The organism is Salinicoccus sesuvii, from assembly GCF_042648145.1.
In the GTDB taxonomy this organism is placed as follows: Bacteria; Bacillota; Bacilli; order Staphylococcales; family Salinicoccaceae; genus Salinicoccus; species Salinicoccus sesuvii.
The window spans coordinates 113,673-229,015 of sequence record NZ_JBHRWV010000001.1 but is presented as its reverse complement, the minus strand read 5'-3'; the positions used below and the strand labels follow the sequence as shown (position 1 = coordinate 229,015).

General features: G+C 44.1%; 105 protein-coding genes, 1 tRNA gene and 2 pseudogenes (2 of these 108 cut by a window edge). 33 read left to right on the top strand and 75 right to left on the bottom strand.

Annotated elements, in window-relative coordinates; all coding sequences use genetic code 11:
* Together ACFOJ8_RS01185 and ACFOJ8_RS01180 are read right to left on the bottom strand one after the other, a co-directional pair.
* A protein-coding gene (locus ACFOJ8_RS01185; RefSeq protein WP_380651541.1) for a hydantoinase B/oxoprolinase family protein crosses the window boundary here: on the bottom strand, window positions 1-486 show its 5' end (the start). The gene continues 1,191 nt to the left of window position 1, outside the view; the window shows 486 of its 1,677 coding nt (coding positions 1-486); the start codon lies at window positions 484-486; its stop codon lies off the left edge, out of view.
* Between the two features lies 1 nt (window position 487).
* Window positions 488-2,533, bottom strand: a complete 2,046-nt coding sequence (locus ACFOJ8_RS01180; RefSeq protein ID WP_380651538.1) for a hydantoinase/oxoprolinase family protein — start codon at window positions 2,531-2,533, stop codon at window positions 488-490.
* 278 nt (window positions 2,534-2,811) lie between these two features.
* On the opposite strand from ACFOJ8_RS01180, the gene ACFOJ8_RS01175 reads away from it, so the two are divergent.
* The 3 genes from ACFOJ8_RS01175 to ACFOJ8_RS01165 all read left to right on the top strand — a co-directional run bounded on the left by ACFOJ8_RS01175 (window position 2,812) and on the right by ACFOJ8_RS01165 (window position 7,154).
* Entirely contained in the window at window positions 2,812-4,332 is a 1,521-nt protein-coding gene (locus tag ACFOJ8_RS01175; RefSeq protein ID WP_380651536.1) for a Na+/H+ antiporter NhaC family protein, read from the top strand.
* 122 nt (window positions 4,333-4,454) lie between these two features.
* Complete coding sequence (locus tag ACFOJ8_RS01170) at window positions 4,455-5,642, top strand: MalY/PatB family protein (RefSeq protein ID WP_380651533.1); 1,188 nt, start codon at window positions 4,455-4,457, stop codon at window positions 5,640-5,642.
* A gap of 132 nt (window positions 5,643-5,774) precedes the next feature.
* Window positions 5,775-7,154, top strand: a complete 1,380-nt coding sequence (locus tag ACFOJ8_RS01165; protein ID WP_380651530.1) for a DHA2 family efflux MFS transporter permease subunit — start codon at window positions 5,775-5,777, stop codon at window positions 7,152-7,154.
* 43 nt (window positions 7,155-7,197) lie between these two features.
* Here ACFOJ8_RS01165 and ACFOJ8_RS01160 read toward each other — a convergent pair whose 3' ends face one another.
* On the bottom strand, window positions 7,198-8,358 hold the full coding sequence (locus ACFOJ8_RS01160; protein ID WP_380651528.1) for an aminotransferase class I/II-fold pyridoxal phosphate-dependent enzyme: 1,161 nt from the start codon (window positions 8,356-8,358) through the stop codon (window positions 7,198-7,200).
* Between the two features lie 375 nt (window positions 8,359-8,733).
* Between ACFOJ8_RS01160 and ACFOJ8_RS01155 the strand changes: the two genes are divergently transcribed.
* Window positions 8,734-10,866: a hypothetical protein gene (locus ACFOJ8_RS01155; protein ID WP_380651525.1), complete on the top strand. Its 2,133-nt coding sequence runs from the start codon at window positions 8,734-8,736 to the stop codon at window positions 10,864-10,866.
* Window positions 10,856-11,206 (top strand): hypothetical protein, encoded by a 351-nt coding sequence (locus ACFOJ8_RS01150; protein ID WP_380651523.1) that lies wholly within the window; start codon window positions 10,856-10,858, stop codon window positions 11,204-11,206. The genes ACFOJ8_RS01155 and ACFOJ8_RS01150 overlap by 11 nt, the downstream gene beginning before the upstream one ends.
* 272 nt (window positions 11,207-11,478) lie before the next feature.
* On the opposite strand, the gene ACFOJ8_RS01145 is transcribed toward ACFOJ8_RS01150, so the two are convergent.
* The 3 genes and pseudogenes from ACFOJ8_RS01145 to ACFOJ8_RS01135 form a co-directional block, all read right to left on the bottom strand.
* Window positions 11,479-12,273: a phosphotransferase gene (locus tag ACFOJ8_RS01145; protein ID WP_380651520.1), complete on the bottom strand. Its 795-nt coding sequence runs from the start codon at window positions 12,271-12,273 to the stop codon at window positions 11,479-11,481.
* A gap of 653 nt (window positions 12,274-12,926) precedes the next feature.
* Window positions 12,927-13,180, bottom strand: a pseudogene (locus tag ACFOJ8_RS01140) (MBL fold metallo-hydrolase); the annotation flags it as partial.
* Window positions 13,181-13,587: 407 nt separating this feature from the next.
* Window positions 13,588-14,208 carry an NUDIX hydrolase gene (locus tag ACFOJ8_RS01135; protein WP_380651518.1) on the bottom strand — a complete coding sequence of 207 codons (621 nt, stop codon included), beginning with the start codon at window positions 14,206-14,208 and terminating at the stop codon, window positions 13,588-13,590.
* Window positions 14,209-15,223: 1,015 nt separating this feature from the next.
* Here ACFOJ8_RS01135 and ACFOJ8_RS01130 point away from each other — a divergent pair.
* Window positions 15,224-16,255, top strand: a complete 1,032-nt coding sequence (locus tag ACFOJ8_RS01130; RefSeq protein ID WP_380651515.1) for a VanZ family protein — start codon at window positions 15,224-15,226, stop codon at window positions 16,253-16,255.
* A 448-nt stretch (window positions 16,256-16,703) separates the two neighbouring features.
* Here the strand turns inward: ACFOJ8_RS01130 and ACFOJ8_RS01125 are convergent, their stop codons facing one another.
* The 5 genes from ACFOJ8_RS01125 to ACFOJ8_RS01105 form a co-directional block, all read right to left on the bottom strand.
* Entirely contained in the window at window positions 16,704-17,636 is a 933-nt protein-coding gene (locus ACFOJ8_RS01125; protein WP_380651512.1) for a glycine betaine ABC transporter substrate-binding protein, read from the bottom strand.
* A 67-nt stretch (window positions 17,637-17,703) separates the two neighbouring features.
* Window positions 17,704-18,555 carry an ABC transporter permease gene (locus ACFOJ8_RS01120; RefSeq protein ID WP_380651509.1) on the bottom strand — a complete coding sequence of 284 codons (852 nt, stop codon included), beginning with the start codon at window positions 18,553-18,555 and terminating at the stop codon, window positions 17,704-17,706.
* The gene (locus ACFOJ8_RS01115; RefSeq protein WP_380651506.1) at window positions 18,548-19,747 is read right to left on the bottom strand and encodes a quaternary amine ABC transporter ATP-binding protein; all 1,200 of its coding nucleotides are present in this window, start codon (window positions 19,745-19,747) and stop codon (window positions 18,548-18,550) included. The genes ACFOJ8_RS01120 and ACFOJ8_RS01115 overlap by 8 nt, the downstream gene beginning before the upstream one ends.
* 1,113 nt (window positions 19,748-20,860) lie before the next feature.
* A complete protein-coding gene (locus ACFOJ8_RS01110) occupies window positions 20,861-21,205 on the bottom strand; it encodes a DUF6176 family protein (protein ID WP_380651503.1) in 345 nt (114 codons plus the stop codon).
* 457 nt (window positions 21,206-21,662) lie between these two features.
* Window positions 21,663-22,124, bottom strand: coding sequence for a TspO/MBR family protein (locus ACFOJ8_RS01105; RefSeq protein WP_380651500.1), 462 nt, complete (start codon window positions 22,122-22,124; stop codon window positions 21,663-21,665).
* A 446-nt stretch (window positions 22,125-22,570) separates the two neighbouring features.
* Between ACFOJ8_RS01105 and ACFOJ8_RS01100 the strand changes: the two genes are divergently transcribed.
* The 3 genes from ACFOJ8_RS01100 (at window position 22,571) to ACFOJ8_RS01090 (ending at window position 26,541) form a co-directional block, all read left to right on the top strand.
* Entirely contained in the window at window positions 22,571-23,245 is a 675-nt protein-coding gene (locus ACFOJ8_RS01100) for a YoaK family protein (protein WP_380651498.1), read from the top strand.
* A gap of 329 nt (window positions 23,246-23,574) precedes the next feature.
* On the top strand, window positions 23,575-24,924 hold the full coding sequence (locus ACFOJ8_RS01095) for a PQQ-dependent sugar dehydrogenase (RefSeq protein WP_380651495.1): 1,350 nt from the start codon (window positions 23,575-23,577) through the stop codon (window positions 24,922-24,924).
* Between the two features lie 273 nt (window positions 24,925-25,197).
* Complete coding sequence (locus ACFOJ8_RS01090) at window positions 25,198-26,541, top strand: YjiH family protein (protein WP_380651492.1); 1,344 nt, start codon at window positions 25,198-25,200, stop codon at window positions 26,539-26,541.
* A 104-nt stretch (window positions 26,542-26,645) separates the two neighbouring features.
* Here ACFOJ8_RS01090 and ACFOJ8_RS01085 read toward each other — a convergent pair whose 3' ends face one another.
* The 9 genes from ACFOJ8_RS01085 to ACFOJ8_RS01045 are packed head-to-tail and all read right to left on the bottom strand — an operon-like array spanning window position 26,646 to window position 37,261.
* A complete protein-coding gene (locus ACFOJ8_RS01085; protein ID WP_380651489.1) occupies window positions 26,646-27,500 on the bottom strand; it encodes a class II fructose-bisphosphate aldolase in 855 nt (284 codons plus the stop codon).
* Entirely contained in the window at window positions 27,500-28,513 is a 1,014-nt protein-coding gene (gene iolG / locus ACFOJ8_RS01080; RefSeq protein WP_380651486.1) for an inositol 2-dehydrogenase, read from the bottom strand. The genes ACFOJ8_RS01085 and iolG overlap by 1 nt, the downstream gene beginning before the upstream one ends.
* 19 nt (window positions 28,514-28,532) lie before the next feature.
* Window positions 28,533-30,125 carry a solute:sodium symporter family transporter gene (locus ACFOJ8_RS01075; RefSeq protein ID WP_380651483.1) on the bottom strand — a complete coding sequence of 531 codons (1,593 nt, stop codon included), beginning with the start codon at window positions 30,123-30,125 and terminating at the stop codon, window positions 28,533-28,535.
* 12 nt (window positions 30,126-30,137) lie between these two features.
* Window positions 30,138-31,025: a myo-inosose-2 dehydratase gene (gene iolE / locus ACFOJ8_RS01070; RefSeq protein WP_380651480.1), complete on the bottom strand. Its 888-nt coding sequence runs from the start codon at window positions 31,023-31,025 to the stop codon at window positions 30,138-30,140.
* Window positions 31,026-31,041: 16 nt separating this feature from the next.
* Entirely contained in the window at window positions 31,042-32,064 is a 1,023-nt protein-coding gene (locus ACFOJ8_RS01065; RefSeq protein WP_380651478.1) for a Gfo/Idh/MocA family protein, read from the bottom strand.
* A 17-nt stretch (window positions 32,065-32,081) separates the two neighbouring features.
* The gene (iolD, locus tag ACFOJ8_RS01060; RefSeq protein ID WP_380651476.1) at window positions 32,082-34,001 is read right to left on the bottom strand and encodes a 3D-(3,5/4)-trihydroxycyclohexane-1,2-dione acylhydrolase (decyclizing); all 1,920 of its coding nucleotides are present in this window, start codon (window positions 33,999-34,001) and stop codon (window positions 32,082-32,084) included.
* Window positions 34,002-34,005: 4 nt separating this feature from the next.
* On the bottom strand, window positions 34,006-34,965 hold the full coding sequence (gene iolC / locus ACFOJ8_RS01055) for a 5-dehydro-2-deoxygluconokinase (RefSeq protein WP_380651474.1): 960 nt from the start codon (window positions 34,963-34,965) through the stop codon (window positions 34,006-34,008).
* 2 nt (window positions 34,966-34,967) lie between these two features.
* On the bottom strand, window positions 34,968-35,786 hold the full coding sequence (gene iolB, locus ACFOJ8_RS01050) for a 5-deoxy-glucuronate isomerase (RefSeq protein WP_380651471.1): 819 nt from the start codon (window positions 35,784-35,786) through the stop codon (window positions 34,968-34,970).
* Between the two features lie 2 nt (window positions 35,787-35,788).
* Complete coding sequence (locus ACFOJ8_RS01045) at window positions 35,789-37,261, bottom strand: CoA-acylating methylmalonate-semialdehyde dehydrogenase (RefSeq protein ID WP_380651468.1); 1,473 nt, start codon at window positions 37,259-37,261, stop codon at window positions 35,789-35,791.
* 198 nt (window positions 37,262-37,459) lie between these two features.
* Here ACFOJ8_RS01045 and ACFOJ8_RS01040 point away from each other — a divergent pair, with 198 nt between their 5' ends.
* Together ACFOJ8_RS01040 and ACFOJ8_RS01035 are read left to right on the top strand one after the other, a co-directional pair.
* The gene (locus ACFOJ8_RS01040; RefSeq protein WP_380651467.1) at window positions 37,460-38,215 is read left to right on the top strand and encodes a DeoR/GlpR family DNA-binding transcription regulator; all 756 of its coding nucleotides are present in this window, start codon (window positions 37,460-37,462) and stop codon (window positions 38,213-38,215) included.
* A 14-nt stretch (window positions 38,216-38,229) separates the two neighbouring features.
* Entirely contained in the window at window positions 38,230-38,619 is a 390-nt protein-coding gene (locus tag ACFOJ8_RS01035; RefSeq protein WP_380651464.1) for a tautomerase family protein, read from the top strand.
* A 27-nt stretch (window positions 38,620-38,646) separates the two neighbouring features.
* On the opposite strand, the gene ACFOJ8_RS01030 is transcribed toward ACFOJ8_RS01035, so the two are convergent.
* Window positions 38,647-38,928: a PTS lactose/cellobiose transporter subunit IIA gene (locus ACFOJ8_RS01030; RefSeq protein ID WP_380651461.1), complete on the bottom strand. Its 282-nt coding sequence runs from the start codon at window positions 38,926-38,928 to the stop codon at window positions 38,647-38,649.
* Between the two features lie 23 nt (window positions 38,929-38,951).
* Window positions 38,952-39,254, bottom strand: coding sequence for a PTS sugar transporter subunit IIB (locus ACFOJ8_RS01025; RefSeq protein WP_380651459.1), 303 nt, complete (start codon window positions 39,252-39,254; stop codon window positions 38,952-38,954).
* A 238-nt stretch (window positions 39,255-39,492) separates the two neighbouring features.
* Here ACFOJ8_RS01025 and ACFOJ8_RS01020 point away from each other — a divergent pair, with 238 nt between their 5' ends.
* Window positions 39,493-40,395, top strand: coding sequence for a DUF5996 family protein (locus ACFOJ8_RS01020; protein WP_380651457.1), 903 nt, complete (start codon window positions 39,493-39,495; stop codon window positions 40,393-40,395).
* Between the two features lie 93 nt (window positions 40,396-40,488).
* Here the strand turns inward: ACFOJ8_RS01020 and ACFOJ8_RS01015 are convergent, their stop codons facing one another.
* From ACFOJ8_RS01015 to ACFOJ8_RS01005, 3 genes are read right to left on the bottom strand one after another with little or no spacing between them, the layout of a single operon-like run.
* Entirely contained in the window at window positions 40,489-41,760 is a 1,272-nt protein-coding gene (locus tag ACFOJ8_RS01015) for an amidohydrolase (protein WP_380651455.1), read from the bottom strand.
* 26 nt (window positions 41,761-41,786) lie between these two features.
* Complete coding sequence (locus ACFOJ8_RS01010) at window positions 41,787-43,310, bottom strand: AbgT family transporter (RefSeq protein WP_380651453.1); 1,524 nt, start codon at window positions 43,308-43,310, stop codon at window positions 41,787-41,789.
* Between the two features lie 33 nt (window positions 43,311-43,343).
* Window positions 43,344-44,774, bottom strand: a complete 1,431-nt coding sequence (locus tag ACFOJ8_RS01005; protein WP_380651450.1) for a M20 family metallopeptidase — start codon at window positions 44,772-44,774, stop codon at window positions 43,344-43,346.
* A gap of 280 nt (window positions 44,775-45,054) precedes the next feature.
* Between ACFOJ8_RS01005 and ACFOJ8_RS01000 the strand changes: the two genes are divergently transcribed.
* A tRNA-Ala gene (locus tag ACFOJ8_RS01000) sits at window positions 45,055-45,127 on the top strand.
* Window positions 45,128-45,170: 43 nt separating this feature from the next.
* On the opposite strand, the gene ACFOJ8_RS00995 is transcribed toward ACFOJ8_RS01000, so the two are convergent.
* The 3 genes and pseudogenes from ACFOJ8_RS00995 to ACFOJ8_RS00985 form a co-directional block, all read right to left on the bottom strand.
* Window positions 45,171-45,548: a VOC family protein gene (locus ACFOJ8_RS00995; RefSeq protein WP_380651448.1), complete on the bottom strand. Its 378-nt coding sequence runs from the start codon at window positions 45,546-45,548 to the stop codon at window positions 45,171-45,173.
* A gap of 114 nt (window positions 45,549-45,662) precedes the next feature.
* Window positions 45,663-46,765 (bottom strand): annotated as a pseudogene (locus tag ACFOJ8_RS00990) (threonine synthase).
* A gap of 51 nt (window positions 46,766-46,816) precedes the next feature.
* Window positions 46,817-47,191 (bottom strand): RidA family protein, encoded by a 375-nt coding sequence (locus ACFOJ8_RS00985; protein WP_380651446.1) that lies wholly within the window; start codon window positions 47,189-47,191, stop codon window positions 46,817-46,819.
* 357 nt (window positions 47,192-47,548) lie between these two features.
* On the opposite strand from ACFOJ8_RS00985, the gene ACFOJ8_RS00980 reads away from it, so the two are divergent.
* From ACFOJ8_RS00980 to ACFOJ8_RS00970, 3 genes are read left to right on the top strand one after another with little or no spacing between them, the layout of a single operon-like run.
* A complete protein-coding gene (locus ACFOJ8_RS00980; protein ID WP_380659868.1) occupies window positions 47,549-48,982 on the top strand; it encodes a sodium:solute symporter family protein in 1,434 nt (477 codons plus the stop codon).
* Complete coding sequence (locus ACFOJ8_RS00975; RefSeq protein ID WP_380651442.1) at window positions 48,979-50,583, top strand: amidohydrolase; 1,605 nt, start codon at window positions 48,979-48,981, stop codon at window positions 50,581-50,583. Before ACFOJ8_RS00980 ends, ACFOJ8_RS00975 begins: the two co-directional genes overlap by 4 nt.
* A 32-nt stretch (window positions 50,584-50,615) precedes the next feature.
* Window positions 50,616-51,827, top strand: a complete 1,212-nt coding sequence (locus ACFOJ8_RS00970; RefSeq protein WP_380651440.1) for a DUF819 family protein — start codon at window positions 50,616-50,618, stop codon at window positions 51,825-51,827.
* Between the two features lie 152 nt (window positions 51,828-51,979).
* On the opposite strand, the gene ACFOJ8_RS00965 is transcribed toward ACFOJ8_RS00970, so the two are convergent.
* From ACFOJ8_RS00965 to ACFOJ8_RS00905, 13 genes are all read right to left on the bottom strand, one after another.
* The gene (locus ACFOJ8_RS00965; protein WP_380651437.1) at window positions 51,980-52,732 is read right to left on the bottom strand and encodes an SDR family NAD(P)-dependent oxidoreductase; all 753 of its coding nucleotides are present in this window, start codon (window positions 52,730-52,732) and stop codon (window positions 51,980-51,982) included.
* 223 nt (window positions 52,733-52,955) lie between these two features.
* Complete coding sequence (locus tag ACFOJ8_RS00960; protein ID WP_380651435.1) at window positions 52,956-53,660, bottom strand: MOSC domain-containing protein; 705 nt, start codon at window positions 53,658-53,660, stop codon at window positions 52,956-52,958.
* A 23-nt stretch (window positions 53,661-53,683) separates the two neighbouring features.
* Window positions 53,684-55,111, bottom strand: a complete 1,428-nt coding sequence (locus ACFOJ8_RS00955) for an IS1096 element passenger TnpR family protein (protein ID WP_380651432.1) — start codon at window positions 55,109-55,111, stop codon at window positions 53,684-53,686.
* 12 nt (window positions 55,112-55,123) lie between these two features.
* Window positions 55,124-56,638 carry a gluconokinase gene (gene gntK / locus ACFOJ8_RS00950; RefSeq protein ID WP_380651430.1) on the bottom strand — a complete coding sequence of 505 codons (1,515 nt, stop codon included), beginning with the start codon at window positions 56,636-56,638 and terminating at the stop codon, window positions 55,124-55,126.
* Window positions 56,639-56,728: 90 nt separating this feature from the next.
* The gene (locus ACFOJ8_RS00945; RefSeq protein ID WP_380651429.1) at window positions 56,729-58,090 is read right to left on the bottom strand and encodes a GntT/GntP/DsdX family permease; all 1,362 of its coding nucleotides are present in this window, start codon (window positions 58,088-58,090) and stop codon (window positions 56,729-56,731) included.
* 19 nt (window positions 58,091-58,109) lie between these two features.
* Complete coding sequence (gene dgoD, locus ACFOJ8_RS00940) at window positions 58,110-59,258, bottom strand: galactonate dehydratase (RefSeq protein WP_380651427.1); 1,149 nt, start codon at window positions 59,256-59,258, stop codon at window positions 58,110-58,112.
* A 1-nt stretch (window position 59,259) separates the two neighbouring features.
* Window positions 59,260-59,886, bottom strand: a complete 627-nt coding sequence (locus tag ACFOJ8_RS00935) for a bifunctional 4-hydroxy-2-oxoglutarate aldolase/2-dehydro-3-deoxy-phosphogluconate aldolase (RefSeq protein ID WP_380651424.1) — start codon at window positions 59,884-59,886, stop codon at window positions 59,260-59,262.
* Between the two features lie 42 nt (window positions 59,887-59,928).
* On the bottom strand, window positions 59,929-60,906 hold the full coding sequence (locus tag ACFOJ8_RS00930) for a 2-hydroxyacid dehydrogenase (RefSeq protein WP_380651421.1): 978 nt from the start codon (window positions 60,904-60,906) through the stop codon (window positions 59,929-59,931).
* A gap of 54 nt (window positions 60,907-60,960) precedes the next feature.
* The gene (locus ACFOJ8_RS00925) at window positions 60,961-61,941 is read right to left on the bottom strand and encodes a 2-dehydro-3-deoxygalactonokinase (protein WP_380651418.1); all 981 of its coding nucleotides are present in this window, start codon (window positions 61,939-61,941) and stop codon (window positions 60,961-60,963) included.
* Between the two features lie 46 nt (window positions 61,942-61,987).
* Window positions 61,988-62,740, bottom strand: coding sequence for an IclR family transcriptional regulator (locus ACFOJ8_RS00920; protein ID WP_380651416.1), 753 nt, complete (start codon window positions 62,738-62,740; stop codon window positions 61,988-61,990).
* Between the two features lie 196 nt (window positions 62,741-62,936).
* Window positions 62,937-64,448, bottom strand: coding sequence for a sodium:solute symporter family protein (locus tag ACFOJ8_RS00915; RefSeq protein WP_380651414.1), 1,512 nt, complete (start codon window positions 64,446-64,448; stop codon window positions 62,937-62,939).
* Window positions 64,449-64,691 (bottom strand): hypothetical protein, encoded by a 243-nt coding sequence (locus ACFOJ8_RS00910; RefSeq protein WP_380651411.1) that lies wholly within the window; start codon window positions 64,689-64,691, stop codon window positions 64,449-64,451.
* Window positions 64,692-64,860: 169 nt separating this feature from the next.
* Window positions 64,861-65,490: an SDR family oxidoreductase gene (locus ACFOJ8_RS00905; protein ID WP_380651409.1), complete on the bottom strand. Its 630-nt coding sequence runs from the start codon at window positions 65,488-65,490 to the stop codon at window positions 64,861-64,863.
* 152 nt (window positions 65,491-65,642) lie between these two features.
* Here ACFOJ8_RS00905 and ACFOJ8_RS00900 point away from each other — a divergent pair, with 152 nt between their 5' ends.
* Entirely contained in the window at window positions 65,643-66,401 is a 759-nt protein-coding gene (locus ACFOJ8_RS00900; RefSeq protein WP_380651406.1) for an SDR family NAD(P)-dependent oxidoreductase, read from the top strand.
* A 64-nt stretch (window positions 66,402-66,465) separates the two neighbouring features.
* Here ACFOJ8_RS00900 and ACFOJ8_RS00895 read toward each other — a convergent pair whose 3' ends face one another.
* Together ACFOJ8_RS00895 and ACFOJ8_RS00890 are read right to left on the bottom strand one after the other, a co-directional pair.
* Window positions 66,466-67,770 (bottom strand): amidohydrolase family protein, encoded by a 1,305-nt coding sequence (locus tag ACFOJ8_RS00895; protein WP_380651401.1) that lies wholly within the window; start codon window positions 67,768-67,770, stop codon window positions 66,466-66,468.
* A 1-nt stretch (window position 67,771) separates the two neighbouring features.
* A complete protein-coding gene (locus tag ACFOJ8_RS00890) occupies window positions 67,772-68,623 on the bottom strand; it encodes a fumarylacetoacetate hydrolase family protein (protein WP_380651399.1) in 852 nt (283 codons plus the stop codon).
* Window positions 68,624-68,774: 151 nt separating this feature from the next.
* On the opposite strand from ACFOJ8_RS00890, the gene ACFOJ8_RS00885 reads away from it, so the two are divergent.
* Together ACFOJ8_RS00885 and ACFOJ8_RS00880 are read left to right on the top strand one after the other, a co-directional pair.
* Window positions 68,775-68,978: a helix-turn-helix transcriptional regulator gene (locus ACFOJ8_RS00885; RefSeq protein WP_380656963.1), complete on the top strand. Its 204-nt coding sequence runs from the start codon at window positions 68,775-68,777 to the stop codon at window positions 68,976-68,978.
* On the top strand, window positions 68,979-69,647 hold the full coding sequence (locus tag ACFOJ8_RS00880; RefSeq protein WP_380651397.1) for a DUF3169 family protein: 669 nt from the start codon (window positions 68,979-68,981) through the stop codon (window positions 69,645-69,647).
* Window positions 69,648-69,707: 60 nt separating this feature from the next.
* Here ACFOJ8_RS00880 and ACFOJ8_RS00875 read toward each other — a convergent pair whose 3' ends face one another.
* Genes ACFOJ8_RS00875 through ACFOJ8_RS00865 form a run of 3 tightly spaced genes read right to left on the bottom strand, consistent with a single transcriptional unit; the run spans window position 69,708 to window position 73,307 of the window.
* Window positions 69,708-71,036 (bottom strand): GntP family permease, encoded by a 1,329-nt coding sequence (locus tag ACFOJ8_RS00875; protein WP_380651395.1) that lies wholly within the window; start codon window positions 71,034-71,036, stop codon window positions 69,708-69,710.
* Window position 71,037: 1 nt separating this feature from the next.
* Window positions 71,038-72,423 carry a four-carbon acid sugar kinase family protein gene (locus ACFOJ8_RS00870; protein ID WP_380651392.1) on the bottom strand — a complete coding sequence of 462 codons (1,386 nt, stop codon included), beginning with the start codon at window positions 72,421-72,423 and terminating at the stop codon, window positions 71,038-71,040.
* Between the two features lie 8 nt (window positions 72,424-72,431).
* The gene (locus ACFOJ8_RS00865) at window positions 72,432-73,307 is read right to left on the bottom strand and encodes an NAD(P)-binding domain-containing protein (protein WP_380651389.1); all 876 of its coding nucleotides are present in this window, start codon (window positions 73,305-73,307) and stop codon (window positions 72,432-72,434) included.
* A 118-nt stretch (window positions 73,308-73,425) separates the two neighbouring features.
* On the opposite strand from ACFOJ8_RS00865, the gene ACFOJ8_RS00860 reads away from it, so the two are divergent.
* A complete protein-coding gene (locus ACFOJ8_RS00860) occupies window positions 73,426-74,019 on the top strand; it encodes a GntR family transcriptional regulator (RefSeq protein ID WP_380651386.1) in 594 nt (197 codons plus the stop codon).
* Window positions 74,020-74,056: 37 nt separating this feature from the next.
* On the opposite strand, the gene ACFOJ8_RS00855 is transcribed toward ACFOJ8_RS00860, so the two are convergent.
* Window positions 74,057-75,247, bottom strand: coding sequence for an MFS transporter (locus ACFOJ8_RS00855; RefSeq protein ID WP_380651384.1), 1,191 nt, complete (start codon window positions 75,245-75,247; stop codon window positions 74,057-74,059).
* A 14-nt stretch (window positions 75,248-75,261) separates the two neighbouring features.
* The gene (locus ACFOJ8_RS00850) at window positions 75,262-75,669 is read right to left on the bottom strand and encodes a MarR family winged helix-turn-helix transcriptional regulator (RefSeq protein ID WP_380651381.1); all 408 of its coding nucleotides are present in this window, start codon (window positions 75,667-75,669) and stop codon (window positions 75,262-75,264) included.
* Between the two features lie 322 nt (window positions 75,670-75,991).
* Between ACFOJ8_RS00850 and ACFOJ8_RS00845 the strand changes: the two genes are divergently transcribed.
* Entirely contained in the window at window positions 75,992-76,732 is a 741-nt protein-coding gene (locus tag ACFOJ8_RS00845) for a phosphatase PAP2 family protein (protein ID WP_380651379.1), read from the top strand.
* 99 nt (window positions 76,733-76,831) lie between these two features.
* Window positions 76,832-77,269 carry an acyl-CoA thioesterase gene (locus tag ACFOJ8_RS00840; RefSeq protein ID WP_380651376.1) on the top strand — a complete coding sequence of 146 codons (438 nt, stop codon included), beginning with the start codon at window positions 76,832-76,834 and terminating at the stop codon, window positions 77,267-77,269.
* 43 nt (window positions 77,270-77,312) lie between these two features.
* Here the strand turns inward: ACFOJ8_RS00840 and ACFOJ8_RS00835 are convergent, their stop codons facing one another.
* The 4 genes from ACFOJ8_RS00835 to ACFOJ8_RS00820 form a co-directional block, all read right to left on the bottom strand.
* Window positions 77,313-78,164: an aldo/keto reductase gene (locus ACFOJ8_RS00835; protein ID WP_380651374.1), complete on the bottom strand. Its 852-nt coding sequence runs from the start codon at window positions 78,162-78,164 to the stop codon at window positions 77,313-77,315.
* Window positions 78,165-79,325 carry a hypothetical protein gene (locus ACFOJ8_RS00830; RefSeq protein WP_380651371.1) on the bottom strand — a complete coding sequence of 387 codons (1,161 nt, stop codon included), beginning with the start codon at window positions 79,323-79,325 and terminating at the stop codon, window positions 78,165-78,167.
* 187 nt (window positions 79,326-79,512) lie between these two features.
* Complete coding sequence (locus ACFOJ8_RS00825; protein ID WP_380651368.1) at window positions 79,513-80,136, bottom strand: SDR family oxidoreductase; 624 nt, start codon at window positions 80,134-80,136, stop codon at window positions 79,513-79,515.
* A gap of 77 nt (window positions 80,137-80,213) precedes the next feature.
* Window positions 80,214-81,032 (bottom strand): ZIP family metal transporter, encoded by an 819-nt coding sequence (locus ACFOJ8_RS00820; protein ID WP_380651365.1) that lies wholly within the window; start codon window positions 81,030-81,032, stop codon window positions 80,214-80,216.
* A gap of 127 nt (window positions 81,033-81,159) precedes the next feature.
* On the opposite strand from ACFOJ8_RS00820, the gene ACFOJ8_RS00815 reads away from it, so the two are divergent.
* Window positions 81,160-82,047, top strand: coding sequence for an EamA family transporter (locus ACFOJ8_RS00815; RefSeq protein WP_380651362.1), 888 nt, complete (start codon window positions 81,160-81,162; stop codon window positions 82,045-82,047).
* Here the strand turns inward: ACFOJ8_RS00815 and ACFOJ8_RS00810 are convergent.
* Complete coding sequence (locus ACFOJ8_RS00810; RefSeq protein WP_380656961.1) at window positions 82,044-83,591, bottom strand: M protein trans-acting positive regulator PRD domain-containing protein; 1,548 nt, start codon at window positions 83,589-83,591, stop codon at window positions 82,044-82,046. The genes ACFOJ8_RS00815 and ACFOJ8_RS00810 overlap by 4 nt on opposite strands.
* Window positions 83,592-83,920: 329 nt before the next feature.
* On the opposite strand from ACFOJ8_RS00810, the gene ACFOJ8_RS00805 reads away from it, so the two are divergent.
* The 4 genes from ACFOJ8_RS00805 (at window position 83,921) to ACFOJ8_RS00790 (ending at window position 90,474) form a co-directional block, all read left to right on the top strand.
* On the top strand, window positions 83,921-87,439 hold the full coding sequence (locus ACFOJ8_RS00805; RefSeq protein ID WP_380651359.1) for a SpaA isopeptide-forming pilin-related protein: 3,519 nt from the start codon (window positions 83,921-83,923) through the stop codon (window positions 87,437-87,439).
* Between the two features lie 37 nt (window positions 87,440-87,476).
* Window positions 87,477-88,964 carry a SpaH/EbpB family LPXTG-anchored major pilin gene (locus tag ACFOJ8_RS00800; RefSeq protein WP_380651356.1) on the top strand — a complete coding sequence of 496 codons (1,488 nt, stop codon included), beginning with the start codon at window positions 87,477-87,479 and terminating at the stop codon, window positions 88,962-88,964.
* 72 nt (window positions 88,965-89,036) lie between these two features.
* Window positions 89,037-89,915, top strand: a complete 879-nt coding sequence (locus tag ACFOJ8_RS00795; protein WP_380651353.1) for a class C sortase — start codon at window positions 89,037-89,039, stop codon at window positions 89,913-89,915.
* A gap of 61 nt (window positions 89,916-89,976) precedes the next feature.
* The gene (locus tag ACFOJ8_RS00790) at window positions 89,977-90,474 is read left to right on the top strand and encodes a sortase (protein ID WP_380659867.1); all 498 of its coding nucleotides are present in this window, start codon (window positions 89,977-89,979) and stop codon (window positions 90,472-90,474) included.
* Window positions 90,475-90,838: 364 nt separating this feature from the next.
* On the opposite strand, the gene ACFOJ8_RS00785 is transcribed toward ACFOJ8_RS00790, so the two are convergent.
* Complete coding sequence (locus ACFOJ8_RS00785) at window positions 90,839-91,939, bottom strand: M24 family metallopeptidase (protein ID WP_380651347.1); 1,101 nt, start codon at window positions 91,937-91,939, stop codon at window positions 90,839-90,841.
* A gap of 112 nt (window positions 91,940-92,051) precedes the next feature.
* On the opposite strand from ACFOJ8_RS00785, the gene ACFOJ8_RS00780 reads away from it, so the two are divergent.
* Entirely contained in the window at window positions 92,052-92,663 is a 612-nt protein-coding gene (locus ACFOJ8_RS00780; protein ID WP_380651344.1) for a hypothetical protein, read from the top strand.
* A gap of 49 nt (window positions 92,664-92,712) precedes the next feature.
* Here the strand turns inward: ACFOJ8_RS00780 and ACFOJ8_RS00775 are convergent, their stop codons facing one another.
* The 13 genes from ACFOJ8_RS00775 to pta form a co-directional block, all read right to left on the bottom strand.
* A complete protein-coding gene (locus ACFOJ8_RS00775; protein WP_380651341.1) occupies window positions 92,713-93,264 on the bottom strand; it encodes a sugar O-acetyltransferase in 552 nt (183 codons plus the stop codon).
* Window positions 93,265-93,274: 10 nt separating this feature from the next.
* Entirely contained in the window at window positions 93,275-94,426 is a 1,152-nt protein-coding gene (gene iadA / locus ACFOJ8_RS00770; RefSeq protein ID WP_380651338.1) for a beta-aspartyl-peptidase, read from the bottom strand.
* 31 nt (window positions 94,427-94,457) lie between these two features.
* Window positions 94,458-96,410, bottom strand: coding sequence for a S9 family peptidase (locus tag ACFOJ8_RS00765; RefSeq protein WP_380651335.1), 1,953 nt, complete (start codon window positions 96,408-96,410; stop codon window positions 94,458-94,460).
* Window positions 96,411-96,499: 89 nt separating this feature from the next.
* Complete coding sequence (locus ACFOJ8_RS00760) at window positions 96,500-97,453, bottom strand: FecCD family ABC transporter permease (protein WP_380651332.1); 954 nt, start codon at window positions 97,451-97,453, stop codon at window positions 96,500-96,502.
* Window positions 97,446-98,321 (bottom strand): ABC transporter substrate-binding protein, encoded by an 876-nt coding sequence (locus tag ACFOJ8_RS00755; protein ID WP_380651329.1) that lies wholly within the window; start codon window positions 98,319-98,321, stop codon window positions 97,446-97,448. The genes ACFOJ8_RS00760 and ACFOJ8_RS00755 overlap by 8 nt, the downstream gene beginning before the upstream one ends.
* Window positions 98,322-98,390: 69 nt before the next feature.
* Window positions 98,391-100,037 carry an arginine--tRNA ligase gene (gene argS, locus ACFOJ8_RS00750; protein ID WP_380651327.1) on the bottom strand — a complete coding sequence of 549 codons (1,647 nt, stop codon included), beginning with the start codon at window positions 100,035-100,037 and terminating at the stop codon, window positions 98,391-98,393.
* A 3-nt stretch (window positions 100,038-100,040) separates the two neighbouring features.
* Complete coding sequence (locus tag ACFOJ8_RS00745) at window positions 100,041-100,439, bottom strand: DUF1934 domain-containing protein (protein WP_380651324.1); 399 nt, start codon at window positions 100,437-100,439, stop codon at window positions 100,041-100,043.
* Between the two features lie 49 nt (window positions 100,440-100,488).
* Entirely contained in the window at window positions 100,489-101,844 is a 1,356-nt protein-coding gene (gene mgtE, locus ACFOJ8_RS00740) for a magnesium transporter (RefSeq protein WP_380651322.1), read from the bottom strand.
* 187 nt (window positions 101,845-102,031) lie between these two features.
* Window positions 102,032-102,556 (bottom strand): YwhD family protein, encoded by a 525-nt coding sequence (locus tag ACFOJ8_RS00735; RefSeq protein WP_380651319.1) that lies wholly within the window; start codon window positions 102,554-102,556, stop codon window positions 102,032-102,034.
* A 12-nt stretch (window positions 102,557-102,568) separates the two neighbouring features.
* Window positions 102,569-103,870, bottom strand: coding sequence for an HD domain-containing protein (locus ACFOJ8_RS00730; RefSeq protein ID WP_380651316.1), 1,302 nt, complete (start codon window positions 103,868-103,870; stop codon window positions 102,569-102,571).
* A 90-nt stretch (window positions 103,871-103,960) separates the two neighbouring features.
* On the bottom strand, window positions 103,961-104,167 hold the full coding sequence (locus tag ACFOJ8_RS00725) for a hypothetical protein (protein WP_380651313.1): 207 nt from the start codon (window positions 104,165-104,167) through the stop codon (window positions 103,961-103,963).
* 104 nt (window positions 104,168-104,271) lie between these two features.
* Window positions 104,272-105,081: a lipoate--protein ligase family protein gene (locus ACFOJ8_RS00720; RefSeq protein WP_380651310.1), complete on the bottom strand. Its 810-nt coding sequence runs from the start codon at window positions 105,079-105,081 to the stop codon at window positions 104,272-104,274.
* Window positions 105,074-106,060: a phosphate acetyltransferase gene (gene pta, locus ACFOJ8_RS00715; RefSeq protein WP_380651307.1), complete on the bottom strand. Its 987-nt coding sequence runs from the start codon at window positions 106,058-106,060 to the stop codon at window positions 105,074-105,076. The genes ACFOJ8_RS00720 and pta overlap by 8 nt, the downstream gene beginning before the upstream one ends.
* A gap of 134 nt (window positions 106,061-106,194) precedes the next feature.
* Here pta and hemQ point away from each other — a divergent pair, with 134 nt between their 5' ends.
* A complete protein-coding gene (gene hemQ / locus ACFOJ8_RS00710; protein WP_380651304.1) occupies window positions 106,195-106,941 on the top strand; it encodes a hydrogen peroxide-dependent heme synthase in 747 nt (248 codons plus the stop codon).
* 217 nt (window positions 106,942-107,158) lie between these two features.
* Here the strand turns inward: hemQ and ACFOJ8_RS00705 are convergent, their stop codons facing one another.
* The 6 genes from ACFOJ8_RS00705 to ACFOJ8_RS00680 form a co-directional block, all read right to left on the bottom strand.
* Window positions 107,159-107,854 (bottom strand): hypothetical protein, encoded by a 696-nt coding sequence (locus ACFOJ8_RS00705; protein WP_380651301.1) that lies wholly within the window; start codon window positions 107,852-107,854, stop codon window positions 107,159-107,161.
* Complete coding sequence (locus ACFOJ8_RS00700; protein WP_380651298.1) at window positions 107,851-108,735, bottom strand: ATP-binding cassette domain-containing protein; 885 nt, start codon at window positions 108,733-108,735, stop codon at window positions 107,851-107,853. The genes ACFOJ8_RS00705 and ACFOJ8_RS00700 overlap by 4 nt, the downstream gene beginning before the upstream one ends.
* Window positions 108,725-109,105 carry a GntR family transcriptional regulator gene (locus tag ACFOJ8_RS00695; protein WP_380651295.1) on the bottom strand — a complete coding sequence of 127 codons (381 nt, stop codon included), beginning with the start codon at window positions 109,103-109,105 and terminating at the stop codon, window positions 108,725-108,727. The genes ACFOJ8_RS00700 and ACFOJ8_RS00695 overlap by 11 nt, the downstream gene beginning before the upstream one ends.
* Before the next feature lie 308 nt (window positions 109,106-109,413).
* Window positions 109,414-109,779 carry a DUF423 domain-containing protein gene (locus tag ACFOJ8_RS00690; protein WP_380651293.1) on the bottom strand — a complete coding sequence of 122 codons (366 nt, stop codon included), beginning with the start codon at window positions 109,777-109,779 and terminating at the stop codon, window positions 109,414-109,416.
* Between the two features lie 22 nt (window positions 109,780-109,801).
* Window positions 109,802-110,122 (bottom strand): DUF5327 family protein, encoded by a 321-nt coding sequence (locus ACFOJ8_RS00685; RefSeq protein ID WP_380651291.1) that lies wholly within the window; start codon window positions 110,120-110,122, stop codon window positions 109,802-109,804.
* Window positions 110,119-110,772 carry a uracil-DNA glycosylase gene (locus ACFOJ8_RS00680; RefSeq protein WP_380651289.1) on the bottom strand — a complete coding sequence of 218 codons (654 nt, stop codon included), beginning with the start codon at window positions 110,770-110,772 and terminating at the stop codon, window positions 110,119-110,121. Before ACFOJ8_RS00680 ends, ACFOJ8_RS00685 begins: the two co-directional genes overlap by 4 nt.
* A 117-nt stretch (window positions 110,773-110,889) precedes the next feature.
* Here ACFOJ8_RS00680 and thiD point away from each other — a divergent pair, with 117 nt between their 5' ends.
* The 4 genes from thiD to folE2 all read left to right on the top strand — a co-directional run bounded on the left by thiD (window position 110,890) and on the right by folE2 (window position 113,718).
* The gene (gene thiD / locus ACFOJ8_RS00675) at window positions 110,890-111,720 is read left to right on the top strand and encodes a bifunctional hydroxymethylpyrimidine kinase/phosphomethylpyrimidine kinase (protein ID WP_380651288.1); all 831 of its coding nucleotides are present in this window, start codon (window positions 110,890-110,892) and stop codon (window positions 111,718-111,720) included.
* A gap of 68 nt (window positions 111,721-111,788) precedes the next feature.
* Entirely contained in the window at window positions 111,789-112,148 is a 360-nt protein-coding gene (locus ACFOJ8_RS00670; RefSeq protein ID WP_380651285.1) for a DUF1806 family protein, read from the top strand.
* An 11-nt stretch (window positions 112,149-112,159) separates the two neighbouring features.
* Window positions 112,160-112,828 carry a bacillithiol biosynthesis deacetylase BshB2 gene (bshB2, locus tag ACFOJ8_RS00665; RefSeq protein WP_380651283.1) on the top strand — a complete coding sequence of 223 codons (669 nt, stop codon included), beginning with the start codon at window positions 112,160-112,162 and terminating at the stop codon, window positions 112,826-112,828.
* A gap of 11 nt (window positions 112,829-112,839) precedes the next feature.
* On the top strand, window positions 112,840-113,718 hold the full coding sequence (gene folE2, locus ACFOJ8_RS00660; RefSeq protein ID WP_380651280.1) for a GTP cyclohydrolase FolE2: 879 nt from the start codon (window positions 112,840-112,842) through the stop codon (window positions 113,716-113,718).
* A 141-nt stretch (window positions 113,719-113,859) separates the two neighbouring features.
* Here folE2 and ACFOJ8_RS00655 read toward each other — a convergent pair whose 3' ends face one another.
* Window positions 113,860-114,816, bottom strand: coding sequence for a DMT family transporter (locus tag ACFOJ8_RS00655; RefSeq protein ID WP_380651277.1), 957 nt, complete (start codon window positions 114,814-114,816; stop codon window positions 113,860-113,862).
* A gap of 229 nt (window positions 114,817-115,045) precedes the next feature.
* On the bottom strand, window positions 115,046-115,343 hold the end of the coding sequence (locus ACFOJ8_RS00650) for a helix-turn-helix domain-containing protein (protein WP_380651274.1). It continues 956 nt past the right edge of the window; only the last 298 of its 1,254 coding nucleotides appear in the window; the start codon falls outside the window, past its right edge; the stop codon is at window positions 115,046-115,048.

The following is a 115,343-nucleotide window of genomic DNA, read 5'->3' as shown; positions in this document are numbered from 1 at the left end:
CAAAACACCTGCGTCGAACAGCTTTACACCAGATAGCTGTAATCCCTCTTGATAGATCTCATTGGAATCACTTGTCAATGAACCTGGATTCTTGCCCCCAACATCTGTCCAATGCCCTTTGTTGGCTGAGAAAGCGACCAGCTTATTTTCATGGAATATAGGCATTACGAGTCCGACATCAGAAAGATGTGACCCTCCTCCGATGTATGGATCATTGATAATAATGATATCGCCTGCTTCCAGGTCCTCACCGAACTTATCCAGGACGGATTTTACCATTGGACTCAGCATACCGATAAATGATGTCACACCGTTGCCCTGGCTTATCAGATTCCCTTTGGCGTCAGTCAGTCCACAGGCATAGTCCAAAACTTCATAAATGATGGGACTCATTGACGTACGGGCTAGGGCTACAAACATTTCTTCACCAATGGACATCAATGAATCCTTGATTATTTCCTTGACATATGGATTTGTTCCAGACATATCATCTCACCTCTACTGTTAGAATAATATTGCCATATACATCGATCTCAGCTTGCTGATTCTCAAGAACCAATGTGGACGATGTCTTCTCTTCTATGACGGCTGGTCCCTCGACCAAGTGTCCTTTGCGGAGCAGATTTCTATCATAGATTTTTGTTTCTACCCAACCATGTTCCTTATAGTAGATTTCTCTCGTTTCCTTTATGGTCTCTTCAAGTTCCAGACCATTGCCTTCCAATTCCTTGAGAACCGGCTTTTCAATTTCACCAATGGTGGTCAGATGCATATTCACGATTTCTACTTCGGTGCTCTCAAGTCTGAAAGAGTAGGTGAATTCATGCATCTCATGGAACTTGGTCTTGGCCGCTTCTATGAAATCTTGATTCCACACATCATTTCCAATAGGCATCTTCACCGTATGTTCTTGGCCTTCATACCTTAAGTCGACAGACCTTTCGAACTTGATAGGGAATCTATCCAGATTATTTTTGGAAAAGTCCTCTAAAGAAGCCTTCTCCATATCGGTCCATTGCTTATTGATATCTTCAAAGTCGAGAGCACTGAATTTTTTCAGATAGGTCTGTATGTTGTCTTTTCTTGCATCGGACATAAGCATCCCCCAGGCAGAAAAGACTGAGGCAGCATGCGGAATGACGACTTTCCTGATTTTTAAATTCCTGGCCAGCTCGGCAGCATGCATGGGGCCGCCTCCCCCAAATGCTATCATGGTAAAGTCCTGGGGATTGTAGCCTTTCCGAACTGAAATCAGTTTTAATGCATTGAGCATATTCGAATTCGCAATATCAATAATGCCCAAGGCGCCATCTTCTGCGGAAGTTCCGAAAGGTTTCGCCACCTGCTGATCTATTGCTTCTTTGACTTGTGATAAATCCACTTCACTATCAAAATTCTTGCCAGACAATCTGCCGATATATAGATTCGCGTCTGTTGTGGTAGCTTTTTCTCCCCCCAGCCCGTAAGAAACCGGTCCAGGGGTGGATCCCGCAGATTGTGGACCGACTTTCAATGAACCCAGTTCATCAATCCAGGCGATGGAGCCCCCACCATTACCGATTTCCACTATATCCACTACCGGCACCTTGATCGGGTATCCCGCATACTTATCGTTTTTCTCGATGTAGTAGTCTGTAGAGACTTTCACGTTGCCCTCACTTATCAATGAACATTTCGCAGTTGTCCCACCAATATCGAAAGATATGATGTTGGATTCTCCTATGATTTCACCAAGAATCGCAGCACCATAAACTCCTGCAACTGGACCGGATTCAACCATATTAAGTGGATACTTTTTGGAATCAGAAAAAGAAGTGATGCCACCATTCGACTGCATGATATAACGATTACTATTGGAAGTCTTTCTGTTGAGCCTGTCATCAAGGCTATCGATGTAGCTCTCCATTACCGGCTTTACATATGCGTTCAGCACGGTTGTATTGGTTCGCTCGTATTCTCTCCATTCCTTGATCATTTCATGCGAAGCAGTAACAGGCAGTTCCGGCCACATCTCTTTGATCAGTCTTGTGATTTCAACTTCGTGCTCAGGATTCTTATAGGCGTGGAGGAGGCAGATGGCGATGGCCCCTACACCCTCACCTCTGAAATATTCGATGGCATCAATGACATTCTGTTCATTGAGCGTCTGCAACACTTCTCCTTTATAGTTCATTCTTTCCTCTACTTCCAACCTCAAATACCTTTCAACAAATGGTTCCGGTTTTTTGTATTTGAAATTATATAGATCTGGTCTGTTGCCCCTTGCGATCTCAAGAACATCCCTGGTGCCCTTTGTGGTAATCAAACCTACCTTTGCTCCTTTTCTTTCTGTCAAAGTATTGATCACCACTGTGGAGCCGTGGATGAACATTTCAATCGATTCATAGTCGAGACCCGATTTCGCCATAACATTCATGACGCCTTCTTCAAAATTTGGTGGCGTGGTATGGGCCTTATCAAAAACAAAATCACCATCATCATTCAAGTAAAGTAAATCAGTGAATGTGCCACCGATATCTGTCGTCACTTTCATATTATCTCTCCTTTTGGTTCTTTAAAAGAACCATTGGTTCATATAATAATGATATTATTAATTCTGAAAATTATCAATAATTAAATATCAATCGCCATCTATTTCTTAGAGGAGCATTATAGTTTCAGCTACTTCTTTCGATATATATCAACTCGGCTCATCCTATAACGGTATTTTAAATCTATAAAATTATTGAAGGAAAAATTTATATTGCATATCTCCGTATATTTATTTAATATATATACATATTATTTAATAATTATAAATGAGGTGTTTTTTTGGAATTTGAAGCTTACGGCTTGCTGTCACTGCTGCCGGTCATCATCGCAATACTGCTTGCATTCGCCACTAAGGATGTCATTATATCTTTGTTCCTTGGCGCCCTGACAGGTGTATTCATCATCAATGGTCTGAATCCGATAGACTCGATTACGACATTCATCGGAGACTATGTATTCGTCCAGCTGACGGATAGCTATAACGCGGCTGTCATTGCACTGCTCATCTTCATCGGTGGATTTGTATCTCTGATGGAGAAATCGGGCGGTGCCGTGGCGTTTGCGAAAAGTGTATCGAAGTATATTACGACACGCACTAAGGCAACACTGGCCACTTGGTTTGGTGGCATCATCATATTCTTCTCCGATATTGGTACACCGCTCATCGTCGGCCCGATATTTGAATCTACATATGACAAATTGAAGATTTCACGAGAAAAACTGGCCTGGATTTTGGACTCTACAGCAACACCTGTAGCAGTACTGATTCCGTTCATCGGCTGGGGGATCTACATCATGGGACTGATCAATGAAGAGTTCGGAAGACTGGGACTCACTGAATCGGATTTCAGTGCCTATATGAATGCCTGGCCCTACTTCATCTACCCGATTCTTGCGGTACTGATAGTTCCCGCAGTTGGCCTACTCAAAAAGGACTTCGGACCGATGCGCACTGCTGAGAAAAGAACAACGGACGGTGAGAGGTACTGGCCGAATGCGGCACCACTGAGGCAACCTGCTGCACCAGACTTGCAGACTGAGAACAGTAGTCGTCCAATGCTGATCTGGCTACCGCTCGTTGTGCTGTTCGTTACGCTATTCGGGCTGCTGATCCCAGAAGGATTCCCGTTCGAAGCAGTTTCCGGTTCAACATTCAGGGTGGCACTGAGTACCGCCTACCTGTTCGCAAGCATCACCCTGATCATCCTCATGATCGCTTTTAAAGTACACACATTCAAGGCATCGTTTGAAATCTATACTACAGGCATGCAACGCATGATCAATGTCATCGTCATCATAGTGCTTGCATGGGCGATCGGTATGGTACTTGAAGAGATGGGCACTGCCAACTACATCGTGCAGATCATCGACGGTAACATTCCACTCGTCATCATTCCGATGCTGATTTTCATTGTCGGTTCCGTCATGGCATTTGCCAGTGGGACATCATGGGGCACGTTCGCAATCATGCTGCCGATTGCCATTCCGATTGCCGCCCAGCTCGATATCTCCATTTATATCTGTATTGGTGCGGTCATTTCAGCGGGCATATTCGGCGACCACTGCTCACCGATTTCCGATTCGACAATTCTTTCGTCCACAGGTGCAGGGAGTGACCATATCGACCATGTTAAAACCCAACTGCCGATGGCACTATTGAACGGCATAATCACAGTCATCGCACTTTTTGTCGGTACACTCACCGATAGTCCACTCATCGTAGTCGGTGCCATTGCACTGATGGTCATCAGCGTGTTCATCATGAGCAGACTGCCGAACAGGAAAACATCAGAGCAGTAATACAAAAGAATATCTCCCTGGTTGAATGACTTCTTTGCCATCATACGTTGTTTCAAGAGATGCTTTATTCTATAGTGGATGTATGATTAAAAATGAAAGATAGGATAGGAAGGGAGATACATATGGATATACAAACGTTTGTAGACCGTTATTATGTAGAACGCAAGAACACGAACTCGACGAAATGGGATCTGCTCGAGGAACGTTTCGGAGATGCGGATCTGCTGCCCATATGGGTAGCGGATATGGAATTCAAGGCACCGGACGGTGTCATAGAGGCACTGACAGAACGCGTCCAGCATGGGGCTTACGGCTATTCGTTCATTCCGGATGCCTACTATGACGCCTACTCCAACTGGATGGAATCACGCTTCGGCTACAAGGTGGAGAAGGAATGGTGCCGCCCAGCTACAGGCGTCGTATCCGCACTCTACTGGTTCATGAACTGTTATACGGAAGAAGGAGACGCGGTAATCATCACACCACCGGTCTACTACCCATTCTTCAACGTCATCAAGGATCTTGACCGCAAGCTTGTAACTGCCGATATGACGGATAATAATGGCCACTTCGAGCTCGATTTTGACCTGTTCGAGCAGCGCATCAAAGAAAATGACGTAAAGCTCTTCATTCTATGTTCACCACATAATCCAGCAGGGCGTGTATGGACAAAAACAGAGCTTGAGCGCATGCTTGCCATCTGTGAGAAGCATGACGTCCTCGTTATTGCCGACGAAATCCATCAGGACTTCACCTACGGTGACCACACGCATACGCCAGCACCTCTTGTGGCCGGTGGCAAGTACACAGACCGCATCCTGCTCGTTAATGCTGCTTCCAAATCATTCAACTTGCCGGGGCTGCTCCATGCCAACATCGTCATCCAGAACGCCAAGCTGCGGGGACAGTTCGACAACTATGCGGGGCAGCATATCAAGAGCGAGAAGAACATCCTCGGCCACATTGCAACGCAAGCTGCCTATGAGACCGGAGAAGAATGGCTTGATGCTCTGAAATCCGTTATCCTATCGAACTTCGAATACTTGAAGACGCAACTCGCGGAACATATCCCGGAAGCGAAAGTATGCACGTTCGAAGGCACCTACTTACCGATGGTCGATCTACGTGGTTTCCTCCCCCCTGAAGATGTGAAGGATTTCATTCAGGAAAAATGCAAGCTCGCTGTCGACTACGGAGACTGGTTCGGCGATGCCTATCAGGGCTATGTGCGTCTGAATCTTGCGACCCATCCGAAGTTCGTCGAAGAAGCTGTCGATCGTATCGTCACCGAATACAAAAAGCTGAATTAATATGAAGAAGCTCTGGACCAAAATCCCGGTCCAGAGCTTCTTTTTACATATTCTTCGTTTGATAGCCACTTTGACCGGTCCCCGCCTTTATGCAACAATGAATACAAATGAACCGGAGCGGAGGGGATTGGTATGGCAAAAGAAAAACTGGAGAATAAGGGTGTTGTTGTGGTGATCATCGCCGCAGCTTTTCTTTTGACCTTCAACCAATTCCTTTTGATCACAGCATTTCCAACAATCATGGCGGAATTTGATATTAATGCAACACAGGTGCAGTGGCTGACCAATGCCTTTATCCTCGTTGCGTTGATCTTCATTCCGATGTCAGGGTACCTTTCTACGACCTATTCCGCCCGGACACTCATCATCTTCTCACTCACCTGTCTATTGATCGGTACCGCAATCGGCGGCTGGTCACCGAACTTCGGGATCCTGTTGCTGTCGCGCATGATCCAGGCAGTGGGTGCAGGCATCATCTTGCCGTTGATCCAGACAATCCTACTGATTGTCTTCCCCTATCATCGCCGGGGATTTGCGATGGGACTGCTTGGTGCTGTAACGAATATTGCACCCGCTTCCGCACCATCCATTTCAGGTATCATCATCGACTATCTCGACTGGCGGGCGCTACATTGGGTGATCCTGCCATTCATCCTGATCACATTCGTACTCGCACTCTTCTTCATGAAGAATGTACTCGAGCAGAACCCATCCACTCTCGATGTCCGTTCAGTAATCCTTTCAGCCACAGGGTTCGCGCTGTTCATACTCGGCCTCAGCAATATCAGCACCTATGGGTTCCTGAATGTCTTCACTATACTTCCAATGGTTGTTGGTCTCGTCGGCATCCTGTTCTTCATCAGCCGGCAGTTCAAAATACCGGTGCCCATAATGAATCTTGATCTCTTCAGGAACAGGACATTCAGTCTGGCCATCATTTTGATATTCATCAATATGATGCTCCTGCTGTCTACCGAAACGATTCTGCCGATGTTTGCACAAAATGCGCTTGGCACCAGTGCATTTCTATCCGGATTCCTGCTCGTGCCAGGCACCATCATTCTATCCGTCATCACTTTCATTTCAGGTAACCTCTATGACAAATACGGCGGCAAACGGATCGCCACCATCGGATTCACTTGTACAACCGCTTCACTCATCCTACTCAATACGGTCGGCATCAATGATTCACCTTATTGGATCATGATTCATTTCTGTCTGTTCATGACCGGATTCGGACTGACACTCATGCCACTCGTCACCCTCAGCATGTCGGAACTCGGGAAGGACGATATCCCCCATGGTTCGGCCATTGTGAATACTGTGCGCCAGTTTGCCATGGCCTTCGGCATCATCATACTAACATCCATCATCAGCATCACCGTCGCAGTCATGGATGCGCCTTATGCAGAAAGTAATTATGCTGGTACTAGCTATGCCTTGGTGGTCATGGCGGCGCTTGGCACCATCGGACTCATTCTGACGCTGAGATTGAAGGAGAAAAGACACTGATCACATAAAGATGCCCTTCAGAATAATTCTGAAGGGCATCTTTCTATTTTTCTTCAAGCATATTGATATACTTCTCAAGCCGATCCGCCGCTTCTATCAACTCTTCCATACTGCAAGCGAATGATAGCCGGATGTGTCCTTCCCCATATTCCGAAAATGACCGTCCCGGGACGACCGCGAGCTGGACGCTCTCCAGCAGGTCGGTCGCGAACTTGAAGGAGTCTGTTTCATATTTTCTGATGGACGGAAAAATGTAGAATGCACCGGTCGGTTTAGATACTTCGAGTCCCATATCGATCAGCCGTCCGTAGATGTAGTCGCGTCGCTCGACGTAGGCTTCATTCATCTCACTTGGCACATTTCTCTGATGCTTCAGTGCCTCGATGGCGGCATACTGGCTCGGGATGGCTGCACAGATGGTGTTGTAGAGATGGACCGCAGTGATGTCTTCCATAATGGCCTTATCACCCACAACGTAGCCGATGCGCCAGCCGGTCATGGCATGCGACTTGCTGAGGCCGTTGACGACGAGCACCTTCTCTTTGATGTCAGTGTAACTCGACAGACTGATATGTTCCCCTTGCAATGTATTCTCTGCATAGATTTCATCAGTGATGATGAATATGTCATGTTGCCTGAACACTTCGACAAGTGCATCCATCTGTGCCTTCGTATACGTTACCCCTGTCGGGTTGGTCGGATAATTGAGGATGATCGCCTTTGTCCGGTTGGTAATGTTGGATTCAATCAGTTCCGGTGTGGCGATAAAGTCCGTTTCTGTCATATCTACAAACTTCGTTACACCACCCGAAAGCTCGACAATCGGTTCATACCCAAGATAGGTCGGTGCTGGCATGAGTACTTCGTCCCCCGGATCCAGGATGGCACGCAGGATGGCGTCGATGCCCTCACTGCCACCCACTGTTACCAGCACCTCTCCGTTCGGATCATACTCCGCATTATATTTCTCCCTATAGTACTGGCTGATGGTTTCCCGGAGCTCAAAGAGTCCTGTATTATGGGAGTACTTCATGGACTGCGTATTGATGGCTTCAATAGCTGCACTCTTTATCGGTTGGGGTGTTTCAAAGTCCGGCTGGCCGAGTGTCAGATCCACCGCATCCGGAAACTCATCTACCCGGTTCGCAAACTGCCGTGTGCCTGGTACTTCAATATCTTTCATGCGTCTATTCGCCTGTGGCATCGTATCCCTCTTTCACTATGATTTTCTATCGATTATAACAGATAATATATCTTTAACTTCGATATGGCCACCTCATTTCAGTACAAAAACTCAATCAGTTTTATACATTTCAGACAAGGATAACTGTACGTATTTTGGGACTCGTAAACCATAGGGATATTACTGAGAAATTGTTTGTCCAAAACAGTTCAATAAACGGTCGTTTTTTAGAAGCTTATTAATCTTTCTAAATTGGCAATTACTTTTATAAAACTTTCTATTTTCATTGAGTTAATGTAAGTATATAACTAATGAAATATGATATATTAAAATTGTATTATTCAGTATTTTCTATAATTTTTTACAATATGGATTTGTAGAGAGGCAGGGAGAGTAATGAAAATAGACTTACATTTACATACTAAAAAATGTAAACAAGGGGATAGTTCAAAAAGGATCGTCGATGCTACAAGATTTATTCGAGAAATGAAAGAGAATGACGTCGGAATTTGCGCTATAACGAATCATAATCATTTTGATATAGAACAATATGAAAATATAACTCAAGAAGCACCTGAGCTATTAATATTTCCAGGCATTGAGTTAGACATAAAGTATGAAGACGAGCATTATCACATAATTGTTATGTGTAATCCAAAGAGAAGCAGAGAATTCTATAATACTTTCGACAATGATGTGAAAAGAAATTATAATACTTTCTTTCTCGACTATAAAGATTTCATATCACTAATTAAAAACTTCGAGTCGGAAGATATCATTATTTTTCCGCACTTTTTAGATAAAGATAAAGAACGTTCATTGAATATGGATGCTAAAGAAAAGTTGCGTAAAGATCTGAAAGAATTTTTAGTGATTCTAGAGCCCGGAAAAATGCAAACCATGGGAGTTATAAATGCACACAACGAACTTTCACTGATAGGAAGTGACGTGACAGATTGGGACAGATATTCTCAATACGAACTACCGGAAATTAAATTTAGAATAAGTTCATTTGAAAAGTTTTATGAACTAGCTAGCAACCCAAGTTTATTTGTTAATCGGTATCTGAAAGAGACGAAAAAATACATGATACCTGTAAAAGTTGAAGAAGAATTACTAAGTAAATCTGTTGAAATTTATAAAGATATAAATATAATTTTTGGTGAAAAAGGTTCTGGGAAAACTATTCTTTTAAAATCCCAAATCTATAGCTACTTAAAGGAAGAAGGATTCAACGTATTTCTACATGAAGGCAAAGATTATAACCAACAGTACAACAGTCTGATAAATAATTTTGAAAAATCGGTCGTCGCCGATGAAACCATATTAAAAAGAATAGAAGGAAACTTCAAATCTATAATAGATTATCAAGAGCAAAAACCTTTTAATTTCATAGAGAAATTAAAAGCATATCACAATAATAAGAGTGCCAATAAGAATGCAAAAATTATTAAAAAAACAGATTCACAATTTAGTAATAATGAAACTAAGAATTTTAAGGATATTATTGGAGATTTAGAGACAGATCTACGTAAAGTAAAAGATGTAAAAGATATCAATACCAAAATAAGGAGTGCAGACGAAAAAGATGGTGTTAGACTTACTGATCAACTCAACTTATTAAATTCAGATCTTGTTAGTACTTCAATTAATAATTATAAGACAATTTTTAGCGCAGAAAATACTGAAATTTTTTTAACGATTCTAAAAGACTCTGTACAGAAAAAGACAGGTAAAGAATCAAAGCCAAACAATATAGGGTTCGCTAAGCTGGTTTCACAACGTTTAGCTAGATTGAATGCCAATCAAATTTTGGCCCAAGATTTAGAAGGTGTGAAGAATTCTAAAACTCACAGACTAGGATCAATACCAAATAAAGGTAAAGTCAGCATGACAACTAGTATTGAAGTATTAGGGGCAGATGAAAATTATAATAAAAAGAAAATATTTGATAGGAATAAAATTGTTAGGAATAGAAAATTAATAAAGAAAATAAAAGTGTTTAGCTTTAAAGACTTCAGGAGGATAAACGACTACTTTGAAGTGGAGGAAAAAATCAGTTCTTCAGAATTTGTGGAAGATATGATTAAGAATAAAAGTGTTATCAAAATAGATGGAAATAGTGATTACAACCCTTCTGAAGGTGAAAGGGCTATTATTACGATTAGTGGGTTATTGGAAAATGATAGCTACGATTGTTATTTATTTGATGAAATTGAGCGTGGGTTGGGCCAAAAATATATAACCGACTATATTGTACCCAAAATTAAGGAACAAAGAGATAAAGGAAAGATAGTTATAATTTCGACTCACAACTCCAATGTAGCCATAAATACTCTGCCCAGCCAGACGATATACTGTGACTACAGTGTAAATACAAAGAATATTTACTATATGGGAAATCTCTATACAAACCAATTAATTGGTATCGATGAAGGTAACGAGTTGATTTGGAAAGAGAAAGCATTAATTCATTTAGAAGGAAGCAAAGAAATGTTCGGGAAAAGGAGAAATATATATGGAGTTTAATACAGAGTTAGACAAAGTTGAAATGAAAGTTAGAATTGAAGAATTGGAAAATGAAAAGGCTGAAAAAGTGGTTAATCTTAAAGTGGAAGATTTGGATTCAGCTACAGTAGATTTAAGCAATAATAGTGTAGACGAGGTAAAGGAACTATTCGATAGTATATATGAATATATAATTTCTCATGAGAAGTTAATTGTGTTCAATTTAATAAATGCTGAAAATACTCTATTTGTTGAAGTTGCCAAAGATTTGGTAGAACACTTAAACCACGAGATAGAACAGTCCGAAGAAAACTTTTCACAATTAATACGCATACAAAAAGATACAGTAGTAGAAGCCTAAATTAAATACGTTATATTTCTATTAATAAAATAGGTTGGACAGTCGTGATAAACGACTAGATGACTACATCAATACACCATATAAAACCCCCAATCTACTGACATAGATCGGGGGTTCGGTGTTTCATGCATAGCATTCTGTTTGTTAAGAGTATTATACCATTTTTTTAAATTATCTAATTAAAACTTAAAGTCTGTATTTGTTAAGATTGAAGCTACCCTTTCGATAATCCCTTGATATGTAAAATAGTTAAAAAGCTACAGAAATTTCTTCTACAGCCATTCACGACCATGTTTACGAATGAATCTAATTTCTTTTTGATAATGTTCAACATGTCCTTCTTTTATCATTTTTTGAAAGGCAAGATCTCCCTCTCTCGCTTTTCTTACTATTGTCTTAGTTAATCCTTCTAGTCTTAGTATTACCATTTCTAAAAAATTTTCTTCTACTTTTTCTCCGTATGATTCAAAAAACAGTTTTATACGCCGCTTTGTGCGTTCAGCATCCTTCGAGTGATTATAGGAGACCGTTCTTTCACTTGATTCTAAAAGATTATATCTGGATAAGGGCACACAAGTATAAAGAGTGTAAGCGATATCCCAAAGTCTTGGCCCAGGGCTAGCATTGTCGAAGTCTATAATACCTACTGGTTGTTTTTCATTGAATATGATGTTGTAGATAGCAAAATCATTATGACATATTACTTCGTAGGGAGGAGGCGTATTATCTAAAAACTGCCAGCTCTCATCAAATGAAAAATCTGTTACCGAATCATGATAGAGACGAAGCATTTTAGCTATTTCTTTTAACACTTCATCTGACCACATATATGCTTTTAACGGGTAATTACCAGCTTCGCCTTTGAAAAATGTTAAAATTTCTTTTCCATTTTCATCGATTCCCAAAAACTTTGGCGCTTGTTGGAACCCCTTTTTATCTAAATGAATTAAAAGCTCATGAATTTTAGAACTTCCTAATTTCAATTCACGACGAACCGTATCACCCATGCGATAAACCTCAGAAACATTACCACCGTTTAATTTTTCGCCTTCATTTTGATTGACCATTCTATTGTTCCTCCTTCACCTAAGATTTATTAAAACAAAATACTTTCATTAATCTTATCATGTAGTAGTTAAAATCACGACATACATGGAGCCGTTCGTAAATATGTAATTGTTCAAATACAAACAAGAGCAGAAGCTCCGTAAGCTTCTGCTCTTCCGATAATTCATGAATATGTAAACTAAACACAGTCAAGAAAAACAGACGTACTTTAGTCAGTCCCTTATCTCAATTTTCTTTCCATAGCTTCCTGTAGTTAATTTCTTACGTAGTAATATTCCATGCAAAACAAAAGGAAAGGGACGTAGCCCCCTGTCTAATTAAATGCTATATTTCTATTCATTTTAAAGTCTTGAGTTTATATAGTACCCAAGAGCCATAAGAATAAAGAAGCTAAAAAACATTACAAAATTACCAACAACTAACCAAAAATTTTTAGCTAAAAGTGCGAAGACTATTCCAAAAGGAGCAATGACAAAAGTTAAGATCCACAATGGGTTAGGTACTTGAAAAATTACATTTGGAACCCAAAGTAAAATACATAGCATAAAGCAAAGAGGATATTGTAAACTTGTTTTTCATCGATTTCCCTCCTTCTTAGGTTAACTTAATGATAAGCGCTTTCAATAATTTCCCGAATAGCTTTGAATAACATTTCATGTACATAAAACTTTTTATGATTTCCGATATGATCAACATGTACATGGGTCGTAATTACATCAATAGGCAAGATAGTTAGTTGGTCTGTAATTCTTTTGATATTATCAATCCCAAGCCCTGTATCGATTAAAACTGCTTTTTTCTTGCCAACCAACAGGAATGAATGTACTTTTTCCCAATGTCCATACCTACTGATGCCCATGTATTATCTTCAATTGACTCTACAGTAAACCATGAATCCTTGGTTATAGAAACTACCTTAAGGTAAAATTTTCTGCGATGTGATTATACATAGATGACATTTCAATTATTTTCTAAAATTTCGATTCTATGTAATCCGCTTAAATTAAAGACATTATGATTTCATCAGAGACACTTCCACCTTAGTATAATGTTTCTCCTAAAACACCTTCTTTATTGAACCCCAAATTCTCGTAGGCTCTAATTCCTCGGTTATTGTGACTAAATACTTCCAATTTAATTCAAAAATCAATAAGGTAGTGCATTGAGTAGATGAACTAACTGTGAAGTCAATATAAGCCTTGAACACTTAGAAATGCTACAGTGGCAATTGTAGACTATCACGTTTTCTCACTTTTATTATTTTAAAATATTCCATCAACCATTTAAAACTCTTTAAATCTCAAGAATATATACTATATATTTTTAATCCTTTGCAAGACTGTGTGGATATAAGAGTCCGCATGAGGTAAGAAATCACTTTTTACTACTAAAGTATTTTTTTCTTGCATTTTATTGTCATCATCCACTGTGAGGCTATACGCTCTTACATTTTTTAAATTATTAAACCACAAACGCTCAAACAGCTCTAACTCTATTCTCACTATCCCGGAAACTTCTCCGTCCTCAAACTTGTAATCAGTCCTAGCGTTATCAGGTAGAAAATAAAGATAAACATGCCCATATTCTTTATCTATGATATTCTGTTCTATTATTTTATCAGGTATTTTACCGACGTAAATTAAGTCGTCTAACAATACGTTTACCCCTAACTCTTCATGTACTTCTCTTATCCCATCTTCAATTCGTTCATTTGAAAGTAGATGACCGGCAGAAGATATATCTAGTTTATTAGGGTAGTCCTTTTTATTTTTACTTCTAATTTGAAAGTGAATAAAGGACCTATCATTACTTTTGCTTATAAACCAACAATGAAAAGTTTCGTACCATAGTCCTTTAGAATGTACTTCTTCTCTTGGAGCAATTCCCAAAAATTGTCCTTCTTCGTCAAACGTCTTTAATAGTTCGATATTCATCCTCAACCTTCTTCAATATATTTTAAATCTCTCTTTGCACATAGTAGTCGACTACACTATATGGATTCATTCTTTCCAGTGAATCAAAATCTGTGTCATTATTTATTAATAAAAGGTGTTTTACTTCATCTTTTAATTCATTGGGAAATTTTTTATAAATTTGATAAAACCTAAATAACCCAATAAACCTAGACAAAGACCAGCAATACTAACAATTATAATATGAACGTTAGACCTATTTTTTCTATCCATCATTTCTCCCCTTAAAACGTTGTTTTACTTACTGTATTAATTATAGTAACTCTCACGATTCTTTGTGAGGGTCCAGTCTATTACTTATAAACTATTGAATACGCGAATTTATACATACGGTTATTACAAGTTCATATAGTAACAAAATACTATCTAGTACAATTATATTCTTTACGCAATTCAAAAGAACTTGATTAAAAACATAAATTAGTACCGTTCGTAAAAATTCAACTTTTATGAACGGTTAGACGTCACTTAAAATAGACCAAATTAAACCTTCGTAAATTTATTGAATTATCTTACGCACGTTTATGTATCTTTATTTACTTTTACGGATAGTTTTCATTTATAACTAGAAAAATATTATTTTGGTCAAACAATTTGTAAAAGTGTTTTTCTCTTTAATTTATGTCCGACTAGAGTAGATACCAAATAGATGTAAGTAGAATATAGATTTTACTGTTATCACTTTCTTCTTTGTATTCCATTTTTTCGCATGTAAATGTGAAACTCTAGTACCTTTGCCAAAAGTGGTATTGGCGTTGTTAATTTAATTCAAGCAGCTACCGATTAGGGACGACATGCAAACTGATTTTCTATTCCGGCTTTCTATAAAGCAGACTATTTTTCGTTAATTTTTGTGCCGCAATTATAAGTTAAACACCTTAAGAGAAATTGCCTCAAAATCATTACAGTCTTTAAATTCTTTTATGCTATAATAGCTTATCTTTTAAAATCCATCTTATTTCTAAGGAGCATGACAGTGTATCAAGGACAACTGAGAAAAGTTACGCTTTCACTATTATTGGTTTATACGCTCATCGTTTTGTATTTCTTGTATTTTGGAGTAGGCAGACTATCTAGCATCGAGCCTATGCGTATTGATATGGAATTCGATACGATTCCTTTAAATTTTCCTTCTGGCCGACCCTTCTCTGTTTGGCTTCATGATATGGGAAATTTTATCGGATTTATTCCTTTCGGCATAGTTATCCCCCTTCTATATCGCTGTAATTTCATCAAGTTCTCACTAGGCTTCCTTTTATCCATCCTGCTTATCGAAACACTGCAGATGGTAACTGGCCTAGGCACTTTTAACGTCAATGATATTACGATTAACACATTGGGTTCGATTGTGGGTTATTTATCACAAAGAGTGATTACATCAAAGCGGGATACCGTCACCGGTATGGCAAAGATCGCTATTGCTGCCATTCTGTTTGCTACCGTGACGGTGATTGCCATAGCTGGTATCAACGTTTATATTGATTCGCCTGGATCTACAGTTGCTCTGAACGATAGTACCCATGCAAATTCCAACTTATCTCCGGATGAAGAACTTGCTGCTTTTGTCGTAAACCAGGAGACCTACACCCCCCAAGTCAATAAATATACAGTACCAGATGCCGAAAGTATCAAGATCACTGGCCTGGATGGCATCTACAAAGAACTGACAGGTTATATTGCTATCACTGACAATGCCTTCTCTCTAAATTCTGATAATCATGTGACAATTACGTTTGTTTCAGAAGAGAATGTACTTTACGAAATTAATTACCTTGTACCAGAAGGCGAAGGTTTAAACTCGGATTTTCAGGTACCTTTGCAAGGTGCTGACTCGCTGGAAATATACCTTTCTTCCGAAGATGGCAGCGCGATGGATGAAACCATCTTATGGGACACTGTATTGATCGAGAATAGTTATGGACAAAGGGCACTAAATAGTTTGAATGGATTTTTGTCGAGCCTATTTAATTTGCAGGAAAGAAACCCAGTATCTTTTCGACTGAACTAAGAATGATTAGCTCATTTTGAACATAAGACTATACATATAAAGTACATTTTTGGAAGAATCCTAAAATACACCAAATAGATCAATATAATAGCGATTACTTAGTTCATTTCTGTGCTATTAGCGTAGAGGAAGGGACATCATGCTCGGCTTTTTGTGAATTGTTAATTGCACTCATTACTATTGGTTCAAACATCACACTCTTCGCTTATCGTTTGGATAGACATGATAAATAATCAGATGACTAAATCCACCCCACTTTATTGAACTTCCAACCCACTGACACAGATTGGAGGTTCGGTGTCTCATGCACAACATTCTGTTTGTTAAATATATCGTGCCCTACAATAAAGAGACAGACAAGGCAGTCTTAGACTGCCTTGTCTGTCTCTTAAAAATTTTTGATCTAATTCAGAGAAATTTTTCTTTACCCATTATTAGATATATTTTATTATTGTTTCGACGTTAAATCATCAATAGAATCGACTTCCATATAAGAAGGGACAACGAGTCCGACTTTAGCACCTTCCAAGTTTTCACCAAGGTCTACTACATCGTCACCATATGATTCAAATTGAGATGCGTGAGTGTTCGGCAACCAAGCAGCTACCATGCCATCAGCTTGACCTTCAGCCACTGCCGACCACATTACTGCATTGTCAAGCGGAGTCAATGTTACGTCATAGCCTTGGGCTTCAAGTACTTGGCCAACTACATTCGTAGATGCGATTTCTGTATCCCACTCTACGTATGCAAGTTCGATTTCAGTGTTGTCGACAGTTTCGGTACCCTCTGTCCACTCAGCCACTTTGTCGCTATTTTCGTCGATCCACGTGGCCGAAGCTTCTTCTACGTCCGTTCCGTTAGAAACTTCAAGCATGACACTTTCGATGTCTTCCGGCTCCCATTGGAATTGGTCCAGGATTGTATAAGCTTCAGGGGCCTCTTCTTCCAATCCTTGGCGTACCATTGTGTTGATTGTTTCAGCTTCACCGAAGACGCCTTCAGGATCTTCAAGATATTTAAGATCGTATTCCTGGAACTTCCAATGTGGGCTCCAGCCAGTTACAATGATTGGCTCTTCATTATCAATTGCTTGGCCTAAAGCTGTTGCCATCGCACCGCTTGAAGAAGTTACCACTTCCCATCCTTCAAGGCTGTCGTAGTCTTCAACGGCTTGTTCTGAACCTGCAACTACGCCTGCACCGGGCTCAATGCCTGTGATTTTGTAGTCCATCTCTTCACCATAATTCACTTCGCCTGAATCACCATTCGTTTCATCGTCCGTACCTTCTGCACTGTCTTCGTTACCGCAAGCTGTAAGTAATATAATTGGTGTTAAAATAGAAGCTGCACCTAATTTTTTCCATTGTACTTTTTTCATGTAAAGATCAATCTCCTTTTCTAGTATGGTACTTTCTTATTCAAAAGATTCCATTCATCTAAGTTGATTACGTTTTTTTCGTTGAGAAACTTTGAGTGAAACGATCGATAATGATTGCAAGGATGACAATACCAAGACCAGCGACAAAGCCAGTTCCAACGTCGGCACGCTGCAGAGCTGAGAGTACTTCGCGTCCAAGTCCAGGCGCACCAATCATTGATGCGATGACAACCATGGATAAGGCAAGCATGACTGTCTGATTGATGCCAGCCATAATTGTCGTTTTGGCCATCGGCAGTTCAATCTTGAACAATTTCTGTATGCCCGTGCTGCCGAATGCTTCGGCTGCCTCCACTAATTCTTCTGATACTTGACGGATACCCAAATTAGTAAAGCGGACAGTCGGCGGCGTCGCGAAAATTAAAGAAGCAAAAATTCCTGGTACCATCCCGATACTGAAAAATGCAACAGCCGGGATGAGATAAACGAATGCAGGCATCGTCTGCATGAAATCAAGAACGGGTGTGATGAGGTTCTCAGCAATTTTGCTTTTGGACATCAGGATGCCGATTGGCACACCGATGATGACTGAAAGCAAACTGGCAACAAGCACCAACGAGAACGATAACATCAGTTGTTCCCATAATCCCTGATTCCATACTAGTAACAAGCCGGCGATTGAGAAGACTGGCAGTCCGAATCGTTTTCCGCTGAGGAAAAATGCGAGCACAGCTACGATTAAAATGACAATTATCGGTGGTACTGCTGCCAGCATATCAGAGAAGGATGCCAAGCCATTCCCAAACTCATTCTTGATTGGGTCGAAGAGGAATGAAAAGCTGTTGGAAATCCAATCTGTAAAATCAGACACCCATGAGCTCAGTGGAAATTTTCCGAAATTCTCCATGAAGTTAAGCATGTGTCAAATTCACCTCACCCTGTCCTGCAAGTGCTGAAATGACCGCACCACGTACGATAATCCCAAGCAATTTATCATCTTCAACCACAGGAATCGGCACCGGTGAATCGTGGCTGATTTCAAATACCGCATTCATTAACGTATCTTTCGTCACTGTTGGTGCATCTGTTTTCATAATGGACATTAAGTCGGTTACATCCTTGCGAAGCGCAAGTGATGTATCATCTGCAGTTACGTAGCCTTTTAGAATCCGTTTGCTATCTGTAACGTAAATGCTCGAGATTCCTTCTTTTTGCATCCGTTCTAATGCCACCCGGGGGCCATGTTTTTCAATGTTGACCGTTTCTGGACGTTTCATGATGTTAAAAGCCGTCAGTACTTTTGAGCGATCAACGTCTTCAACGAATTTTTCGACGTAATCGTTTACTGGGTTCACTAAAATTTCCTCTGGTGAACCGACCTGTACGATGGAGCCGCCTTTCATAAGAGCAATCTTGTCACCGATACGTAACGCTTCATCCAGATCGTGAGTAATAAAGATGATGGTCTTTTTCATCTTTTCTTGTAAGTCCAACAGCTCATCTTGCATTTCTTTACGGATTAGCGGATCAAGCGCCGAGAACGCTTCATCCATCAGAAGCACTTCAGGATCATTGGCTAATGCTCTTGCTAAACCGACACGTTGCTGCATACCGCCGGAAAGTTGGGATGGATACTGGTCAACATAATTGCCCAGCCCGACCATTTCAAGAGAAGTTCGTGCTTTCTCCCTGCGTTCTTCTTTCGCTATCCCTTGTACCTCCAGTCCATATTCAGCATTTTCTAGGATCGAACGGAAGGGGAAAAGCCCGAACTTCTGGAATACCATACTCATCCGAGTACGACGTACATGCAGAAGATCCTTTTTATTCATTGTCGCAAGATCCTCTCCGTCTATGTACACATGGCCTTCTGTAGGATCAATTAATCGGTTCAGCAAACGAACTAATGTTGACTTACCACTCCCAGACAAACCCATAATGACAAAAATCTCTCCCGCCTCGACTTCAAAGGAGGCACGGTTTACGCCGACCGTACTGCCTGTCTGTTTTAAAACTTCATCTTTGGTTTTGCCTTCTTCAAGCAGTTTCAAAGCCTCTTTAAAGTTTTTGCCGAATACTTTCGACAAACCTTCCACCTTAATTACTGGCATTTGTTTTCACACCTCTCTTTACCATTTTTTTGCTACTCATGGCTAGAAAAGTTTCTGAAACAACTTTGCTTATATTAAATTTTTTAAAGTTGTTTTAGATATACAGATAGCCTGCCCCTCAATCAACAGGCAGCAATAAATCCATATAAGAAAAACACTTTCCGTACTAATGAGCCTAAGCGCACGTTTAAAACTATACATATTATCGCTTACATTTTCAAACCACTTTACCAAAAATCGGGCATAAAGGGGGCAGCCTCGAGGAATTTTCCAACTTGTAAAATAAGTTTTCTTTTTCCATAAAAACCCTCTCTATCCTCTTTACGATAGTACGTCTGAAAATTGATAGAAAAATCTAAATATTGATATATAGCTAATACAAAAAAAGTTTTAACTTTTTTTAAAAAAACTTGTTTTTTTAAAAAAATCGCGATATTTTTTGTCATTTAAATATTATAAAAGCGCTTACAAAAGTGATTAATAGTTCAAAAAAATTCATCATATAATTCTTTTTACAGTCTTAGTTTTTAGAACTGTTTGGTTTAAACGTGCTCCGATAATAAAGTCCTAACAAAACAGGATTTTCAATTCATATCGCAATTGCAAGATTAAACGAATGGCATAGAAGTCTTTCACAAAAGAAACGTTCTACATTATTAAGAACAAACAACTCGAGCATTCAAAGGGAATTCACTAGGCATTGCTAACAATTAAGAAGAAGGCACTATGAGGAATGTGGAGGTAATTATAATTCTGCTTGCAATTGGTCACTGATTAGAGCTACGAAGCACACAAATATTCATTGTAGAAATATGCGGAGAATTAAATCGTATCATCAAAGTCTTACTGGATCTAGCTTCAATACCAAGTATAATAAACGAAAATAATGAGTTTAAATTTTCAAGTCAATATCGGCAGACCAAAGAGGAATTGAATGCTCTGGATACAGCTATACTGGAAATTGAAGCTTATTAGAAGAATAATAAAATAATGAACATGCCTATGTAACGAGATTGTGGGAATATCATTCGATAAATTTAATCGATAGTTATGTCCATTGGCATTAAAGCTTATTTATGAATTATGTAAAAGTTTCATCCATTACTTCAATTCTTATTTCATACTCTCTCTTACGGCAGAAGGAATCATTACCACTGACGTAACCAAGTCTACAGGTTTGAACGAAGGGTCTATACATTCTTCCCAAAAAGCAAGATGTTTTTTATCAATCCAGTGTGTCGAATCATTAACGTCTATGCCACCCTCGCCTTGTACGGCATACCAATATAGATACTCATGCCCATCCAACACTTCTCTAAAAATCGTTTCTACATACATTTTTTCTCCTTCTAGAGTAACTAATACATCTTCCATGTTCTCGTTTAAGAAGGTCAACCATTCGTCAACAACAGCAGATTTCCCATCTATTACACGATATCTCGTTAACTCAACATTCATTTCAATTCTCTCCTTTATCCTTTGTCTAATACTTTTCCTTGTCTGAAATTGCAGTTTCCCACTATCCAGTTTTTACTTTTAATCTCGCCAATAATATTTTTATACGTTCTGCAAATTTAGCGATACTTCAAAAATATACCAAATATTCTTCAAATTATAAAGTGACTTTTTAGTTCTTATATTATGTGATATCACGTGAAAAAGTATAAGAACTAAAAAATAAAAAAAGGAAGAAGTCTTTACAGCTTTTTCTCTTCTGATGAAAATCCATTGATATTTATACTAGTAGTCCAAGGTAATGTACTCGAACAAACCCCTAGGCATCTAATGCTATGTGTTAATCACGGTTTTGATAATTGAACGTACATAGAAAGACCCGAACAATGGATATTTTCCTTCGTTATCCATTGTTCGGGTTATGATTATGTGACTTCTGAAATTTCAAATCAGAGTTCTGTTATTTTTTGCGGTTTAGATACCAACTTCCCAGTGTGAGATAAGCTGCGAATGTTGTCCATAATGTATATGGCAGCAGAATGATGCCGGATAGTCTGCTCACTTTGAAGAATTTTGATAATACAGCGTACATCGTAACCCAGATCATGACACTGTTTACCAATGCGAGTTGGCGTTTTCTGAGCCGGAAAAACAGAAATGACCAAGTGAAGTTGATAATCAGGTGAACCTTGAACAGTCTGCTTGCCTTACGATCGCCTTTTTTATTGACGATCGCATGAGCCAATCCCATCGTCAGATATAAAAAAGTCCACATGGGAGCAAAAATTTTACGTGGTGGCGCAAAGGGTGGCTGTTTGAGCTTCTTGTATTGTCTGGGTGCAGATTTAGTAGATAGTTTCCCGACTGTCTTACCCAATATTAGCGGAGTAACAAGATGAAATATAAATTCGAGTAGTTTCATAGAATGTCCTCATTTCAGAATTTGGTAATAAGTATATACTATATCTAGGTTAAAGACATAATGATAGCGATGTCGAAAATTTAGATAATATTAGAGAACTTCCAGGTACATGAGGTATTTTGTAAAAATCAATAAATAGAAGAAGAAAAAGTGAACGATATACCGTCGCTAGATATATACAGACCGGCAAATCCCCGGTATCTAGTCATCTATGCATACTGAACATTCCGTTGCCGGGCCTGTGATAATTGCTCTGCCTTTGATCGAAGAAAAAAATCTGCCTTTTCTTCCATCACTCCTTACTACTCTTCTGTGGTTTCCAAGGCGAAAACAATTTTCCATAGCTAAGCGAACTCTAAATAATACCCATTAATAATGTAATATATCTTTTAATGATTCATGAATATACAATAAAAAGGATTTGAAGAAAGGAGCAATACTTACATATGTCAAAAGAAAGTGAACCACTCTACATCAGCACTACCTTGACTGTAATTGCGTGTTTTTTGATGGGGTTTATCGACGCATACACATTCTTGCAGCAAGACGAAGTTTTTGTCAGCGCACAGACCGGTAATCTAATCAGTTTGAGCGCAAAACTTTTCTCCGGTGAATGGAGAGAAACGAGCAGTCACATCTGGTCTTTTGTCGGATTTGCGATTGGAGCATTTGTAGGAGAAGCCGTACTTGACCGCTATCAGAAGAAAGGAATGAAGAGGTATAGCTATTATCTTCTGATCCAAACAATACTTCTTTTAGCCCTCGCACTATTCCAGCAAAGAATTATAGGCGGCGTCATGCTGTTTTCTCTTGGCCTCCTTGCAGGATATGAATTGACAATCTTCCGTAAATTCCGTGGTACAGCAGTTAACAACGGTATCATGACCGGTAATACAAAAAACCTAATGGGTCACCTTTATCAGCTTATTCTAAAAAGAGATTCAGCCGCCAAAACACACTTAACAAATCTGAGCGCTATCATTCTGATCTTTGTATTAGGGGCTGGCGTAGGAACGCTAACGATCCAATTCTATACTGTCTATCACTTATGGGGCGCTTTCTTGATTTCCCTGATTGCCTTCACTTGGTCAGCTATCCATCCGACTCTGTCTGCTAAATGACCTTAAGGTTATTTTTACTATGAGAGGAAAGTCTTCGTTAAAGAAGACAAAAAATCCTAGACGAATAAAATCGTAATAAATAATTCACCAAGTCAGCTGATTTCTGCACTATAGTTCAAAAATCAGCGGTTTTACATAATATAATAAGTTCATTTATAGCGTAAAAGTAAAATCATTACTATATTTTCAGATAATTATGATAAAATTACTCTAAAGCTATATTTTAGTTATGGCATTAATGTCTTAACCGATAGAAGGTACCGGGATTCAGGAGAACGCGCTTTAGTATATATTCAATATGACATTTCAGGAAAGAGGAGGAAAAGACGATGACAAGAGGTTCATGGTCAAGACTGATGTTTTTGCCGATGCTGATTCTTATGTTGGCTTTGGCAGCATGTGGCAACGAGGATGCTTCAGAAGAAGAGTCCACTGAAGAGTCCGATACTGCTACAGAATCGACTGATGACTCGGACGCTGCAACTGAAGAAAGTGAAGAAAGTACGGATGAGAACGCTGATGAAAGTACGGATACCGAATCAGCAGAAACTGAACCAAAAGTCACTGAGTTTGAACCCGCATTCCCTGAACAAACAAGAGCACCTGAAGTAGAGACTGAAACGGAATATGAAGTTGAAACTGTGGTTGAAGGTCTTGGGGTGTCTTGGGGCATGGAAGAGTTTGATACAAACCGCCTACTTGTTACGCAAAGAGACTCGGCAGAACTTCTTATTGTAGATCTTGAAGACGGTTCTGTTTCAGAACCAATCGAGGGTACGCCAGAAGTGAATAACGAAGATCAAGGCGGGTTGCTTGATGTTACCATTGCACCTGATTTCGACGAATCAAGATTAGTATTTATGACGTTCGCTCAAGATATGGAAGACGGTACGGTAACCGCTGTCGGTAAAGGGGTTTTATCAGATGACGAAACTTCGCTTGAAGATTTTGAAGTCATCTTCCAAGCAACACCAGCATATGATGGCACCTTGCACTATGGTGGACGTATCATCTTCGATGATGAAGACAATCTATTCCTAACAACAGGGGAGCGTTCAGATGATCCGATTCGCGAACGTGCACAAGACTTAGATGCTTACCTAGGTAAAGTGATTCACATCACGCAAGATGGAGAGCCCGTAGATACAAATCCGTTTATCGAAGACGAAGACGCACTGGACGGTATTTACAGCTATGGTCACCGTAATATTCAAGGGGTAGATTTCCACCCTGAAACAGGAGACTTATGGATTGTCGAATTCGGTCCACAAGCGGGAGACGAACTGAATATCATTGAGCCAGGTAATAACTATGGCTGGCCAATCGTTTCCTACGGCATCGAGTATACAGGTGAGTTAATCAACGAGGGTATTTCAGAGCACGAGGCACAAGGCTTCGTTGAACCAAGATATTATTGGGACCCAACCAGTGCACCAAGTGGTATGTCGTTCTATGATAACGACGCAATTCCTGAATGGGAGAACAATTTGTTCATTGGTGGCTTAGCACCGAACTATATTGTCCGTATCGTCATTGAAGATGACCTCATTGTTGGAGAAGAGCGTCTGTTGACTGAAGAAGGCGAACGCTTCCGTGATATTCTTGTAACCGAAGATGGTGCACTCATTGCAGCCACTGATGGTGGTCTGATCTACAGAGTTACTGCAGCAAGTGAATAAACAGCAGAAAATGATGTTGATATTGATTAAATTCATTCTGAGCAATTCATTATCTTCTAAAAGTATGTAACATTGTCGATGACATTCAATTGAGGTTATCAGCGATATCAAAGGAACAGACATTCATGAAACGTGTGAATGTCTGTTCCTTTTTTTGTTGGCCATTGGGCAGCTATCAAGACGGCATGATGAAAATCACTCTAATCTATAGACACAAACTCCTTTTTCCTTTATTATTACATAATTAATAAAAATACGAATAGGAGTTTAATTATGCAATTCTCTACTCAGACTAAAATAAAGACATGGACAGTTTCAATCATTGCCCTGCTTCTTTTTATCGTGCCAGTTCACTTTAATGGGCAATGGACCATCGTCCTCGGTATATTTGCCGATTACATATTGGGCAACTACGATACTCTGATTCCAGCAATACTCGCTGTCATCATGGCAGTCTTCCTGATTGTCACCATATACGGTACACTCATCAACCGCAATGCCTTCACCAGTTCACAGAAACTGAAAGACATCTTTGTCCTCGACTGGCTCTGGTTCACACTGCGTGTTTTTGGTACAGTGTTTGCCGGCATGGTTGTGCTTGGCCTCGGACCTGAAGCAATCACGAGTGACGCGACTGGCGGCACGATGATGTATAGCCTCGTACCGATTCTTGCGACATGGCTATTACTTGCAGCTTTTCTGATGCCACTCCTTATGAACTTCGGGTTGATGGAATTTATCGGTACGTTTCTTGAGCCGGTTATCCGCCCGCTGTATAAAGTACCCGGTCGCTCCTCCATCGATGCACTGGCTTCATGGATGGGCAGTAGTCCGGTCGGTGTCATGATTACCACTCAGCAGTATGAAAAGGGATTCTACACAAAGCGTGAAGCGATGAATATCGCAACCAATTTCTCGGTACTCTCCATCCCTTTCAGTCTGGTCATCGCTTCGTTCATCGGCATCGAGGAATACTTCTTGCAGTTCTATATGACGATGGCCATCGCTTGCATACTGACGGCGCTCGTCATGGTTCGCATCCCGCCATTGTCTAAAAAGGAAGACACATACTATGAAGTGACGGGCAAGCAGATCGATGACCGAGACATTGAAGACACCATGTTCAAAACGGCAACAACACGTGCCTACAGAAGAGCTGAACAAAGCGATAGTCCGAAAGGAATCGTGAAAGATGGTACATTGAATGTCGTCGATATATATGGTGGTTTGATTCCTGTTGTTATCGCCATCGGTACACTCGCCCTGATTGTCGCTGAGTACACACCCGTATTCACCTACCTGAGCTACCCGACCCAGTTGATTCTCGAGCTCATCAATGTTCCTGAAGCATCTGCGGCAGCACCGGCCTTCATCATCGGTGTGACCGACATGTTCCTCCCGTCGGTCATTGGGTCCGGTCTCGATAGCATGTTCACAAAATTCCTGATCGCCACCATGTCGCTTGTACAGATTATCTACTTCTCTGAAGTCGGTGCTCTGCTCCTTAAATCAAAGATTCCTGTATCCGTATGGGAGTTGCTTGCGATATTCATACTGAGGACGATTATCTCGTTTCCAATCATTTATGTACTGGCACTTTTATTCGTCGGATATTGATCTATGCCCAGGCCGCCCCTAGGTATTTTTCTATTGAAGCTATACATATCATTTTTCTGAACATAAATAGACAGTTTACCATTTGACGGCAAACTGTCTATTTATCAGTTTTTTCTAGACTGTTGATATGCACCTGTGCGCTTTAGAATTTTCTCTATGGTAACACTCATTGCCTCTTTGCTCGGCTGCAGTATCTCTAAAGGTGCATAGAGTTCAGGATTGTCGTTCAAAACATTCCTCAAGGCATCTGACCATGCAATATTCAACTCGGTATTATAATTGATTTTAGCGTGACCATACGATATTGCTTGTTTGAGTTCTGCGTCCCCAATACCAGAAGCACCATGGAGAACGAATGGGACATTTGTATGGCTTCGCAGCTGCTCCATTTCCTTAAATCCGAGATTAGGTTCTCCTTGATATCTCCCATGAACAGAACCCAGAGCTGGTGCCAAGTTATCGAGTCCGGTCTCTTTCACAAGTCTCAAACAATCATTCAAATCTGCGTACATCATATCGCTGTAGACACCGTCTTCAGTACCACCGATACTGCCGACCTCTGCTTCAACCGGTACGCCGTTTTGATGTGCATATTCAACCACTTGACGTGTAGATTTGATATTTTGTTCGATATCTAATGAAGAGCCATCGAACATGACAGAATCGTAACCCGCGTCTATTGCTTGTAGACAACGCTCTACAGACTGCCCGTGGTCAAGGTGAAGAACTGCAGGAACAGTGATGTTCAATTCTTCTTTCATTACCCTGAAAGTCTGGACTAGCAATCTGAAACCTCCAAGTGTGTCGACGATGCGATCTGTCGTACCGACGATAACAGGTGCTTGGCATTCTTCTGCCGTCTTCAGGATTGTTTCCAACCAAATCATACCGTTCATGTTGAACTGGGGAACAGCATAGCTTTTATCAAAAGCGTCATCTAAAATGTTGAACATCGCCATCACCCCATTTGATTGTTTACTTTGACAGGCTGCTTTGTATCGAAAGAACGTTGGGCCGCTTCAGCAATTCTTTGTGCCATGACCCCATCCTCAAAGACGACTTTCGTTTCCTTGTCTTCTAAAATGCTTTCGACGAACTGCTCGGTTTCTGTCACGAACGATTCATTGTATCTTTCTAAGAAGAAGTGAAGTGGATTATCAGTTTCTACAGCATCCCTATGGTAAAACTTGAGATTAGTATGCGTCTCGTTATCTGCAACAAGTGCACCACCATTGCCGAATACCTCAATTCTTTGATCATAGCCATAGACAGCTTCTCGACTATTATCAATCACACCGAGTGCACCATTCTCGAACTTCAATGTGATGATGGCCGTATCCACGTCACCACGTTTGCCGATTTCAGGATCCACTAGGTTTGCTGCCTGTGCAAATACTTCTACCACTTCGGAACCAGCCAGATTGCGTGCCATATCAAAATCATGGATGGTCATGTCGAAGAACATGCCTCCGGATGACTCGACGTAGTCCAAATTAGGTGGCTTTGGATCGCGTGAAGTTATTTTTAGTATATGGAGATCACCAATCTTGCCTTCCGTCATTCGCTTTTTAATTTCAGCAAAGTTACCGTCAAAGCGTCTATTGAAACCGACTTGAAACTTTACGCCAGCTTCTTGGACTTTCTGGTATGCTTCCATTGTTTCTTTGTCGCTGAAGCTGATTGGTTTTTCACAGAAAATATGCTTCCCTTTTGCTGAGATTTCTTTGATTAGTGGAGCGTGTGTATTAGTCGGTGAGCAAATAAACACAGTGTCGATATCTGTATCATTCAAAATATCATTATAATCTTTCGTGATTTCTTCAACACCACTATCTTCAAACCATTTCTGCAGATTGTCTGCATATAAATCTGAGACCATTTTAAGTCGGACATTCTTATTCTTCTTCAGGTTATTGATGTGCAGTTTTCCAATGTTCCCTGCACCAATGACACCTACAGTAACTTTTTTCATGATGAACTTCTCCTTCTATTTATTTTGCCAGTACTAATGGTGAGAATACGATATACATTGCCGCAACGAGTATAAGGATCAATATACCGGTCACGCGTACGTGTTTCCAAGGCGTGATATCCACTTTGTTTTTATATTTTTCGAACTCGAAGTCGTCTTTTTCCGGTCGTAACTTACTAAATGCCACCAAGATGGCTAAGTCGAGTAAGAATAGAACGCTCCATACATAGAGGTAATGGATATCCGGAATCAGTAGCTTAGAACTTGCATAAGTGACAACGTGGAACGCAAATGTAACCTTGGCACCGAGTGACGATGTCTTCCTTGAGTAGAAACCTACCAAAACAATGGCGAGCAATGGCATACTATATAGTCCATTAAACTCCTGAACTACCGCGAAAAGACCTTGTGGGAAGATAGAGATGAACGGAGCGATAATAATTGTCAACAGACCAAAACCGATTGTAGCGAATCTTCCCATACGTGCGATATCTTGAGAAGATGCTTTCTTATTGATGACAGGTTTGTAGAAATCCAAGCTGAAGAGTGTGACTGTTGCATTGAGTGCACCAACAAAAGAACTCATGATCGCTCCAAACACAACTGCAGCAAATATACCTGCTGCCCATCCCGGTAGTATTTCGCTGATCAACGCAGGATATGCAGAGTCCATATGTAGATCTCCACCGAACATATTAAACGCGATGATACCTGGCAGTACGAGGAAGAATGCACCACTAATTTTAAAGAATCCGACATATATCATGCCCTTTTGTGCTTCCTTGAGATTTTTGGCTGCCAGTGACTTTTGTATAATCATTTGGTTCGTACACCAGAAATACAAGTTGTTGAAGAGCATGCCGAAGAATAGCGTTGGCCACGGTACGATGGCTGAATCAACAGCGCCCCATGCATTCAACTTCTCTGGTGTTTGCGTAATGATGGTATCAATCCCTCTTAGGAAATTGCTGTCACCAAGAACAAACAATGCAAGGGCAGCAACAACCAGACCGCCACCGATAAGACCGATACCATATATGGAATCACTGTGGGCAAGGAGTGACAGACCTCCCAATATGAGATAGGATACACCGATTGCTCCAATGATGAATGCGATAATCGCTGCTGCCGTGATACTACTTACTCCTAGAAATTCATCAATATTGAAAAGATTGTTGAAAATAAGAGCACCTGAATAGAGAACGACAGGCATAAAACTAACTACGAATGTAAACATGAATAATATTGAGACAATTCTTTTAGTCGTCGTATCGAAGCGAATTTCAATAAAATCGGATATGGTATTTACTCCGTATTTAAAATATTTGGGGATGAATACCCAAGCACCGATAACGATTGCGATGGCCGCTGTCACTTCCCATGCCATGACTTCCATACCAGCCACATAGCTTTGGCCATTTTGACCCACCAAGTGTTCTGTCGATAAGTTTGTCATGATGATCGACATTCCGACAGTGGTACCGACAAGTGATCGGCCACCTAGGAAATAACCTTCAGAATTCGATATATCCACTTTCCTACTTCTCACATATGCGTAAATATAGATTGATGTTAAAATTACAACGAAAGTTATAATTGCAAACCAGTTCATATATTCATCCCCTTAATTATGACCGAGTCCATCTATGTATTTTTTGGCCTTTGTTGCGTACTCAAAGGCATTGCAGACACTCGGATCCTGCTCTGCTTCTACAACAATCCATCCTTCGTAGCCCGCTTCAACCAAATAGTTCATAATCGGTTGAAAGTCTATCATGCCATCCCCGGGAACTGTGAATATTCCCTGTTTTACTCCGGACAGAAAACTATCCTTATTTTGCGTGACCTGTGCCTTCACATCTGATCTCACATCTTTGAAGTGTACATGCCCAATGCGATCGAAATACTTATCCAGAATATACATCGGGTCTTCTCCAGAGCACACGAGATGTCCCGTATCGAACAGTAGACTTACCTTATCAGGGTCTGTATCTGCCATAAGCTGCTCTATTTCGGTGGTCGTTTGTACTGTTGTGCCCATGTGATGATGGTAAACGATCTTCATATCCTTCTCGTTGGCTAAATCTCCCAATCGTTCCAAACCAGTTATAAAGCGCTTCCAATCAGCGCCGTTAAGTGTCGGGCTATTCTCGAAAAGCGCCGTCTCAATCTGACCTTGAATACTATATCCTTGTTCTGATACGACAATGACTTTGGCCCCCATGGCATGTAGAAAGTCCCGGTGAGCGATGAATGCCTCTTCGACCTCATTAAAATCTTCGGTTGTAATATATGCACTGAACCAAGCGCTTGCAACTTCGAGATTTCTAGCCTCAAGAAACTTTTTAAGGGTCTCTGGATCCTTCGGATACTTATTACCAATTTCCGTACCTTCGTATCCTGCTAGCGCCATTTCACTGATGCACTGTTCGAATGAATTTTCTGCGCCAAGCTCTGGCATGTCATCGTTCGTCCAGGCAATCGGCGCACATCCAAATTTTATTTTTTCCATCTTCGACTCTCCCCATCTAGTATGTGACTTCTACTACGCTGTCTTTCTCTAATGATTCTTGACAAGCTATCGCTACTTGTGTCCCGCGTAATCCGTCTAAAGCAGTGACTTCAGGTTGTATATTTTGTCTGATGCAGTCGAGAAAATCTCTCATTTCGCCTATATAGGCCTCTTTAAAACGTTCCGGAAAATTTTGTGACGTCGGTCGGACGACACCATGCTCATTGAACAAAGTCACTTTGTTTTTCTCGGGCGTTGCCGCGATTCTAAGCATACCTTTCGTACCGATAATTTCTGCTTCGACATGGTATCCATGGCTGGCTGTACGGCCGAGCACTACAAATGCCGTCACTCCATTTTCCAATTGCATGGTGGCGGTACCCAGTTCGAGTTCATTTACTTCATCGAGTTCCGGTGCAGCTTTATTGGAACCGTTCGCCCAAACTTTGGAGACCTCTGATCCAGTAATCCATCGGATAGCATCAATATCGTGAACGCCCATATCTAGGAAAATACCACCACTTGGACTTTTTTTGGCAAATTTCACAAAGCCTTCAAGTCCTGAAATTGGATCGATGCCATATGAACGGATGATTGAAATATCTCCAATCTCTCCAGCATCAACCAATTGTTTGGCATAGAGATAATCCGGATCATATCGACGCATGAACCCAAGATGAAATACCATATCTTTGTGACTGTCTATCTTCTCGATGGTTCTCTCGATATCTGCTGTATCAAGTCCGATCGGTTTCTCGCAGAATACATGAAGGCCTTTCTCGAGTGCCAATTCAATCTGTTTTGTATGCAACCCGGAAGGTGTGGCGATGCAGACAGCATCAAGTTCCGGGTTTTTAATCATTTCTTCATATTCTGTATAGTTGTAACGGACATCGAGTCGCTCTGCAATTTCACGGTTGAAATCAGCATCCAAGTTACAGATAGCGAAAAGTTCAACACCTTTCATAACACTGATGTTTTCTGCATGGATTAGGCCGAGTCGACCCAATCCTGCTACCCCAATTTTGATCGTATCCATGCTGTCACACTCTCTTTTTAGTATTGTCTTGCTTGAGACCGCTTCTTAACGACGCCTTCTGCCTGCTTTAAAACATTCTCATTGGATGAGTTTGTAGAAACGCCAACATTCCAGAAACTCTCATAACCGTCTGTCATGGTCTTCGGCAACACTTTGATGTGAATCAGTGTGGATGTTTCACTCACCTTACTCTTTCCAAGGGCTGCTTCAAGTTCTTCTGGGTTCGTCGCCGTAAAGCTTTCAAGTCCGTAACCCTCCGCAACTTTTGCGTAGTCTACCGTCAGTACATCACCATCGGGCCGCGTGAATTCTGTACAGAAACTATCGCTGCCATTCTCCATCTGTAGATTATTGATACATCCATATCCGGAATTATCGAATAACATGATATTTATCTTCTGATCGTACTGTAGGGCAGTGACCAGTTCGGTATGCAACATTAGGAAACTTCCGTCCCCCACCATGCTGTATACTTCCTTATCCGGGTGCGCGAGCTTCATCCCGAGCGCACCAGCAATCTCATAACCCATGGTTGAGTAGCCATATTCTACGTGGTACGTATTTTCTACAGAGGCATGCCATAGGCGATGCATGTCTCCAGGCAGAGATCCTGCTGAGGTGATAACGTAGCTGGATGGATCGATAAAATCATTCAACTTTATGAGTGCATTTGTCTGCGCAAAGTTCGTACCAAGTGCTTCTTTGTATTTTTCTATTTGCGCTTTACCAAATGCATCTTTAATTTCTGGTTGATACGCTGCATCGTCTAAATCGACTTCTATGTTGGACAGACGGTCCCTTTCGTCCAGCCACTCCGCTTTAAAGCCTGTCAACGCTTCTCTGAACTGACTGTCGTAGCCTTCAATTTTCTTCGTCAGCTTTTCAATGGATAATCTGGCATCACCCACAAGCTGCAAAGCATCCATTTTATAAGACTGCATCCGGCTGACATTGATGTTGATGAATTTTGCTGTGTCATAATTGAACGCTGTTTTCGAAGCTGATGTAAAATCTGTATAGCGTGTTCCGATACCAATGATCAAATCTGCCTCTTTAGCTGCTTTATTGGCTGACAATGTTCCTGTTACTCCCAGTCCGCCCATGTTGTAAGGGTGGTCAGCAGGCACTGTCGACTTCCCAGCCTGAGTTTCAGTCAATGCTACGCCATACGTTTTAGAAAAGGCAGCAATCTCCTTGCCTGCTTTCGAATATTTTGCGCCGCCGCCTACTACAATCAGTGGTTTCTGGGATGACTTGATCAATTCAGCTGCTCGCGAGAGTGCATCTTCCGTAGGTGACACTCTATCCAAATAGTGCACACGCTTCTTGAAGAATGCTGCATCGTAATCAAACGCTTCTCCTTCGACGTCTTGAGCAATAGAAATCGTGACAGGACCTGCACTGACAGGATTCGTCAGAACTTCAAATGCACGCAATAAAGCGGACATGAGCTGTTCTGGGCGCTCAATCCGATCCCAGTACCGGGAGACAGGTTTCAGCGCATCGTTTGTCGTCGTTGAAATACTATGCTCGTGCTCAATCTGCTGGAGTACAGGATCCGGCTGTCTGCTTGCAAATGTGTCACCCGGCAAGAAGAGCACAGGTAAATTATTAGCCAACGCCGTCGCACTCGCCGTCACCAGATTGGCAGAACCGGGACCGACCGAAGAAGTGACCGCATATATCTTTCTTCGAAAGTTCTCTTTTGCATACGCTACAGCGGCATGTGCCATTCCCTGCTCATTTTTCCCTTGGATGACTTTGAGGTCGCCACCTTCTTCTTGCAAAGCCTGTCCAATGCCAAGAACGTTACCATGGCCAAATATATTGAACACACCCTCAACAAACGGTGTCTCTTCTCCATCCACACTAATGTATTGGTTCTTCAGAAACCGTATCAAAGCTTGTGCTGTAGTTAATCTTACTGTGTTCGACATACTATCATCCCTCATGAGTTTTAATCAGTTCTTCAATTTCGGAAACTGTCGGCATTGCTTCTGACGAACTATGTTTAGAGACAACGATTGAAGCTGCTGCACTACCATACTTCAATGCATCTTCTATGGATTTTTCTTTCTTCATTGCATAGATGAAACCAGAAGCGAAAGAATCCCCTGCACCGAATGTTTTTAGAACTTCTGTTTTATACGCTTTACCTTCGATCATTTCCCCTTCTCTGGTGAATGCCTTGGAGCCTTTCACACCATGCTTTATTACGATTAGCTTTGGAGAATGATTGAAAAGATGCTTAACCGATTCATCATCAGATAAGCCTTTATCGCCTTCCAATACGTCAAACTCATCCCTTGTTCCAAGAACGATGTCGGCTTTTTTGGCAATTTCCATCATGTAAATGGATTTTTCCTCTTCTCGTTTCCACGTGTACGGACGGTAATCCAATTCGAAAATAACTTCTACACCATGACGCTTGGCTACATCTACAGCATGAAATACAGCTTCTCGAGATGGCGATTGGCTCAGTGCCGTTCCGGAAACCAGCAAGGAATCAGCAGTAGTGATATAGTCATCGTCAAAGTCATCAACACTTAAATACAGATCAGCTACGTTATCTCTGTACATCAGGATACTGCACTCTTCTGGACTCTTTATCTCAGTGAATGTCAGTCCAGTTTTCCTACCTTCCGTATCCCTTTTGAAATACTTTGTATCTACACCTGCTCTATCCATATAGTCCACAACGAAGTTACCGTGCTGATCGCTAGATACCCTCGATATCATACCGACGTTGAGACCAAGCTTCGCCGTGCCAATCGCCACGTTCGCAGGAGAGCCCCCCACATATTTTGTAAACGTCATCGTCTCTTCCATAGGACGATTGATTTCATTCGCATTGAAGTCTACAGCCGCTCTTCCAAGCGTAATCAAGTCTAGTTTCGTCATTGTCAATCCCTCTCCAAGATCCACTCGTGATCTTTGTCATTATGAAACACCCATTTTCGTGTCGGTCCCGCCATGACATTCAGATAATACAAATCATAGCCATCTGGTACACCTACTGGATGGTAGCCTTTTGGCACAGATACACAGTCTTGGTTCTCCACTGCCATCGTTTCATCAAGTGTTCTATCATCCGTATAAACTCTTTGGAATACAAAGCCCTGGCCCGGATCGATTTCATGATAGTACGTTTCCTCAAGTAGAGATTCATTCGGTAAATCATCTTGGTCGTGCTTATGTGGCGGGTAGCTCGAAAAATTCCCTTGATTCGTATAGACCTCTACCACTAGAAGATTTTCTGCAGTTTCGACGAAATCAGGGAGGATATTGTGTACTTGTCTCTGGTTGGAGTACTTCCCGCGATGTTCTACGCTGTTGTCATCAGCGTAAATGACTTTCGTTTCAAGCACCTTGGTCGAATTCGAGTAGCATAGAGCAATTTTTGCATCTGTATTGGCGGAAACCTGAACTGTTTTCCTAGAAGGCACATAAACGCTATCCGTTGGAATCTTCTCAAACACGGATTCTCTGGTCCCAAGTCCTTTGAAAGCCTCCTGACCCACCGTGACATCCACTTTCCCTGTAAGTACTACAGCACACAGCTCGCTATCTTCCAACGTTTCTTCATACACTGCACCAGGTGCCATTTCAATTACTTTGAATTGCACGTACTGAAGATCAGTATTCGATTTATTCAAGTCCTGAACTAAAGTCACCCCTTCGGATAACTTCAGTTCTTTCCTTTTGTATAGCAGTTGAGACATTCCTAATCCTCCTTAGAAAAATCTGGAGATACGTATCTTGCTGTTACTACTTTTCTTCTTGTATAGAAATTGATGCCATCTTTACCGTTCGCATGCAGGCTACCGAAGAAAGAGTTTTTCCAGCCGGAGAACGGGAAGATGGCCATCGGTGCAGGTACTCCAAGGTTTATTCCAAGCATTCCAGCATCGACATTCTCTCTGAAGTAGCGGATGCTTGTCGCGCTATCTGTAAACAGGCACGCGCCGTTGGCGAATTCTGATTGGTTTGCAATTGCGATACCTTCTTTGAGGTTCTTCACTTTTATAATGGAGAGTACCGGCGCGAAAATTTCATCTTTCCAGATCTTCATATCCGTTGTTACTCCTTCAAAGATGCTTGGTCCGACAAAATAGCCCTCATCGGATGCTCTTTCTCGGCCATCAAGAATCAATTCTGCACCTTCATTGACGCCTTCTTCGATATATTTGATTGTCCGTTCTTTGCTATCTTCTCGAATGACAGGGCCCAGGAATACCCCATCTTCAAGACCATTGCCCATCTTGAGATTTTCCGCTTCTTTCTTCAGCGCACTGACAAATGCATCGTATATTCCTTCCTGCACTGTGATGACAGCTGCAGCCATACAACGTTCACCAGCAGAACCGAAAGCAGCACTGATGACATCTTTTACAGCTTGATCTAAGTTGGCATCATCTAGTACGATTGTATGATTCTTCGCTCCTGTCAGTGCTTGGACACGCTTCAGATTATCTGTTCCTTTTTTATAAACGTATTCTCCGACCGGCTTTGAACCGACGAATGAAATGGCTTTGATATGTTCATTTTCTAAAATGCCGTTAACGACATCATGAGCTCCATTCACAACGTTGAAGACACCTTTAGGCAATCCTGCTTCTTCCAAGTATTCCACAAGTTTTTCAACTAGAAGTGGTGTCTTCTCAGATGGTTTCATAACAAATGTATTTCCCATCGCCAGGGCCATTGGGAACATCCAACATGGCACCATCATTGGGAAGTTAAATGGCGTGATCCCCCCGACCACACCGACCGGATATAGATAGCTGGTCCCTTCGACATCAGTCGCAATCGCAGAAAGTGAATCTCCCATCATCAAGGAAGGAGCGCCTGCTGCAAATTCAACGTTTTCTATTCCTCGCTGTACTTCGCCCAGTGCTTCACCCAGACTTTTTCCATTTTCCTTAGTGATAATTTCTGCCAATTCTTCTTTGTTCTCCATCAGGAGCTGTTGATACTTAAACAAGATACGTGCACGTTTAGGGACTGCAGTATTACTCCAGTCACCGAAAGCATCTTGAGCAACCTGAGCTGCGTGATTTAATTCATCTTTCGTTGATTGCGGTACTTTGGATAAAACTTCTTTGGTTGCTGGATTGATTACTTCCATCAGATCTTTGCTTTCGCTCTCCACCCATTCACCATTGATATAGTTCTTAAGTACTTTAACTTCTGCCATGTTTTTTCCTCCTAAGTAATCGCTTACATATTTAAGTAATTGTTTATCGCTTTATGGTTATAATCTTACAATTCAAAAAATAAATAGTCAAGTCTTTAATATATTTTGATTAACTTTTGATTATTTTATATATTTTTGAGTATGTTTAAGAGAAAATATGTTAATATATAGTCAGATAGTTGGAAAAGGTGATGTGTGATGAAAGTTAAAAGAATTAATCAGATAGAAGATTTTATTAAGGAAAAAAAAGAGGCCTCTCTAGAAGAGTTGAAAGAGCACTTCAATGTGTCTCTCAATACGATCAGAAGAGATGTCAATGAGTTGGTTAAGATGGAGACCGTGAGAAAAGTCTATGGTGGTGTTGTCTACAACAAGGATGGTGAAACTACAGCCTATGAAGATAGAAACATCAGCCACCTGGATGAAAAAAGAAGGATCGGCGTATACTGTTCACGTTATATAGAAGCAAATGATATTGTATTCATTGATTCTGGAACAACCACACACTATGTGCTGGACGACGTAGACAGGAACCTCTCTTTCACTTTGATCACAAATAGTTTAGAAGTCATCAACAAAGCAGTCGCTTTTCCAAATGTCGCACTACTGATTGTGGGAGACACATATAAACGGTCAACCAAATCCTTCACAGGCATCTCAGAAAATCACACAATCCATAAATTCAATATTAATAAGGCATTTATGTCTGCTACTGCTTTCTCCATTACAAACGGTGCATCGAATACCGACATATTGGAGAATAAAACCAAAAGTGTAGTATGCAAGCGAGCTGATGAGGTTTACTTACTCGTCGATGCTTCAAAATTCGGCAAAACTTCCCTCTACACCTACTGCAATCTAGAAAGTATAAAAACAATCGTTACGGACGACAGTATCAAACAGGATTACAGGACACAGTTGGAGAAATCCAAGACAAAAGTCATTACTCTATAGTTAGGAGATATCATATGCCGTTACTTAAATTTCATATGTATGAAGGACGTACTGAGGAAGAAATCAAACAGATATTAGACGTGACACATGAAGCAATGGTTGAGTCATTTGGAGTCCCTTATAGAGATCGCTATCAACTGGTCCACGAACATAAGAGCTATACGATGGTCATGGAGGACACTGGGCTCGGTTATGATAGGACAGAGAATTTCCTATTGATTCACGTCATTTCGAGGAAACGTACAAAAGAACAAATTGAAGCATTCTATGCTAATACCGCAGAAGTTTTAGAAACGCACTGTGGAATAAAGTCGACAGATTTAATGTTCTCCATTTCTCCAAACGACGACGAAGACTGGAGTTTCGGGGAAGGAAAAGCACAATTTTTGACTGGCGACCTATAAATAAAGCTACGCTCACTGAGCGTAGCTTTATTTATTCATATGAAGTTCAGCCAATTCCTTGACTATATCGTGTATAAGCTGTGCGTTAGTAACATGATCCATAGCATGTACCAAAAATACATCCATTTCAGTTGGAGATCCAGCTGCATCAATATTCAAAATAGAAGTCTGCTTTTTATGTGCGTCTATCAGGTATTTTCTCGACAGGCTCATTTTTTCATTGTAAGCTTCTCGGTCTCCTGATTTTGCGTTCTGTAATGCCTCATAGGCCAAAGTTCTGGATTGCGATGCATCCATAATCAAAGGCATAAAAACTTTTATATTATCATTCACTAAGAGCTGGCATCTTTCAGTTGCTCAAAGATACTGTAGGCATTCATATTATTGTAATCATTTACAGAAATCTTCAATACTTCTGCGTCAGTGGATGCTTGGTACTCTTCTGTTTTGTGATGAATTTGTGGTCCTAGAAGAACAACGTCAACGCTATTTTCCTTTACATACTCCAATCCTTCTTCTGTGCCTTTGGAGTTGATTTGCATGCTTGTCTCTTCTTTATCAGCAAGTTCTTTCAATTTGGTAACTAGAAGACTTGTTGTAATCCCTGTTTCGCATATAACCATGATATTTTTCATATTTGACCCTCCAATATTTTTACATTTTTATGAATCTCTAATTTATCATTTGATAATCCCTTATATAAAGTATGATTACACAAACGCTTTTTCTAACTTCAGTAGCATAGTTATTATATAATATATAGGATTTATTGTTAAGTAATGCCAACTATACATTCCTACAAATCCTTTAACTTTAATATATTTAATATTATAGTTTTTCACTGGAAGGTATAATAGTCTTGAGGTGATGTATATGAGTTTTTATCAGGAAAATGTAGATGAAATTACAACATTGCAGCTGGTTTCTCAGATAATCGGTAAAATCAAACTTGAGTATGCGCATCAGCAGCCTCAGTGGGCGCACGTTGTTCTGGATATTACACCGCGCGGATTTACAACTGGATTACTGAAGCAAGATGAGGAAATTTTCGATATTGAAGTGGACCTGGTCCACAACCGAATCATCGTCGAGACGGCCACGGGCGACAGAACCATCGATCTTGCCGACGGCAAAACCATACGCTCATACTATGAGGAAATCATGACAGCATGCTCCGCGCTTGGACTAGAAATCTCCATCTATACGACACCACAGGAGATGAAGACGACGACACCTTTTGAAAATGACGAAGCACACCATCACTACAATCCGAAGATTTCCCGGAAAATACTGAAGTGGTTTCAGTATGCCAGCGATGCGGAATCAATGTTCCTTGCACCACTCAGAATACGAAAAGTATTGCCGGGGCTGTTCTGGGGAACTTTCGATGTCTCCTGCATCGCAATCTATGATCAGTCCGAACCTTTCGCAGACGATTCAAAAATCATTGAACGTGCTGCGTTCGATGAACACATGATTGAGTTCGGCTTCTGGCTTGGCGATGACAAGTACAAGGATCCGACATTCTTTGTCCTGCCCTATCCTTTTGTTTCCGACACCGTACTTGAAGTTGATAACAGTTTCCCTGCGGGTAGCTACTTCGAAGCGGATATGGCAGAGTACCTGTATGAAATGAAATATGACCGCCACGAAGATGATAAGGAAAAGATTGTCCAGTTCTTCAAAGCCTCCTTCATCAAATCACAAGCGTACCTCGAGTGGGAAAACCCGGATCACTGCTTCAGCTCCTTGAGGATGAATAAGAATAAAAGATAGAAGTCACCCCTTGTGAGATTGCTTCTCTCGCTGAATACTTAATCTCCATATACGAAAAAGCAGCCGAGGATATATCCTCAGCTGCTTACTTTATTATTGGTTACTCAATTTCTTTGCAGAAGCGAACAACGTCTCCACTGCTGGCATCATGCTAGATTCATTGATGTCGAATTTCTCATTGTGGTGCCCAGCCGCGAGATCCGTACCGAATACACAGTACGTCGCTTGACCCCCTTGCTTTTGGACCGCATTGATTAGGAAGGTGGCATCTTCCGACCCTGCAGCGGCATCGCTTCTCAGCTCACTTGTCAGCCCTGTCTCTTCAGCAATGCCTTTTAAGACTTCAGCGACTTCCATGGAACAGCTGACACTTTCCGCTTCACCAACGAGTTCAATGTGGTATGTGGCACCGTACATCTTCGCTGCACCCTCGATCACTGCTTCAGCTTGCGCTCTCACGTAATCGTTGATATCAGATGTCTCACCACGAGTTTCAATCTTCATTGTGGCGTGATCCGCGATGACGTTCCTGCCGCTGCCGGCATGCAGTTCACCAACGTTGATGCGCGTCGCACCACCTGAGTGGCGTGGGATGGCATTGAGATTGATGGCAGCGTTGGCTGCTGCCAACATGGCATTCTTCCCCTCTTCTGGTCTGCCGCCTGCATGAGACGAGAGACCTTTGAAAGTGACATCCATCTTGGATGTGGCAAGGAAGCCATTATTCGCTGCAACGAAGTGATCCTGGGCAACTCCTGTACCGATATGTGAGGCGATCAGGTAGTCAATGCCTTCGACCGCACCACCTTCTACCATGGAACGTGCGCCACGTGTCCCTTCTTCAGCCGGCTGGAAGAGAATTTTGATCTTGCCCTGAAGCTGATCTTTATTCTGCATCAGTTTCGTTGCCAGACCGAGACCAATCGTCGTGTGCACGTCATGGCCACATGCATGCATGTTCTCATTCGTCGACCTGAATCCTTTTTCAACAGGTACATGATCGTCACCAGTCGCTTCAAAGATTGGCAGTGCATCCATGTCGACACGGTAGGCCACTGTCGGACCCGGTTTACCGGTATCTAGTGTGGCAACGATGCCGGTGTAGCCTCCAGAGACGAAGCCGAGATACTTTTCGATGGCACCGTTCTCCTTCGCCCACTCCAAATGCTTTTTCGTTTCTGCTTCATCTGGTTTGCCCATGCAGTAGTCGGGATTCATGACTGCTTTACCGATCTCGATGTCGAAACCGAGATTCTCAAGTATATCCGCAACAATCGTTGATGTCCGCATCTCCAGGAAACCGAGTTCCGGGTACTGGTGGAAATCCCTGCGCCATTCTATCAGTTGTTCTTCAAGCTGAGTCATTATTTTTCTCTCCTTAAAGGTGATTTTTATACTCTATCTTCTAAGAACGTGTACACACCTGGACCATATGGTAGCCCTGTATAGTAGAACACCAGGATCAACAAGATCCATGCCACTAGGAATGCGATTGAATACGGCAGCATCAGTGAAATATACGTACCGATACTTGCGTTCTTGTCATAGCGTTTCATGAATGCCAAGATGATGACCATATATGGGAACAGTGGTGTTACGATATTGAATGATGAATCTGCGACACGGTAGGCGACCTGTGTGAAGGCCGGATCATAACCGAGCTGCATGAACATCGGGACGAATATCGGTGCTTCGATCGCCCATTTGGCGGAACCTGAAGTGATCAGGAAGTTCATTGCACCGGTGAAGAGAATATAACCGATGATGAGCGGCATGCCTGTGAAGTTGACACTCTGCAGGAATTCAGCACCATTGACGGCAATCCATGTACCTAAGTTGGACCAGTTGAAATATGCGATGAACTGCGCGATGGCGAATACCAGTACAATGTAGCCGGCCATATCTTTGATTGCTTCAGTCATATGGTCTGTAACATCTTTACCGGAACGGATCTTGCCGGTAACGATACCGAACGCCAGACCGATGATGATAAAGAAGATCAGGATGATCGGTACAATGCCATCGATGAATGGAGACGGGATGATTCTTCCCTCTTCATTCCTGAGTGGACTGTTTGGCAGCATGATTACAGTAATGATGATAGCCCAGTAGAGCAGTCCTGCGATAACAGCCGTAAAGAATCCTTTTTTCGCGTTTGGCAGCTCTTCTGTTTCCTCTTCTTCGACAGCATCTCCTTTGTACTTACCAAGTCTCGGCTCGACGAATTTTGAAGTCAGAAGACCACCGACAATAGTCAAGAGGAATACAGAAATGATGTTGAAATACCAGTTATCAACGGGTGTAACGACTATGCTGTCGTTAACGACCGCAACGGCTTCTGTCGTAATACCAGAGAGCAAAGCATCCGTACCAGCGATGAACAGGTTGGCGGTAAATCCGGCACCAGCCCCTGCGAAACCAGCTGCGAGTCCGGCGAGTGGATGTCTACCGACCTTGTAGAATACAAGTGCACCGAGCGGCGGGATGATGACAGTCGCTGCATCGGACGCTAGGTTACCCATAATACCCACGAATACAACCGTGTACGTCAAAAGGAATGGCGGTGACTTAAGTATTGTCTTACGGATTGCATAATCCAGCAATCCGACCTTCTCTGCCAAACCGATACCAAGCATCATGGCCAGAACAAGCCCGAGTGGCGCAAAGCCAGTAAAGTTTTCAAGCATGGATGTCAGAATGAACTGCAGCCCTTCACCAGACATAAGGTTTCTAATACCAAGTTCTTCCCCTGTACCTGGGTGTATAACGGACGCACCGGCAACACTGAATATGAATGATAGAAGAATCATCAGGAAACATAATGCAACAAACAGTACAAATGGATCCGGTAGCTTGTTACCGAGCCGTTCAACACCATCTAGGAATTTGGCAAATATGCCTTTCTTTTTTGTCATAGGACACCTCACTATTATCGTTTTTTAATTTTATTATCTGTCGCTTAGTTTCGAAGGCGTTACATCATCCGGAATCGGATTCATGTAATCATGCTTCTCCCTGAAGCTTTCGAATTCTTCCCTGACTTCGACCAGATCTTCTTTTGATTCGAACAAACGCACACCAGCAATCGCCATACCTTCAGCTGCCCTAAGCATGCCGCGGTTCGCGAAATCACTTAACCCTTGTGATGTCATCTGCCAGGAGTGCAATATCGTGCCGAGTGCGGACGTCGCTGCCGAGAGCTGTGCCGTTGGCACAATCCAGCTGACGTCCCCGACATCTGTCGATCCAGGCAGTATGCCCTCTCTGCCTATATACGGTGAGATAGTGTCTGCCAGATATTTTCCGGCATACTCCGAGCCGTCACCGGTGTAACCGAAGCCACTGATCGGCTCAAGGTAATTCTGTTGCACAGATTCAGGCAACGTCTCCCACAGTTTTTTAGCGAATGCTTTTTCATCTTCTTTCGGCTCTCCGGCGCCTGCTGCTTCGAGTCCTTCGTAGAGGAGTTTTTCGAGATGGCGGTTCGGTATGTAGTTTGAACACCCTTTATCGAAATCAATCGTCATCTCGGTCTCGGTCATCATCGCTGCCCCTTCGGCAATCTTGACAACACGCTGATAGATCTCCTCGACCTGATCCACACGGGGTGCACGGATGAGATAGAGCACTTCAGCCTGTGCCTGGACGACATTTGGAGAGATGCCACCAGTGTTGGTCACTGCATAATGCATGCGTGCTTCCGGGATGACATGCTCACGCAAGTAGTTGACGCCGACGTTCATAAGCTCAACTGCATCGAGTGCACTTCGGCCGAGATGCGGTGTATGTGCTGCATGGGAAGAGCGTCCATGGAATTTGAAATAGACTTGGTAATTCGCCAATGTCGAGAAGTCCATAATGGCATTCGTCGACGACGGATGCCATGTGAGTGCTGCATCCACATCATCGAATACACCTTTTCGTACCATGAAGGTCTTACCGGATCCCCCCTCTTCTCCCGGACAGCCGAAGAATGTCACCTTGCCGGGCAAGTTATGGTGCTCAAGATATGCTTTTGTGGCACAAGCCGCAGCGAAAGCCCCCGTCCCAAGCAGATTATGACCGCAACCATGACCAATATCTGTCTCAAGTGGCTGATAGGTTGTCTCACCCGGTTGCTGGCTCAATCCCGATAAAGCATCAAACTCGCCAAGAAAACCAATCTCAGGTCCTTCCGATCCGTAAGTTGCTGTAAATGCCGTGTCTATATCTGCAACGTTTCGCTCGACAACAAATCCCTGTTTTTCACATTCGTCTGCAAGAAACTTTGCCGATTCATATTCTTCAAAGCGTGTTTCAGGGTGGTGGAATATGTATGCACTTACCGATTCGAAATAAGACTTATTTTCCTTCAAGTAATCATTTACAAATGTGTTCATCAATCCCTATCCCCTTTCATATGTATTAAAATAATGTCCCCAACCTCATTAGATGTCTATTAATGTTCGTGTTTTACATTCATATAAATATGAACACTTAAATATGTTACAATGATTTTTCAGATATGTCTACCTGTTTAGAATATTACCATTAATCGTTCGGATTATTCAATAAAATCAATTTTTATACAATTTTTGGATTATTTATCACCGCAATTTCAGTGTAGAATTAGACTTGTATCTCTCTGCATATTCGTATAAAATATGGGAGTATCGTCAAGGGGCCATAGCTCAGCTGGGAGAGCGTTGCACTGGCAGTGCAAAGGTCAGGGGTTCGATCCCCCTTGGTTCCATATTAAAAGCCACACCTTCATATTGGAAGGTGTGGCTTTTTTGTCATCCTGTCATAACTGCAAAGTAGTTTTCTTCTTCGTCTGCGAAATTGAAAGTGCGCATCGACGAGAACGTCTCAATTTCACCAACATTGACACCCTTCTCCCTCAACTCTTGATGAAGTGCATCCAGATCTTTTGTGAAAAACATGAGTGAAGGCGTACCGAAGTTGAGCTCTGGTGAAAACTTTTCTACCACTTTCCGATCAAAAAGGATAATGCTTGTCTCTGCACCTTCTGTCGGTCTGATTTCGATCCACCGCATCTCATCACCTTGATCCGATTCATTAATCACTTTGAAGCCAAGTTTTTCCGTCCAAAACTTCTTTGCGCCGTCCTGATCCTCTACATAAAGCATGACCTCTGCAAGCTTAGTGAACATACCTCTCTCCCCTTCAACAAGAACAAAGTTTTTAAATCACAAGCAACCAGTAATCCTTAGCATCTATACGGTTACATTTTACCATAAAAACACTTTTACTTTCTTTTTTTCTAGCTATTTCGATTTGATACCTGCACCACATAGTGGGATGGCTATACATTCGTTGGGAGCCCTATCGTATCTGAGGTACCCTGCATAATTTACAGCTGCTGTTACTTCCACATAGAATCCTTTATTACTGAGCATAGTGCGGGCACTAGCAATCTCGTCTTCTTCAATTTCAATGAATGTTCCCCCGTCTCACATACGGCCTCGAGAATTTGCTTTGAACGGGCTGGTGCGGCAATCGCTATGCCTTCAGCCAATGTATTTTTATTTATAGTAGGTTCCGCTTCTGTCTCACCTTTTTTAAATGCAGCAGATAACGGTGCGCAGTTTTTGGCCTGGATAGCAATAATTTTTGGCAGGCGATCGATGAGACCGTTACCCTTTAGCTCTTTAAATCCGTAATGGGCACCGAGGAGAAGTGTGCCATTACCGGCAGGAATGATCAGGCTATCTGGTGCACCACCGAGCTGTTCATACAGCTCATAGGCATATGTTTTCGTACCTTCATAGAAATATGGGTTGTAGACGTGACTCGCATAAAATACTTTTTCGTCCTCTACCGCTTTTTGTGCTGCCGCTGCGATATCTTCTCTTGTACCGTCAATTTTTTCAATTTTTGCACCATGCGCCTCTATCTGGGCTATTTTCTTCGGAGATGTTTCTGATCTTAAGAAGATTGTACATTCAATATTCGCCCGTGCTGCGTAGGCCGAGAACGCAGTGCCGGCGTTACCACTGCTATCTGCAATCATTCTTGTAACGCCCATTTCCTTCGCTTTCGCCACTAGAACAGCCGCACCCCGGTCTTTGAAGGATAGAGTCGGCATCATATAATCCACTTTGACGTAAACCTCAGGCGTCTCTGGGTCTAAAGCGATAAGCGGGGACTGACCTTCACCCATAGTTATATTACGCCATGCTTTGAAGTCATGGTTGAAAGGCATTGTGTTGAAGTACCGCCATAATGAATTGGGGTATTCGTCCCATATCGACGTGTCGATATCAGGTACCTCTTTATCCAAATCCAGCACGCCGCCACACTCGCATTTCCATCGGTCGGGTGTTATATCGTACTCTTCCTGGCAATCATTGCATATATACTGTTCCATCACTGATCAGCCTCCTATTAATAGTTAACTTTACGTAATAAACTAAAAAAACTATATGTACGCGATGGCATCCACTTCAACTTTAAATCCGAAATGCAGTTCGTTAGTAGGAACAACAGTACGTGCTGGCCGATGCTCACCGAAAAACGCTTTATAGACGGCATCTACCCGGTCCCACAATTGCACATCAGGAATGTAAATTGTCATACGCAATATATTTTCCTTTTTGCTTCCTGCAGATTCTACAATCCGTTCTACATTGCCTAAGGCGCGCAGTGTCTCTGCTTCAATATCATCAAACTTTTTTTCATTCGTGTCTGGATCGATAGAAAACTGTCCTGAAACATAAACTACATCTCCATGTACACTAGCCAATGCATAGTGACCATTTGATTTCAGCTGACCCACTTCAAATATCTGTTCCATATCTTTTCTCTCCACTTCATTTAATTTTAATTTCGTCCAAATAACTGTAGGCAGCCCCCTTAAGGATGCGTCGTTTGGATACAACTATTCTCAAAGCATCCCACATTAGAAAATGCCTACTTCATACATACTGATACCCGCTATTTATTATTCCATATTATTATGTAATTTTTTATTAATTAATTCAAAAAATATAATAAATTATATGAAAAAATCTTAGAGATTCGATTTCCCCCATAAAGACTGTCAGCTATGGAAGTGTCTTCTAAAAAACACTCACAGAGGTAAGCCGAATTAGAAATTCATCGTACTTTACTATATAATTTAAGGCATCCTAAAAATCGGAGTTGATTCATATTGGGTTGGTACATAACCTATTTTGTCCTGTACTTTATTTTCATGCTCGGTATCGCAGCATATTACTTTAGAAAGATTCATACTTACGAAGACTATCTGATCAGCGGTTGGAACACCGGTTTCTGGAAGATTACTGGAACGATCATCAGTACTTTCTGTGGCGCCGCAGTATTCATTGGCTGGGTCGGGCTTGGCTTTACGGTCGGATTATCGGGCTACTGGAAGTTCGCTTTTGTCGCCATCGTCTTCTCGCTTATACTGATTCTCGTTTTCGCCAAACCACTACGTCGCCAGCGGCTCATCACATTGGCTGATCTGTTTACCGTCAGATTTGGTGGCAAGGCGGGCATCGTACCTTCTATCTTGTCCGCTTTCATCTATTCTGTACCGACCACTGCCCTGCAGATGGTGGGTATGTCGACCGTATTCAACATCACGCTTGGTGTTGGTCTACCGGTAGGTATTTTCATTTCATTCGTTGTTATTTTAATCTTTACGATTATCGGTGGACTGCCGGCAACGATTCTGACAGACGCGATCCAGTCGATTATCATCATACTCGGTGTTGTAGTGCTCGCCATTGTGACCGTATCCCATGTGGGAGGCTTTAGTGGATTATTTGAAGCCAGTGCGCCGGAGTACTTGAGCATTGCTGGGCCTGACGGCTACGGTGAGATCTTGCTCTATGCCCTCTCTGTCGGTCCTTTCTATCTCGTGTGGCAGTCGACGTGGCAGCGCATATTCGCTGCGAAGGACGAAAAGACTGCCGTGGGGGCCAATGCACTCGGATTCATCATCGCAGGGCTGATTGCATTCCTTCCATTCCTGATCGGTTTGGCTGCACGACAGTTTGTACCGGCGAACCTGGCACCGGACCTCGTCTTCTCGTATGTCACCGACTTCCTGCTTGCTAGCCCACTTGGTGGCCTGGTCTTCTTGGGCCTATTGGCAGCACTGATGACAGGGGCTACATCGTTTATCCTGCAGGGATCAAGCAACCTGACCATCGATTTCTATAAGAACTTCATCAATCGTAATGCAGGCGGCAAACGTATGCTGTTCTTCTCACGTATTTCGGTTCTGATCATCACAGGCCTTGCATGTCTGTTCGCCTATACGGTTGAAGATATCGCAACGACCTACCAGTGGGCGTTGAGGCTGACGGCAACTGTCATCGTCTTTCCATTCCTTGCGGTTATGTTCTGGAAGGGGGTCACGAAGACTGGTGTGCTCGTCAGTATGATCGGGACAGCCGTCCTCGTCCTCGCCTATCCGTTCTTGCCGATCGGTATGGATCATGCCTTGTTTGGCTTCCTGATCTCGTTCATCCTGCTGGTTTCGGTCAGCCTCATGACCAAGCATTCGGCGTCTGAAACGGTACAAGCTGCTTATTTCGAAAAACTGCACAATCCGACATTGGAGGATAAACAATGACGAAGCTACTGATTAAAAACGCAAATATCATCGATATGGTCGGGACTACGCCGTACCTTGGTGACATCCTAGTTGAGAACGGTAAATTCATCCAGATTGAGGAAGAGATTACTGAAGACGAAGCAGATGTATTGGATGCCGAAGGACGCTTCCTCATTCCAGGGTTCATCGATACACACAGCCACCTGTTACTTTATGGCTTGTATAAATCCCTCGTCGAACTGACACCACAGGCAGTCGGAAACATTGGTGAAATACAAACTGCACTGAAACAGCGTGCGGATGTTACACCTGCCGGTGAATGGGTAGTCGGTCATGGCTACAGTGAAATCGAACTGGCGGAAGATCGCCACATCACCATTGATGAGTTAGACGCGATCTCGACAGAACACCCCATCTATATCCGCCATAGCTCAGCACATATGGGAGTTGCAAACTCACGCGCTCTTGAAATTGCAGGAATCAATGAAGAAACACCTGATCCTGACGGTGGCTACTTTGCACGGACAGACGACCGATTGAATGGTCTACTGTTCGAGTTGCCAGCAGTCGAGATGATGCTCCCCCACTTACCAAAGCCATCCAAAGCGGAGATGATCGAAGCACTGGCTGTAGCAGAATCAGACTATATTTCAAAAGGAATCACAACAGCAAGCGAAGCATGTGTCGGCCTGGCGCATGGCAAAGACGACTATGATGCGTTTATGGCCTATATTAAGCAGGAGAACGCTATGAAGCTCCGTCTGATGATCGACTATCAGTTGATGCTTGAATCAGAGTCGCTCAAGGAACTTTCTTTTGATGAGCTGAAGCAACAGATAGAAGATCTATCCCAAGGGCAATGTACGCTAGACAGTGCAAAGTTCTTCCAGGACGGTTCCATCCAAATCAATACAGCCGCACTCACTGAGAACTATTATAATGTCGATGATAAAAGTCACATCATCATCCCGCAGGAGAAACTCGAAGCGCTCTACATGGACTTCGCACGCCGCGGGTATCCACTTACGACACACGGCAACGGTGATGCGGCTATCAAATCCATCATCAAAGCCTATGCCAAAGTTAATGCAGATTCCGACTACGAAAAAGTGACGCGGGTTGAACACATCCAGACTGGCAAATACGAAGATATCGAAGCGATGAAGGCAAACAACATCGAAGGGTCTTTCTTCACAAATCATCTCTATTATTATGGAGATAAGCATTACGAAAAATTCCTTGGACCAGAGCGCGCCGAGAAAATGGACCCGGCACGTTGGGCGGAAGATCTCGGCGTACTCTATACACTCCATTCTGACTGTCCGGTCACCCCCATCTCGCCACTCGATACGATACGCATTGCCTGTGATCGCATGACGAAAAGCGGTCGGGTGCTCGGTGAAGATATGAAATTGACACGCTTTGAAGCATTGAAAGCAATGACGATCAGTGGCGCCAAGCTCAACTGTACAGAAAGTGAAAATGGTTCTGTTGAAATCGGTAAAGCAGCGGACTTCGTTCTGCTTGATGAAAATCCATTAGATGACGATATCGTACTTGAGGATGCGCTGATCATGTATACATTCATTGATGGAGATATGGTTTATAAAAGAGATTAAAAATTTTGAGTTCAAACAAAGGGGACTGAAATATGAATTCTTTAATATCACCAGATGAAACATGGCTTTTATGGGCCTTCCTAGTCGGTTGGGCAGCGGTATCTATATATCTCGAACAACGGTTCAAATGGGCATCCAAACTCTCGGGGGCCATCATTGCACTACTCGGCGCTATGCTACTAGCCAACTTAGGTATTCTGCCGATTGAGGCAGCAGTTTACGACGCCGTGTGGAGCTATGTCGTGCCGCTCTCTATACCGTTGTTGTTATTCCAAACGAACATCCGTCGGATCTGGCAGGAAAGCGGGCGGCTACTGCTTATCTTTCTGATCAGTACTGTCGGTACCGTGGCAGGCTCGATCACTGCATTCTTCTTGTTGAAAGATATGATCCCTGGATTGCCTCACGTTGCGGCAATGATTACAGGATCTTATACCGGGGGAGGCGTCAACTTCGCCGCGCTCGCTTCTCGATTCGAGGTTCCTGAGGTGATGGTCTCTTCTGCAGTCGTTGCAGACAACTTCTTGATGGCCGTCTATTTCTTTGTGCTGATCACAATCCCGGCCATCGGTTTTATCAAGAAGCGTTTTGCCACGCCACACCTGGATGAAGTAGAAAAAAGCTCAGATACGAGTGATACGGCGGCTGCTTCCTACTGGAAGCGCAAAGAGATTTCCTTAAGTGATATCGCAATGGCTGTCGGGACATCATTTGTCATCGTCGCTGTGTCATTCAAACTGGCAGAAGTATTTAGAAACCTGATTCCTGAAGATACAAATACATTCATGATGATTCTCCGGGCGGTGATCGGTGACAACTACTTGATGCTGACTACTTTGACTTTGTTGGTTGTGTCGCTTGTCCCTAAATATTTTGAACGGATCAACGGTGCCCAGGAGATTGGTACTTTCCTGATCTATATTTTCTTCGTCGTCATCGGTGTCCCTGCTTCGATACCGCTACTTTTACAGAATGCGCCACTCATTTTTGTATTTGCCGCAACCATTGTCGTTATCAATATGCTTGTGTCGTTCTCGATGGGTAAACTGTTCAAGTTCGATCTTGAGGAGATTATACTCGCAAGTAATGCCAATATTGGCGGACCAACCACCGCAGCTGCCATGGCCATTTCTCGGGGTTGGACCAAACTTGTCGGCCCGATACTGATTGTCGGGACACTCGGATACATCATCGGCAACTATATCGGGACTGGGCTCGGCTTATGGTTCAGCAGTGTGATGTAGGAGATTGGCTTTAACTAACATTGGCGTTTAAAGTATCAGTCAGAAGTCTAACTGATACTCCCCACACTATTCATTTCAATTAAAGCAAGAGTAACAAAAAGGCATGCCTCCCAAATAGGGAGGCATGCCTTTTACTCATACATATTTCTAATCTATGCACCCATACCGCCATCGACTCTATACTGTGCACCGGTGATGAAAGTACTCTCATCGGATGCTAGGAATAAAACGAGATTGGCGATATCGTCAGATTCTCCGTATCGACCAAGCGGAATGGTCTTTGCCAGTGCTTCCTCATTGGTTTCCATCCCTGCTTCAAGTGAACGCATCATGCGTGTATTGACGGGAGATGGGTGGACCGAATTGACTCTGATGTTGTTGCCTGCAACTTCCAATGCTGCGGTCTTGGTCAGACCGGCAACTGCATGTTTTGAAGCAATATATGGTGCAACCCCCGGACTACCTTCGAGTCCAGCGACCGATGACATATTAATAACACTGCCGCTTCCCTGATCAATCATGCTTGGCAGTACGTGTTTCATACCAAGTAAGACTCCACGTACGTTGACATTAAGCACATTATCAAGGTTTTCTACTTCCTGCTCAATGATTGGTGCCACTTTGCCTTCGATGCCTGCATTATTGAAGAAGATATCGATCTTACCAAACTGATCAAGAGTCTTCTGCACGTAGTTCTTTACGTCATCCTCTTTAGTCACATCAGCCTGCACGGTAAGCAACTCACCTTGTGAAGAGAGCGCATCTTTTGCTTCTGATAGTGCCTCTTCAGAAATATCTACCAATACGACTTTAGCACCCTCTGCCATGAACTTATCTGCGGTCACTTTACCGATACCGCCCGTTCCACCTGTAATTACAGCAACCTTACCTTCTAGTCTTTTCATTGTAGAATCCTCCAGTTGTTTTAATCCTTACATTTTAATTGTACGCCTCATAAGAGAACGCTTTCAAATGTTCTGCCTGTAAAAAACCAGCCTTAATAGGACAGGCTGGTTGTCATTTATAGATATCTTTTCGGTGGCCAGACTACAATGATTCTGAATTTATCTTGATTGAGATGTGAAAGAATCCCGAAATTTATATCAGTAAAATTTTGCCTAGGGGCTCTTACCTATTAGGACCGAAGACCCGACTTTCGCTATCCCCTTCGTCACCAGAAAGCCGTTTTCTGATGGTGGCCTTCCAGTTTTCCGCCAGAAGTTCAAGTGAGGCGAGACTCTCATTGAGTCCAATATTATCTTGCTGATTGTACATGACTTCGTTACATGCCTCAATCGACCAGTCAGGATGCGGGCGACTGATAAGTTGGAAGACATCTCCGCTCGCTACCTCCCCTTCTTCAATCACCCTGAAATACCAGCCTGTACGGCCAGTCTTCTGGATGCGCAGTGCCAGGTCGAGTACGTTATGACGGCGTGCCGGTTTCCAGCAAGGACGCCTCGGCTGGGAAACTTGAATAGTCGCGCTACCGATCTGATATGTATCCCCAATACAAACGGTAGATTCATCCATGTGCATGACAGCAAAGTTCTCCCCGTTACCGCCGATTGCGATACTTGCATCCAGCTCACGTTGCCAAGACTCATAGTGGCTGACCGGATAGGCAAACACAGCCTTCTCGGGTCCGCCATGATTCTTCTTGTCCGCCACATCATCGCCGACAAATCCAGTGCGGGTCAAGTAGACCGCTCCTGCTTCAGCGGTTTTGAAAATGGCACTCTCCCACTCCCGCTCCATCCTATCTGCCGCATCCTTCTGGCCCGCCTTTTTGACACCGCCGGTAAACAACTTGTATATTTTCTGCTGTTCCATATGAGCCTCCTTAAAATGAATGATCAGATATCCGCTTCATTGGCATTAAACTCAGTCACCGGGTGCGACTTTCTGAACAGTTTCTCGAGCTGGTTATTGATAGCTGTAATGGGATAACGTTCCCTGAAATTCGTCGCCCGAACCTTCTCATACGTGCGGGCGTAATCAGGATGTTTCGGATCATCGAGCACGCGCAGCACGCTAGACAGGTGACCGGCACCTCCGATATTTTCAATCGGTGCCGGTCCCGCATAATCACTGATGCTTGGAATCCTACGGTGTATATTCGTCGTATCTTCAATAGATACTTGCACGCGGTAGGATTCTCCGTAGCTGTATTCAATCGGATTATACTGGTCGAATACGCCATCGATTTGAGTAAAGCTCGCAACGAGACAGTGGGCTGCACCAGCGTATGCCGTGAGCTGGCTGGTACTTTCCATTATAATCATGCCACCAGCTTTAAAGACGCTATCATGCTTTCTCTGCCACCCCATCGCCTTTTGGATGATAAGGTGCAGCTCGAAAAAGTTGATGCCTGCCGGCACAAGTAGGGTTCGGACAATTTCAAAGTCGATGTCCTCCACCATCAGACGGATGACGTGCGCATTGTAGTCACCACTTCGGTCTCTATTGACGGATGCGCCTTGCTGAAGCTTTGCTTCAACAGCCTTGAAATCGACCTGTTCGAGTGCCTGTCTCACGTCCTCATGCATGACGTAGTGATCTGCATGGACCTTGACGAGCAGACCGATCTCCTTTGCCGTTTCCCATCTGGAGCTCGCTTCATATACATTGAAGCTTTTTTCAACATTTTCCCGAATGCTTGTATATTCCGCCATACCTAACTGGAGCAGGATGCTTTCAAGATATTTCGGATGCGTGATGACAGCGGTCATATGGCGCAAATAGTCCTCTTTCTGATGCCCATCTGGCTCTACATTCAGCCGCTTCAACATGGCTCGGAGCATCCGCCAAGTCAAATTGTCATAGAGCCAATAGATCGGTCCTTTGTAGATATGATGTAGCTGGCTGATTTCTTCGGGATCAAGTGGATCATCCTTATGGATGTACATCGGGTGGGCGGGAATGATTCCGCTCTCCTTAAGTACACTATGCAGTGACCGGATGATGACATGATGGATGGCACCGGTCCCCCCGCCTGCTTCAAGTACATACTGATAGTCGATGAGTACCGGATACAGTTTGACATCGTAAGCGACGTAATGCAGATTATCGTCTGGTGTCATGTCGATCAGATAACTGATCAGTTCGATTTCAGTCATCGTCAGCATGCCTGCTACTTTCGAATCTGCACCAAGAGCGTCTACTTCTGCCTCCTTGTAGCGAACGAGTGCTTCCTTTGATTCAAACTGCTGATCATTGACCAGGTTGGCTCGGATCAGTTCATTCTCTTCGAGAAAATGGGTAAAAAAATGATGTAGATTCACGAAATCACCTCCTTATCTAATGTCATCCATTCTGTCATAGAACGGCTCCAATGCGCGGCCGATTTCTATATAGACACTCATGATGTCCTGGTACTTCATATATGCTTTTTCATCCGGCGCATAAGCATCGCTTTCGCCAACGAAACCTGCCACCGCGTTCAAGTCATCCATCTTCCCAATCGCGTGCAGGCCGAGCAGACAAGCACCAAATGCACTCGATTCGTAGGACTTTGGTACTGTCAGTCGTTCACCGAACACATCCGACATAAGCTGTTTCCACATTTCACTTCTAGCAAATCCCCCACTCGCCTTTATGCTCTTAACAGTATTCATCTGCTCACGGAGTGCAAGATAGACGCTATAGAGGTTGTATACCACCCCTTCCATCGCTGCACGGATCATATGGCTCCTACTGTGGGACAACGTCATGCCGTAAAAAGAACCGACTGCCTTTGCATTCCACAGCGGCGCACGCTCACCGGCGAGGTAGGGGTGGAAGATGAGACCATTACTGCCAGGCGGAACATCTTTTGCGGCCTGGGTCATCACCTCGTATGGATCTTTACCCTTCGATTCGGCCTCGCCAACTTCTTCCTGGCATAGCTCGTCCCGAATCCACCTCAAAACAACACCACCATTGTTCACGGGCCCGCCGATGACGTAATGATCGTTCGTCAGATGATAGCAAAACGTGCGCATCTTCGGATCCGTTTTTGGTGCATCAATGACTGTGCGGATGGCGCCACTCGTACCAATTGTGATTGCGATATCGCCCTCCTCAATGGCATTGACCCCGAGGTTCGCAAGTACGCCGTCACTTGCCCCGATGATAATCTTTGTATCTCCAGTGATACCAAGGTGGCTTGTGGCCGTATTAGTCGGCGTATAGGCACGCGTCGTATCAACGATATTTGGTAGCTGCTCTGGGCTAAGTTCGAGCAGCTCAAGCAACTCTGCGTCCCATTCGGACGTTTCAAGGTTCATCATACCCATGCTGCTTGCGATAGACTTGTCGACGCCATAAAGTCCTGTTAAGTGATGCAGTACGTATTCCTTAATGCCGACTATCTTGCCAATGCGGCTATACATTTCAGGTGCTTCATCCTTGAAGTAGAGCAGCTTGATGAATGGACTCATCGGATGGATCGGTGTGCCTGTCCGTCTATATATGTCTACACCTTTTTTGGTGTTCCAAGCTTCAGCGACATCTTCGCTGCGACGATCTGCCCATGTAATGCACTCTGTCAGCCGACTGCCGGAGCGATCGAGCAGAATGAGACTATGCATGGCGGATGAACATGAGATGAATTCGATGTCGTTACTGCACTCGTTACGCGCGACGAGTACTTTGATTGCCTGGATCGCTTTCATGAGAATCTCGTCCGGATCCTGCTCAGCGGTATGCACATTCGGTGTGTGGAGTGGGTAGTGGACGGTCTCTTTATCGACGTATTGCCCCGTCGTATTGAACAGTACCGCCTTCACCGCCGTCGTCCCGATATCAAGACCCATCATATATTTCTTCATGCCTTCTCCTCCTCATTTAATCTGTTATTTCTATTATATGTTTTTTTGCTGCTGGACACAAAAACCCCATGCACCGCATGGGGTTTAGAGTTATATGAATATACTGATGATCAGTACAACGACAAAGCCTGTTAGTCCGATAATGGTCTCCATGACCGTCCACGACTTCAGCGTTTCGCCGGTAGTCATCCCGAAGAATCGGTTGACCAGCCAGAAACCGGAGTCATTGACGTGGGAGAGGACTGTTGCACCACTTGCGATCGCAATCGCAATCAGACCAAGTTCAGGTTGCGTGACGGGGCTAACAGCGATAATCGGTGACATGAGTCCAGCACCTGTAACCATCGCTACTGTTGCAGAGCCCTGAGCCACACGGACAAATGTTGTGATGAGGAATGCAGCAATGACAAGCGGCAATCCGACGCCAACAACCAGGTTACCCATAACGTCGCCGACACCACTTTGAATCAGCACTTCCTTGAATACACCACCTGCACCGGTGATCAGAATGATGATACCTGCAGGTTCAAGTGCTTTCGTCGCAATCTCCTGCACTTCCCCTCTTGTGTAGCCACGACGTGTACCGAGTAGCATGAATGTCAGTACCACCGTGATGATCAGTGCCACGAATGGGTGTCCGACAAACTGGATACTTTCAGCAAAGAGGTTTGTGGACTCATCTCCAACAATCGCACCAGTTACGGTATTGGCTAAGATTAGGACAAGCGGAATCAGGATGAGTGAGAATACTAGCTTGAAGCTTGGCATGTCGCGCTCCTTCTGCATGGCGCTGACATCTTCCTCAAGCTTTTGATAATCCGGGATTTCGAGATGAATTCTGTTACCAATGAATTTACCGAATACAGGACCCGCCAGAATCATAGCAGGAATACCTGCTGCGATACCGAAGAGGATAACCCAGCCGAGATCGACGCCAAGCATTGCAGCAACGGTCATCGGCCCAGGTGTCGGTGGGACGAAACTATGCGCAACAGCAAGACCTGCGAGTAGCGGTATACCATAGTACAACAGCGATTTCCTGGTTTTTGTAGCTAGTGAATAGACAATCGGGATCAGGATGACGAGCGCTACATCCAGGAAAACTGGAATTGAGACGAGAAAACCTGTAAAACCGAGTGCCCACTGCGAGCGTTTCTCACCGAACTTGTCGATCAGTGTGAGCGCCAATCGCTCGGCACCTCCGGAGACTTTGAGTACTTCACCGAACATGGCACCGAGACCGACGACCACTGCGATGAAGCCGAGGGTACCACCCATACCGCTTTCAATGACACCGATGATGTCCATCGGGCTCATGCCTGTCGCCAGGCCGATGAAGAGTGATGCGATCAGTAATGCTACAAAAGCGTGAAGCTGTACTTTCATGATCAGGAACAATAGTAAAGCGATTCCAATAACGGTCGCAATAATCAACCACACTTCATTAGACATTATTCATTCCCCTTTCTTATTACCACTCTGCGATACTGCCGTCTTCGTGCTTCCATACCGGGTTCTTCCAGTTGTGACCAACAAGGCTGCGCTCTCTGACATAGTCTTCGTTAATCTCAATGCCAAGACCTGGCTTATCGAGTACTTCAACATGCCCCTTTGTATACTCAAAGACTGAAGCATCGGTTACGTAGTCCAAAATATCATTGCCTTTGTTGTAGTGAATACCGAGGCTCTGCTCCTGGATGACTGCATTATGACACGTCGCATCGACTTGGATGCAGGCTGCAAGCGCAATCGGGCCGAGTGGACAGTGAGGTGCAGCCGCCACATCATAGGCCTCAGCCATCGAGATGATCTTCTTGCATTCGGTGATCCCACCAGCATGTGACAAATCCGGCTGGATGATATCCACATAACCGTCCTGAAGCAAAGTCTTGAATTGCCATTTCGAGAACATGCGTTCACCTGTCGCGATGGGAATGGATGTATGCATCGCAATATCCCGCAAGTTTTCATTATTCTCAGGCAGCGCTGGTTCTTCTAGGAACATCGGTCTGAATTGCTCCAGTTCCTTTGCGAGCACTTTCGCCATTGGTTTATGGACACGACCATGGAAGTCGATGCCGATGCCAAAGTCCTTCCCGCAAGCCTCGCGGATGGAAGCGACGCGTTCAAGTACTTCGTCGACTTTGCTGTAGGAATCGATATACTGCAGCTCTTCTGTTGCGTTCATCTTCACGGCTGTGATGCCGGTATTCTTCAGTTCCAATGCGGCTGCGCCCACATCTTGTGGACGGTCGCCCCCGACCCATGAATACACCTTGATTTTCTCCCTTGCTTTACCACCGAGTAGTTGATGGACCGGTGCATCGTAGTATTTACCTTTGATATCCCATAGCGCCTGGTCGATGCCAGCAAGCGCACTCATGAGAATCGGACCCCCGCGGTAGAATCCTGAACGGTAAAGTTCGTTCCAGATGCCTTCAATATTCATCGGATCCTTGCCGATAATCGTATCCATCAGCTCGGCGACTGCTGCCTTTACAGTCGCTGCTTTACCTTCGATGACCGGTTCACCCCAGCCGATGAGTCCGTCATCCGTCTCGACTTTTAAAAACAGCCATCTTGGTGGCACTGTGAACATCTCATAACTTTTAATCTTCATACTACTCCACCTTGCCTTTCAGTTTTTGAACACGTTCACCAATTTCCGCTACAAGCTCATCGTCTACTGTCCGGTTCGAAGGAACAAGGGCAGAATTGATACCAACTGCCGCTGCACCGACTTCAAAGAACGTGTTGATATTCTCTTCGCTCACTCCGCCCGTCGGCAGAAGAACGAGGTCATTCATTGGAGCCAGTACGTCCTTGATATAAGCTGATCCAAGCTGACCCGCTGGGAAAACTTTAATCATTTTAGCCCCTTTCATATGGGCATCGTACATTTCAGTCGGTGTGTAGCACCCAGGTATATACAGGATGTCTTGTTGATTCGCGAACTCAAGTACTGCCTCGCCGTACACTGGTGCCAACAAGAATTCAACGCCAATATCGATACACTCTTTAGCATCCTCAACAGTCAGCACAGTACCAGCGCCAAGTGTGATGTCATCGCCGAAATGCTTTTTCAGTGACTTAAGCGTCTCTTTTGCATTCGGAGAATTGAGTGCCACTTCGATGACCCGGAAGTCGTTTTGTACGAGTGCATCCACAATCTTCACCGCATCATCCGTGTCATAACCACGCAGTATGCCAATCATCTTATGGTTCTTGATTTTTTCGAGTACTGTCATAGATTTCTCCACCTATCTTCTATTTGATTCATCTGTTCTTATCTATTTGAGTGTATCGAGTTCTTTTATCAGGTCTTTCGGTTTGTCGCCCTGCAGTCCCTGAATCAGGTTCTCGGCTGCGCGCATAGCCATGTCATCGCGTGTTTGCTCGGTGGCAGAACCCACATGAGGGAGTGTAACCACATTATCCATGCCGAGTAGCGGGTTATCAGGGGATACTGGCTCTTCTTCGTAGACATCGAGGCCAGCCCCCGCAATCCGGTTCTCTTCGAGTGCTTTAATCAGAGCTGCCTCATCGACCACTTTTCCTCTGGAGAGATGAATCAGGAATGCATCTTCCTTCATCAGATCAAACGCTTCGTGTGAGATATAATTTGTCGTCTGCTCCGTTAACGGCAATAGCGTTAAAATAAAGTCTGAGCGCTTGAGCAAATCCTCTTTGCTGACATATTCGACATCATATTCTTTCTCGACCGCTTCATTCCGTGATCGATTATGGTAGATGACATTCATATCGAATCCTCTGACAGCACGACGGATGACCTTCTCACCAATTCTGCCGAGGCCGAAGATCCCAAGTGTCGCATGATGGATATCTCTCCCGAGAAATATCGGATCATCCTTCACTTTCCATTGCCCCGTCTTTACGTAGCGATCAAGCAGCGAAAATTTACGCCCCGCTAGAAGCATCAGACCGAATGCCGTATCGGCCACTGTTTCGTCCAGTACATAGGGCGTGTTCGTGCCCATGATGTTACGCTTTCTCATTTCATCCGTATCGAAGTTGGCGTAACCAACCGAAATATTAGAGATAATCTTGAGGTTCGATGCCTGATCAAGTAATGCGCTGTCTATCTTTTCTTTAGCTGGCATCAGCCCATCCACTGTAGCGAGCTTTTCCAGCAATGTGTCTTCGGGCATTGGATAGTTCTTGTCCCATATTTCATAGTCACAGTATCCAGCGATGAATGTTTCAACATCTTTAGGTATCGGCTTCATTATTAAAACTTTGGGTGCCATATCCATCCTCCAAGTTCTATATCGAGTATTTTTAATCTGATACGGTCAATTAAACTAGTGATTGTCGTGTATCATGATAGAGCCTGTGATGTAGGACTGCTCCACTACTTCTTGTGAGGCCTTGATAATCTTTTTATCAGAAAACTCAAGCGAAAGGAGATGTGACATGCTGTTCTTCAAAATTTCTGATCCCCCTACGATAAGCCAGTCGAGATCAAGACCGTCTGTATAGAATTTCAGCGCCTGGACATCTTCGTGGTAGATGGCACCGAGCAGATAGTTGGCCCGCTGATTACCAGATACAGCCGTATACATATCAAGTAGTCGGACACCAAAGAGGGACCGTGTCAGTCCTTCTGTCTTCGCCTTTAAGTATCCATTTTCCAAGTGCTCAGTCTCCAGTGTATCTATCAAACCATCCTCAAGTGAGCTCGAGAGGATGGTATTGCTTTGAACTGCTTGTACCAGTTCACCACCCAATGTCGAAAAGCAGGATATCAGTTGCTTGTCCTTACTCACTCTGACGAACTTCGTGTGGGAACCGGGTAACACGATGACACCTTCTCCGCTAATATCCATCTGTTCAAGCAAGCCAAACACTTCAACTTCCTCACCCCGCATGATATCCATCTCTCGGATTTCCTCCAAGGTACCGCTTCCATCGATCGCCTTATTTTTCATCCCCGGGATGAAGTAGCAGGAAATGCCATAGATTTCGTCTTTCTCCATGCCTTTTCTGAAATCATCGACATTAGCGGGAGCGACAATATGTGGCACCTCCCTGAGCCCAAGATTCGAAGTAATCATACCTGAAGCAATGATATGGCCGATATCTGATATTTCAAGTGCATTTTTATCGAGCACTTCCTTAATACCTTGTTCGATGGCTGTCTTGAGCCCCTTGTTGCTCTTATCCATAGCGGCGTTTTTGACGCCCACTTCTATCTTCAATGCATCAATCACTGTTTTCGATTGTTCATCCACTATTCGGATGCGCGTATTGGTTGTACCTGAATCTATTAGAATAACGTACATTCCACTGCCGCCTCTCCCATTTTGAGATAATGGATCAAGTATTCCATCATCCACTATTGTGTCCTTGCGTCTTTGAAATCTCCCTGCCTGCTTGCATAATGTAATCTGCAATAGCTGCTTCGTTCTTTAGCATCCGGTTCTTATTGCCTGCGCAACTGACGGCCGCGATGATGTGACCGGCGTCGTTGTAGACCGGCGCAGCTAAACAATAGACACCTTCTTCACCCTCTTCGTCGTCCACCACGTAACCTTGTGCTTTGTACTTTTCGAGCTCTGTCCTCAAAGTTCGGGCGTCCGTTATCGTATGACTAGTGAACCTTTCATAATCCATACGCTCGAGCAGATCGTCTCTAATATCTTCTGCTTCGAAGGTTAGGAAGGTTTTGCCGAGCCCTGTTGAATGGAGCGGTTTGCGTGTACCAGGTTGCGCTGTCGTTCTTTGGGCACGGTCACTGTCCACCTTGGCTAGGTATATGATTTCGGTCGAAGACCTTATGGCCAGAAACATCGTTTCCCCTGTTAATGCGATCTTGTCTTTGAGTATCGGTAAGCTCGCGCTGTATATATCATTGCTTGTACGGGCCTTATTTCCTGCAATAATCAGCTTATGACCCAGTTTATAGAGATTGCTTTCCGATTTTGTCAGATACCCTCTACCGACCATCGTCTGGAGAAGCTGGGACATGCTGCTCTTTGGAATTTCTAATTCTTTTGAAAGTGACATCAAAGAAACTCCGTTTTCCATACGACTTAAGTATTCGATGATATCCAATACTCTTTCTGCAGATTTTACCGACATGACTGCACCTCACTTCTTGTGTTATTTCTTTAGATGCGTTCTCATATGTGAACAGCGTTCTTATATATGAACTTGTTCCTAATATAATACGCACTCGAAGTAATGTCAACGAAAATATGAAAAGGGTTTCAATTCATTTCCGCAGCATAAAGAAGCACCCGCTCCAGATTGGAATGGGTGCTTCTACTTATGTTCTCTATCCCCTTACAGAATGGGCTGAGTTCCCGACTTTTAGTATATCGGTTTCTACAGATTCAGAAGATGCCTTACCGAACAGGAGACTGCCGCTGATATAGATGATCAAATTGATGATCAGTCCCCAAACACCACTGAAGATGCCAAGAGGTGTAAAGCTTAAGAAGGTGAAGGCGGCTGCGACTAGTGCACCGATGAGCATCCCTACAAATACTGACTTGGCATGACTCCGTTCCCAATAGAGGCCGATGATGATTGCAGGCGCAACTTGCACCAGAATTTCGAGTTTAAGTACGAATATTTGATAGAGTGTGCCAGGCGGGTTCCAGGCAACCATCAGAAGGAAACCGACTACTAGGACACCAATGACCTTACCGACGAGAATCTTTCTGTTGTCTGTGGCACTCTTATTGATATAACGCCCATAAATATCCTTTGAAATAATTGAAGAAAACGTCAACAATACAGAATCTGCAGTGGAAACGATGGCTGCTATGATACCGCCGAACAGCATGATCATGGCAATGTAGAAGATGATATTCTGATTTGCGATGGCACTCGCCATCATGCCGACAATCTGTTCCGACTCTTCCACACTTAGATCTGGGAATGCAGTATAAGCGAGAATACCTATCACAAAGACGACACCGGCTGTTAGAAACGGCATCCATGCCATCTGTGTCAGCGATCGTTTGAGCGTCCGCTCATTCTTGGCTGCAAATATTCTTTGGATGGCATTTGGATAAACGGCTGCACCGATACCGACAAGAATGAGGAAGTTGGTCCATCTGACTAGACCGCCTCCTTCCGGTACACCGAGATTTTCGGGTGAATATGTTCTGATATAGTCCCCCGCTGCTGGCAGTCCACCAAAATAAATGATTGTGCCGATCAGCAGCATAAAGACACCAACCAACAGGGCAACACCCTGCATCGTATCGGTATATGCTACAGAGCGCATGCCGCCGAGCCAACCATAGACAATCATGATGATGATGAAGAATACGACACCGGCCTGGTAGGGTACAGTGCCGCCTGTCAGACCTGCTACACCTTGGCCGATGGCGATCAGCTGTTCAAGTAAAAAGTTGCCGAGCGCATACAGCATGAGTATGGCGGCTAGGATGGAGACTGCTTTCGATTTGAACTTCATATCTAAGAAGTCGACCGGGGTGACGATTTTATGCTTTTTGCTCAGCCGATACATTCTCGGTGCGAAGACGAGATAGACCAAAATAATCATTATAAAGAATGGTACAGTGACGAGATTGGCATATCCCACGCGATACGCCTCGGCTGAATAACCGATTACTGTATTGCCGCTATACTGTGTTGCAAAGAAAGTGAAGAATAGGACCAATGTCCCAAACCCTCTACCACCGAGATAATACTCTTCGAGACTGCTATGTACTTTCTTGTTTCTTATGAAGGTAACGACACCAATCAACAACATGATGACGCCGTAGAAAAGCATGATCAGAATGCCGGAAGTTCCGGAGAATGCCAGTTCCATCTATTTCCCCTCCTGATCTGATTCTTCATCTTCGATATCCCAATGGTACCGTATGACGTATGTAATATAGAGAGAGAGTGTTATTGTGGCACCAACAATAATTAGTGCCCAGATTGGTACCCCATAAATCAACATTGGCGCTCCTCCGGAAGGGAAATACCAAGGGGTAAGCAAGATAAAGATAATGAGAAAGCCAAGCCAGATCTTGTAGTTTCTAATCGGTTCACGTGTTTTCTGTTTCATTGTCTCACCTTTCTTTAGCACCTGCTTATAACATCAGGTAAAGTATAATTACCGATACATTAACACTTAATGACCCAACTTTCTACATTTTCTGAATTTTTTTAAATGAAACCGTTATCTTTTTGCAAATAAAAAATCCCGAACGTGTTCGGGATATAATTAACCTAATCTATAGGAGTTCAGCAACAGGGATGTCACCTTCGATTAGATAGTGTATCTTATTTTCTGGTTTCGAATCGATGATTGCCACGAGGACACTCGCAACATCCTCGCGTGGCACCTCGCCATATTGGACATCTCCTTTATATTCGTAGAGATTAACAGATCCCTTGCCACTTCCATTGGTAAGTCGACCTGGGCGAAGAATCGTATAAGGGACACTGGACTGTTCGAGATGTCTATCTGCGCGGAACTTGGCATGCAAGTATGGTCGCATGTTGCCTTCTACAGCTCTTGGATTCTCAACACCCATACCGCTCACCATAATAAAGTGGCGGACGCCATGCTTCTCGGCAAGATCAATTGACTCCATCGCGCCTTCCTGGTCGATTAGAATGGTCTTGTCAGCGCCTGTGTGTGCACCCGAACCAGCAGTAAAAACCACCGTTTCAATGCCTTCAAATGCATGAGAAAAGTCTTGTTCGAGATCACCAAGTACTGCTCTTACACCGTTGTTTTCAAATGCTTCCACTTGCGCTTCCTCGCGCAACAGAGCGATTGGCTCATGTTCACTCTCCTTCAGTTTATCCACGACCATCTTACCGATCTGACCATTTGCACCAATAACCAACACCTTCATTCAATTCGCCTCCTTGTATTTATAATTTCATGGTGCCTTGCAATAACATTTAAATCAAATGGTCTGCTTAAAATCGTTATGTAACCTATCGGTTGTAATTTGTAAGCGCTTACTTTATATTGAAAATAGACATAATATTTAGGAGGCTAAAAATGCAGGACAATATTGTACTCATTACAGGTGGCGCAGGTGGCATCGGCCAGGCAGCAGCGAAACGGTTCCTCGACGGTGGAGCGAAAGTGGTACTCGTCGATCTGAACAAAGAGGCGCTCGAACGTGCGAAAGAGAATCTTGGTAACGAAAACATTCATCTGATTAAAGCCGACGTAACAAATGAAGAAGATGTCGAGAACTACGTAAAGGAAACAGTCGATATGTTCGGCAAGGTTGATATCTTCTTCAACAACGCCGGCATCAATGGTCCGTTCAAGGAAATCAAGGATCTTGAAAAGAAGGATTTCGAACTGGTGATGGGCATCAATACGACGGGGGTTTTCCTCGGAATGAAGCATGTCATCCGCCAGATGGAAAAGCAGGATTATGGCAGTATCGTCAATACCGCTTCAAACGCAGCTTATATTGGATCTGCGGGTATGCCCGCATACATTGCATCAAAACATGCAGTGGCTGGTCTTACAAAGACTGCTGCACTCGAAGTCGCAGGCAGTCACATCCGGGTCAATGCCGTAGCACCCGCAGCGATCGATACAGACATGCTTTCTGATATCCAGAACAATCTATCGCCTGGAGAGCCAGAGAAGTCCGGTGAGGCCATCAAAGCAGGCATACCGTTCGGCCGCTTCGGTACACCAGAAGAAGTCGCCAAAGTCGTCTACTTCCTAGCTTCTGATGATGCGTCATTTGTGACCGGCTCAATGTACAATGTCGATGGTGGCATGCAAGCCGACTAAAATACAATGACCCCTCCGCCCGATCGGGCGGAGGGGTCATCATTTTTATCGATAAATATGCTTCTTATCCACCATACTGTTCTACAAGGGATTCAAACAGCTGCTCGAGTGCAGCGCTATCAATTTTATGTGAATAAATATCTCTCAGACTATGTAATTTGCCTGCTCGGATCACACTATCGACAGATAGAAGGTTTGCCAAGTCATCCAAAGGATTCTTGTCGAGCAGTATTAGATCAGCAGTATACCCTGCGGCCACCCGGCCGCTATTTTCATAGCCCATTCTTAAGCAAGCGTCCTCTGTCGCCTTTTTAATGACATCACCCCGAGAAATCCCCAATGATTCGAACTCTATCATTTCTTCGATCAATGAAACACCAGGGTAGTTCCATATGCCGGCAGGTGCATCCGTACCAATATATACTTCACCCCCAAGAGCCATGTAGTGTTTCACGATATATTTAATTTTCTCATATGCCCAGTACTCACGCCGTTGCATTTCTTCATCGACATGAGGGTCTATTCTTTCAAACTGCGCATCTATCGAAAGAACTTCATCAGATATGACTTGCGCCAGCTGAATGGAAGCTTCTATGCCACTATGTATGAACGTGCGGCCCCGAGCGAGGTGACGGTACAGAGTCAACGTCGGCACCAGTTTAACTTGTGCATCAAGCAGCCCATTCAGAACTTCAGTCATTCGATTATCATCCAATCGTTCTTCAACGATTTTATCGAAGTCTTCAGCCGACATCTGCGAATGGAACGTTGGATAAAGACTCTGCAGCACTCCAGATGCATGCTCCAAAAAGCTAACACCCATTTTAGCTGCCTTCACACCGTCTATATCTTTGGAATGGATAAAATCAGCTGCTACAGGCAATTGATACTTACCAGCCTGATCAACAACCGCCTCGAGCACTTCTTCTGTAATATTGCCGTAGACCTTTACAAACCGGGCGCTCTGACTGTGGAGTTCATCGACAGCACGGCGCGCTTCATCAGCATCGTTCGTTGAAATATTGCCATAGGAAGTCGGTCCCCAAAGGCCCGGTTCCCCATCGATCATTCGATATGTTGCATAAACTTCCGGTGCATAGCCATCAATGGCTTCGAGCATTTCAAAGTTGCCGGCCGTATTGCGTACTGTAGTGATGCCTGAAGCCAGATAATGTTTAGCGCTCGCTGCTGAAATATGTGTATGCATGTCTACTAGCCCTGGCAGAAGAAACTTCCCACTGCCATCGATGTCGTTCTCAGTTTGCGTATTACTGTTTGTCGAGATGATCTCGCTGTTCCTGATCTCAATATTCCCCTCTTCCAATCCACTCTCGGTAAACCATGCTACATTGCGCACAACATAGTGCATTCTATTTCGCCTCCATATGTGTTGTCAGACTGCCTAGTCCCTCGATTTCAACGGTTACAACATCACCATCCTGAAGCCACGGGCGCCGGTCTTCAGGATAGCCGAGTGCTACGCCTTCTGGGGTCCCTGTTAGAATAATGTCTCCTGGCTTTAGTGTCATATAATGTGAAATATAACTGACCAGCGTTTCACACTTGAATATCATATCGTTAGTATTTGAATCCTGCCGAACCTCACCATTCACGCTAGAGCGGATGCGCAATTTGTTCGGATCTTCTATTTCATTCGCAGTCACGATATAAGGACCAATCGGACAGAATCCATCCAGACTTTTTCCAAGAAGCCATTGGCCACTTCTGAACTGGAATGCTCTTTCAGATAGATCATTTGCTGCGCAGTAGCCGAAAATATAATCCGCTGCCGCTGCTTCAGCCACATTCTTCGCTTCTTTGCCAATAACGATGGCGAGCTCCGCTTCATAATCCACCTGCTTTGCCTCACGTGGAATCACGACAGTCCCTCCACTTCCAGATAGACTGTTTCTATACTTGCTGAAAAGCACAGGGCGATCTGGGGCAGACATACCCGATTCCTCTGCATGCTTTTTGTAGTTCAAACCAACACAGACGATTTTCTCGGCGCAGTCAATGGCAGGACCAAGCGTTACATCTCTCGGTTCGAGAAAGAAGTCAGATACTTCCTCAAGCGCAAATTCAAGAAACTCATCGAGCCCTCTATAACGTTCTATGGCTTCGAGCATGGTCGGATAGGATCCTGAAATATCAAGAATACCCCGCTCTGTCAAAACACCTGGTTTGAGCTTTCCTTCACTATAAAACGTCAGTAGTTTCATGCCTTTTCCCCTCCCTCTGTAAAACTCGTTTCCAGAGGATTATATCACAACATTCAGAAAATATATGGACTATATTAAACCTTTTAATTTTTGACAAATATATTTGTCAAATTGACAATAATGATTTACACTATCTATAAGAGGTGAAATGATGCGAACACGCTTGAAGGAACTACGCGCGCGACACGGACTTAATCAGACACAATTGGCAAAACAGGCCAGAATATCCAGACAGACCGTTAGCCTGATTGAACGTGAAGAATACGTCCCTTCACTTTTGATCGCCAAACGGTTTGCTAAAATTTTCGACGAGCCGATAGAAGAGATTTTCATATTTGATGAGGAGGAACTTTGAATGAAGACCATTTTCAAACTGCTGTTATACGCAGCTGCAGGATTCATCATTGCTTATACTGTGATGAATCCCGATGGATTGTTTCTAGGAAATAGCGAATGGGTGCCAAAAGCGCTGCTGATATTGGCTGTTCTCTCCACGTTCATTGCGATTTATCAATTCTTTCAACTTAGGAAGAACGCCACTGTAAAAGGGGCTGACGAAGACATGATGGAACAGTATAAATATAGAAAGTTTGTAGATCTCACGCTGATCACCGGAATTTCAACTGTTTTAGGCTTTCTTGCCCTAGGTATGGGGACCATCGTAGGTATGCCTATATGGTTTTTGATCACTGCCATTATAAATTTTGTCGTGGCATTTATCATTCAAATACTAGTACCTTCCCTTACAAAATTAATGTATCCTGAGAGAAATTTGCCTGATATATCCGATAAACACTATGCTGATAAGCTACTTGCCTTATCAGACGAGGGAGAGCGTCACGTCATGCTCCATGGTCTTTATAAAGCATATATCAGCACATCCTCACTGCTTTTCATTTCACTTGTCATACTAGTCGTCTACTCTGCATTTACTGGCGATGCCCAAGTACTCGGCATGTTCCTGGTTGCTTCCATATTACTAATATCGAATACGCAATACAGTCTATCGATTCGTAACAGATAAGCACACTAAATCGCGGTCATCGTCCGAAGAAGGACGAGGACCGCGATTTGGCGTAAAAACTTATATAATTTGTCCAATGAAGTACATGATATAGACCAGTGTAATGCCCGTTAACCCAGCGACAAATCCACCAAGGGACCACGCTTTTAGTGTTTGTGACACCGTCAGATTACCGAAACGGTTAACGACCCAGAAACCAGAATCGTTCGGAAGTGATAGGCCGATTGCACCTGAACAGATAGCAAGTGCCAACAACACTGGTGATACTGCAAGTTCAGTGATCTGTGGACCGAGTATACTTGAAGTAGTCACAAGGGCAACTGTTGCAGATCCAAGTGATGCTCTGAGTATCTGCGTAAAAATGAAGGCAAGCAGCAGAATATGTATATTCCAACTGGTCATCATTTCGATCAGGTAGTCTCCCATGCCACTAGCATTGATGACTGCCCCAAACGCGCCACCTGCACCCGTGATGAGGAGTATGCCTCCGGCATCTTGCATTGACTGATTGAACTGTGCCTTATACGGACCTGCGATATAAGGTTTCAGCACTACCAATGAAACGAGTACCGCAATCAAGAGCGCAACGTTCTTATCCCCTACGAAGGCAAAGAATGATGACACTGGATGGTCTGGGATGAAGAGTTGGGACAGCGTATTACTCAAAATGAGCACGATCGGCAGTGCAATAAGTCCAAAAGAAAGCTTTTTGGAAATTTGTCTTAGCGGTGTCTGCACTTCAGTACCATCCACCATCTCGTCCATTTCTTCCGCTGCCTCAGTCTTCATCCGTCTACCGATGAACGTTCCGTAGCCAAAACCACCGACAAGTGTTGCCACTGCAGCAACGAATATACCAGCAACTAGGAAGATACCGAGATCGACACCGATGTTCTCTGCAACCACAAGCGGTCCGGGCGTCGGAATTACCATACTATGAGAGACGATTAGACCTACCGCGAGAGCGGTTACAAAAGTGATCCGGGCAATGCCCGTTTTTGTACTGAGACTCTTAATGACCTTATTTAATATGACGAAAGCAGCATCGAAAAAGACAGGGATAGAAACGATTGTACCGGTTAGAGCAAGACCCGCGGGCGATTTTTTAGAACCCGTCAGGGAGAGGATGCCTTCAGCAATCTTCTCTACTGCACCCGCTTTGGCCAAAAACTGACCAAAGACGATGCCAAGCCCAATGAGAATACCTACGCCTGCCAAGGTGTTTCCGAAACCACCAGCAATAATCGAGGAGGCCTCACTGATCGGTATCCGCACTGCCAGTGCCAGACCGAAAGATGTGATCAACAGCGCAATAAAGGGTTCAATTTTAAACTGCAATATCAATAGGAATAGTACTGCCAGTGCGAGTATGAATAGGATCAGTAACATGTCATGATTCTCCCTTGTCCAGTTTTCTGTAAACATCAAGCAGTGTCCCGGCGTCACCGACATTGCCCGGGAAGACGATATAAGGCATTGATGGATACTTTGACTCCGCCATCGTCAGCCATACTGGAATGCCTTTCTCCGCCTGACCGAGTACACGTGCTTTCCTGACACCAAGTCCGATAGTCGCAAGGTCGCTTGAAGTGATGCCGCCCTTAGCGATGATAAACTTCGGTTTAACCTCGAGGTTCGATACAATTGCGACCAGGCTTTCTGATATTCGCTTCGATATCTTCAGACTCTCTTCCCTATCTTCAGTTCTGATCAGCTCACGAGAGGTGAAGATGACGACGTCCTTGCCATCCTCGATCAGCTGCTCGGCCTTTTTTCTCTGATCCACAATATAGTCGGAAAGACTTGCTGTATCCTTTACTTCCGATACACTGAATTCCAGTGCTTCAATATCAGAAGCGCTGATCAGTTGTTCGAGCTGCTGGGTCGTCTTTTTGACATGGGAACCCACAACGATGATGCCGCCATTCTTGTCATCCTGACTCGTCATCTGAGACTGGTCAAGCACCTCTCCTGGTGTCGCACAGATTGATTTGACAAAGGACGCAGCAGTTCTAAATATGAATTTCCGATCTTCCCGATTCAAATAATCCATCAGAACAGCAGTGAAGAACGCAAGATCATTATCGTTTACAGCATCCACAACGACCTGGTCGAAGTCCGAGAGACCATCGATAAATTCTAGAAGCTGTGCATCATCACACCCTCTGAGCATATCGAGATCGATGTGCTTCACCTCGTTTGCATCTACTTCTACACCACTCTTTTCCGCAACATACTGCTGCATGGTTGCCGCGTTAAAACCGAATGTGGAGTCATTTGCGAATTCGCTTTCATGAACCGGTATGAAATCATCACCTTCTTTTAGGTAATGCACGCCTTGATATGTATAGCGTCCACCCTCAAAGAATGCCGGGATATGGAAAACAGCATCAAACCCATCGGAACTTCGGTCATGGATTGTTTTCGGTTCGACATAAGAATGACCTCTCAAAGTCGAGTCTCCTCTGCTGATGATGAGGTAGGGTTGATCAAGCGCTGCAGACACTTTCTCAAGCATCTGTGTGATTTCTTCATGCACTGCGATGGTTTTTGCTTGAGACAATGCCCTTGAGTTGGTCATAATGTAAAACATGTTATTATCGGATAAAAAGCCGTCGCGAACGAGCGCTTCGTCCCAAGCGGTGTACACATTCAGATCTTTGACAGTCTGTGTGCCGGTTGGGTCATCATCCAATACGACAACTTTGTAATTGAAGTGGTCAAAATCCCTTTCTACATTACAATCTGTCTCTTCATTCACTATATCCCAGTTCATATCTATTCCTACTTTCCATTGATTCTCTCAATATGCTTGATGATGCCTGAGTGATCATTCATTCCGTTGCCATTGATGATTTCGGATTTGTACATCTCTTTCACCATGTTTGTTAGGGGCAGCGTTATCTTCTCTTGGTCACTTGTTGTCGTAACGTTATGCAGATCTTTATAGTTGATATTGATTGTTCCGCCTGGTGTATAGTCTTCAGCAATCATCTTCGGAAACTTGGCTTCCATGACACTTGAGCCCGCAAGCCCATTCCTGATGGCCTCAAACATCGCATCGAGGTCGATGTTGAAACTTTTGGCCAGAACCACCGCTTCCGACAATGCAGCGATATTCGTATTAACGATAATCTGGTTGGCAAGCTTCACCGTACTCCCGGCACCCACATCACCCACTCTGATGATGGACTGCGCCATCGGAGCAACAGCTTCCTTCAATTTTTGGAAATGCACTTCGTCACATCCCATCATGACGGACAACTCTCCAGTGATGGCCAATGCTTCCCCACCACTCACCGGGGCGTCGGCAAATATAACTCCCTTTTCCTGTAGACGACTGTTTATTTCGATAGAGTCGGTCGGCGCAAGTGAGCTCATGTCAAGGACATACTGACCTGGTTGAAGGTGATGAGAGAGCGCATTTTCTCCGTCGAACAGTACACTCTTTACAATGGCACCATTCGGCAGCATGGTGATAATCGCTTCTGCCTGCTCTGCCATCTCCTTTAGGCTGCCGACCGCAGTGGCACCATACTCGATGACCTTCTCCTCGGCTACCTTATTCAAATCATTTACTATTACGGTATAATCGTTCTCCAGCAAGTTCTTGACCATCGGGGCACCCATGATACCTAAGCCAATAAATCCAATTTTCATAATATACTCTCCTTTGGAAACGTTTACTTAAAAAGTATTGTATACTATAACAATAAAAATGTATACATTTAATATAATCTTTTTTTCTTGTATAATCTTTGGTAGATGAGGTGAAGAAATGGATCAGGAGAGAACCCTATATGAAAAACTACGTGAAGATATATTAAATGGTACGTTCGACAAGAAGGAGAAACTGACTGAGGTCAAACTCGCAAAACTCTATGAAGTCAGCCGAACACCGATACGTGAAGTGCTGAAGCAGCTTGAATTCGAGTACCTCGTCAAAGATGGATATATATACATGCCTTCACCTGAAGACTATCGTGACCTTTTCGAAATGCGAATACTGATTGAGTCCCACGCTGTAGAGAAAGCAGTACTGCTTTTTGTAGAGGAAGACCTAGAAGAACTAAGGGGCTATATAAAACAGGCAAAGGCTGGGGACGAGACACTGACACTGATTGCCAACAAGAATTTCCACGACAAGCTGGTGCGCGCGATCAGAAACCCATTTCTTTCTGAAACCTATGACCGGCTGAACTCCACCATCTACCTATTCAGCCGTACGGTTGTTGAAAAGCAGCGCGCCGAACTACTAGATGAGCACGAGCGAATTGTTCAGGCAATAGAGGACAGGGACGATGATGCAGCCAAAGAGCTGATTGTATTCCACCTTCAGAAAGATCTTGAGTTCACACTGTACTATATGTAAAAAATCGTCTGGAACTAAAGTTCCAGACGATTTCTTATTACGAACCACTCTGTTGCCTGCTTTTCTCATGACGGCCGTATACGACGTAGTATATGCCCATAGCTATTAGAATTGATAGCACAAGGTATTGATACAGTCCTCCGTAGCCGAGCGAAGGGACAAGAAGTCCAAGGAAAAATGGACCGAAACCAAGTCCGACTTCAAGCATGATGAAGTATGTGGAAGTCGCTAAACCGATATTCTCCCTTGATGCCAAGTTGACACAGACGGCTTGAGCAACGGATTGGAAGTTGCCAAAACCAATCCCAATCAATCCACCAGCAATGAGCAGGACGACACCTGTCGTGGCACCACCCAAGACGAAGAAACCGATACTCATGATAACGAAAGCTGGATATAGAATGATATTAGCGCCTCTCTGATCGAGAATTCTCCCTGTAAATGGGCGTGTCATCAGTATGGCTCCCGAATATACGAGGAAGAAGAAGCTTGCTGCGGTGACAAGATTCATATCAATCGCGTACAGATTCAAAAATGCCAGAATGGACGCATACGCCAGTCCCATAAAAAGTGCTGAAAATCCCATCGGCATAGCATCCCGGTCGATCACCTTGAACCTTCCAGCCGACAGCTGTCCTTTTTTGACTATGTTGTTCGTCTTGACCAAAGGAAGCAGTAGTGTGCCAAGAAACACGGCAGTCCCTACAATGATGAGTAACGTATTAAATGTCATTATCTCAAGCATTAAAAAGCCAAGGAATGGCCCAATCGCAGCACCAAGAACAAAGCTCAGACTGAAGTAGCTGATGCCCTCACCTCTACGGTTCTCAGGTACTGAGATGGTCGCTAGCGTGTTGACTGAAGTACTGATCAAACCAGTTGCGAAACCGTTCAAGAATCGCGCTGCGATCAGGAGCGCCAAGCCACCATCGATGAAGTACAGAAGATACGTAACGAAAAACAGGACAGCACCGATGTAGAGTATTTTCTGCGCGCCCAGACGATTGATTTGAGGTCCAGTCGTAATACGTCCAACCAGTACGCCAATAATGAAAATGCTCGAAACCAGTCCAGCCGTGCTTGAACTTGCGCCGTACTGCTCAATCGCATAATTACCAATTGTAACAATAGAAACATACATTGAAAATAAGACAATGAAGTGGTAGAAGAAAATAATGACAAACTCTTTTGTCCATATCCGATCACTCATATATTCACTTCTTTCCAAGAACAATACCCCCTTTATACTCTGATGCGCTTCAGTGCATCTATCAGATGCTCCAGCGCTTCATGGTCAATATCACCCAGCATTTCGCGCTGTAATGCATTCATTTGCGTGCCCACCTCTGTAAAAAGCGTTTCTCCTCGGTGGGTCATCGTGAGATACTTGATGCGGCGATCCTCGCCTGTACTCGACTCGATGAGCCCTAGTTCTAAAAGGTGCTTGACCACCTTTGTAGCAGTCGGTTTCTCAATACCGCGGCGTCGGCTGACATCTACAGCCGACGTTTTCCCATGTTTCTCTATATCCTTTAGAATCAGCCATTGGGAACTATATAAATCGTAGGTCGAAAGAATACGGTTCGCCCGGTTGACGTAGGGCCGGTAGACTTCCATATACACATCAAAAAACTGCTGTTCTATATCCATTGGTACTCCCTCCATTAGTTAGCCTAACTAACTATAAATCAGGTGACTGGTACTGTCAACATGACTATCATCGGTCCAGATAACCTTTGTCGGTGCTAGATGTCCGGTTTTTGCTCCAAGAGCTTTGCGGCATGTCTTTTACAAAATGGATTCAGTTTGCTATTCTTTGGGGAAATAAAATGTGATTAGACATGTACAGTTAGGGTGTTTCCTTTGGGGTTGGCAGGGTAGACCTTTGTACGATGCCTGTACTCCGAAATCCGTAAAAGATTTCAGAGTATGCAAAAATGACTGATCAGCATGGAACGGTGGATGGACATTCATGAAAGAAGAAAACAAAAATATCGGCTTGCCAGTTCTGGTCCTGACTATTGGATTAGGCATCGTCGTTCTTTTCACCTGGCTATTTTCAGAGCTCTCTGAGATGCTGATCGAAGAAGAGCTCCAAGGGTTTGACAGCCGAATCACCCTCTTTTTCGACAGGAGTGCCTCTCCGGCACTGGATACTTTTTATACTATAGTCACAGAGCTCGGCTCCGTAGAGTTTTTGGCGGCGGCCTCCATTATCCTGATATTGTTTCTCTGGTTCAAAATGAAGGATATATGGGGCATCATGTTGTTCAGTGCCGCACTCGGCGGAGGTGGTATTCTGACTGCAGTGATGAAAGAATCATATGAACGCAACCGACCTTCGATCAACGAAGCCGTTGATGCAACCGGATTTAGTTTTCCGAGCGGTCATGCGGTTGGCTCATTAATTTTTTATGGCTTTGTCGCTTACCTTATCGTCCGCAGCAGTCGCCAGAAAGGATTTAAAATCTGGGTACTGGTCCTTTCTGTAATACTGATCCTTCTGATTGGTGCCAGCCGCATTTATCTTGGCGCACATTTCCCGAGTGATATTGTGGCTGGCTATACCGTAGGCACAATCTGGCTGATTCTTTGTCTTATGGTACTTGAGTGGATCGAATGGCAAAGCAACAGTGATGTACGTCCGGTTCATACAATGCGCAAGATTCTAGGTGCTATCTATAAGAAAAGCAGAGAGAAGTTCAAACGCTGATGGACTGGCCGAATGCAGAACCCGCATCTATACAGGTAAATTATAGTACAATAATTATTTGATGCTAGAATGAATCACTATAAAGGTAGGTAGAGAAATATGGAGCAAGGTTATGTTGCTGAGAAAGAAATACAGATCATGTATGCCGATACCGATATGATGGGTGTCATTTATCATGGTAACTATGCGAAATGGCTCGAGCTTGGTCGTATGCAGCTGATCGAGGACATCGGATACGACTACGTAGCCATGGAGCGTGCCGGATACTTCGCCCCGGTATATGATCTAAATGTCACCTATAAGAAAGCACTGAAGTACGGCGACCGGGCGTTTGTACGTACATGGATCGAAGAGAACACCGGACTCAGAACCGTTTACGGCTATGAAATTATCAATGGTTCAGGTGAAGTATGTACAGAAGCGACAACAACGCTCATTGTTGTAAAAAAAATAGACGGTGAGTTTAAACCAGTTGTGTTTAAGAAAACTTTCCCTGAATGGTTTCAGAAATACGAAACCATAAAAGTGAAGAAATAAAAAATGTTCCGGAATATTCCGGAACATTTTTTATTTCTAATGCTTATACATACTCTTCATACTCGTTCGGATGCTGGTCTTCCACTCTGCCAGGCTCTCCTTTATCGAGAGCATCAATCGCCTCAAGATCTGCATTCGTCAATTCGAAGTCGTACACTTCAAGATTTTCTTTTTGGCGTTCGCTAGAAGATGATTTCGGGATGACCAGCACATCGTTCTGGAGATTCCAACGCATGATGACCTGTGCCGGCGACTTGCCATATTTCTCACCGATGCCCTTGATGGTTTCATTTTCGAGGACATCATTGATTTCACGGCCGAACGGACTCCATGCTTCCGTCACAATACCATACTTCCTATTGGTCTCGACGAGCGCCTTGTTGTTGAAGTATGGGTGGCGCTCAATCTGATTGGTTGCTGGAGTGACACCTGTTTCATCAATGATACGATCCAGATGTTCTTCAAGGAAGTTCGATACACCGATGGTCTTGATTAGCCCAAATTTCTGAGCATCAATTAGTGCGCGCCAAGCATCAACATACTTGCCTTGCATCGGCAGTGGCCAGTGGATCAAATATTTATCAAAGTAGTCTATACCAATACGGTAGAGGGACTCCTGGATCATGCCGATTGCCTGATCGTAGTCATGTGCAGCACCTGGAAGTTTTGAACTGATGATCAGATCCCTACGTGGGATGCTTGAACGGCGGATTACTTCACCGACTGCACCTTCGTTATTATAGTTCGTCGATGTATCTATCAGGCGGTATCCATTCTCCTCGACAGCCGTCAGCATATTGTTAACACCAATGGCACCTTGGATATTCACAGTGCCCAGTCCTATCTTCGGCAGACTACTGCCATCGTTCAATTGAAACTTTTCGTTGTAAGTCATTTATATCTTTCCTTTCTGAATTTCTATAAATTTTTGTCTACCTAAAATTTTTACTACCGTCGAGTTGAGCAGTTCAGACACTTCGTACTTCGTGGACATATCTGAGAGAAATATATTGATCTGATGAATATCCGCCGACTCCAAGAGAGTCTGATACCGTCCCCATTCTTCTGCATCGGCGATTTCAGTGAAGTGTTCCCATACTTCAGTGAAGTAACTACGAACGGTTTCTACTTCATAGTCCCTATCATACGCCTGATCCATAAGTTTCCTGAGTACATTAGCAGACATTTCAACACCGTCTTCGAATAGACTGTTGATTTCATCATACAACTTTCGGTCCTTGGAGAGGACGAAGTATTTTTCTTCGTTCCACAATTCCAAAAGCATGTCATACTTGTGTTGATTTATTGGGACTTCGCTCATCCGACCGAGAAACGAACGTCTATAGACAAAATGTCTAAGGAGTGGAATCTCACCGTTTGGTGCATGAGTGAGGGGCGCGTTCATCGCATCCATAAACTTAACTTCGTTTGAATTTGCAGCTTTATTGATTACGACTCGACCGAGATAAAGCCCGCTTTTCGGTTTATAATCGGTCATGTTGTCATCCTGCTCTGCGAACACTTCGATAGTTTCCGTCGTTGTATCGTAATCCAATCGGAACTTCAAAGCATCTTCACCATAGTTTTGTGCTGAATAGTAGGAGTGAGCCATGTTTGTATCTTTCGGCAACCAACGGACAAGTCGTCCAAGATGCCTGTAAAGATTGCCTGCACCAAAAATCCTGACAAACTGCAGTGGGCTTCTACTTTCTAAAAAATGGTGGATTCTATAGAACAGGTCTATATTCTCATGCGCTGTGGAGAATGGAAAATAAGGAAACGTCACCCCGATGATATCGATCGGACGCGCTGGATGTTCAAAGCGTATGGCACAGCCTTTGACATTAATCAACCAGTCTGGGACCTTCTCAGATGTCGCCACATTGGATAGGCGGACAACCGCGTGATCGACCTCTCCGATGAGTGACTTACCGGCGTCATTGAGTAGAACTTCGGCTCTGTAATTCGCGCCGTTTCCATGTGCCCTTCTGGCACCTGGATCGTGAACGTTAAAGCGCTCAATCAAATCGATGATTGTATCTGCAGCAGTTTTCATCAGAAGCCCTCCCCCACTCAAGTACGTGTGCCCTCCATATGACGCTTGTCACAATAGTAGCTACCTATATAAACTTCACCTTTTTGTCCTAATTTAAACCTCTTTGTCGATTGCAACACCTTTCAAAAGATGAATCAATAAGAAAAAGTTGCAGAGCCTTTATTAGGTTCTGCAACTCTACTTTTAATTACAGTGAATCTTCTATCGGTGTATCGCCTTCATGAACATAGAATGTTTTATTCTCAGCTTTATTGGTATCTACGATATGAGCGAGCACGCTTGCTACATCTTCTCTCGGAATCTCCGCAACCTCCGTGCCACCTTCAAAGAGCTTCACTTTGCCGGTGCCTGCGTCGTTTGTGAGCATGCCTGGACGCAGAATAGTATAATCCAGACCTGATGCTTTCAGATATTCATCCGCTCGATGCTTCGCGTACATATAGGCTTTAATCTGATCCGCGTTCTTTGGATCATCTGCACCCATTGAGCTGAGCAGGACAAAGTGCTTCACGTCTGCCTGTTGCGCGTTATCCACAGACTCAATTGCACCTTCCTGATCGATGATTACTGTCATATCAGTATCTGTATCTCCACCAGAACCTGCTGCAAACACTACAGAGTCCACACCTTCAAATGCATGGGAGAAATCTTTTTCAAGATCTCCGAGTACTGTGCTGATACCTTTATCTTCAAATTGTCCCTGCTGCTCTTCTTTACGCACCATTGCTATTGGCTCGTGGCCTTTTTCTTTAATTTTTTCAACGGCTTGATGGCCGACCTGACCATTTGCACCTATTACAAGTACTTTCATGTAGTCGTTCCCTCCTTGTGTTATCCGTCATCTATACCCACACAAGGTGGGGGGGGTAAACATGAAATTTTTGGCAATTAGCCAAGCGCAACGTCAAGAATCATCATTAAAGTAAATCCGAGCATTAGGCAAATGACTGCCAGATCGGAATGACCATTTTTCTGCGTACTCGGAATCACTTCCTCGACCACCACAAACAACATCGCACCAGCAGCCAGAGCCAAAGCGTATGGCAGTATCGGACTCATGAAAGATATCGCTAGTATACCGATGACCGCTGCGATGGGTTCGACGATGCCTGACATCCAGCCGAAGAAGAAACTTTTGGTTCGCGACATCCCCTCTCCACGAAGTGGCATGGAAACAGCCATACCTTCAGGTACGTTTTGTATACCAATGCCAAGAGCCAAGGTCGTCGCCCCGACTGCTACGGCCATCGGATCGGCGTTGGATGCTAGAGCACCGAACGCAATCCCAATAGCAAGCCCTTCGGGAATGTTATGTAGTGTAATGGAAAATACAAGCAGTGTACTTCTACGTTGGCCCTCAGCACCTAGCCCCTCCTTACGCCCATCCGGACCGTCTCGGTGGGTATGGGGAATGAGCTTATCGAATGCGTATATAAATAGACCGCCGAGCAGAAAACCGACCGCTGCAGGGAACCACTCGCCAATGGAGTGATCCTGGCTATTTTCGATGGCTGGCGCGAGGAGCGACCAGAAACTTGCAGCAATCATAACGCCGCCTGCAAAACCAAGCATCATATCCAGAAACTTTTCATTCACTTCTTTTGTAAGAAATACGACAGCTGCGCCTACACCGGTCATGATCCATGTGAACAGTGTCGCGATCAGTGCCTGTAGCCAGGGGTCGAACCCAATAAAAGTATCAATCATATTCGCAATCCTCTCGATATTTTCAACATTCGTGTAGAAATAATAGGTCAATTTAACGTATAGTAGCCGTAATGTGACTTATCCATGTACATACCACCCCTATCATCTCTTAAACGGAGGGAATATAATGAAATCCAGTCTCGCTCCTATCATGATCCTCATCGCCGCCATTTTATGGGGAACCGCCGGCACTGCCAAAACCTATCTCCCCGACAATGTGGATAGTTTGTCCATCGGAGCCATGCGCCTGATTATTGGCAGCCTGATTCTGATCGTCATTGCACTAGCGATGAGGCAGTTCAAATTAAAGGGCTGGCCCTGGCGATTGGTTTTCTCAGCAGGAATCGCCATGGCGCTTTTCCAACCCTTCTTCTTTAATGCCGTCACCCTCACAGGTGTTGCTGTCGGTACCGTCGCAGCTATTGGAAGTGCACCAATGTTTTCCGGAGCAATCGAATGGGTTTTCCTTAAAATAAGACCGAGCCGAGTTTGGTGGATTTCTACCACGCTCGCTATATTGGGCTGTGCACTATTGATGACGAATACTGGCGCAGTCACAGTAAATCCTCTCGGCATTCTCTCTGGGCTTGGTGCGGGGCTGACTTTCGCGAGCTATACGATCATGAACGCGAAGATGGTCAAAGACCACCCACCCATCGCTACAACCGCAATCGTCTTCACAATCAGCGCTCTGCTTCTAACACCATTCCTATTATTGAACGACCCATCTTGGGTGGTGACAGCAAGCGGCATTTCAGTTTCTTTATATATAGGACTATTCGCCACTGGGCTTGCGTATTTTCTATTTGCGACTGGGTTGAGGTATGTGCCTTCCTCTTCCGCAGTGACTCTGTCGCTGGCCGAACCGTTGACAGCCTCGCTCCTCGGCGTACTATTCGTCGGAGAGAAACTCAACTCATGGTCGTGGGCCGGTCTTATTATGCTACTTTCTGGACTCGTCCTGCTTGCACTGCAATCAAGACAAAATTCTAAAGCAATGCGCACGCAGCTTTAGAATTTAATCGGATAGGACGTATTTCCATGCCCTGAACCAACCGGCTGAGGTCCTCGCGATTTCCACCGGGAAAATACAGAATGCGAACTTATGGCTTCCCTCAGCTGCTTAATATCATATCTATTGGGCACGCTATTTATACTGACCACAATTTTATCTTCAATCGGATCCAGCGGGAAATTGGCTATGATTACTTCTGCATCATGTTCTGCAAGCTGATCTAGACTTGTAATGCTGCCATTGCACACTTTGATATCGATCTGGCTACCGAATTCTACATCGAGCAATTCCTTTGATATCTGTGCGTGATAAATATCAAGATTGCTAATCAGTAACGCTTTGACCTGTCCCTGCTTCTCAAGATAAAACTGAGGCAGCCCCTTCCAATGAATGATCAGTGTATAGAGCAGATGATTAACAAAGTCGTTTTTAACATGGAACGAAAGTTCGTCTAAAACATGTGTCAACCCTTCCTTAGCGGCTGAAAAGAAGTCCGGCATATGTGCTTCAGCCACTTCCAATATCGGATTGACACCTTTGAAAAAGACGCTCTCTACATATATTTCGAAGTGCTCGAAGTGTGCCGTATTATGCAGGTTAAGAACAATGTGCTCACGATTGTAGACAGGGATATTGAAGCAACGGGAGAGTTGCTCGACCAATTCAGAAAAATGCAAGTGAGACTTATTGACTTCTGGTGAAGCGAAGGAAGCACTGAGCAGTGCACTATATGTAAAATGCACGTTTTTCTGAGCATATCCGTAAAATATATCACTCAGTAGAACTTCATCAAGATTTTGCTTGAGCATATCGTTGAGCTTATCGTACATTTCCCCATCCTGCTTCAACGCATCAAGTAGAAAAGCCGCCTTATCACAATCGAAGTCAAAAGAATCCAGAGCATGATTTTGATTGATTCTCATAATTGATACGGACATCAAAATTTTTATGTTTCTGATTACTGCGAAATCAAGTGGTTCATTAAAAGTTTTCATTACAAAGATGACGACTTCAGTTAACACATCTTGATCTATATCGTCAAAAGGCCAAGAAACACCTTTATATTTTTCGCTGAGATATTGTGCATAGAAATGCCTTATTTTCTCCTCCTGCCCTTCAATACAGCATGGATTGGTCGAAAAATGCAGGTTAAAGTCCGCAGAGAGTATATGATCTATTACGCGGATGCGACGGTATGTAGTAGAAGTGCTAGTATGAAAATAGTCTGCTAGCTCATCGACTGATATGCCTTCATTGAAGAAAATATGTTCGAGCATTGAATGCTCCATCGATAGCTCGAAGTAGCGTCTAAATATGTGATCCAGATTCTTACCCTTATAGAATACTAGTTCAAAACATTTATCCTTATGCTCAATCTCAAATATTCCCGTCCCGATACTATGATTAATACTATGAATATCTTCTCTCAATACCCTTTCTGATATATCCACCTCTCTAGCAAGCTCTTCTACTGGTACTGGCTTAAAGCGAGTCGCCAAATACCTGATGATGTCCTTATGTCTTACAAACCATGTTGGTAGCACCCTTCTCAAAACTTCACCTTCTCCTCTTATTCTAATCGTGTATTATTTTACCATTAATTCTCATATCGTGTATTCCAATGTGCACCAAATGACAAACGTTTGCACCAAGGAACTTTTATTTAGTAACTATAGCGAATATTTATTATTCAGATTGATCCTTTATACCCTATATTATTCTAAAATCCCATTATTTTCTATAAATCCTCTAAAATCGTCTTTCAAAAAGTGCACTCGTTAAGCGTTACGTTGATTTGTGCACTCATTCACTTACTTATAAAATGATTGTAGTACACAAATAGACAGTAAATATTTGAAGCATAGAGGAGGTTTTGAAAATCAGAAAAGCGAGCTCCATTCTTCTGCTTCTTCTTCTATTGCATTCCACTTTCCTAGACAGTCTGGTTTTCGCAGCTCAACCTCCTGAAGGCACAGATGGTACTGGACTTGTTGAAGTGGAAGGACATGAAGAGAACGGTATTATAGCATGGCACATAAAAGTGAATGCCCATGTTAAGACCTATGCAGAGGGTAATCTGAACATTCAATTGGAAGGCGGGCATGTACTCGCTCCAGGAAATATCAGTACGATAAAGGATAAAGTCGGCACACTAGAAGAAAAAAGTGATGGTACATATTCAATCGCCCTTGAAGACCCATCAAAAGTTTCAAACTTTATTCTCACAACGAAAATTACGGATCAGAACACTTCGAACTACATATTAAGTATCGAAGCATCAATGGATCAGGATAAAATTTCAGCAGCGGGCGTACATTATACTAAGCAGAGTATCGAGGGCACGATCAAGTACATCAACATGCCGGAAGATCAAGCACCTGAATCAACTACTATTCATTTAATAGACACAGCAACATCAGACACAGTTGAGACTCTGGAAGTACCATCAAATAAATCTACATTCACTTTTGAAAATATCCGCAAATACAACGATAACAACTCTGAAATTCTCTATAAGTTGGAAACCGAAACACTTGGCAACTACTATACGAGCGTGGAAGGAACAGAAATCGTACACAAATATCTGGAGGCGGAAATCGAAGGTACTATCGCCAATACTGCACAGGCTGCATTTAGCATTGAAGTTATCAACGACCAGACTAGTGCAGTCGTCAGAACAATGGATATGGAATCAGATGCCAAAAAATACAAGGTTGAAGACCTACCACTAAACGATACCCAAGGAAATCCGATACCTTACACTATCCGCCCCGTGGTTCAAGAAGGACTCGAAATAACAGTTAAAGATAACACTATAGAAGTAGATGATATCGAAACCGAAGAAAGTTCAGAAGAGCCATCTAAAGAAATCTCTGTGGAACAACCTAAAGACACCCCTAAAGAAGTTCAAGAAGAAAGTGACAACGCAGAGACATCTGGCGATGAGCCCGTGAAGCTGGGAGGAGCAGTTGGCTCGCCCGAGGAAGATGAAACGACAACAGAACCAGTAAATGAAATTCAAGAGAATCTAGACGCATCTAAAGTGGACACTGCAGAAATTGATGAATCTGAAAGTGAAGCCGATTCACCTGATAACGAAAAAGATAAAAAAGAACTAGAAAATGAAATAACAGAAGAAACTACCGAGGAACCAAAACGTAACGAAGAAAGTGAAACGACGGGTGACACAAAGGCTGAGATACTTGAGAAAAAACCAGGACAAAACGCAGAGAACTCCAAAACCCAAAAGTTCGTACTGGAAGAAACAAAATTAGTTGATACTGAAACAACGACTTTTAGCAACCTAACTCAAGAATACAGTTTCATGCCGAGCATGGCGTTTGCGTTAGGAACGATATCTACGTCAGGAGAGCGTCCACTCTTCCCGAGTTGCGAAAGCACTATGGCACTACCTTTTCCTGGCATCGCAAACAGCCAGTCAAATATTGAGAGGATGGGGTGGCAGGAGCACGATCTTTATAGAAACCGTACACCGCAACCAATAAAGTATGAGGAAGGTTACTTACAGAAATGTGCCACGCCCAATGGTGGAGATCACTCGTACAGCATTAATGTATCTACACAAGGAAGCACAACCACCACCGCCCAGCCACTTGACATCGTAATGGTACTGGACAATTCCGGCAGTATGGATGATCGATACGCCGATGGAACCACACGATGGCAAAGAACCCGGGCGGGCGTCGTAGACTTTGTTAAAACCATGACCGAAGACAATAAAAACGTTCGCATATCCATCGTTAGCTATTCTTCGGATATCATTAGCTCCAGTAATTTGACGAATGATACTTCACGCATACTTTCAGCAATTCCTCAGAAGAACCCGGGAGGCGCCACCTTTACGCAACTTGGTTTGATGGAAGGAGAAAGAATGTTATCTCTATCCCCTTCGAGTAACAAAAAAGCGATGATCGTGTTGACCGACGGTGTACCTACTTATAGTTATGAAGGAACTAGTGTCTCCACCCGTTGGAATCCTGAGAGTATCGATTCCTTTAACAGAAGAACAATCAAAGGTAATGGTAGAGATTTTCAACTCGGCAGAGAAAGGTACGGGATATACAACTCTCTTCTTTCTATGTTTTTTCCAACGACAATTACAGACCACGGCCAACCGACAATATCGCAGGCAAGACTGATACAGGAAAGAAACCCAGAACTAGAGATATATACTGTCGGCATCGATTTAGGAAACGCTTCTTCCGGAGATGCATCGGCAGCTGACATCGATAACCTACTTGCGAAAATTGCGAGTGATCCTGCGTATGCCTACAAATCAGTCAATCCTGCCAAAGGCCTGCCGGCCACCTTAAAAGATATACAAAAGAAAATCTCTATCGATTCTTTTAATAATGGCAAAATTATAGATCCAATCGGAGAGATGTACGACCTTAATCTCGGCTTTAATAAAGTATTCGATGACAGCGACTACACCTTGACTGCTTCGTCATCTGAAATAAAAAATGCAGCAAAAGTATCGTATAATCCTACAACCCGTACCTTGTCTGTAACAGGAATCAATTTGGGAAAGAACGACTGGCTGAATTTGAACTACAATGTCGTTCTCCGTACAGATGACCCAAATTTTAAAATGGATACGTGGTATGCAATGAATGGAAGAACCACTGTTGTGCCAACCAGGACAAGTACTAGAGTACTTGATTACCCGGTTCCTGAAGCCAAGGCTGTACCTAAAAAATATGATTTCATATTCACAAAAATCAATGAGAATGACAGACCATTGGCAGGTGCGAAGTTTCAACTGAAAAATAGTGAGGGTAGCGTTACTGCTATGGCAACATCTGGTAATGATGGAGTAGTGATCTTTCCACAAATGTCCATCGGTGAGTATGTATTGATGGAAACATCTGCACCTGAAGGCTACCAGCCGGATGGTATCAAGTACAAAGTGACTATCGAGAGGGACGGTACATATATTATCAATGGAAAATCACATGACGCGCAGTCATTCTTCGTAAAAAACATGCCTAAACTGAGCAAGCTGAAAATCATCAATTATACGTCGAGCAGTGAGGCCAAAGCCTTACCGGGAGCTGTTTTCGAACTCAGAGCCCTCGATGGAAAAGTCATAAGCACAGGTCTTTCTGACAAAAATGGTGAATTAACATTCAGTGAGCTGAGATCCGGCGACTATCTACTGGCGATGACAAAAGCACCTGAAGGACATTCATTGAACAGCGAGCCCGTGAGAATCACTTTGAACGGCCAGGATGTAGAAACAGTCGAAATAGAAAACACACCACAGATGCTCCCTGAAACAGGCGGCATGGGCACTATCCCTTTCTTCGCTATCGGACTCTTCATCGTCTTTTTTTCATTATTTTCTAAAAATAGATTAAATATCAAATAAAGATGCTAAGCATCATAAAACTATAGGAGGCATTCATATGTCGAAACTTTACAAATTTACTTTAATACTTTTTTCAATCTGTCTAATGATTACTTTAGTGGTTCCGCAAGAAATTACCCATGCCACAACAAACGATACAAATCACTCGACAAAGCTGGTCATCCATAAAGTAACAGGAGATAGTGTAAAAAAGGGGAATTTTAATCAATTGAGAGGTAAAGAAACACCTGGCGGAACACCGATTTCAAATATTACATTTACACCTTGGAGAGTTGATGAGGCAGATTATAATACTATGATGGCAGATAAAGGAGGCAACTACGATACAAATGAGGAAGTCAGTAAATTACCAAGCGCAAAGAAACTAGGAGATGTAACTACCGGTACCAATGTTGAAGGTGAAGGTACAGCAATTATTAATGATTTAGAAGAAGGGTTATACTGGTTTGTAGAAAAAGAGTCAGCAATTGTCGAGGCATCACACGCTGTTCCTTTCGGACTTGCTTTACCTTTTACAAAAGAAGATGGAAGTGGTTATATGGATGTTCTTCACGTTTATCCGAAGAATACACTAGCACCTACACCAACGATAGATGAAACGATATCAGGAGGTATCAACGGTAAAACGATATCTGCAGATATTGGACAAAACATTGTATGGAACATTCAACCTACGGTTCCCCGAGGCATCGAAGAATACCACAATTATACGATCGTAAGCAGAATCCACAATCATCTGGACTTTGATAAAAAGTCCGTTATCGTAAACTACAATGGTACGACACTGGTTAAAGATAGTGACTATACACTTTCTTTCTCTACTGAGACAAGAGAATTGACAGTTAAAATTCAAAAAGCAGGACTCGAAAAAATTGGTGCTACGTGGAAGGACTCTGATGATCTATCATCGTTGAATATTACGATGAACACCCATATCAATGATCGGGCAGCCATGGGACATTCAATAGAAAATACTTCTAAACTTACTTTTGATAATGGACATGGTATTAGAGCAACCACTACTGTGGGTACACCTCCATCTGTTCATACAGGTGGTAAGAAATTCGTCAAAATGGATGAGAATCTAGATGAAAATGGGAAAAAAGTAGTACTTTCGGGCGCCAAGTTTGTCATTCTAAACAATGATGGAAAATACGTAAAACAAAACCAAGAGAATCACGATGTCACCTGGGTGGACAAGCAAGCGGAAGCGACGATATTTACATCTAATGAAAAGGGAGCTTTTGAAGTAAGGGGTCTCGCTTATAGCAAAGTGGATGGAGATAATGTTATTCCTTATAAATTGAAAGAGATCGAGGCACCTAACGGCTATGCACTGCCCACAGAAACGATTGCAACATTCGTTGTCGATGCAAATTCATATTCCGATAATGCACTGGAAGTCGTAAACAAGAAAATTACGATTCCTGATACCGGGGGCACAGGCACTATCCTCTTCACTGTTGTCGGTCTGGCATTGATGGTACTTGCACTGGTACTCATAAGAAGGAGAAGACAGGCATAACAAACATCATATAGATTAAGGTGGACAGTGTTGTCTGCCTTCTTTCTTTTCAGAATAAAACGGAGGTATAGTATGACTCAGGAAAAAAATCAACATAATCGTAAAAAGAACTTCATTTTCAATCTGATCATTGTTCTCATCTTCCTGATAGGCCTTGGTGTATTGATCTATCCTATGGTCAGTGCGGTCTACTATGACTACCGTGCAAGCGACGAAGTGGCGGACTTTAACGAGGAAGCGAAGCGTCTAAATCAAGATGATATTGACACACGTATAGAAAAGGCGCATGCATACAACCAATCATTGACTGGTCACGAAACTCTGAATGACTTCTACACAGAAGCTGAAGAAGAAGAAGGAAAGGCAATGTACGCTCAGATGCTCGAAGTGAATGAAAAGATGGGTACAGTGGAAATTCCAAAAATCCATCAGGAATTGCCCATTTATGCAGGTACCGGGGAAAGTGTACTGCAAAAAGGCGTCGGACACTTAGACGGCACTTCCCTACCCGTTGGAGGTAACAACACTCATAGCGTTCTGACTGCACATAGAGGATTACCGGATAAGAAATTATTCACAAATCTCGATGATATGGAAATCGGTGATATCTTCTTTGTTCATAATATCAATGAGACGCTTGCGTATGAGGTCGATCAGATTGAAGTGATTGAACCATCGGATTTTGAAAAATTGAGAATTGAAGAAGGGGGTGACCATGTCACGCTTTTGACATGCACTCCATATATGATCAATTCGCATAGGCTCATTGTACGTGGTCATCAAATCGACTATACACCAGAAGTCCAAGAATACCATGAACAAGGAAAAGCACCATGGTGGATGAAGTTCTTCAATGTCTACAAAAACTATGTGATTGGACTTGGAATTGCGATTCTCTTCTTCATACTTTGGCGGGTATGGTTAAAGAAAAAGGGTAAAAACAATGATTAGAAAGTTCGTTGTTACGTTACTTTTCCTTTTTGGACTCTCTATATTCTTATATCCCCCTGTCATGAAGACCTACAATGATTACGCCGCATCCCGTCAGTCGGATGCTGTTTCACAACAGTTTCAAGTCGATTCAGAAGATCAAATGACAGCGCATCAGAATTTCATACATTATAACGCATCTCTTTCGGGCACAAGTACCATAGACAGCCCGCCTGTAGAAGCGAACAAAAATCAGGCAGCGCATCTGGATGCGAACATGGAAAATGTCATCGCAACCATCGATATACCTGCTCTCGACATCCATTATCCGGTGTTTGACAAGGCGACACCAGATAACCTTAATCGCGGTGTCGCCCGTGTAGAGGGAACCAGCTATCCGGTAGGCGGGAAACCGTCCAATAGTGTCCTAGCTGCCCACTCCTATTCACCGGATCATGAGTGGTTCACCCACATCGATAAATTGCGAGATGGTGCCATCGTCATCATCAACAACTTCGAGGAAACCCTCTACTATAAAGTTTCAGGACGAGAGATCGTTTCCCCCTGTCGAAGTGGATAAGCTTGCGATACGTGAAGATCAAGATATGATTACCTTGCTCACATGTACAATATCTGGCGAGGACAGAGTATTGGTCTACGCAGAACGCATAGCCCCGCCGTCACAAGAGGATCTCCAGAGCAGCACGCATGCATCCTCCGATTCACAGTTAGCGCAAGATGGAAACTGGGTGGATGAAGTAAAAATGATCTCTAGTTCCTCATGGATACTCATCCTCGCCCTCCTCCTCCTTATACTCTTTTTCTTGTTCGCAAAAAAGCGGAGGTAGAAGATATTTTCAATAATCGCATTCGTAGAAAAAGGTACAACTCGGCTGAGTTGTACCTTTTAGATTTAATATTCACATTAAATATATTAGACTTCTCTACCCTTCAATCGTGATGCTATCAATGTCTTTAGGAAAATTCGTGAAGACATGGGTAGTATCATCGATATAGAGCATATCCTCGATACGCACACCGCCGAACCCTGCCTTATAGACTCCGGGCTCGATGGTAATCACATGGCCATTTTCAAGTTTATCCGTGTTTTGTGCATCCAGTGACGGTGCTTCGTGCAATCCGAGACCGAGGCCATGACCGATACGATGTGTAAAGTACTCCCCGTAACCATCTTCCATGATTTCGTGGCGGGCCGCTTCATCTAGTGTATTCATCTGTGCACCAACCTGGGCTTTTTTGATACCCATTTCATTTGCCCTAAGCACGGCGTTATAGATCGCTTCTTGTTCTTCGGTCGAATCACCGATGATGAATGTGCGTGTCATATCCGATACATAGCGGTCTTTGGTTACGACACCGAAATCGATAAGCAGAAAATGCCCCGGCTCGACCGTTGTATCTCCTGGAGTTCCGTGTGGCAGTGCTGAATTCTCTCCAGTCAGCACAAGGGGACCAAACGAAACATCCACTGCGCCGTATTCCTTTACTTTCCCTAGCAGGAATTCAGCGATTTCCTTTTCTGTCCTGCCTGAAAGTGGCTCGTTTACAAGATCAGCCAGCGCTTTCTCTGTAATATCGACCGCTTCCTGTAACTTCTCTTTGTCGTCAGCATCCTTCTTACCCCGCAGGCGATTGATCTGTGCTTCGACAGATTTAATCTGGTCTGCGGTATAATTTTCTAGAAGCCTCTGATAACGGTTGTACGTAACATGCCCGCCTTCGATACCGATGCTCTGCGCATCCAATAGATGCTCGAAGATTTGTCCAAAAGGATCTTCTCCGTCACTATATGGCATGTGGTTATCGACCGTCGCCTCATCATTGACCACTTCTTGATCCAGTTCTGGAAACATCAGTACTGTGTCATTCGTTTTTACATCAATCAGCAGGGCGAGCATACGCTCATGGGGTTCAATGAAACACCCTGTAAAGTAAAAGACGTTTGTCGGTTCTGTAATAATGACCGCATCCGTGTCTAGCATGGATGTTAGGTTCTCCACTCTATTCTTGTATTTCTCTGTCATGCTAACCATCCTTTCGCTTTTGTTCTTCATTGCCAATATAACATAGTTTAAGTCGTTACTAATTGCGTCGCACCTGTGCTAATATGATAGCAATATTCTAGGAGGGTCAATCATGCCGCTATCCTTTTTTATAAGAATCCATAGGAAACTAGATCCGACATTTCGGGTTTCACCTTATATTACTATACCGCTCCTATTGATATACACAATGGTTACCGGCAGTTTCGGCCATTTTCTCGGTGGGGAACTGTTTGATGGGAACATCATTTCCAATGTGCCTTTTATTACCACATTGCTGTTGCGCATTACTATCCTTATGGTATATATCACACTCAACCTGCTTTTTTTATATTTCATGATTCGGACATTTAGAAAAAGCCCGGTGCCTATACTATCGCTTCTTTCCTATTATGCAGTATCCGCAACGGTAGTGTTCATCCTTTCAAACTTACTGTTTCTGCTCGTTACAGCAATCAGCCACTTTTTCAATGCGAACGAAGGGCCCCTGCTCATTCTTTTCGGCATTTCGCTTGTCATCATCTTTACGCTGCTCAATCTGTATCCTGGTTATCTGTTCTATCTCGCCATCCGCCAACGACCAATCGATACTTTTTGGCCGCTCATACTCTACGTCATCGGTATCCACATCATCACCTATACCCTGCTCAGATTATGGAATGCAGTCGATTTCATCATTTTATGGCGACTCGATATGATTATGTAAAAACGCTGATCCCCACTTACAGTGAAATCAGCGTTTTTACTCTACTTCCTTATTCAGGTTCTATCGTTCTTATAGGCTTGCAAGGATTGCCGACAGCCACTGTATTCGCTGGTATATCCTTTACTACTACAGAGCCCGAACCGATGACTGCATTTTCTCCGATTGTCACACCTGGATTGACAGTGACATCTGCACCGATCCAAACATTATTGCCAATAGTAATTGGCTTCCCATACTCAAGACGCTGACGCCTCTTCTCCGGATCAATCGGATGACTGGCTGTGACCAGGGAAACATTCGGACCGAGCAGTACATCGTCACCAATTGTTATCTTCGCAACATCGAGCAATACACAGTTGAAATTGGCATAGAAGTTGCGACCTACCTTGATATTAATACCGTAGTCGCAGAAAAAGGGTGGACGGATGATCAGTCCCTCAACGTGATATCCAAACAGCATATCGAGCAGTTGGCCTCTATCGCCGCCGCCTGGTTGGTTGTACTGTTCCACTAAGTTCTGTGCATTTTCCCTCAGGTGAACAAGTGTCGGGTCATCCGAACTATAGTACTCACCCCTTAACATCTTTTCCTTTTCAGTCATGTTGCACACCTCATTCATCAAAAGTCGATTTCACGGTTACTCTGCCGTCTCTAAAGAGTATTTCACCCTTTGCCATGACCATGTCGAGATGGTATTCGGAATCAAACAGCAGTATATCCGCATCATACCCTGATTTCAAATTCCCTTTTTTATCAAGTTTAAGCACATCAGAGGGCTGTTTTGTCACCAGACTGAATATAGCACCAGGGTTGAACTCACCTGATTTCAGGAGAAGCTGGACATTTTCAAGCAGTGTTTTCGGTCGAGCAACAGTCAGACGGGTGAGTCGTCCTGTCTCATCGAAGACCGGCAGGCTGCCATTACCATCTGAGGATAGTGTCAGTCTCTGCATGTCTCCACCGGACTGTTGGAAATGCAAAACATGGGAAACGATATCCGTGTCGGCAGTCATATCCACGTAAGCGCCCCGGTTTGAAAGGCGTGCCGCATCTTCGATGAGTGCACTTGTACGATTGATATGGGTCGGATAAACCTTTTCGGCAGGAATGTCGTACTGGTCAAGCAGTGCGTGCAGAAGTTCCAGCCTCCCCTCGCCTGGTCCCACGTGGAAATGGGTCACGCCCGCTTTGCCGGAAGTCAGTCCGCCGATTCTTGTATCAGCAGCGATCTTTGCCAACTCATGGACATTGGGTTGGCCGGAGCGATGATCAGAAATCGCCACTTCAGCTGTACCGATGACTTTGTCCAAAAGATAGATATCCTTTTGAATGTCTCCCGTCACAGTCGGTACCGGAACGTGGTAATTGCCGGTATACATATAGGCGGTCATACCTTCAGCATCCAACGCCTTGGCTTTTGCATAAAGCGATTCTAAGTGACGGCTCGTCTTGTCTGTACCGATTAACCCGACTGCTGTTGTAATGCCTGCTTCGACGAAGTCTTTGATATCCGTTTCCGGTGTGCGTGTATGATATCCCCCTTCACCACCGCCACCGATGAGATGGACATGTGGATCGACGAGTCCAGGGACAGCCATTTTTCCACTGCCATCAATGATACAAACGTCGAGACCCAAGGTTTCATAGTTTTTCTCATCGATTTCCTGGGAAATCTTTTCGATGCGGTCATTCAAAATGACAATATCTCGTGAACCCAGCGGCTCAGGCGCGTATACATACGCACCCTTCACTATTGTAATCATTGCTTCACCTCTTGAAATCGATCTATTGGAATCAGTCGAGATACTTTTCGAACCAGTCCACGAGATGCGTGAGACGCTCGATTCTCAAGTTCGGCTTTCCTGTACGTGATAGATTATGGTCCGCTTCAGGGAACCGGACAAACTGCGTTTCCTTTTTCTGATACTTGAGTGCAATATATAGCTGCTCAGCCTGTTCGATTGGACATCTGAAGTCGCGCTCACTATGGAGGATCAGCAATGGCGTGCTAATCGCGTCGACATACTTGATCGGCGAATGGTGCCACATCTTCTCGATATCGCTGAACTCCGCTTGGATCTGCCAGTCTGTAAAATAGTAACCGATATCTGAGACTCCACGGAAGCTCACCCAGTTGCAGATGCTGCGTTGTGTGACCGCTGCCTTGAAACGGTCTGTGTGGCCGACGATCCAGTTGGTCATGAAACCACCATATGAGCCACCCGTGACACCGAGGTTATCCTGGTCAATCCAGTCGTATACACCGGTAACGTAATCAACGCCAGCCATGATATCACGATAGTCGCCGCCACCGTAGTCGCCTCTGACAGCATCCACAAATGCTTGAGAGTAGCTGTGTGACCCTCTTGGATTTACAAATAGCACAGCATAGCCCTTTGCAGCAAGTACCTGCATTTCGTGGAAGAAGGAGTTTCCATAAAAAGCATGCGGTCCCCCGTGGATATTGGTGATCATCGGATATTTCGCACCTGTCTCGAACCCAGCCGGCTTCATGAACCAGCCACGTACCTCCGTACCATCTTCACTACTAAACGTGATATCTTCCGGGTCCACAAGTTCCGTTTCATCTGTATATGCCTGATTGACTTGCGTCAGCTGTTCAAGCGACCCACTTTCAAAGTCGTACCTATAGAGTTCGCTTGGAGACGTATGCTTGGAGATTGCGAGAACCGCATACTCATGTGTCGCATCCATGCCAAAGATATGTTGGCGTCCTTCAAGTAGCGGTTTAATCGTTCCTTCTGTGTTACCTTCGTATAGGTTGACACTGCCATTATCCGACACGAGAAAAACAAAACGATCGTTCGAAATCCACGCGACCGGGTTGCTCTCGACCGACTGCTGGGTATCTGCTGCCAGATAATCCCCAACCGGTTTGTCGAGACCTTCTGTGATATGCGTCTTCTCACCTGAGTCGATATCGTACAGATGAAGTTCACCATGCGTTGCATTCTCATACTCTCGGCTCATCTCCACAATGAGCAGTCGCTTCTCGTCTGGGGAAGCGGACACCTTCATGAAACCACCCGCTTCGGCAGGGACTTCCTTCGGTTCATCACCATCTTTTCTGATGTATAAGGTTTCATTGAAATTGAAGTCTGGATCCTCACTCTTATCCGTCGAGTAGATTAGGGTATCGCTGCCGATGGTTTCATGCAGTGTGAAATTTTCATCTCCATCAAGAAGCGTTTCCGATTCTTTCGTATCCAGCTCCACGAATTTTACTGCCTGATATTTCTCCTTGAGCAACCCTACACTATCTGCCTTGTACTTCATGCGGTCGATAACGACGGGTTCTGGCTGTTTATCCTTTTCGGACGTCTCATCCGCATTCTCGTCCGCACCTTTTTCGACCGATACATGGTAGAAGACCTTCTTGCCATCCTTCGAGAACTCGGCGCTGTTGACGCCCCATTTCTCTTTGGTCAGTTGCATCCGTTCTCCACCCGTTGCACGAAGTAGAAATACTTGCGGCTTATCCTCTGCTTTGGCGATGAACAGTGTCCACTGGCCATCTTCAGAATGCCGGACGTTCGATAGACGTTCCTTTTGGTATGTAAGCTGTTGCAGAGATTCATCCTGAACCCTGTATAAATTAGTGATATAGTCGTTCTTCTCCTCATCAAGATGCGTCACCAGTGTCGTGAACTGATGATCCGATGCCACTTTCGGCGAAGATACCGATCTGATTTTAAAAATATTTTTTATATCTGCTTTCTGTGCCACTGTGATTCCCCCTCGATTTTTAAAAAACTGAATTTACAGCCTTTTTATCATTTTATCATGGGGCAGGGGAATTTCATACTCTCCCGCAGCTAGGGGCGGGAGACAAGCATTCTCTTATACATAAGGAAAATGAAGAGCGGCACCGCCGAAATCATGACCATGACACCGGTTGGAATCTGCACGGGCGCGATGATGGTGCGACCGATGGTGTCGACCACAACGATATAGAGTGCGCCATAGAGTGAAGATAATATGAGCAGTGGCCGAAACATAAGTGGCTTGAAATAAAGAATCATCTGGGGGACAACGATGCCGACTAGGGCCACCATACCCGTGAAGCTGATGGCGATGAGTGGAGGAATTGAAGCAGTGATGAGCAGCAGTGGCCGTACTTTCTGGACCTCCACACCGAGACTGTACGCCCGCACATCACCAAGATTGAGTAGGTCTAGTGCCCGTCCACTGCGATGCAGTATCATTCCAGCTACGAAAGTCAGTGTTGCCGTCATAAACAGAACGTCGTAGCTTGCGCCGGAGAGGGAGCCAAACATGTAGCGCGCAATCGATTCCGTCTGGTCAGGGGCAATCAGAACGATGATATATAACACACCGCTCATCATCGCACCGAGCAGGACACCGATGATGATAAGCGTTTCGGGACGATAAGCTGTGTCCAGACGACGCGCAGCCAAAAGAACGATGGAAAGGGCCAACAATCCGGCGATAATACTTAAAAATGGGCGCAAGAATAGCGGCAGTGTGGTTATCACTGCCGCAGCACTGCCAAGAACCGCAGCATTGGCCATACCAAGCGTAAAACTATCGGCCATTGGATTGCGTAATATGACCTGGAAGACTACTCCGCTCATTGCAAGCGCAGCACCGAGTACTCCAGCAAACAACACACGCGGTAGCCGGATATCGAAAATAATGGTTTGCCACTGGGATGCCGTCAGCTCAGAAAGATTGGCTGAACCGATGAATAGGCTGGATACCAAAGAAAGAAGAATGAGCAAGGAAAGTAACACTACATGCCTACTCATAGGCACAGCGTCCAACTGCCTTCAGTCCCTCGCCAATTCTAGGACCGGGGCGTGACAGCAGTTCTGGCGCTATGTTGCACTGATTCTCCGTTTCACTGATGGCAAGTTCAGAAAATCCGGATGTGTTTTCCACAGATTCTGCAAGAGCGTCATCCTCCATCCCCATGATAGAGATCAGCTTATCTGGATTGCGTTCGACGACGTCTTCTGCGCTGACTGCTGGGTAGCCTTCTAAATCGCTAAAGGCGTTATCGATATGGATTTTTGATAGGGCATCCGTGATGAACGTATTCCCACCTGCAGTATAGAGTTCAGGAGGTGGCGAAATATGAACGAAGGCGTTCAATGATTCATCGCGGTCTTCGAAAATGGTACTTTGGATGTTGATGTCGCGTTCAATGCTTTCATTCAGCCTTTGAGCAGATGTTCTTTCATTTAGAAACTCACCGATATCTGAAATCGACTGGTAGATGCCTTCAATGGATTGTGCATCAGTAACGATGAGCACTTGAGCATCAGTGGCTTCAGCAACCCGGTCCATTGTATCCCCGTAGACAGAAGCTGCGGATTCATGGGCCAGAATATGCGTGGGTTCCAAACTGATAAGGGTTTCCTCGTCCAGTTCGAACGCATTCAACCGAGTCAGGTCGGTATTATCTACAATCGATTCCGGATAGTCATCTTCTGTCGTTACAGCAACCAGTTTATGCTCAAGCCCCATTTCTACAGCAATTTCTGTATTGCTCGGAATGAGGGAGACGATGCGCTGAGCTTCAAATGGAGTGTTCTCAACACCTTCTTCCACTGAATTACATCCGGTCATTATAAACAGAAGAGCTAGGATAAACACGCCATATCTGTTGTTCATATCTGTCACTTCCTTAGTTGTTTTATATCTAGATATGTAAAACCCCCACCATCAGGCAGGGGCTGTGGACTACATTTGTTCCGGAGCAGAGACGCCAATCAGACCGAGCGCATTTTCAAGGGTCTGTCTGACTGCTTCGATCATGAGCAGGTAGGCTGCCGTTTTGGCTGCATCATCTGTCAGTACTTTATCTGCATTGTAGAATTTGTGGAACGCCGCAGCGAGTTCCTGAATATAGTTCGGAATGCGGTGTGTCGCACGGTTCTCTGCTGCACTCTTTACGACGTTTGAGAAGTCAGCAAGCTTCTTCAACAGTTCTAACGCCTGGGTGTGGACGATGGCATCGAGATCTGCATCCTTATCAAGCGTGTAGCCGGAATTCTTCGCTTGGCGCAAGATGGAGCAGATGCGTGCATGGGCATACTGCGCGTAGTAAACAGGGTTGTCGCTCGATTCGGATTTCGCAAGCTCAAGGTCAAAATCGAAATGCGTATCCGCGCTGCGCATCGCAAGAAAGTAGCGGCTGGCGTCGACACCGATCATGTCGATGATATCGCGCAACGTGATGGCCTTTCCTGTACGTTTGCTCATTTTGACCTCTTCACCGTTTTCGATGAGGCGCACCATCTGCATGATCTGGATCTCTAGAAGTTCCGGTGATTCGCCGAGTGCACCGAGCGCGCCTTTCAGACGCTTGATATAGCCGTGGTGATCTGCACCAAACAAGTTGATCAGCTTATCATAGCCACGCCCAACCTTATCAAAGTGATAAGCCACATCCGGCATGAGATACGTGTACGTTCCGTCCTGCTTCCTGAGGACGCGGTCCTTATCGTCACCGAAATCAGTGGTTCTCAGCCACAAGGCACCATCCGCTTCATACGTATAGCCGTTCTCGGTCATCTTCTCGAGCGCTTTGGTGATCTCATTCTTCTCGTAGAGGCTTGTTTCACTGAACCAGTTGTCGAAATGAACATTGAAATCGTAAAGATCTTGCTTCAGCTTCTCCATTTCAAAATCGACACCCATCTGACGGAACATTTTTACGCGATCCTCTTTGGAAGTATCGAGCAGCTCAGGTGACTCTTTTGCGAGTCTTTCGCCGATGACTTGGATATCCTTGCCCATATAGCCGTCTTCAGGCATGTAGAGCTCCTGACCGAGTGCTTCGAGATAACGTGCTTCGATGGACAGGGCCAAGTTCTCGATCTGATTACCGGCATCATTGATATAGTATTCACGTGTAACGTCATACCCCGCAAAAGCCATGACGTTCGCCAGTGTATCCCCGACACTCGCATTCCTTGCGTGTCCGATGTGGAGGTCGCCTGTTGGATTGGCACTGACATACTCGATCAGTACTTTTTCTGGATGCTCGACTGTTGTACTGCCGTAGCGACCCTTCTCCTCAAGCACTCTGCGGATAATATTCGTCAAAGAGGCTTCGTCCATCGTGAAATTGATGAAGCCAGGCCCTGCAATCTCAGCAGACTTTACACTCGCTGCACCGTGATCGAGATGATCGATGACCGCCTGTGCAATCTCTCTTGGGTTGCGCTTTGCTTCTTTTGTAAGCACCATGGCAATATTGGTTGAAAAATCCCCGTTCGCCTTCTCCTTCGGTACTTCCACTTTGACCGGTGGTACGATCTCCACCAGGCCGGTATTTTTAACTGCTGCTTCAATTGCTGTTTTCAGCTGCTCCCTCAAATCCATCAATTACCCTACTTTCCTGATTTTATAGTGATAGTCGCCAAGTTTGCCGTCCAGGTCGTACAGCTCGTAGTGGATATCAATTTCAGACCCATCAATATCCAGTGCTGTGGTCATGATACGAAAGTGGTGTTTTCCTGCCGGAGACTCGTAATAAGTGTCCGTCGTCTCTCCCTGCCGGAAATGAAAATTCATGTTGATGATTCCCCGACGCTGAATTTTGATGTAGTCCACCCCGACGCGGACGACCACATCAATCTCGTATTCATCGAGCTGTTCAGTATAGCGAAGGTAGCGATCATTGCGATCAATCACTTCAGCATTGACCGTCTGCTCATAACGTTTTCTATCGCCTGCCATATCGACAACTTGATTGATCTTGTATACTGCTTCATTATTCTCCATTTTATCACCTTCAAGTAAGATAGATTATAACATACGTCAAAGGTCTAGACTATATCTGAAGGAGTGTTGTCGCAATCGTGAAGTAGATGGTCAGACCAATGATGTCATTCAGTGTGGTGATGAAGGGACCACTGGCTACGGCGGGATCTATCTTAAGCTTGTTGATGATGATTGGAAGGATGCTGCCGATTACTGTTGAAAAGCTGAGCGTCAGCAAAAGAGACGCACCCACTACAAATGCCAGCCATGCCTCCTGGTAGATCAGCATGATCAAAACGACGATAACAATCGCACTCGAGAGACCAACCAGCACACCGGTGCCAAACTCGCGCATCAGTGTGCGCCAGAGGCCGTGTTTCTGGTATTCACCAGTCGAAATCGTCCGTACCATCACCGCAAGGGACTGCGTTCCCGTATTACCCGCGGCGTCCATAACAAGCGGGATGAAGAAGGAAAGGAGGACGACAGACTCCAGTGTTTCCTCGAACGCGCCAATAACATTTGCCGTAATGAGGCCAAGAAACATCAGCAGCATAATCCAAGGTGCTCGCTTACGTGCTGCCTTAAAAGACGAAAGATTCATGTCAGTCGTCCCTCTCGATGCCGTCAGCTCACCAACGTCTTCAGTTGCTTCAAACTCAATGACGTCGATGATATCATCGACTGTTATGATGCCGAGAAGCTCATTATTTGTTCCCACTACCGGCACCGAGATGACATCATAATCCTGAATGATATGTGCCACTTCTTCCTGATCCATGTCTGCCGGTACCGTGCGTATATTTGTATCGCATATGTCCATCAGTTTTGTGGAATGTTCTGCCATGAGCAGATTGCGTAGGGATACTAGTCCAACGAATGCATGATCTCTATCAACGATATAGATGAAGTAGACCGCTTCATATGTGTCTGTATGTTCGCGCAGTTTTTGGATTGCCTCCGCTACATCGGCTTCCGGAGCTGCCATTATGAATTCCTTCCTCATGATGCTGCCTGCACTATAGGATGGATAGGCGAGAAGCTCCTGCATATGCTTGCGTTTGCTTGCATCCATACGCTCTAGAATATCATTCTGCTCCGTACTCTCCATCGGTTCGATAAAACGTCTGACATCATCAGAAGCCAACCGGTCGAGCATGCGAATACGATAGGCTTCATCCATTTCGCGATAAAGACGCACCTGTTCATCCCGTGAAAACCATTTGAACACTTGAGCAGTCATCTCAGGCGGGATTAGACTGAACACTTTCCTTTGCCTGTCAGTATCAAAAGACCTAAGTACCTGGTACTGCTCATTGCTATGTAGATTGGAATATGCAGTGATAAAGGTAGAAGCATCCATGTCCAGCTTGCTTTTCCAACTTTCTAAGGTTTCCCTATCCAGTCGATTCTTGACTTCTTTCATTTCTGCTCCTCCTTGGCTGTTCTGTATAGTGACAATACCCCCGAAATAGACATATTAAATAAAAAAAAGTGACCAGGATCTCTCCTGGCCACCGTGTCCTAGTTATACCATGTATAACTAGCTTTATTTTATATTCCGAGCATACAATCTGCAATCGTTTTCGGGCTTTGACACAATACCGTCACATTTAGTCATCCTTCATCTCTGCTTGCAGTGCAGTCGAGTTCTCCCATATCTCTTTATTGTGGGATTGGAGGAACGATTTCAGAGAGGAACGGCTTTCTGAATCCATTTCATTGAGATCGATTTTACCCTTCATGGAACGGTCCATCATATTGACATGCTCAGGCATGAGTTTGTAGCCGCGTCGCTTTGTACGATTGACCATTTCAAAACAGGCAGCTACGCCGCTATAGACGGGACCTGTTTTAAGACGCTCAACCGTCACCCATACAAGCCAATAGGATTTCGCATCTTCGCCCTCGACTTCAGATTTGTCAGTGACCCACTTGACGCGCCTTTCGACTTCAGCACGCGCATGCAAGCCTCCCATATCTATGAACACTTCTTGGGTGTCGACCGCTACATAAACCGGCGCCACATTCTCGAGGCTGATCGAACCGATATTCTGCCCCTTATGTCCGTCGAGCGGATCATTGTTAATGATATTGAATTTGAACCCCGGCTTCTTACCGTTAGAGTCGTTCGTCATATTATCATACTCCTATGCCAATTCGTTAAGTAGATTTATAATTTCGCCTTTGACTTCGAGATCCTCTATCTGAAGAATTTTCTCCTTCGGATAGTAGAGTTTCGAATCCATCCGGTGGACGCCTGTAATGCTGTGGATAATGGCCGACTGTGTGCTGATTTCCCGCAATTCCCCATTGTTACGCTTCAAATGAATCGGTCTTCTGTTACTTTTTGATCCTGGGCGATCGTAGTCGTACGGCAAATCCGAATAGGAATCACTGAAGAAATAATATTCTGGCGGAATGCCAGCCTTCTTGAACAAAGCCTCGAGTTCCGAGAGCGTAATGACCGATCCGTCGAATGGCAAATACTTAAAAAGATCGCGGTTGACAAAGCGATGAGCCAAGTCACTTAAGATTTCATCATCTTCATGGATCCATTCCTGTAGATAGAAGTTGACCACCATCTCATCGAGACGCAGATAATCATCGACCGATACGTCGCCTGTGAAGAACGGGATGAAGTATTTCGGCGCCTGCTTGAACTCATAACCTTCCTCATGGAGATACTTAGCACGTTTCAGTGCGAGATCAAGTAACACCTCGCCACCTCTTGAGACTGGATGGAAATAGATCTGCCAGTACATCTGATAGCGGCTCATCAAATAGTCTTCGACTGCATGCATGCCGCTTTCTTTGATGATGATCTCTTCCTTGCCAGGCCGCATCACACGAAGTATACGCTCCATGTCAAAGTTACCGTAGCTGACACCGGTATAGTAAGAGTCCCTTTGCAGATAATCCATCCGGTCAGCATCAATCTGGCTTGAAATCATACTGATGACCAGTTTGTTTTCGTGCGTCTTATCAATCACCTTCGCCACTTCAAGTGGGAAATCGATGCTCACTTTCTTGAGTACCGCGTTCACTTCCGTATTCCCAAGGATGATTTTGCGTGTAAACTCTTCATGATCGGTATCAAATATTGTTTCAAAACAATGCGAGAAAGGTCCATGCCCGAGATCGTGAAGCAAGGCTGCAGCCAAAGCTAAGAGACGATCGTCATCATTCCACTCTTTAAACTCTTTGAAGTTGACGACCATGCGCCTTACAATTTCGTATACGCCGAGCGAGTGATTGAACCTTGAATGCTCAGCGGAATGAAAGGCCAGATACAATGTGCCCAGCTGTTTGATTCTTCTCAAACGCTGAAACTCCTTCGTCTTGATCAAATCCCAAATTACTTGATCACGCACATGAATATACCGGTGTACCGGGTCTTTAAAGACCTTTTCTTCTACAAGCTGTTTTTTCCCATATTCATCCATTGTCATCCGAGTGGCCTCCCTTGCCATTATAATATCATAAAAAATAAGGGCTACCAAAGATAGGCAACCCCGCACAGGTACTGGATTTCGGAAACATCAGTCTTCGTTATCGAGCGGCTCCTTGTCATCCTTCTGCTGCTGTACATCTTCTACTCTTTCCGCTTCTTCCTTATTGGCTTGTTCAGGGGGATTGTCCGGTGCGACATCCTCTTTAACTTCACCTTCCGGTCCACGTTCGTCTCTATCTTTAAGTTGTGCTTCATCTTCTTTAGTCGTCATTCTATTCTTCTTTTCATCAGCCATCATGATCCACTCCTTTTTGTGTATATTCCACCTCTACAAAAGGTTTAAACCCGTATGGCTCCATATTGAAGGCCATCCTCATCGGATGGCCTTCAATACTCGTTTCAATTGTCCGGATGGATGTCTCTGTTACGCACCTTCATCCGGTCGATATGATGCGTATAGCGCTCTTTAGTCTCACGATTCATCTCAGGCAACGGTGACAAGGTCCCCCGTTCCCTAATAATATCGAGCATCTGTTCAAGCACCGACTCGGCAGTATACTCTGTGCCAAGCAGTTCATTGAGCGATGCCATATCATCCGGATGGATTTCCGGATAGGAAAATTTCGTTTCAGCGTCATTTTTACTCAAGTGGTAGAATTTACGCATGAGCTCTGCACGCTTTGCCCCACTCCCAGTGATACAGAGGTAGATCTGAACCGCTACGCCCTGCCGGATTCTGCGCTGGGAGATGCCTGCAAACTTGCGCCCATCGATGCTGAGATCATAGCTACCAGGACAGTAGCTGTGCTCAATTTCACCCGCATCAATAGCGGCATCAGGGAAAGTCATGCGGACAAGTTCAAGCATGTGTTCATACCCTTCATCAATCTGAGCGGCTTCGGATTTGGGCAAGATGAGTGAAACGTTTAGTACACCTTCGTCAAGCACAACACCGAGTCCACCGCTATTTCTGACGATATAGTTGAACCCCTCACTTCTAAGATGTGCGAGCCCGTCATTCAAAAAAGGCAGTCTTGAATCATGCAAACCAAGGATAACGAATGGATGATGCACCCAGGCACGGAGCTTCGGAATACCGTCATTCGTTACCATCTCCTGTAGCGTGTCATCCATGGCAAACGACATATACGGGTGTGATGTCGCCTCGATTGGCACGTAATGCCATTTTTCAGAGAAAACTTTATGCATCATCCAATGTCAGTGCCTGAGTTGCAGTGAACAGTGCCAATGTGAAAACTTCATCTTTCGAACATCCGCGTGAAAGATCGTTGACCGGCTTGTTCAGTCCTTGGAGAATCGGACCATAGGCTTCAAATCCGCCGAGGCGCTGGGCAATCTTATAGCCGATATTGCCTGCTTCAAGAGAAGGGAATACGAATACATTCGCTTGTCCTGAGAGCTCGGAATCCGGCGCTTTCTTTTCTGCAACACTCGGGACGAATGCTGCATCAAACTGAAGCTCTCCATCAATCGGCACTTCAGGTAGCTTTTCTTTCGCGTACTGCGTAGCAAGCCTTACTTTTTCAGTCTCTTCGGTCTTTGCTGAGCCCCTTGTGGAGAAGCTGAGTAGAGCGACGCGCGGATCCATTTCGAAGCTGCGTGCTGTCTTGGCAGTTTCGACTGCGACTTCTGCAAGTTCTTCAGCATTCAGTTCCGGATTGATGGCACAGTCACCCATGACGTAGAGTTCATCTTCTCTAAGCATGAAGAAAACCCCGCTTGTACGTGTCACACCAGGTTTCGTCTTGATGATCTGTAGCGCTGGACGGACTGTATCAGGCGTCGAGTGGACGGCACCGGACACGAGACCTTTGGCACGACCTGTGTGCACGAGCATCGTACCGAAATAGTTTACGTCTTTTAGAATCTCGTGCGCCTGTTCTGCAGTCACTTTCCCTTTACGACGTTTGACGAACTCATCCACCAGTACGTCGATATCTTCGTAATCGACCGGATCAATGGTTTCAAGCGCACTGATATCCAGCTGCTCACGCGTCGCCAGAGCTTCAAGCTCAGACGCATTACCAAGAACAACTGGTTTGACATATGACGTTTCAGCAAGTTCCACAGCAGCCGTAAGGACTCTTGGATCATTGCCTTCTGGGAAGACGATTTCTATATTCTTACCTTCTAGGTTAGATTTGAGATGCTCGATAAATTGACTCATAATAGCCTCCTTGGTTAGCTTTTCATACACTATATTATACTCTTTCTGTCACATTATTTCATCCCCATGTGCTTTTAAAACGTTTTCTTATCAAGTAGAATAGAAGTATACATCAAAAAAGGAGAGATACACTAATGAATGAAGCTGCGCAAACACTTGATGGCTGGTACAGTCTTCACCTTCTCTACAATGTGGACTGGGCCTCCCTTCGTCTGCTTGAAGCAGAAGAAATCGATACACTCGTTTCAGAACTGAAGGGCTTCATCGAGCGCGAGGAAGAAGTACACCAGAAAAACGAGGGTAGCTATGCCTTCTATAACGTCACTGGTCAGAAAGCCGATCTGATCCTATGGATGCTCCGTCCGACAGTTGACGAACTCAATGCACTGGAACTAGAATTCAATAAACTCGCTATCAGCGATTTTCTTATTCCATCTTATTCCTACGTATCGATTGTCGAGCTCAGCAACTACCTTGCGAAAGAGTCGAACGAAGATCCATATCAGAATGAATTCGTTAGAAAACGTCTCTATCCGGAAGTGCCGAAATCCCGCTACATCTGCTTCTATCCAATGGATAAGCGACGTCAGGGAGATGATAACTGGTATATGCTCGATATGGAGAAGCGCCGTGAACTCATGCGCTCCCATGGCATGATCGGCCGCAGCTATGCCGGTAAGGTCAAGCAGTTCATCACTGGTTCTGTCGGCCTCGACGAATATGAGTGGGGCGTCACTTTGTTCTCGGATGATATGCTGCAGTTCAAAAAACTGATCTACGAGATGAGATTTGATGAAGTATCCGCACGCTACGGCGATTTCGGGGACTTCTATGTAGGTGTTCACCTGCCGACTGAAAACATTTCCGCCTTCTTCAAGTAAGAATTTAGGTTTTGATGAGTACCATAATGGTTATATATGAATGAATGTACTTATCGAAAAAGTTGGGAGGAATCGTGATGGGCCGTCTGTTGAGAAGACTTATCCCTTTGGCACTGCCATTCATCATCAAAAAATTCAAAAACCGTAAAAAAGGTGGCAACAACCAGTAGCATGCCACTCAAAATAGAAGACCCCCTCAGAATGAGGGGGTCTTTTTTTACCTTACTTTTACTGGAATGGAGCGGACGAGCGACTGCAAGACTGCCACAGTGAAGAAGATCAAGAACAGGCTGAATAGGATTGTCATGAACAGATTGCCCGATGCATAAGGGGTCACATCAATATCGAATACCGTCCCTCTTGTCTGCCACATCCAAAGGGAATCAATCGCCACTAAGATACATAAGCTGAGCACGATGGAGATCATCCCACCGAGGAAACCCCGATAGAAGCCGATGCTGATGATGAAGCCCCCAAGGAAGAACGTAAATGTGGTAAGTAGATGCCCAAGTATGTGGACAAATGGACTACTCTGAAGCTCACCGACGACGATCCCACCGCCGAACCACGGCATGAAGTTCATGATAACGGATATGATACCAGTCAGTGCTGCTAAGGCAATCGTAATGATTGCACCTGTTATCAGCATCACTCTAAGGAAAGTGCGCCTTGTCAATCCGAGACCGATGGAGAGTTCAAGGAATGTGAATACACTCAAGATGCCGGCGACAAGCATAAATATCTCGTTGGCAGAAAGGGCCATTGCATAAAATGACATCTCGTTGATGTCGGTGTCATTCACAAACAGTGAGACAAGGATATAGACAATCAGCATAATTGGCAAGTACCATAGTATCCACTTGAAAATCTGACTCGAAAAATCCATTGTTGCCAGTTTCACTTTGTTATTCATTGCACATTCTCCTTTTCTTCAGTCATTCTTATGAAAAGCTCCTGCAATTTCAAAGGTGAAATGTTGAGATGGTTCGACCTCGCCTCTGCTTGCTGTGCTTCATCCATATGACCAAGCACCATATCAGAGCGCGTCGGTCCGAGGTCCTGCCTCGCCAGTACATCCATGCTTTGTGTAAAATGGGTCACTTTTTCTTTTGGTCCGGTTACCTTGAACCCACGTTCCAAAAACACATCAATCGGTTCCTGTACCATCACCTTCCCGTGGTGGATAACAATCACTTCGTCAAAGAGATATTCCATCTCGGAGACAATATGTGTCGAGAGGATCATGATACGCGGATTGCGTGCATTCGCCTCGACCACCTTCTCGTAGAAGAATTCCCTTGAAGGTGCGTCCATGCCGTTAGTCACTTCGTCGAAAATTGTAATAGGTGCATTAGAGGCAAGTCCAATAATTGCATTCACCGCCGACTGTTGCCCTTTCGAGAGACGGTTCGTCGGCTTATCCCGAGGGATCCCAAAGCCTTCGAAGAGTGCCTCTGCGTAGTTGAGATCGAAATTATCCTTATATCTTTTCGTCAATCTGCACAAGTTCATCGGTGTACGGTGCTCCTCAGAGTAGTCCACTTCATAGAGAAAGTCGACTTGTGCCATGAGCGATTCATTCTCAAAAGGGTCCTGGCCATCAATAGTGATGGCACCACGTGTCGGTTTTCTAAAGGACGCAATCAGGGAAAGCAGTGTTGTTTTACCAGCACCATTACGCCCAAGCAGTCCGTAGACCTTCCCTTGCTCCATCCTCAGTGTAATATCCTCAAGTACATTATCCTTCTTGATGTCTAAAGATGCATTTTTTATTTCCAGCACACTATTCTCCATCTGTATTCCCCTCCATTTCCTGAATCAACCCTTCAATCTCTGCTCTTGTAAATCCTAATTTCGCCGCTTCCTGCAGCATCGGTTCTAAATACTCGCTAACGAAACTGTCTTTCCTTTCACCAAGCAGCACATTTCTTGCTTCTGGTTCAACAAACATACCCACACCACGCTTTTTGTAGATTATTCCTTCCTCCACTAACTGATTCACACCTTTCGCAACCGTCAGATGATTCACTTTGTAGAATTGGACGATTTCATTCGTCGAAGGAATCCGATCGTGCGGTTTGAGTGTGCCATCGATAATCTGGTCACTAACCCAATCTTTAATCTGCTCAAAGATGGGCTTCTTATCGTTAAGCATTCCCGACATGCGCATCCTCCTTAACTACTTATATAGTTATGTATATAAGTATATACCACCATTCAATTTATGTAAACACATTTTTATTTCGGAAAATCACTATCTATACTAGAATGTGACGGTGATTGCTTGGAATGGTGAATATCGACAATCGGATCCATCTAAGTCACTGGTGATGAAAGTACATTGCACCCGCGGTCACTCGTAGAGTGGCAAAGATAATCGAAATCCCCCCTACTATAGGTTGCTGAACAAGGATTAACCCTACCTGGACATATTCCACCAAAATAAAAAACCCCGCCAAAGCGGGGTTTGATTTATAGTCTGACCATGCCGATGATCAAAAATATCCATCCAGCGAGGAAGAGCACCCCACCAATTGGGGTAATCGCACCAAGGATGGAGATGCCACTGACAGCGAGAATATAGAGCGAGCCGCTGAAAAAGATGATGCCGAGCAACATCAGCCAGCCAGCAGTCCCAAGCAGTGGCGCGCCTGTAACGTGGACGAGGATACCGACAGCAATCAATCCGAGGGCATGGTACATCTGATAGGACACGGCTTTTTCCCACACACTCATATAATGTTCACTGATTTTACCCTCTAGGCCATGGGCACCAAAAGCCCCAAGGGCGACAGAAATAAGCGCATTGACTGCACCAAATATGATGAATAGTTTCATTTATTTTCTCCTTTGATTCAAGCTAGAAATCGAACAGCGATTCTCCATTGCCGAAGCCATCGTCTGTCTTTAGCGTTTCTTTCGTTAGCGGTTCTGACGGGGTGTTTTTGGGGGTCTTACCCCCCATCTTTTCGAGCATCATTCGATCTTGCTCAGTCAATGACTGCGAGCGGGAACTGTCGGCTGGTTGCAGTGATGAGATAGTAACATCGCCAGAGTTGGATTTCAGTAATCCGAGCAAGCGCTCCATTGCATAAAGATGTTTTTCGAATTCATATGGCTGACTGGCCACTTCCATCCTGTGAAGCTCCTGCTTCAGCTCGGAAATGATTTCGTGTTTCATTCCTGCTCACTCCAGTCGACAGGTCTTCTGCCCTGCGCTTTTAAATAGTCGTTTGTACGGCTGAATGGCTTTGTCCCGAAGAATCCTCTATAGGCCGAAAGCGGGCTTGGGTGAGTAGATTTGATAACACAGTGCTTCGACGTGTCGATCAGCTTTTCCTTCTTTTGAGCGGGTTTACCCCATAAGATGAATACAACATGCTCAAGATTATCGGAAACATGCTTAATGACACCATCCGTAAAAGGTTCCCAGCCGAGACCGCGATGTGAGTTTGCATCGTGCGCATCTACGGTAAGCACCGTGTTGAGCAGCAGGACCCCTTCCTTTGCCCAGTCCCTCAAACTACCGGTTGTTCTGACAATGCCGAGATCATCCGCCAGTTCTTTGTACATGTTTCTCAATGAAGGGGGGATCTTAACCCCTTCATTGACTGAGAACGCAAGACCATGGGACTGTCCTTCACCGTGGTAAGGATCCTGACCCAGTATGACGACCCTGACATTTTCAAATGTTGTCAGTTCGAAAGCTGTATATATTTGTTCGCGCGGCGGAAATACCTTCCCTGTGCTATATTTTTCTTCTAATGTTGACTCTAGTTTTGTAAAGTCGTTTTCTTCTTTTATCGACTGAAAAACATCTTTCCATTCCATAGCATTTTCACCTCTGTCTAAAGTTTGATTATATCATTTGCACAAGCATGTCTCTAGAAATATACCCTTCATTATAGTAAAATATAATATTATTGACGAAATTGGAGGAGTGATTTCATGGTACTTAAAAAGACACTTACGATAGCAGGTTCCGATACGAGTGGGGGCGCAGGTATTGCGGCAGATTTGAAAACATTCCAAGAGCATGAAACCTATGGAATGACGGCGCTTACGACCATAGTCACGATGGATCCTGAAACTTGGTCCCATGGTGTCAATCCGATTCCTTTGGATGTAGTTGATGCTCAGATCAAGACGGCGCTGTCTATTTCCCCGGACGCAATAAAGACAGGCATGCTGCCTTCAGAAGAAGTCATCGAGTGCAGTAAGCAAGCCTTCCTTGATAGCAACGCCAAACACTTTGTGGTAGATCCTGTCATGGTATGCAAAGGCGATGACGAAGTATTGAACCCGGGGCTTGTCGATGCAATGATCGAGCACTTGCTGCCACATGCGACAGTCGTGACCCCGAACCTGTTCGAAGCGGGACAGCTTGCCGGCTACAAGACGCCGACAACGCTCGATGCAGCAAAGAAATGTGCCGAAGTCATCCATCAGAAAGGTGCCAATCATGTCATCATCAAAGGCGGTTCCGACATCGAGGGAGAAAAGGCAGTAGATGTATATTATGATGGCAAGGAATTCCACCTGCTTTCAAGCGATAAGATAGACGCATCTTATAACCATGGTGCCGGATGCACATTCGCAGCAGCAATCACAGCGAATCTCGCCAACGGCCAAGAAGCGCTTGAAGCGATTCAGAACGCCAAGGCATTCGTCACTTCAGCAATCAAGAACGGCTGGAAAATGAACGAGCATGTCGGTGTAGTCCGCCATGGTGCGTTCAACGCTGTAGAGCAGATCAAAGTTACAGACGAACAAATATAGTCGGTTTTGTAAAAGAGATAGTCCATCTATCTCTTTTATCTATGCGATTTTAAGGAGCGTTCACATAAATGGATAAAATCAATCTCGAACAGGTTCAGGAGCTATTGGATGGCTATCAGGACAAACAGGTCTATGTTCACGTCGAAGTGACCAGCGGTATGTATGCCAGCCATATGGATGAACAAGTATTCAACACAGGCATGTTTTTGAGAAACGTCCCGGTAACATTTACCCAAGGTGCCATCAGAGGGGGCAGCGATGGTCAATACCGTGTCGGTTTGAAACTGGATAATGGCGGTTGGATCTATATACTTGGACTGACGCATTTTGAAGTTAATGCCAACGATGAATTCATCATGCATGGTTTCAACTATGATGGAAAATTGGCCACTGCGCTCGAAATTTCTACGAAAGAGTTCTTTAAATAGGAGGATCAGCTATGGAAAACGAAAGACAAGTACTCGTCATCTTCCCCCACCCGGATGATGAAGCTTTTGGAGTAAGTGGTACGATGAGTCGCTACGTCGATATGGGTGTGCCTTTAACATATGCCTGCCTAACTTTCGGCGATATGGGAAGAAACCTCGGCTATCCTCCATTCGCCACTCGGGAATCGTTGCATACGATACGCAAAAAAGAAGTCGAAGAAAGTGCACGTCTGATCGGTCTTAGCGATTTGAGACTGCTCGGCTACCGAGATAAGACACTGGAATTTGAAGCGCCTGGTCACCTCAAAGATGTGGTCAAAGGCATGATCGACGAACTCAACCCAAGCAGGATCATCACTTTCTATCCTGGCTATTCCGTCCATCCAGACCACGAGGCCACTGCGGAAGCCGTTGTTGCCGCTGTATCTGAAATGCCTCGGGAAGACCGCCCGAAACTGCAACTTGTCGCTTTCAGCAACAATACGCTAGAAGATTTGGGTGAGCCTGATATTATTGTTGATATAGAGGGCTACGAAGAGCGCAAAGAGAAAATTATGGCAGCTCATGAATCTCAGACCGGGCCTCTGCTCAAATCACTTGCCGCAAACACTCAAGAAGGCGAAGCAGCGCGTCAGATGTGGCTGAAAAACGAATCATTCTACAGTTATGAAATAGATTAAGGAGTAGAAACATGGAAGAATTGGATCTTACTACTAGAGAAGGCCGCTTCAGGCACTTCGGCTCTGTCGACCCCATCGAGGGGATGAAGCCGGTCGAGAAGGAAATGATGGTGGATCTGCAGAGTTCAAAGAAAGACTTCTTGTTCGAAGTCGACTCTGTAGGCATCAACAACCTCAGCTATCCGGTAATTATTGGTGACTTTCAGTCGGTTGGTACGTTCGAATTGGCCACAAGCCTTAGAAAGAATGAAAAAGGCATCAACATGAGTCGTATTCTTGAATCTTTGGAAACAGAAAATAACAGTGGCGTTCCGCTTACGTTCGATACGCTTGAGAAAGTACTTGAAATACTGCGTAACCGGATGCATCAAGAAGAAGCGGAAGTGACGGCAGATAGCAAATGGTACTTCTCAAAACCGAGCCCGCATACACAGCTTGCCGGAATGGCTCACGCAGATGTGAAGTACTCTCTGAGAATTTCAGAATCTGGCACTGAGCGCAAACAGCTCGGCATGACTGCCATGGTTACGACATTGTGCCCGTGCTCAAAGGAAATCAGTGAGTACAGCGCACATAACCAGCGTGGTTACGTGAAAGTATTACTCGATATTGATCCGGATGCAGAGCTGCCTGAAAATCATAAGGAACAGCTGTATGAAGTACTGGAAATCAATGCTTCCTCCCAGCTCTATCCGATCCTAAAGCGTACAGACGAAAAGATGGTCACAGAACGCGCTTATGAGAATCCACGTTTTGTAGAGGACCTCATCCGTCTTATTGCTTACGACCTTGTGGAACTTGACTGGGTCAAAGGCTTCGAACTCGAATGCCGCAACGAGGAAAGCATCCACCAGCACGATGCCTTCAGCAGAATGTCATATCAGAAATAATAAAAGACTGCAGACATGTCATCTATAGTGATGTGTCTGCAGTCTTTTGATTTGGGTTGGAAAGATAAAACACTCTATTCATTCGTAAGTCGATATTTACTGAAACGCTGCTCGATGGAATCTTCTAGAATACACTATCGCTCAGCCATGATGGGTTTCTATCATTCTCATTGCCCGCCTAGTTGAAAGAGCAGAATACACACTATGCAGTATCATGCCAAAAATAATAAGTATCATACCTAATATTGTCAAAGAAGATGGTAAGGCTGTCTGGAGTATGAGCATTTCACCGATAAGTGCGAACAATACTTCCCCTGATTGAGTTGCTTCAACGCCTGCTAGTTTTGAAGGATTATCTTTTACAAGTTCTGTCGCGTAGAAGAATAGCACTGTTGCGATGACACCTGAGCTTATCGCAACTATGAAAGATTGGGAAACCTGGCCAGTACTCGGCGCCCCGTGAACAACGCCTCCATATACTGCTAGAATAACCCATAGAGGCATGCTCGCTATGGTCATGCCAAGTACACGTTGCATCGTTGTTAAACTGTCACCAACTATCTGCATCATTTTTCTATTGCCAAGCGGGTAGGCAAAAGCAGATACTATGAGCGGTAGTACACACAGGAGAACATTCCGTAAGGGGACGTTTGATGCGTGTTCGAACTGCATGATGAAAATACCTAAAAGAATAATTAAAGAAATCAAGATGCTTGCCAACGGTATTTTTTTACTGACTTTACCAATCTGATTCAAAAAAGGTACAAGCAGTGAGCCTGCTACAATAGTTATTTGAAAAGTTGCTGCTACTAGCCACCCTGGACCATAGACAGTCGCAAATGCGATGGGTGTATAGAAGAACCCAAATCCGATGATGCTCCAGAGCAGCCAATCCAAAGGATTCTTTCGAAGATGCTTGAGCACCGGTAGGAGCTTGCCTTGAAAGAATACGATCAGTATAAGTATTGGCAGCATGAAGAAATACCGTAGTGAAGCACTCCATGCCCAATGCCCCCCGGATACTTCCATGGACCTGTTTAAAATAAAAGTGACGGAAAAGAATAAAGCGCCGAGAAGACCTAATAGAATTGCTTTCACATTAACCTCCTACTATTCAATCCTTGTAATAAAACGAATATGATTATTGTATTCTAAATTTTCTATAAAGTATACAGGATATGTGAATTTATGAGCCCTCTACATCGCTTTGCCGCTAACTTTGAAATTCTCCAAATAATCTCCCGCGGAACACTTATTAATAATAGAATAGAATCATTTTTATCCAGTAGCAATCATTCTCCCGAGTTTTTCTCTCACAAAAACTCCCTTAGTGGGAGTCGTTTTGTTTTTCGAAAATGATATCTCCAATCATATAGAATTCTGTCGCAAAGACGGAGTCCTTAATATCGTCAATTGTAGATTCAATTTTGGTAAAAGCCTTAATTGCTTTTTCTTTTTCCCCTGAGTAATGAAGACTTAGTGGATAGACGCAAGAACGAATGGCCATAAGTATACGATCGACCGGATGTTGGGCTGTCGTGCGTAAGTACATACCATCGTCGTACATCTCGATTACTTTTCTATATTCCCCTTTGAAGTAGGTATGCTCAACCTCTAATATTGCT

Coding starts and splice junctions, on each gene's coding strand:
- ACFOJ8_RS01180 (WP_380651538.1), bottom strand. CDS start 2,533: ATGAAAGTGACGACAGATATCGGTGGCACATTCACTGATTTACTTTAC.
- ACFOJ8_RS01170 (WP_380651533.1), top strand. CDS start 4,455: ATGGATATACAAACGTTTGTAGACCGTTATTATGTAGAACGCAAGAAC.
- ACFOJ8_RS01165 (WP_380651530.1), top strand. CDS start 5,775: ATGGCAAAAGAAAAACTGGAGAATAAGGGTGTTGTTGTGGTGATCATC.
- ACFOJ8_RS01160 (WP_380651528.1), bottom strand. CDS start 8,358: ATGCCACAGGCGAATAGACGCATGAAAGATATTGAAGTACCAGGCACA.
- ACFOJ8_RS01155 (WP_380651525.1), top strand. CDS start 8,734: ATGAAAATAGACTTACATTTACATACTAAAAAATGTAAACAAGGGGAT.
- ACFOJ8_RS01150 (WP_380651523.1), top strand. CDS start 10,856: ATGGAGTTTAATACAGAGTTAGACAAAGTTGAAATGAAAGTTAGAATT.
- ACFOJ8_RS01145 (WP_380651520.1), bottom strand. CDS start 12,273: ATGGTCAATCAAAATGAAGGCGAAAAATTAAACGGTGGTAATGTTTCT.
- ACFOJ8_RS01135 (WP_380651518.1), bottom strand. CDS start 14,208: ATGAATATCGAACTATTAAAGACGTTTGACGAAGAAGGACAATTTTTG.
- ACFOJ8_RS01125 (WP_380651512.1), bottom strand. CDS start 17,636: ATGAAAAAAGTACAATGGAAAAAATTAGGTGCAGCTTCTATTTTAACA.
- ACFOJ8_RS01120 (WP_380651509.1), bottom strand. CDS start 18,555: ATGCTTAACTTCATGGAGAATTTCGGAAAATTTCCACTGAGCTCATGG.
- ACFOJ8_RS01115 (WP_380651506.1), bottom strand. CDS start 19,747: ATGCCAGTAATTAAGGTGGAAGGTTTGTCGAAAGTATTCGGCAAAAAC.
- ACFOJ8_RS01110 (WP_380651503.1), bottom strand. CDS start 21,205: ATGAATGTTGAGTTAACGAGATATCGTGTAATAGATGGGAAATCTGCT.
- ACFOJ8_RS01105 (WP_380651500.1), bottom strand. CDS start 22,124: ATGAAACTACTCGAATTTATATTTCATCTTGTTACTCCGCTAATATTG.
- ACFOJ8_RS01100 (WP_380651498.1), top strand. CDS start 22,571: ATGTCAAAAGAAAGTGAACCACTCTACATCAGCACTACCTTGACTGTA.
- ACFOJ8_RS01095 (WP_380651495.1), top strand. CDS start 23,575: ATGACAAGAGGTTCATGGTCAAGACTGATGTTTTTGCCGATGCTGATT.
- ACFOJ8_RS01090 (WP_380651492.1), top strand. CDS start 25,198: ATGCAATTCTCTACTCAGACTAAAATAAAGACATGGACAGTTTCAATC.
- ACFOJ8_RS01085 (WP_380651489.1), bottom strand. CDS start 27,500: ATGGCGATGTTCAACATTTTAGATGACGCTTTTGATAAAAGCTATGCT.
- iolG (WP_380651486.1), bottom strand. CDS start 28,513: ATGAAAAAAGTTACTGTAGGTGTCATTGGTGCAGGGAACATTGGAAAA.
- ACFOJ8_RS01075 (WP_380651483.1), bottom strand. CDS start 30,125: ATGAACTGGTTTGCAATTATAACTTTCGTTGTAATTTTAACATCAATC.
- iolE (WP_380651480.1), bottom strand. CDS start 31,025: ATGGAAAAAATAAAATTTGGATGTGCGCCGATTGCCTGGACGAACGAT.
- ACFOJ8_RS01065 (WP_380651478.1), bottom strand. CDS start 32,064: ATGGATACGATCAAAATTGGGGTAGCAGGATTGGGTCGACTCGGCCTA.
- iolD (WP_380651476.1), bottom strand. CDS start 34,001: ATGTCGAACACAGTAAGATTAACTACAGCACAAGCTTTGATACGGTTT.
- iolC (WP_380651474.1), bottom strand. CDS start 34,965: ATGACGAAACTAGACTTGATTACGCTTGGAAGAGCGGCTGTAGACTTC.
- iolB (WP_380651471.1), bottom strand. CDS start 35,786: ATGTCTCAACTGCTATACAAAAGGAAAGAACTGAAGTTATCCGAAGGG.
- ACFOJ8_RS01045 (WP_380651468.1), bottom strand. CDS start 37,261: ATGGCAGAAGTTAAAGTACTTAAGAACTATATCAATGGTGAATGGGTG.
- ACFOJ8_RS01040 (WP_380651467.1), top strand. CDS start 37,460: ATGAAAGTTAAAAGAATTAATCAGATAGAAGATTTTATTAAGGAAAAA.
- ACFOJ8_RS01035 (WP_380651464.1), top strand. CDS start 38,230: ATGCCGTTACTTAAATTTCATATGTATGAAGGACGTACTGAGGAAGAA.
- ACFOJ8_RS01030 (WP_380651461.1), bottom strand. CDS start 38,928: ATGCCTTTGATTATGGATGCATCGCAATCCAGAACTTTGGCCTATGAG.
- ACFOJ8_RS01025 (WP_380651459.1), bottom strand. CDS start 39,254: ATGAAAAATATCATGGTTATATGCGAAACAGGGATTACAACAAGTCTT.
- ACFOJ8_RS01020 (WP_380651457.1), top strand. CDS start 39,493: ATGAGTTTTTATCAGGAAAATGTAGATGAAATTACAACATTGCAGCTG.
- ACFOJ8_RS01015 (WP_380651455.1), bottom strand. CDS start 41,760: ATGACTCAGCTTGAAGAACAACTGATAGAATGGCGCAGGGATTTCCAC.
- ACFOJ8_RS01010 (WP_380651453.1), bottom strand. CDS start 43,310: ATGACAAAAAAGAAAGGCATATTTGCCAAATTCCTAGATGGTGTTGAA.
- ACFOJ8_RS01005 (WP_380651450.1), bottom strand. CDS start 44,774: ATGAACACATTTGTAAATGATTACTTGAAGGAAAATAAGTCTTATTTC.
- ACFOJ8_RS00995 (WP_380651448.1), bottom strand. CDS start 45,548: ATGTTCACTAAGCTTGCAGAGGTCATGCTTTATGTAGAGGATCAGGAC.
- ACFOJ8_RS00985 (WP_380651446.1), bottom strand. CDS start 47,191: ATGGAACAGATATTTGAAGTGGGTCAGCTGAAATCAAATGGTCACTAT.
- ACFOJ8_RS00975 (WP_380651442.1), top strand. CDS start 48,979: ATGACGAAGCTACTGATTAAAAACGCAAATATCATCGATATGGTCGGG.
- ACFOJ8_RS00970 (WP_380651440.1), top strand. CDS start 50,616: ATGAATTCTTTAATATCACCAGATGAAACATGGCTTTTATGGGCCTTC.
- ACFOJ8_RS00965 (WP_380651437.1), bottom strand. CDS start 52,732: ATGAAAAGACTAGAAGGTAAGGTTGCTGTAATTACAGGTGGAACGGGC.
- ACFOJ8_RS00960 (WP_380651435.1), bottom strand. CDS start 53,660: ATGGAACAGCAGAAAATATACAAGTTGTTTACCGGCGGTGTCAAAAAG.
- gntK (WP_380651430.1), bottom strand. CDS start 56,638: ATGAAGAAATATATGATGGGTCTTGATATCGGGACGACGGCGGTGAAG.
- ACFOJ8_RS00945 (WP_380651429.1), bottom strand. CDS start 58,090: ATGTCTAATGAAGTGTGGTTGATTATTGCGACCGTTATTGGAATCGCT.
- dgoD (WP_380651427.1), bottom strand. CDS start 59,258: ATGAAGATTAAAAGTTATGAGATGTTCACAGTGCCACCAAGATGGCTG.
- ACFOJ8_RS00935 (WP_380651424.1), bottom strand. CDS start 59,886: ATGACAGTACTCGAAAAAATCAAGAACCATAAGATGATTGGCATACTG.
- ACFOJ8_RS00930 (WP_380651421.1), bottom strand. CDS start 60,906: ATGGCACCCAAAGTTTTAATAATGAAGCCGATACCTAAAGATGTTGAA.
- ACFOJ8_RS00925 (WP_380651418.1), bottom strand. CDS start 61,941: ATGTACGTTATTCTAATAGATTCAGGTACAACCAATACGCGCATCCGA.
- ACFOJ8_RS00920 (WP_380651416.1), bottom strand. CDS start 62,740: ATGTCGGTAAAATCTGCAGAAAGAGTATTGGATATCATCGAATACTTA.
- ACFOJ8_RS00915 (WP_380651414.1), bottom strand. CDS start 64,448: ATGGAACTGGCATTCTCCGGAACTTCCGGCATTCTGATCATGCTTTTC.
- ACFOJ8_RS00910 (WP_380651411.1), bottom strand. CDS start 64,691: ATGAAACAGAAAACACGTGAACCGATTAGAAACTACAAGATCTGGCTT.
- ACFOJ8_RS00905 (WP_380651409.1), bottom strand. CDS start 65,490: ATGAAGGTGTTGGTTATTGGTGCAAATGGTCAGATCGGTAAGATGGTC.
- ACFOJ8_RS00900 (WP_380651406.1), top strand. CDS start 65,643: ATGCAGGACAATATTGTACTCATTACAGGTGGCGCAGGTGGCATCGGC.
- ACFOJ8_RS00895 (WP_380651401.1), bottom strand. CDS start 67,770: ATGCACTATGTTGTGCGCAATGTAGCATGGTTTACCGAGAGTGGATTG.
- ACFOJ8_RS00890 (WP_380651399.1), bottom strand. CDS start 68,623: ATGAAACTACTGACGTTTTATAGTGAAGGAAAGCTCAAACCAGGTGTT.
- ACFOJ8_RS00885 (WP_380656963.1), top strand. CDS start 68,775: ATGCGAACACGCTTGAAGGAACTACGCGCGCGACACGGACTTAATCAG.
- ACFOJ8_RS00880 (WP_380651397.1), top strand. CDS start 68,979: ATGAAGACCATTTTCAAACTGCTGTTATACGCAGCTGCAGGATTCATC.
- ACFOJ8_RS00875 (WP_380651395.1), bottom strand. CDS start 71,036: ATGTTACTGATCCTATTCATACTCGCACTGGCAGTACTATTCCTATTG.
- ACFOJ8_RS00870 (WP_380651392.1), bottom strand. CDS start 72,423: ATGAACTGGGATATAGTGAATGAAGAGACAGATTGTAATGTAGAAAGG.
- ACFOJ8_RS00865 (WP_380651389.1), bottom strand. CDS start 73,307: ATGAAAATTGGATTTATTGGCTTAGGTATCATGGGTGCCCCGATGGTC.
- ACFOJ8_RS00860 (WP_380651386.1), top strand. CDS start 73,426: ATGGATCAGGAGAGAACCCTATATGAAAAACTACGTGAAGATATATTA.
- ACFOJ8_RS00850 (WP_380651381.1), bottom strand. CDS start 75,669: ATGGATATAGAACAGCAGTTTTTTGATGTGTATATGGAAGTCTACCGG.
- ACFOJ8_RS00845 (WP_380651379.1), top strand. CDS start 75,992: ATGAAAGAAGAAAACAAAAATATCGGCTTGCCAGTTCTGGTCCTGACT.
- ACFOJ8_RS00840 (WP_380651376.1), top strand. CDS start 76,832: ATGGAGCAAGGTTATGTTGCTGAGAAAGAAATACAGATCATGTATGCC.
- ACFOJ8_RS00835 (WP_380651374.1), bottom strand. CDS start 78,164: ATGACTTACAACGAAAAGTTTCAATTGAACGATGGCAGTAGTCTGCCG.
- ACFOJ8_RS00830 (WP_380651371.1), bottom strand. CDS start 79,325: ATGAAAACTGCTGCAGATACAATCATCGATTTGATTGAGCGCTTTAAC.
- ACFOJ8_RS00825 (WP_380651368.1), bottom strand. CDS start 80,136: ATGAAAGTACTTGTAATAGGTGCAAATGGTCAGGTCGGCCATCAAGCC.
- ACFOJ8_RS00820 (WP_380651365.1), bottom strand. CDS start 81,032: ATGATTGATACTTTTATTGGGTTCGACCCCTGGCTACAGGCACTGATC.
- ACFOJ8_RS00815 (WP_380651362.1), top strand. CDS start 81,160: ATGAAATCCAGTCTCGCTCCTATCATGATCCTCATCGCCGCCATTTTA.
- ACFOJ8_RS00800 (WP_380651356.1), top strand. CDS start 87,477: ATGTCGAAACTTTACAAATTTACTTTAATACTTTTTTCAATCTGTCTA.
- ACFOJ8_RS00795 (WP_380651353.1), top strand. CDS start 89,037: ATGACTCAGGAAAAAAATCAACATAATCGTAAAAAGAACTTCATTTTC.
- ACFOJ8_RS00790 (WP_380659867.1), top strand. CDS start 89,977: ATGAAGACCTACAATGATTACGCCGCATCCCGTCAGTCGGATGCTGTT.
- ACFOJ8_RS00785 (WP_380651347.1), bottom strand. CDS start 91,939: ATGACAGAGAAATACAAGAATAGAGTGGAGAACCTAACATCCATGCTA.
- ACFOJ8_RS00780 (WP_380651344.1), top strand. CDS start 92,052: ATGCCGCTATCCTTTTTTATAAGAATCCATAGGAAACTAGATCCGACA.
- ACFOJ8_RS00775 (WP_380651341.1), bottom strand. CDS start 93,264: ATGACTGAAAAGGAAAAGATGTTAAGGGGTGAGTACTATAGTTCGGAT.
- iadA (WP_380651338.1), bottom strand. CDS start 94,426: ATGATTACAATAGTGAAGGGTGCGTATGTATACGCGCCTGAGCCGCTG.
- ACFOJ8_RS00760 (WP_380651332.1), bottom strand. CDS start 97,453: ATGAGTAGGCATGTAGTGTTACTTTCCTTGCTCATTCTTCTTTCTTTG.
- ACFOJ8_RS00755 (WP_380651329.1), bottom strand. CDS start 98,321: ATGAACAACAGATATGGCGTGTTTATCCTAGCTCTTCTGTTTATAATG.
- argS (WP_380651327.1), bottom strand. CDS start 100,037: ATGGATTTGAGGGAGCAGCTGAAAACAGCAATTGAAGCAGCAGTTAAA.
- ACFOJ8_RS00745 (WP_380651324.1), bottom strand. CDS start 100,439: ATGGAGAATAATGAAGCAGTATACAAGATCAATCAAGTTGTCGATATG.
- mgtE (WP_380651322.1), bottom strand. CDS start 101,844: ATGAAAGAAGTCAAGAATCGACTGGATAGGGAAACCTTAGAAAGTTGG.
- ACFOJ8_RS00735 (WP_380651319.1), bottom strand. CDS start 102,556: ATGACGAACGACTCTAACGGTAAGAAGCCGGGGTTCAAATTCAATATC.
- ACFOJ8_RS00730 (WP_380651316.1), bottom strand. CDS start 103,870: ATGACAATGGATGAATATGGGAAAAAACAGCTTGTAGAAGAAAAGGTC.
- ACFOJ8_RS00725 (WP_380651313.1), bottom strand. CDS start 104,167: ATGGCTGATGAAAAGAAGAATAGAATGACGACTAAAGAAGATGAAGCA.
- ACFOJ8_RS00720 (WP_380651310.1), bottom strand. CDS start 105,081: ATGCATAAAGTTTTCTCTGAAAAATGGCATTACGTGCCAATCGAGGCG.
- pta (WP_380651307.1), bottom strand. CDS start 106,060: ATGAGTCAATTTATCGAGCATCTCAAATCTAACCTAGAAGGTAAGAAT.
- hemQ (WP_380651304.1), top strand. CDS start 106,195: ATGAATGAAGCTGCGCAAACACTTGATGGCTGGTACAGTCTTCACCTT.
- ACFOJ8_RS00705 (WP_380651301.1), bottom strand. CDS start 107,854: ATGAATAACAAAGTGAAACTGGCAACAATGGATTTTTCGAGTCAGATT.
- ACFOJ8_RS00700 (WP_380651298.1), bottom strand. CDS start 108,735: ATGGAGAATAGTGTGCTGGAAATAAAAAATGCATCTTTAGACATCAAG.
- ACFOJ8_RS00695 (WP_380651295.1), bottom strand. CDS start 109,105: ATGTCGGGAATGCTTAACGATAAGAAGCCCATCTTTGAGCAGATTAAA.
- ACFOJ8_RS00690 (WP_380651293.1), bottom strand. CDS start 109,779: ATGAAACTATTCATCATATTTGGTGCAGTCAATGCGCTTATTTCTGTC.
- ACFOJ8_RS00685 (WP_380651291.1), bottom strand. CDS start 110,122: ATGAAACACGAAATCATTTCCGAGCTGAAGCAGGAGCTTCACAGGATG.
- ACFOJ8_RS00680 (WP_380651289.1), bottom strand. CDS start 110,772: ATGGAATGGAAAGATGTTTTTCAGTCGATAAAAGAAGAAAACGACTTT.
- thiD (WP_380651288.1), top strand. CDS start 110,890: ATGGTACTTAAAAAGACACTTACGATAGCAGGTTCCGATACGAGTGGG.
- ACFOJ8_RS00670 (WP_380651285.1), top strand. CDS start 111,789: ATGGATAAAATCAATCTCGAACAGGTTCAGGAGCTATTGGATGGCTAT.
- bshB2 (WP_380651283.1), top strand. CDS start 112,160: ATGGAAAACGAAAGACAAGTACTCGTCATCTTCCCCCACCCGGATGAT.
- folE2 (WP_380651280.1), top strand. CDS start 112,840: ATGGAAGAATTGGATCTTACTACTAGAGAAGGCCGCTTCAGGCACTTC.